110 protein-coding genes, 8 tRNA genes, 1 pseudogene and 2 riboswitches (1 of these 121 only partly in view) are annotated in these 115343 nt (G+C 28.3%); of the genes and pseudogenes, 11 read left to right on the forward strand and 108 right to left on the reverse strand.

The window, feature by feature from the left end:
• On the reverse strand, window positions 1–691 hold the 5' portion of the coding sequence (gene dhaK / locus BEN51_RS10975; protein ID WP_119866098.1) for a dihydroxyacetone kinase subunit DhaK. 308 nt of this gene lie to the left of the window's left edge; only the first 691 of its 999 coding nucleotides appear in the window; it begins with the start codon at window positions 689–691; its stop codon lies beyond the left edge, outside the window.
• 181 nt (window positions 692–872) lie between these two features.
• On the opposite strand from dhaK, the gene BEN51_RS10980 reads away from it, so the two are divergent.
• The gene (locus BEN51_RS10980) at window positions 873–2870 is read left to right on the forward strand and encodes a fructose-1,6-bisphosphatase (RefSeq protein WP_119866099.1); all 1998 of its coding nucleotides are present in this window, start codon (window positions 873–875) and stop codon (window positions 2868–2870) included.
• Between the two features lie 56 nt (window positions 2871–2926).
• Here BEN51_RS10980 and BEN51_RS10985 read toward each other — a convergent pair whose 3' ends face one another.
• From BEN51_RS10985 to BEN51_RS11060, 16 genes and pseudogenes are all read right to left on the reverse strand, one after another.
• Window positions 2927–3394: a flavodoxin family protein gene (locus tag BEN51_RS10985; protein ID WP_119866100.1), complete on the reverse strand. Its 468-nt coding sequence runs from the start codon at window positions 3392–3394 to the stop codon at window positions 2927–2929.
• A 38-nt stretch (window positions 3395–3432) separates the two neighbouring features.
• Window positions 3433–3798 carry a DUF4180 domain-containing protein gene (locus BEN51_RS10990; RefSeq protein WP_119866101.1) on the reverse strand — a complete coding sequence of 122 codons (366 nt, stop codon included), beginning with the start codon at window positions 3796–3798 and terminating at the stop codon, window positions 3433–3435.
• A gap of 462 nt (window positions 3799–4260) precedes the next feature.
• Window positions 4261–4473, reverse strand: a complete 213-nt coding sequence (locus BEN51_RS14050; RefSeq protein ID WP_236906210.1) for a hypothetical protein — start codon at window positions 4471–4473, stop codon at window positions 4261–4263.
• 13 nt (window positions 4474–4486) lie between these two features.
• The gene (locus tag BEN51_RS11000; protein WP_119866102.1) at window positions 4487–5458 is read right to left on the reverse strand and encodes a DUF4180 domain-containing protein; all 972 of its coding nucleotides are present in this window, start codon (window positions 5456–5458) and stop codon (window positions 4487–4489) included.
• Between the two features lie 137 nt (window positions 5459–5595).
• Window positions 5596–6066: a flavodoxin gene (locus BEN51_RS11005; protein WP_119866103.1), complete on the reverse strand. Its 471-nt coding sequence runs from the start codon at window positions 6064–6066 to the stop codon at window positions 5596–5598.
• A gap of 252 nt (window positions 6067–6318) precedes the next feature.
• Window positions 6319–6414 carry a MerR family DNA-binding transcriptional regulator gene (locus BEN51_RS14055; protein WP_236906211.1) on the reverse strand — a complete coding sequence of 32 codons (96 nt, stop codon included), beginning with the start codon at window positions 6412–6414 and terminating at the stop codon, window positions 6319–6321.
• Window positions 6415–6487: 73 nt separating this feature from the next.
• Complete coding sequence (locus tag BEN51_RS11015) at window positions 6488–7543, reverse strand: alpha/beta fold hydrolase (protein WP_119866104.1); 1056 nt, start codon at window positions 7541–7543, stop codon at window positions 6488–6490.
• Between the two features lie 27 nt (window positions 7544–7570).
• Entirely contained in the window at window positions 7571–7999 is a 429-nt protein-coding gene (locus BEN51_RS11020; RefSeq protein ID WP_119866105.1) for a helix-turn-helix domain-containing protein, read from the reverse strand.
• 142 nt (window positions 8000–8141) lie between these two features.
• Window positions 8142–8564, reverse strand: a pseudogene (locus BEN51_RS11025) (GNAT family N-acetyltransferase); the annotation flags it as partial.
• Between the two features lie 210 nt (window positions 8565–8774).
• Complete coding sequence (locus BEN51_RS11030) at window positions 8775–9008, reverse strand: DUF2249 domain-containing protein (protein WP_119866107.1); 234 nt, start codon at window positions 9006–9008, stop codon at window positions 8775–8777.
• A gap of 71 nt (window positions 9009–9079) precedes the next feature.
• Window positions 9080–9412: a hypothetical protein gene (locus BEN51_RS11035; protein WP_119866108.1), complete on the reverse strand. Its 333-nt coding sequence runs from the start codon at window positions 9410–9412 to the stop codon at window positions 9080–9082.
• Between the two features lie 131 nt (window positions 9413–9543).
• Entirely contained in the window at window positions 9544–10317 is a 774-nt protein-coding gene (locus BEN51_RS11040; protein WP_119866109.1) for an SDR family NAD(P)-dependent oxidoreductase, read from the reverse strand.
• Window positions 10318–10669: 352 nt separating this feature from the next.
• Window positions 10670–12022 (reverse strand): 23S rRNA (uracil(1939)-C(5))-methyltransferase RlmD, encoded by a 1353-nt coding sequence (gene rlmD / locus BEN51_RS11045; protein WP_119866110.1) that lies wholly within the window; start codon window positions 12020–12022, stop codon window positions 10670–10672.
• Window positions 12023–12030: 8 nt separating this feature from the next.
• A complete protein-coding gene (locus tag BEN51_RS11050; RefSeq protein ID WP_119866111.1) occupies window positions 12031–12372 on the reverse strand; it encodes a hypothetical protein in 342 nt (113 codons plus the stop codon).
• Between the two features lie 19 nt (window positions 12373–12391).
• The gene (locus BEN51_RS11055; RefSeq protein WP_119866112.1) at window positions 12392–13081 is read right to left on the reverse strand and encodes a hypothetical protein; all 690 of its coding nucleotides are present in this window, start codon (window positions 13079–13081) and stop codon (window positions 12392–12394) included.
• Between the two features lie 135 nt (window positions 13082–13216).
• Entirely contained in the window at window positions 13217–13876 is a 660-nt protein-coding gene (locus tag BEN51_RS11060) for a helix-hairpin-helix domain-containing protein (RefSeq protein WP_119866113.1), read from the reverse strand.
• A gap of 157 nt (window positions 13877–14033) precedes the next feature.
• On the opposite strand from BEN51_RS11060, the gene BEN51_RS11065 reads away from it, so the two are divergent.
• Complete coding sequence (locus tag BEN51_RS11065) at window positions 14034–15323, forward strand: D-alanyl-D-alanine carboxypeptidase family protein (protein ID WP_119866114.1); 1290 nt, start codon at window positions 14034–14036, stop codon at window positions 15321–15323.
• Window positions 15324–15523: 200 nt separating this feature from the next.
• On the opposite strand, the gene BEN51_RS11070 is transcribed toward BEN51_RS11065, so the two are convergent.
• The 24 genes from BEN51_RS11070 to BEN51_RS11185 all read right to left on the reverse strand — a co-directional run bounded on the left by BEN51_RS11070 (window position 15524) and on the right by BEN51_RS11185 (window position 37587).
• Window positions 15524–16423, reverse strand: a complete 900-nt coding sequence (locus tag BEN51_RS11070; RefSeq protein ID WP_119866115.1) for an RluA family pseudouridine synthase — start codon at window positions 16421–16423, stop codon at window positions 15524–15526.
• 50 nt (window positions 16424–16473) lie between these two features.
• Window positions 16474–17820 (reverse strand): LCP family protein, encoded by a 1347-nt coding sequence (locus tag BEN51_RS11075; RefSeq protein ID WP_119866116.1) that lies wholly within the window; start codon window positions 17818–17820, stop codon window positions 16474–16476.
• Between the two features lie 27 nt (window positions 17821–17847).
• Window positions 17848–18423: a bis(5'-nucleosyl)-tetraphosphatase (symmetrical) YqeK gene (gene yqeK, locus BEN51_RS11080; RefSeq protein ID WP_119866117.1), complete on the reverse strand. Its 576-nt coding sequence runs from the start codon at window positions 18421–18423 to the stop codon at window positions 17848–17850.
• Between the two features lie 37 nt (window positions 18424–18460).
• Window positions 18461–19057, reverse strand: coding sequence for a nicotinate-nucleotide adenylyltransferase (nadD, locus tag BEN51_RS11085; protein WP_119866118.1), 597 nt, complete (start codon window positions 19055–19057; stop codon window positions 18461–18463).
• A 12-nt stretch (window positions 19058–19069) separates the two neighbouring features.
• Window positions 19070–19360 (reverse strand): ribosome assembly RNA-binding protein YhbY, encoded by a 291-nt coding sequence (gene yhbY / locus BEN51_RS11090; protein ID WP_119866119.1) that lies wholly within the window; start codon window positions 19358–19360, stop codon window positions 19070–19072.
• A gap of 19 nt (window positions 19361–19379) precedes the next feature.
• Complete coding sequence (obgE, locus tag BEN51_RS11095) at window positions 19380–20669, reverse strand: GTPase ObgE (RefSeq protein WP_119866120.1); 1290 nt, start codon at window positions 20667–20669, stop codon at window positions 19380–19382.
• Window positions 20670–20884: 215 nt separating this feature from the next.
• On the reverse strand, window positions 20885–21184 hold the full coding sequence (gene rpmA / locus BEN51_RS11100) for a 50S ribosomal protein L27 (protein ID WP_119866121.1): 300 nt from the start codon (window positions 21182–21184) through the stop codon (window positions 20885–20887).
• 1 nt (window position 21185) lies between these two features.
• Window positions 21186–21560, reverse strand: a complete 375-nt coding sequence (locus tag BEN51_RS11105) for a ribosomal-processing cysteine protease Prp (RefSeq protein ID WP_119866122.1) — start codon at window positions 21558–21560, stop codon at window positions 21186–21188.
• 5 nt (window positions 21561–21565) lie between these two features.
• The gene (gene rplU, locus BEN51_RS11110) at window positions 21566–21877 is read right to left on the reverse strand and encodes a 50S ribosomal protein L21 (protein WP_119866123.1); all 312 of its coding nucleotides are present in this window, start codon (window positions 21875–21877) and stop codon (window positions 21566–21568) included.
• A gap of 131 nt (window positions 21878–22008) precedes the next feature.
• Entirely contained in the window at window positions 22009–23457 is a 1449-nt protein-coding gene (locus BEN51_RS11115; RefSeq protein ID WP_119866124.1) for a ribonuclease E/G, read from the reverse strand.
• A 137-nt stretch (window positions 23458–23594) separates the two neighbouring features.
• A complete protein-coding gene (locus tag BEN51_RS11120) occupies window positions 23595–24449 on the reverse strand; it encodes a site-2 protease family protein (RefSeq protein ID WP_119866125.1) in 855 nt (284 codons plus the stop codon).
• Between the two features lie 68 nt (window positions 24450–24517).
• The gene (locus BEN51_RS11125; protein ID WP_119866126.1) at window positions 24518–24970 is read right to left on the reverse strand and encodes a hypothetical protein; all 453 of its coding nucleotides are present in this window, start codon (window positions 24968–24970) and stop codon (window positions 24518–24520) included.
• Between the two features lie 131 nt (window positions 24971–25101).
• Window positions 25102–26229: a rod shape-determining protein RodA gene (rodA, locus tag BEN51_RS11130; protein ID WP_119866127.1), complete on the reverse strand. Its 1128-nt coding sequence runs from the start codon at window positions 26227–26229 to the stop codon at window positions 25102–25104.
• 236 nt (window positions 26230–26465) lie between these two features.
• The gene (minE, locus tag BEN51_RS11135; RefSeq protein WP_119866128.1) at window positions 26466–26726 is read right to left on the reverse strand and encodes a cell division topological specificity factor MinE; all 261 of its coding nucleotides are present in this window, start codon (window positions 26724–26726) and stop codon (window positions 26466–26468) included.
• Window positions 26727–26740: 14 nt separating this feature from the next.
• Window positions 26741–27535, reverse strand: a complete 795-nt coding sequence (minD, locus tag BEN51_RS11140; RefSeq protein ID WP_119866129.1) for a septum site-determining protein MinD — start codon at window positions 27533–27535, stop codon at window positions 26741–26743.
• 18 nt (window positions 27536–27553) lie between these two features.
• Window positions 27554–28192, reverse strand: a complete 639-nt coding sequence (gene minC, locus BEN51_RS11145; protein ID WP_119866130.1) for a septum site-determining protein MinC — start codon at window positions 28190–28192, stop codon at window positions 27554–27556.
• A gap of 294 nt (window positions 28193–28486) precedes the next feature.
• Window positions 28487–31444: a penicillin-binding transpeptidase domain-containing protein gene (locus tag BEN51_RS11150; protein WP_119866131.1), complete on the reverse strand. Its 2958-nt coding sequence runs from the start codon at window positions 31442–31444 to the stop codon at window positions 28487–28489.
• The gene (gene mreD / locus BEN51_RS11155; protein WP_119866132.1) at window positions 31441–31932 is read right to left on the reverse strand and encodes a rod shape-determining protein MreD; all 492 of its coding nucleotides are present in this window, start codon (window positions 31930–31932) and stop codon (window positions 31441–31443) included. The genes BEN51_RS11150 and mreD overlap by 4 nt, the downstream gene beginning before the upstream one ends.
• 11 nt (window positions 31933–31943) lie before the next feature.
• Complete coding sequence (gene mreC, locus BEN51_RS11160) at window positions 31944–32795, reverse strand: rod shape-determining protein MreC (protein WP_119866133.1); 852 nt, start codon at window positions 32793–32795, stop codon at window positions 31944–31946.
• Window positions 32796–32797: 2 nt separating this feature from the next.
• Window positions 32798–33814, reverse strand: coding sequence for a rod shape-determining protein (locus BEN51_RS11165; RefSeq protein WP_119866134.1), 1017 nt, complete (start codon window positions 33812–33814; stop codon window positions 32798–32800).
• Window positions 33815–33831: 17 nt separating this feature from the next.
• Window positions 33832–34521, reverse strand: coding sequence for a RadC family protein (gene radC, locus BEN51_RS11170; protein ID WP_119866135.1), 690 nt, complete (start codon window positions 34519–34521; stop codon window positions 33832–33834).
• Window positions 34522–34572: 51 nt separating this feature from the next.
• On the reverse strand, window positions 34573–35139 hold the full coding sequence (locus tag BEN51_RS11175; RefSeq protein ID WP_119866136.1) for a Maf-like protein: 567 nt from the start codon (window positions 35137–35139) through the stop codon (window positions 34573–34575).
• 209 nt (window positions 35140–35348) lie between these two features.
• Entirely contained in the window at window positions 35349–36050 is a 702-nt protein-coding gene (locus BEN51_RS11180; RefSeq protein ID WP_119866137.1) for an SPOR domain-containing protein, read from the reverse strand.
• 82 nt (window positions 36051–36132) lie between these two features.
• On the reverse strand, window positions 36133–37587 hold the full coding sequence (locus tag BEN51_RS11185; RefSeq protein ID WP_119866138.1) for an aminoacyl-histidine dipeptidase: 1455 nt from the start codon (window positions 37585–37587) through the stop codon (window positions 36133–36135).
• A gap of 330 nt (window positions 37588–37917) precedes the next feature.
• Here BEN51_RS11185 and pyk point away from each other — a divergent pair, with 330 nt between their 5' ends.
• Complete coding sequence (pyk, locus tag BEN51_RS11190; protein ID WP_119866139.1) at window positions 37918–39336, forward strand: pyruvate kinase; 1419 nt, start codon at window positions 37918–37920, stop codon at window positions 39334–39336.
• A gap of 133 nt (window positions 39337–39469) precedes the next feature.
• Here pyk and rpsA read toward each other — a convergent pair whose 3' ends face one another.
• From rpsA to BEN51_RS11295, 21 genes are all read right to left on the reverse strand, one after another.
• Window positions 39470–40618 carry a 30S ribosomal protein S1 gene (gene rpsA, locus BEN51_RS11195; RefSeq protein ID WP_119866140.1) on the reverse strand — a complete coding sequence of 383 codons (1149 nt, stop codon included), beginning with the start codon at window positions 40616–40618 and terminating at the stop codon, window positions 39470–39472.
• Between the two features lie 72 nt (window positions 40619–40690).
• Window positions 40691–41455: a peroxide stress protein YaaA gene (gene yaaA / locus BEN51_RS11200; RefSeq protein ID WP_119866141.1), complete on the reverse strand. Its 765-nt coding sequence runs from the start codon at window positions 41453–41455 to the stop codon at window positions 40691–40693.
• Window positions 41456–41480: 25 nt separating this feature from the next.
• A complete protein-coding gene (locus BEN51_RS11205) occupies window positions 41481–41897 on the reverse strand; it encodes a CBS domain-containing protein (RefSeq protein WP_119866142.1) in 417 nt (138 codons plus the stop codon).
• An 81-nt stretch (window positions 41898–41978) separates the two neighbouring features.
• Window positions 41979–42902, reverse strand: a complete 924-nt coding sequence (locus BEN51_RS11210; protein WP_119866143.1) for a 3'-5' exonuclease — start codon at window positions 42900–42902, stop codon at window positions 41979–41981.
• A gap of 156 nt (window positions 42903–43058) precedes the next feature.
• The gene (locus BEN51_RS11215; protein WP_119866144.1) at window positions 43059–43523 is read right to left on the reverse strand and encodes a hypothetical protein; all 465 of its coding nucleotides are present in this window, start codon (window positions 43521–43523) and stop codon (window positions 43059–43061) included.
• A gap of 25 nt (window positions 43524–43548) precedes the next feature.
• Window positions 43549–45417, reverse strand: a complete 1869-nt coding sequence (locus BEN51_RS11220) for a PAS domain-containing sensor histidine kinase (protein ID WP_119866145.1) — start codon at window positions 45415–45417, stop codon at window positions 43549–43551.
• A gap of 151 nt (window positions 45418–45568) precedes the next feature.
• Window positions 45569–47371 (reverse strand): MutS-related protein, encoded by a 1803-nt coding sequence (locus BEN51_RS11225; RefSeq protein ID WP_119866146.1) that lies wholly within the window; start codon window positions 47369–47371, stop codon window positions 45569–45571.
• A 233-nt stretch (window positions 47372–47604) separates the two neighbouring features.
• Window positions 47605–48558 (reverse strand): metal ABC transporter solute-binding protein, Zn/Mn family, encoded by a 954-nt coding sequence (locus BEN51_RS11230; RefSeq protein WP_119866147.1) that lies wholly within the window; start codon window positions 48556–48558, stop codon window positions 47605–47607.
• Between the two features lie 75 nt (window positions 48559–48633).
• Complete coding sequence (locus BEN51_RS11235; RefSeq protein WP_119866148.1) at window positions 48634–51378, reverse strand: AAA family ATPase; 2745 nt, start codon at window positions 51376–51378, stop codon at window positions 48634–48636.
• The gene (locus tag BEN51_RS11240) at window positions 51368–52498 is read right to left on the reverse strand and encodes a metallophosphoesterase family protein (RefSeq protein ID WP_119866149.1); all 1131 of its coding nucleotides are present in this window, start codon (window positions 52496–52498) and stop codon (window positions 51368–51370) included. The genes BEN51_RS11235 and BEN51_RS11240 overlap by 11 nt, the downstream gene beginning before the upstream one ends.
• Before the next feature lie 126 nt (window positions 52499–52624).
• Window positions 52625–53440 (reverse strand): DUF4097 family beta strand repeat-containing protein, encoded by an 816-nt coding sequence (locus tag BEN51_RS11245; RefSeq protein ID WP_119866150.1) that lies wholly within the window; start codon window positions 53438–53440, stop codon window positions 52625–52627.
• 12 nt (window positions 53441–53452) lie between these two features.
• A complete protein-coding gene (locus tag BEN51_RS11250) occupies window positions 53453–54151 on the reverse strand; it encodes a hypothetical protein (RefSeq protein ID WP_119866151.1) in 699 nt (232 codons plus the stop codon).
• A 15-nt stretch (window positions 54152–54166) separates the two neighbouring features.
• Window positions 54167–54865 carry an ABC transporter ATP-binding protein gene (locus BEN51_RS11255; RefSeq protein ID WP_119866152.1) on the reverse strand — a complete coding sequence of 233 codons (699 nt, stop codon included), beginning with the start codon at window positions 54863–54865 and terminating at the stop codon, window positions 54167–54169.
• Entirely contained in the window at window positions 54858–55232 is a 375-nt protein-coding gene (locus tag BEN51_RS11260) for a GntR family transcriptional regulator (protein WP_119866153.1), read from the reverse strand. Before BEN51_RS11260 ends, BEN51_RS11255 begins: the two co-directional genes overlap by 8 nt.
• 281 nt (window positions 55233–55513) lie before the next feature.
• Entirely contained in the window at window positions 55514–55696 is a 183-nt protein-coding gene (locus BEN51_RS11265; protein ID WP_236906212.1) for a small, acid-soluble spore protein, alpha/beta type, read from the reverse strand.
• 80 nt (window positions 55697–55776) lie between these two features.
• Window positions 55777–57810, reverse strand: a complete 2034-nt coding sequence (gene ptsG, locus BEN51_RS11270) for a glucose-specific PTS transporter subunit IIBC (protein WP_119866154.1) — start codon at window positions 57808–57810, stop codon at window positions 55777–55779.
• Between the two features lie 144 nt (window positions 57811–57954).
• Window positions 57955–58815, reverse strand: coding sequence for a BglG family transcription antiterminator LicT (licT, locus tag BEN51_RS11275; protein WP_119866155.1), 861 nt, complete (start codon window positions 58813–58815; stop codon window positions 57955–57957).
• Window positions 58816–58974: 159 nt separating this feature from the next.
• A complete protein-coding gene (locus BEN51_RS11280; protein WP_119866623.1) occupies window positions 58975–62238 on the reverse strand; it encodes a sensor histidine kinase in 3264 nt (1087 codons plus the stop codon).
• 87 nt (window positions 62239–62325) lie between these two features.
• Window positions 62326–62401, reverse strand: a tRNA-Trp gene (locus BEN51_RS11285).
• A gap of 128 nt (window positions 62402–62529) precedes the next feature.
• Window positions 62530–62605 (reverse strand) — tRNA-Trp (locus BEN51_RS11290).
• 56 nt (window positions 62606–62661) lie between these two features.
• Window positions 62662–63543 carry a metal ABC transporter solute-binding protein, Zn/Mn family gene (locus BEN51_RS11295; RefSeq protein ID WP_119866156.1) on the reverse strand — a complete coding sequence of 294 codons (882 nt, stop codon included), beginning with the start codon at window positions 63541–63543 and terminating at the stop codon, window positions 62662–62664.
• Between the two features lie 219 nt (window positions 63544–63762).
• Here BEN51_RS11295 and tsaE point away from each other — a divergent pair, with 219 nt between their 5' ends.
• From tsaE to rimI, 3 genes are read left to right on the forward strand one after another with little or no spacing between them, the layout of a single operon-like run.
• Window positions 63763–64224, forward strand: a complete 462-nt coding sequence (tsaE, locus tag BEN51_RS11300; protein ID WP_119866157.1) for a tRNA (adenosine(37)-N6)-threonylcarbamoyltransferase complex ATPase subunit type 1 TsaE — start codon at window positions 63763–63765, stop codon at window positions 64222–64224.
• A complete protein-coding gene (tsaB, locus tag BEN51_RS11305; RefSeq protein WP_119866158.1) occupies window positions 64221–64937 on the forward strand; it encodes a tRNA (adenosine(37)-N6)-threonylcarbamoyltransferase complex dimerization subunit type 1 TsaB in 717 nt (238 codons plus the stop codon). Before tsaE ends, tsaB begins: the two co-directional genes overlap by 4 nt.
• Window positions 64921–65379 (forward strand): ribosomal protein S18-alanine N-acetyltransferase, encoded by a 459-nt coding sequence (gene rimI, locus BEN51_RS11310; RefSeq protein ID WP_119866159.1) that lies wholly within the window; start codon window positions 64921–64923, stop codon window positions 65377–65379. Before tsaB ends, rimI begins: the two co-directional genes overlap by 17 nt.
• A 224-nt stretch (window positions 65380–65603) precedes the next feature.
• On the opposite strand, the gene BEN51_RS11315 is transcribed toward rimI, so the two are convergent.
• Window positions 65604–66173 carry an ECF transporter S component gene (locus BEN51_RS11315; protein ID WP_119866160.1) on the reverse strand — a complete coding sequence of 190 codons (570 nt, stop codon included), beginning with the start codon at window positions 66171–66173 and terminating at the stop codon, window positions 65604–65606.
• A 181-nt stretch (window positions 66174–66354) separates the two neighbouring features.
• Window positions 66355–66472: riboswitch (FMN riboswitch) on the reverse strand.
• 68 nt (window positions 66473–66540) lie between these two features.
• Window positions 66541–68700 (reverse strand): Tex family protein, encoded by a 2160-nt coding sequence (locus BEN51_RS11320; protein WP_119866161.1) that lies wholly within the window; start codon window positions 68698–68700, stop codon window positions 66541–66543.
• Window positions 68701–69317: 617 nt separating this feature from the next.
• On the opposite strand from BEN51_RS11320, the gene BEN51_RS11330 reads away from it, so the two are divergent.
• Complete coding sequence (locus BEN51_RS11330; protein WP_119866163.1) at window positions 69318–70673, forward strand: M28 family metallopeptidase; 1356 nt, start codon at window positions 69318–69320, stop codon at window positions 70671–70673.
• Between the two features lie 142 nt (window positions 70674–70815).
• Here BEN51_RS11330 and prfB read toward each other — a convergent pair.
• The 6 genes from prfB to recD2 form a co-directional block, all read right to left on the reverse strand.
• A protein-coding gene (prfB, locus tag BEN51_RS11335) for a peptide chain release factor 2 (RefSeq protein ID WP_207652776.1) occupies window positions 70816–71914 on the reverse strand; the annotation gives its coding sequence in 2 pieces (ribosomal slippage) (window positions 70816–71835 and window positions 71837–71914; 1098 coding nt in all).
• 306 nt (window positions 71915–72220) lie between these two features.
• Window positions 72221–74746 carry a preprotein translocase subunit SecA gene (gene secA, locus BEN51_RS11340; RefSeq protein WP_119866164.1) on the reverse strand — a complete coding sequence of 842 codons (2526 nt, stop codon included), beginning with the start codon at window positions 74744–74746 and terminating at the stop codon, window positions 72221–72223.
• A gap of 327 nt (window positions 74747–75073) precedes the next feature.
• Window positions 75074–75610 (reverse strand): ribosome hibernation-promoting factor, HPF/YfiA family, encoded by a 537-nt coding sequence (hpf, locus tag BEN51_RS11345; RefSeq protein WP_119866165.1) that lies wholly within the window; start codon window positions 75608–75610, stop codon window positions 75074–75076.
• Window positions 75611–76044: 434 nt separating this feature from the next.
• Window positions 76045–76689 carry a ComF family protein gene (locus BEN51_RS11355; protein ID WP_119866167.1) on the reverse strand — a complete coding sequence of 215 codons (645 nt, stop codon included), beginning with the start codon at window positions 76687–76689 and terminating at the stop codon, window positions 76045–76047.
• On the reverse strand, window positions 76662–77678 hold the full coding sequence (locus BEN51_RS11360; protein ID WP_236906214.1) for a hypothetical protein: 1017 nt from the start codon (window positions 77676–77678) through the stop codon (window positions 76662–76664). The genes BEN51_RS11355 and BEN51_RS11360 overlap by 28 nt, the downstream gene beginning before the upstream one ends.
• 13 nt (window positions 77679–77691) lie before the next feature.
• On the reverse strand, window positions 77692–79926 hold the full coding sequence (gene recD2, locus BEN51_RS11365) for an SF1B family DNA helicase RecD2 (RefSeq protein WP_119866168.1): 2235 nt from the start codon (window positions 79924–79926) through the stop codon (window positions 77692–77694).
• Window positions 79927–80051: 125 nt separating this feature from the next.
• Here recD2 and nagA point away from each other — a divergent pair, with 125 nt between their 5' ends.
• Window positions 80052–81188, forward strand: coding sequence for an N-acetylglucosamine-6-phosphate deacetylase (gene nagA / locus BEN51_RS11370; RefSeq protein ID WP_119866169.1), 1137 nt, complete (start codon window positions 80052–80054; stop codon window positions 81186–81188).
• A 94-nt stretch (window positions 81189–81282) separates the two neighbouring features.
• Here the strand turns inward: nagA and metK are convergent, their stop codons facing one another.
• The 8 genes from metK to BEN51_RS11410 form a co-directional block, all read right to left on the reverse strand.
• Window positions 81283–82458, reverse strand: coding sequence for a methionine adenosyltransferase (gene metK, locus BEN51_RS11375; RefSeq protein WP_119866170.1), 1176 nt, complete (start codon window positions 82456–82458; stop codon window positions 81283–81285).
• Window positions 82459–82556: 98 nt separating this feature from the next.
• A riboswitch (SAM riboswitch) is annotated at window positions 82557–82660 on the reverse strand.
• An 83-nt stretch (window positions 82661–82743) separates the two neighbouring features.
• Window positions 82744–82829 (reverse strand) — tRNA-Tyr (locus BEN51_RS11380).
• A gap of 5 nt (window positions 82830–82834) precedes the next feature.
• A tRNA-Thr gene (locus BEN51_RS11385) sits at window positions 82835–82909 on the reverse strand.
• 19 nt (window positions 82910–82928) lie between these two features.
• Window positions 82929–83004: transfer RNA gene (locus BEN51_RS11390), tRNA-Val, on the reverse strand.
• Window positions 83005–83020: 16 nt separating this feature from the next.
• A tRNA-Tyr gene (locus BEN51_RS11395) sits at window positions 83021–83106 on the reverse strand.
• A gap of 5 nt (window positions 83107–83111) precedes the next feature.
• Window positions 83112–83186, reverse strand: a tRNA-Thr gene (locus BEN51_RS11400).
• 25 nt (window positions 83187–83211) lie between these two features.
• Window positions 83212–83297, reverse strand: a tRNA-Tyr gene (locus BEN51_RS11405).
• 171 nt (window positions 83298–83468) lie between these two features.
• On the reverse strand, window positions 83469–83909 hold the full coding sequence (locus BEN51_RS11410; RefSeq protein WP_119866171.1) for a hypothetical protein: 441 nt from the start codon (window positions 83907–83909) through the stop codon (window positions 83469–83471).
• 105 nt (window positions 83910–84014) lie between these two features.
• Between BEN51_RS11410 and yyaC the strand changes: the two genes are divergently transcribed.
• Window positions 84015–84557 (forward strand): spore protease YyaC, encoded by a 543-nt coding sequence (yyaC, locus tag BEN51_RS11415; protein WP_257789683.1) that lies wholly within the window; start codon window positions 84015–84017, stop codon window positions 84555–84557.
• 71 nt (window positions 84558–84628) lie between these two features.
• Here yyaC and mreB read toward each other — a convergent pair whose 3' ends face one another.
• From mreB to BEN51_RS11530, 23 genes are all read right to left on the reverse strand, one after another.
• Entirely contained in the window at window positions 84629–85666 is a 1038-nt protein-coding gene (mreB, locus tag BEN51_RS11420) for a rod shape-determining protein (protein WP_119866173.1), read from the reverse strand.
• Window positions 85667–85774: 108 nt separating this feature from the next.
• Window positions 85775–86026 carry a sporulation transcriptional regulator SpoIIID gene (gene spoIIID, locus BEN51_RS11425; protein ID WP_119866174.1) on the reverse strand — a complete coding sequence of 84 codons (252 nt, stop codon included), beginning with the start codon at window positions 86024–86026 and terminating at the stop codon, window positions 85775–85777.
• 89 nt (window positions 86027–86115) lie between these two features.
• Window positions 86116–86847, reverse strand: a complete 732-nt coding sequence (locus tag BEN51_RS11430; protein ID WP_119866175.1) for a M23 family metallopeptidase — start codon at window positions 86845–86847, stop codon at window positions 86116–86118.
• Window positions 86848–87137: 290 nt separating this feature from the next.
• Window positions 87138–88178 carry a stage II sporulation protein D gene (gene spoIID, locus BEN51_RS11435; RefSeq protein ID WP_119866176.1) on the reverse strand — a complete coding sequence of 347 codons (1041 nt, stop codon included), beginning with the start codon at window positions 88176–88178 and terminating at the stop codon, window positions 87138–87140.
• Between the two features lie 157 nt (window positions 88179–88335).
• On the reverse strand, window positions 88336–89601 hold the full coding sequence (murA, locus tag BEN51_RS11440; RefSeq protein ID WP_119866177.1) for a UDP-N-acetylglucosamine 1-carboxyvinyltransferase: 1266 nt from the start codon (window positions 89599–89601) through the stop codon (window positions 88336–88338).
• Between the two features lie 21 nt (window positions 89602–89622).
• Window positions 89623–90264, reverse strand: coding sequence for a hypothetical protein (locus BEN51_RS11445; protein ID WP_119866178.1), 642 nt, complete (start codon window positions 90262–90264; stop codon window positions 89623–89625).
• 253 nt (window positions 90265–90517) lie between these two features.
• Complete coding sequence (locus tag BEN51_RS11450) at window positions 90518–90916, reverse strand: ATP synthase delta/epsilon chain alpha-helix domain-containing protein (RefSeq protein ID WP_119866179.1); 399 nt, start codon at window positions 90914–90916, stop codon at window positions 90518–90520.
• 16 nt (window positions 90917–90932) lie between these two features.
• The gene (atpD, locus tag BEN51_RS11455) at window positions 90933–92321 is read right to left on the reverse strand and encodes a F0F1 ATP synthase subunit beta (RefSeq protein WP_119866180.1); all 1389 of its coding nucleotides are present in this window, start codon (window positions 92319–92321) and stop codon (window positions 90933–90935) included.
• Between the two features lie 15 nt (window positions 92322–92336).
• On the reverse strand, window positions 92337–93194 hold the full coding sequence (atpG, locus tag BEN51_RS11460) for an ATP synthase F1 subunit gamma (protein WP_119866181.1): 858 nt from the start codon (window positions 93192–93194) through the stop codon (window positions 92337–92339).
• A 34-nt stretch (window positions 93195–93228) separates the two neighbouring features.
• The gene (gene atpA / locus BEN51_RS11465; RefSeq protein ID WP_119866182.1) at window positions 93229–94743 is read right to left on the reverse strand and encodes a F0F1 ATP synthase subunit alpha; all 1515 of its coding nucleotides are present in this window, start codon (window positions 94741–94743) and stop codon (window positions 93229–93231) included.
• Between the two features lie 10 nt (window positions 94744–94753).
• Window positions 94754–95293 carry a F0F1 ATP synthase subunit delta gene (locus BEN51_RS11470; protein WP_119866183.1) on the reverse strand — a complete coding sequence of 180 codons (540 nt, stop codon included), beginning with the start codon at window positions 95291–95293 and terminating at the stop codon, window positions 94754–94756.
• Entirely contained in the window at window positions 95293–95775 is a 483-nt protein-coding gene (locus tag BEN51_RS11475) for a F0F1 ATP synthase subunit B (RefSeq protein WP_119866184.1), read from the reverse strand. The genes BEN51_RS11470 and BEN51_RS11475 overlap by 1 nt, the downstream gene beginning before the upstream one ends.
• A gap of 41 nt (window positions 95776–95816) precedes the next feature.
• Complete coding sequence (gene atpE, locus BEN51_RS11480) at window positions 95817–96041, reverse strand: ATP synthase F0 subunit C (protein WP_119866185.1); 225 nt, start codon at window positions 96039–96041, stop codon at window positions 95817–95819.
• A gap of 37 nt (window positions 96042–96078) precedes the next feature.
• Window positions 96079–96780 (reverse strand): F0F1 ATP synthase subunit A, encoded by a 702-nt coding sequence (locus BEN51_RS11485; protein WP_119866186.1) that lies wholly within the window; start codon window positions 96778–96780, stop codon window positions 96079–96081.
• Window positions 96781–97143 carry a hypothetical protein gene (locus BEN51_RS11490; RefSeq protein WP_119866187.1) on the reverse strand — a complete coding sequence of 121 codons (363 nt, stop codon included), beginning with the start codon at window positions 97141–97143 and terminating at the stop codon, window positions 96781–96783.
• Between the two features lie 252 nt (window positions 97144–97395).
• Entirely contained in the window at window positions 97396–98547 is a 1152-nt protein-coding gene (wecB, locus tag BEN51_RS11495; RefSeq protein WP_119866188.1) for a non-hydrolyzing UDP-N-acetylglucosamine 2-epimerase, read from the reverse strand.
• A 267-nt stretch (window positions 98548–98814) separates the two neighbouring features.
• Window positions 98815–99444, reverse strand: a complete 630-nt coding sequence (gene upp, locus BEN51_RS11500) for a uracil phosphoribosyltransferase (RefSeq protein WP_119866189.1) — start codon at window positions 99442–99444, stop codon at window positions 98815–98817.
• Between the two features lie 96 nt (window positions 99445–99540).
• Window positions 99541–99990, reverse strand: a complete 450-nt coding sequence (gene rpiB, locus BEN51_RS11505; RefSeq protein WP_119866190.1) for a ribose 5-phosphate isomerase B — start codon at window positions 99988–99990, stop codon at window positions 99541–99543.
• A gap of 70 nt (window positions 99991–100060) precedes the next feature.
• Entirely contained in the window at window positions 100061–101110 is a 1050-nt protein-coding gene (locus BEN51_RS11510) for an L-threonylcarbamoyladenylate synthase (RefSeq protein ID WP_119866191.1), read from the reverse strand.
• An 18-nt stretch (window positions 101111–101128) separates the two neighbouring features.
• Entirely contained in the window at window positions 101129–101716 is a 588-nt protein-coding gene (locus tag BEN51_RS11515; RefSeq protein ID WP_119866192.1) for a hypothetical protein, read from the reverse strand.
• A gap of 51 nt (window positions 101717–101767) precedes the next feature.
• Window positions 101768–102853, reverse strand: a complete 1086-nt coding sequence (gene prfA, locus BEN51_RS11520) for a peptide chain release factor 1 (RefSeq protein WP_119866193.1) — start codon at window positions 102851–102853, stop codon at window positions 101768–101770.
• A gap of 61 nt (window positions 102854–102914) precedes the next feature.
• Entirely contained in the window at window positions 102915–104675 is a 1761-nt protein-coding gene (gene prmC, locus BEN51_RS11525; protein WP_119866194.1) for a peptide chain release factor N(5)-glutamine methyltransferase, read from the reverse strand.
• Between the two features lie 12 nt (window positions 104676–104687).
• Window positions 104688–105275: a thymidine kinase gene (locus BEN51_RS11530; protein WP_119866195.1), complete on the reverse strand. Its 588-nt coding sequence runs from the start codon at window positions 105273–105275 to the stop codon at window positions 104688–104690.
• 150 nt (window positions 105276–105425) lie between these two features.
• Between BEN51_RS11530 and rpmE the strand changes: the two genes are divergently transcribed.
• On the forward strand, window positions 105426–105629 hold the full coding sequence (gene rpmE, locus BEN51_RS11535) for a 50S ribosomal protein L31 (RefSeq protein ID WP_119866196.1): 204 nt from the start codon (window positions 105426–105428) through the stop codon (window positions 105627–105629).
• A gap of 172 nt (window positions 105630–105801) precedes the next feature.
• On the forward strand, window positions 105802–106962 hold the full coding sequence (locus tag BEN51_RS11540) for an MGDG synthase family glycosyltransferase (RefSeq protein ID WP_119866197.1): 1161 nt from the start codon (window positions 105802–105804) through the stop codon (window positions 106960–106962).
• A 63-nt stretch (window positions 106963–107025) separates the two neighbouring features.
• Here BEN51_RS11540 and rho read toward each other — a convergent pair whose 3' ends face one another.
• The 7 genes from rho to BEN51_RS11575 form a co-directional block, all read right to left on the reverse strand.
• Window positions 107026–108438, reverse strand: coding sequence for a transcription termination factor Rho (gene rho / locus BEN51_RS11545; RefSeq protein ID WP_119866198.1), 1413 nt, complete (start codon window positions 108436–108438; stop codon window positions 107026–107028).
• 312 nt (window positions 108439–108750) lie between these two features.
• Window positions 108751–109698, reverse strand: coding sequence for an ABC transporter permease (locus BEN51_RS11550; protein ID WP_119866199.1), 948 nt, complete (start codon window positions 109696–109698; stop codon window positions 108751–108753).
• Window positions 109698–110771 carry an ABC transporter permease gene (locus BEN51_RS11555; protein WP_119866200.1) on the reverse strand — a complete coding sequence of 358 codons (1074 nt, stop codon included), beginning with the start codon at window positions 110769–110771 and terminating at the stop codon, window positions 109698–109700. The genes BEN51_RS11550 and BEN51_RS11555 overlap by 1 nt, the downstream gene beginning before the upstream one ends.
• 1 nt (window position 110772) lies before the next feature.
• Entirely contained in the window at window positions 110773–112293 is a 1521-nt protein-coding gene (locus BEN51_RS11560) for an ABC transporter ATP-binding protein (protein ID WP_119866201.1), read from the reverse strand.
• A 74-nt stretch (window positions 112294–112367) separates the two neighbouring features.
• Complete coding sequence (locus BEN51_RS11565) at window positions 112368–113471, reverse strand: BMP family lipoprotein (RefSeq protein ID WP_119866202.1); 1104 nt, start codon at window positions 113469–113471, stop codon at window positions 112368–112370.
• Window positions 113472–113545: 74 nt separating this feature from the next.
• A complete protein-coding gene (locus tag BEN51_RS11570; protein WP_119866203.1) occupies window positions 113546–114559 on the reverse strand; it encodes a LacI family DNA-binding transcriptional regulator in 1014 nt (337 codons plus the stop codon).
• Between the two features lie 423 nt (window positions 114560–114982).
• Window positions 114983–115294 (reverse strand): hypothetical protein, encoded by a 312-nt coding sequence (locus BEN51_RS11575; protein ID WP_119866204.1) that lies wholly within the window; start codon window positions 115292–115294, stop codon window positions 114983–114985.
• Between the last annotated feature and the right edge of the window lie 49 nt (window positions 115295–115343).

Here is a 115343-nt window from a genome sequence, read left to right on the forward strand (position 1 = left end):
TTTTAATAGTTTCTCTATGGGTTCCTGGTTCACCATGGATTCCCATTCCTATTTCAACTTCATCTTCTCCTAGGCTAAAGTTTGCTTTTCCTGCTGCAGGAACTATACAAGAACTTAGTGCCATTCCCATACTGCGGACATTATCGATAACCTTTTCAGCAACAGCCTTAACTTCTTTTAAAGAAGCTCCTTTTTCAGCCTTTGCACCAGCTATTTTATGAACAAATACTGTTCCTGCAATTCCACGCCTTCCTGCTGTATAAGTACTATTTTCAACAGCAACATCATCATTTACTATTACACTTTCAACCTTTATTTCTTCCATCTCAGCCATTTCTTTTGCCATGTCAAAATTCATTACATCACCAGTATAATTTTTAATTACTAATAAAACTCCCTCACCGCTGTCAACTGCTTTTATAGCTTCATAAACTTGATCTGGAGTTGGTGATGTAAATACTGCTCCTGCTACAGCTCCATCTAGCATCCCCTTACCTAAATAACCTGCATGGGAAGGTTCATGTCCACTTCCTCCACCACTAACTAGAGCAACCTTACCCTTAATTGGTGCATTCTTGCGAACTAAAATATTGCCTGCATCAAGCTTCCTTAAATATTCTGGATGAGCAGCCACCATACCAGCTATCATATCCTCAACAACATATTCAGGCTTGTTAATCAGTTTTTTCATAAATTCTCCCCCTTAATTTTATAAAAAATTAATTAGTTTCTTCTCTAACTAATTAAAGATACATTATAGTTTATAAAATTAGTAAGCAACATATTCCATATAATGTTTAATTTATTTACTTACAACTAGCGATGAATTTGTTATAATTATTTCAAATAATAAACTACTGGGAGAAATAGAAATGTCTTACATTAAAGAAAATTATACTGATAATCTTGAAAATGAATTAAGATACTTAAAGCTTTTATCAAAACAATATCCAACTATAGCAGATGCCTGTATAGAAATAATAAATTTGCAAGCTATTCTAAACCTTCCTAAGGGCACTGAACATTTTTTATCAGACATACATGGTGAATATGAACCTTTTATACATGTATTAAAAAATGCTTCTGGAGTTATAAAAAGAAAAATACAAGATATCTTCGGCAATTCTTTAATGGAAGAAGAAATAAAAAGTCTTGCAACATTGATTTATTATCCAGAACAAAAATTAGAACTTATAATAAAAAAAGAAAAAAATATTGAAGATTGGTATAAGGTTACCCTATATAGGCTTATAGAGGTTTGTAGACGTGTTTCTTCAAAATATACCCGTTCTAAGGTTAGAAAAGCTCTTCCTAAGGACTTTGCATATATCATAGAAGAACTACTGCATGAAGAAAGCAATAATAGCAATAAGGAAAGATATTATAATGAAATAATAAAAACTATAATAAACATAGGTAGATCTAAAGAATTTATAACAGCAATATGCAAAGTAATTCAAGATTTAGTAATAGATAGACTTCATATTGTAGGAGATATTTTTGATAGGGGCCCTGGTGCAGATATTATTATGGATACCCTTATCAATTATCATTCTGTTGATATTCAATGGGGTAATCATGATATAGTTTGGATGGGTGCCGCTGCTGGAAGTGAAGCCTGCATTGCAACTGTTATAAGAAGCTCTGCCAGATATGGCAACTTAGCTACCATAGAAGATGGTTATGGAATTAGTTTACTACCATTGGCTACCTTTGCTATAGATTTTTATGGAAATGATGAATGTTTAGAATTCAAACCTATTATTGAAAATGATAAAAATTATAGTGATAAGGAAATAAACATTATATCAAAAATGCATAAGGCAATAGCTATAATTCAATTTAAGCTAGAAGGAGCAGTAATTAAAAGAAGACCTTATTTCTCTATGGAAGATAGGCTTCTGCTAGATAAAATTAACTATGAAAAAGGTACAATAAACCTAAATGGAAAAGAATACAAATTAAAGGATACTAATTTTCCTACTATCGACCCTAAAGATCCATATAAACTTATACCAGAAGAAATTGAACTTATAGAAAAGCTTAAGTCGTCCTTTTTAAATAGCGAAAAACTTCAAAGACATGTTAGTTTTCTATTTGCAAAGGGGAGTTTATATTTAAAGTATAACTCAAATTTATTATATCATGGCTGTATTCCATTAAATGACGATGGAACTTTTAAAAAGGTCAGAATAGGTGCATCTGGTAAAGAATATAGCGGTAAGGCTTTACTAGATAGGTTAGAAATTATAGTTAGAGAGGGATATTTTCATAAAGATAATCCAGAGGCTAAATTATATGGAATGGATATGATTTGGTATCTTTGGAATGGTTCTTGCTCGCCTCTCTTTGGTAAAGATAAAATGACTACCTTTGAAAGATATTTTATAGAAGATAAAGAAACTCATATTGAAAAGAAGAATCATTATTTTGATTTAGAAGACGATGAAAAAGCATGTAATATGATTTTTGAAGAATTTGGATTAGACCCTAAAACTTCACATATAATTAATGGACATGTCCCAGTTAAAATAAAAAAAGGAGAAAGTCCTATAAAAGCAAATGGGAAACTCTTAGTTATAGATGGGGGATTTTCAAAAGCTTATCAAAGTCAAACTGGAATTGCAGGCTATACCCTTATATATAATTCTTATGGATTATCGTTAGTTTCTCATGAGCCCTTTGAATCTACTCAAAAGGCCATTGAAGAAGAAAAAGATATTCTTTCAACTAGAGTAATATTAGAAACAGAGGTTGAAAGAATGAGAGTAGCAGATACAGACATTGGCAAGGAATTAAAACTTCAAATAGAAGATTTAGAAAAACTTTTAAATGCATATAGAACAGGGTTAATAAAGGAACAGATTTAAAAATCCTATAAAAGACAGCAGATAAATTTGTTTTTATACAAATTTATCTGCTATATTTAAAGTAATTTCACTAACTTTGTAATAAACTCTTCTGCTTTTTTAAAGTCCTTCTCATTTGGATGCCCTTGGGATAACTTACCTAAGAAATCAAAAATCTTATTATCAGAAAACTCTTTTGCTATAAAACTTCCTTTGCAGGCAAAACTTCCTTTAATAATAGCTCCCTTTTCCTTTAGCAATTTAAGCAGCTTATTATTATAAAACTTCATACCAACTCCGCTAGTTGAAAATACAAAAACATTTTTGCCCTTTAAATTTAATCTATCCACTAGTTTAAAAAGTTTTGGAGCCATGCTTTCCTTGTATACCCCAGAGCCAAAGCCAATTAAATCGTAATTCTCTAAATTAATATCCTTAGTACTTTCAATATTTATTAAATCGCAGTTAATTTTTCTAGCAAAAACCTTTGCAAGTTTTTCAGTATTATGCTTATAATTTGAATAATAAAGAATCAAGGCTTTCATATACATTTTCTCCTTACTTAGTTCTTAACTAAATTATATTATCTAGCCGCCTCAATCATTCTAACTGCTTCTTCTAAATTACTTACAAAAAAAATATTATTACCCTTGTTACATTCATAAATAAAATCATGCAGCGGCTTGCTTGTGTACTTAGAAAAGTCTCCAATAATAGCTAGCTTAGTAAAATAATTAGAGAATTTTTGCAGAACTTCACCAGCTACCCCGCTGCTAAGTATAAAGAATTCTTCACATATCGCATGTTTATCTAAAATAATTTTACTACAATCTTTTTCATATATTACTGTCATTATAAGATCAAGAGCAGATTGGGCGTCATATATTAATACATCCTTGCTTTGAATATATACTATATCATTATTTTTCCCTAAAAAAGTGTAATTCATTTATTAATTCCCTCCTTTTATTTGTTCTAAAATTGTATCTGTAAGATTTATCAGACTATGTCCACCTTCAGGAAAATATTTATTTTTGCATTCGGAAGAAGTTTCTTCATTCTATCAGCAGTTTCCATAGAATTCAGAATTATATCTTTTTTTCCATCAAATAAGAATACCGGCTAGTTAACCGTCTTATTTCTTCATCAGTAAAAATCGGTATAGGCTCTTTCCTAATGTTAAAATTTTTACCCATTAACACTTGAAATTTAAAAAATACTTCAGGTATATCAAAATTACCATTAATAATTTTAAATAACTTCCTTACTCCCTTTTCTCCAAAAAGCATATAAAATAAGGCTATAAATACAAATTTCTTATTTTGACTACCTATCCCTGAAAGACATATCAACACTAATTTATCAACCCTTTCCGGATATCTTATAGCAAATTTAGCAGCTAGCCATCCCCCTAAAGAAGTTCCATTGAATTCATACTACTTCCATGTAATAGAAGCATGGGTGGATTATTAATATCACCAGCAGCTATGCAAAAGGTGCTGCCGTGACGAGTATTTACATAAAATCTTTCATGTGGTATTGTTGGTGCTTCAAGAAGCATATCATACTGTTTAAGAACTTCTTCTTTCCCTTCCTGCGTCTTGAAGGCATTTTTATATTTCATTTGTCTTCCCCCCTTATTTTAAACTTAAAAACCACTCTTCTGCTTCTTTAACATTATTAACTAATTTAATAATTTGATTCTTTTCACTTTCTACAATTGATGCTTTAAATTCACTTTTTAACTTATTTATATTATCAATTACAATTCCAGCTTTAATGTGGTACATAGTAAATTTTTGAAGTAATGATGCCAGAAGTCCTACTTTAGGATCAAAGAATTCCTCTGAAAGTGCTTCAAAATCTAATAAAACAAATTGACTATTATTTTCTGCTAATGCAGTAATTATATCTAAAATATCTTTTTCTCTTTCAAGTTTATTTTCTGAAGCAGTAAGATGAAGGTAAGATATTTTACCAGTGCTCTTTACATCATACTTCAGAACCTTACTATTATTTTTTTCTTTATTATTAGCCTTTGTTTCTTCATTTTCAGCTAAATCATTTTCATTTGGAATATTAGATATAGCCTTTCTTAAATCTTGAATCCAGACAAGTTCATTTTTATATGTTCTTTGAATATTATCATTGATATAAGTCCATAATGTATTTTCTAAGGCAGTCCTATCTGGTGAAAATTTTGCAGCCTCTTTATTGTTTTTTACCATTAATAATTGACTTTTAACTTGGCTTTCATATTCATCAATAAGATTATTTAATTCCTTACTATTTAACATACTAGACCAGGCAAGATGAACAAGAAATGGCTTTTTTATTTCGCTATCTCCTACTGGTGAACTAACCCATTCCTTCAAAGCTGTAAGACCTCCATCAGTTATTTCATAGATTTTTTTAGTTGGAGACCCTTCTTCATACTTCAGCTCATTTTTTACAAACCCCTTATTAAGTAATTCTGTTAGAGCTTTATATATTTGATTATTATTTCCTGACCAATACATAAAATCAGAGTTTTGAATGATCTTCTTTAAATCATATCCGGTCATTGGCTTATAACTTAGTATTCCCAAGATTGCATAGTTAATTGACATATTAGCTCCTCCACTACATCTTTAACATATGTTAATAGTAACATATGTTAGTAGCAGGGTCAATATAATAAAATTATTATATTCATAAAAAAAACGGTTAAAGTAAATAATTTCACTCTAACCCTTTTTAATTCTTCTTATTCATTTAAAATTCTTTTAAGCCACTTTTCTATATCTTCTCTAACAACTTGTCCGCTTACATCAATGCCTGGTAGAATTTTAGCTTTTAAACACTCTTTAGCTATATCATCTTGAATTTCTCCAAGGCCTCCTCCACCGCTAGTGGAAAAAGGAATTATAGTTTTTCCTTCAAAATTATGATTTCTAATGAAGCTCCTAACTGGTGGTGCCATTGTTTTAAACCAGTTAGGTGTACCTATAAATATAGTATCATAATTATCTATTGGCTCATTGCCAGATAGCAACTTAGGGCAAAATCCCCTAGCAATTTCACTTCTAACTTCCTTAGCAGCTGTATTATAATTAAAAGAATAATTCTTTTCAGAAATTAGCTCTCTTATATCGCCGCCAGTTTGCCTTGCTATTTCTAATGCAAAGTTCTTTGTATTTTGAAATAGCGAGTAATAAACTATCAATATTTTGCTCATTTGTATTATTTCCTTTCTAAACAACCAACTATTTATTACAATATTCTAAAATTGCTTTATAAATAAAATCACTTAAATCTTCTTCCTTATACTTTTCTGTTTCTCCATATACTAATTTAGCTTCACGATAATACTGTTCCTTCAATTCTAGAACTTCTGAATTTTTAAATATACTTAAATTAAATGGCTCTTCACCTGATAAGTAATCATCTACAGCATTAATAATTTCTTTTAATCTCTGCTGCTTTAATATTAAAGTTTATTAATTTTATCGTAATAATGTAGTGTTCTTGGAGTTATACCTGTTATATATGAAACATCTTTAACAGTTAATAATTGTTTTTTCATTTTAAAACTCTTTCTTTTGTTTGTTTTTAATACTCTATATTGTAAACTATGACGCAAGGTCATAGTCAAGTACTTATTCTAATTCATTTAAAAATTCCACCATAATTTCAATAAATTCATCTGGCTTATCATAGTGTATATCGTGACCTGGAGTGTCAACATTGACTCTTTTCCCCTTTTCTAATAGGCTGACTACACGATCGGTATCTTCATCTGATAAGGCTGCTAATAATAAATCACCATCATAACTAGTATTGGCCTTAATAAATACTGTAGGACTTTTTATTTTTGATAAGACTTCTTCTTGATTATAATCTTCAAACCAGCTGTTATCATAGAAAGTTTCTCCAAATCTTTGATCATAAGGATAGGTTACAACTTCAAACATCCTATTTATTTGTGGTGGTAAATACTTTACATGAACAGGTTCATTAGGGTGCTTTTCATGATAGCTTACTGCACTTTTTGAAATAAAATTCCAAATCTTTTCTCCAAAGATATTTTTCCAATAACTTCTTTCTAAACTATATTTAAAATAATCTTTCTCTTCACTTTGATTTTTAAAATCCTGATATAATTGAAAACCATAAACCCATGCGTAAGTCTTTTCCCTTCTGCCAGCTTCTGTTGCAAAGAAAGGTGAATCTTCAATAACTGTTCCTAAGATGCGATCTGGATAATAGGCAGCCATCCATGCAGCAATCATTCCCCCTGAAGAATGGCCTGAAACAACTACTTTTTCTCCAATTTCTGTATCAATAAATTCTATAAAATCTTTAGCCATTTCTTTAGCTGAGTACTTTTCTACCTTCCATTCTGATTCCCCATGTCCATGACAATCTATAGCATAAACATGATAATGTTTTGATAGTTCCTCTAATACCTTAGCATAATCTTCCCAAGTCATTCCTTGGCCATGTATTAATAAAAGTGGCGTTTTTCCATTATCAGGCCCTTCTCCATAATTTAACAGAGTACCATCTTTTAATTTTATCTGCCTTTCTATAAAACCTGCTTTAGCTATCTTTTTTAATGGTTTCTTAATATAGGTTACATTATTATAAAAATATGAACCAATTATAAATAGTATAATCCCTAAGATTATAATTAATATTATTTTCTTTTTCATATTTACCAATCTCCTATTCTTAAATTACTATTCTGTACATTCTTCTGCATTATAAATTGCTTCTATAAAATGCATTAATTTTTCCTGCTTCATCAAAGCAAGACCTTGACTTTCATCTCCTAAAACCAGCAAACTATCACCAGGAAAAATGTTAAATATCTCCCTAGCCTTTTTAGGAATTACAATCTGCCCTCTTTCACCAACCTTTACTATTCCAAAAACATGCTTTCCCTTTGGCTGAGGACCTATTTTATCTTTATCGTTAGAATAATTCACTAAATCATCTAAACTAACTCCATAAAATTCTGCTAAAGCTAAACAATTATTAATATCAGGAAGACTTTCTCCACTTTCCCATTTTGCAACAGCCTGTCTTGAAACACCAATTTTATCAGCAATTTCTTCCTGAGTATATTTATATTTCTTTCTTAATTTTTTTAAATTCATACTTATCATATTAATCACATCCTTTGATTTAATGATATATTAGTTATTATCTCTATTCAACCAACCAGATATAACAGCAAATGTTATTATTAGTTTACATATATTTATTCATAAAAAAAGAAGAGTTAAGCAACTCTCCTTTTTATCACTATTAATTTAAAGTATGGCCTTTATAATAAATTTCTTCCCATCTTTCTCTTGTTAACAGCATGTTAAGAGCATCTATCATTTCTCCTTCATATTCTAAATCAGCTTTATCAATACTATCTAAAATAAATCCTGCTTTTTCATATACTCTTTGTGCCCTTGGATTGAAGGCATAACCCCCTAAAGTTAACTCTTTTAGATCTGTATTTAAAAAGATATAGTCACGTACTAAGATTGTTGCCTCTGTTCCTAATCTACGGTTTCTTCTCCTAGGACCTATAAGTATTCTAAAATTCATGCTATGTTTAATTTCATCATATTCATTTATGGCTAATTTCCCAACTACTGTATTGTTAGCTTTATCTATAATTACAGGATCAAGGCGGTCAACTTGCTCATTTCTTGTATTATACCAATTTATTAAAAATTCCTTAAATTTATCACATTCCTCTCCCTCAGTTTAAAGTTCTTGACCTTAACATGCTAAAAATATACATATTTTTTATTATATCATAGGCTAAAGCATAGATATATAATAAAAAACTCAGAGCATTTCTACTCTGAGCTAAAAAATGATATTTATAAAATGATGATAAAAGGGGTATCATGTTAGTTATAAGTTTTTATATGTTTAAATCTATTTCTTTTTAATAGCTACTCTCCATACTTCTGGGCCTTCTTCAAGGTATTCCCATTCAAATTTTCCAGCATATTCTGCTGAAAATTGATAGTATAATGGTTTTGGATCATGATCATTTAATAATTCCATTTCTTCACCATTATTCAAATTATTAAAAGTATCAAAAATAACTGCATGTTTATCCTTTGGTTCATAAATACGTGCATCTACTTGTGATTTAAATCTTGACATCTTATTTACCTCCAAAATGAACTTTGTAAATACATAGTATTACTAAATGCCAAGATTTTATGTGATTTGAATCACATCTTTAATTTATTCCATTCTGGTTTTAATTGATTTATCCATTTCATTTCTATTTCCCTACATTTTTCTTTTGTTGGTAATATTACAAAACTTACTGATATTTTATCTCTATTAGCTTTAATCTCTTTCTCAGCTAAAGTTCTCCCCTTTAAATTATATAATCTATCAAATTCTTTTCTTAAGCCATTTTCTGCTCGTCCTACATATTTTACTCCATCTAGATATAGCTTATAACAGCCCATAGATGTTGAGGCCTTTTTGCTAGCTTCTTCTAAGCTTAATGATAAAACCCCTGCTCCTTTTATTTTATCTATTATCTTATTAAACATATTCTCTCCCTTTTCTTTAATTATTTTTTCTATTATTAATTTCTATTTTATAGTTTAATTTCCTTTAAATATTTCTTAATCTATATAAACAACTCAGAGCTTCTGCCCTGAGTTTGTATAATACTATTAGTCTACTTTTGAATAAGGTAAGTTACATATCTAACTATACTCCTTGGGAAAACTTTTCCTCCAAAAGCTATAGTTTTATTCTTGAATCCATGAACTGCAACTACTCTTCCCTTCATTAATTTCTTATATCCGTATTCAGCAACTTCTTTAGCTGTGGCATTTTTTAAGTTCTTAAAAAGGCCTGAACTTTCAAGATTTGCCTTTTCTTCAAAATCTGTTTTTGTTGGTCCTGGGCATAAAGCAAGTACTTTTATATTAGTATCTTTAAGTTCAACAGATAGGGCTTCTGTAAAAGATAGCACAAAAGCCTTAGTAGCATAATACACTGCCATTAGAGGGCCTGGCTGAAAGGCTGCTAGGGAAGCTAGATTCATTATTCTTCCTCTATTTTTTTCTTTCATATCCCTTAAATATAGATAAGTCAGTTTTACTAAAGCCATTATATTAACATCTATCATTTCTTCCTGCTTTTTTAAATCTAAAGAGGCAAACTCCCCAAAATCCCCAAAGCCTGCATTGTTAACTAATATTTCTACTTGTATATTTTTTTCTTTTGTAAACTTATATATTTCCTCTGCTGCTTCCCTTTTATATAAATCCTTAGCTAAAACTTCAGCCTTAATTTTATGTTTTCTTTCTAACTCTTCTTTTAAAGATAATAACTTCTCCTCATTTCTTGCAACTAAAAGAAGGTTATATCCTTCCCTTGCAAATATTTTAGAAAATTCAAGGCCTATACCGCTAGATGCTCCTGTTATTAATACTACATTTTCCATATTATTTCTTCACCTATCTTTAGCATATTTTCATGTATTTTTAGTTTTTATTCTATAAATATTTTTAACTTTTTTATTGTTTCAATTCATTATACTTCTTTTCTACTTATTTTCTTATCTTAAGTATATATTACCATGCTTTTCAAGTGGTTAAAAATAGTTATTATTAATACTATTAATGAGACATTCAAGCAAAATAAATTCAAAAAAAAGAGCCAAGCAATTATTTTACTTAACTCTTTTAACTACTATTTCGTAAGCTTAACAACCGTCTCAGCAGTAGATTGCTTCCAATCAGGCTTCTCTTCTCTTGCCTTCTTGGGCAATCCTTGTATGGGTGGCAGTAAAAAACTTACTTAGTAAGTTTAACAACTACCTCAGCATGAGGAGTATTTGGAAACATGTCCTTAACTATAGTCTTTTCCACTTTGTATCCTGCTGCTGTTAAGTCTCTTAAGTTTTCAACTAAGGTTTTAGGATTGCATGATACATAAATTATTTCCCTGGCATTAAATCTTATTACATATTCTAATGCCTTTGGACTTACACCACTTCTTGGTGGATCTAAAATAATTATATCTGGTTTATCTTTAACTTTCTTAATTGTTTCTGCAACATCTCCTGCTATAAATTCGCAGTTAGTTAAGTTATTTAATTTAGCATTTTCTTTAGCAGCTTCTACTGCCTCTTCTATAAGTTCTAAGCCAACAACCTTTTTTGCCTTAGCTGCTGTTATTTGACCTATTGTACCTGTTCCACAATACAAATCAAATACAACTTTATCATCTGCTTCTCCCATAAAATCTCTAACTATGCTATAAAGGCTTTCTGCTCCCTTAGTATTAGTTTGAAAGAAGGAGAAAGGTGATATTTTAAATTTAAGACCTAATAAGTCTTCTATTATAAAGTCCTTTCCATATAGTAAATTAACCTTTTCTGGAACTACTGCATCTGAAAAGGAGTTGTTTTCTGTATGTAATATAGATACTAATTTTCCCTTATAATTTTGTGATATTAGAATTTCTATATATTCACTTAAATCAAAATCAATTTGACTTGTAGTTACAAGATTAACCATCAATTCTCCTGTATTTATGGCCTTTCTTATAACTAAATGCCTTAAGTAACCTTCTCTTTTCATTACTTTATAGTATGGTAACTTTTTATCTCTAAAATAATCAACTGTTGCTTTTATTACTCTTCTAAAGTCTTCATCAACAATTAAACATTTATCAACAGTTATTATTCCAAAGGACTTTCCCTTCATATGCATTCCAAGGGTTAACTCTCCACCCTTTTCTAAGTCTCCGAAGGTAAACTCCATTTTATTTCTATATTCCCATTGTTCTTGACTACCTACAACTCCTAAGTATTCCCCCATATCTACATTAGCATCTTTAAATAAGTTTTTTACTTCCTCACTTAATAGTTCTAATTGTTTTTCATAAGTTAAATTTTGTGATGTACATCCACCACATACTCCAAAGTACTCACAAGGTGCATCTATTTCATATTCTGCTTTTTCATCAACAGATAATAGTTTAAGTTCAGCATAACCTTCCCTTTTTTTCTTTACTCTACCTGAAACAATTTGTTCAGGAAAGGCTCCCTTAACGTATATTTTCTTTCCTTCTAACTCACCAATTCCAACTGAAGGAAATTCTGTTTTATCAATTTTAACTTGTACTGTACTTCCTTTTCTCATAGTGTCTCCTAATCATTATATTTTAAATTTAGTTTCTCACCTATAGTTTTTTCTAACTTTGTAGAAATTAATACTGGTCTATATAATACATTAACTATAATATAAAGTAAAAATAACATTTTCTCTCTATCTGTAATATAGTATCCTGCTAGACCTATTAAAAAATCAAAAACTACTAATACTAATAAAGCAATAGCAATTGTTATTGCTTGATCTATTATAGATACAAAAGCTTTTTTTAGAAATTTTACAAACTTTCCTTCCTTTTGTATTTTTACACCTTCTTTAAGAATTTCTTCATTTGAGTTTTCATACTTATCAATTTTTTCTAATCCTTCATTACTGCTCAAAATATGCTCCTCCTGTTATTTAGTTCTTTTTAATACTAAAATCATATACTTTTGAATCTAATTTATATAATAAATAATCATCTTTTATAGTTATAATTTCTACCAAACCATCTAAATTACTTTCTATTGTTCCATTTGTATTTTTATTTTTAACTATATCTATAATTTGATTGTTTATTTCAGAGTAATCTCTTTCAGAATTATTAGTCATTGCTTCTGAAAATGCTGCCATTGAAGTTTCTTTAAAATCAAATTTATCTTCGGCTTTTATTTGATCTAAATCTAATTTGAAGCCCATTTTTAAATTAAGACTTCCTCTTGATAAATCTTCACCAAATATTTTAAAACCATAATACATGCTTTCAAGTCTATTTGGTTCTGGATTTAGGTTATCTAAATATATATGATTATCATTTACAGTTTCACCATTTTCTTCTGTTACTTTTTCTTCTTTATTATAGTCTAATCCATAAAATAAAGCTTGTTCTTCCATTCTTACAAGTATTTCTGAGTGAAATTGACTAACTTCATCTCTTGTATAATCTTTAGCCCATTCTCCTTCACCAATAAAAGCTTCTTCCTGCTTATTCTCTGTTTGCGCCTTATTATCAGTTGATTTATCTGCAGCGTCTTTTACTGAATTACTACATCCTGCTATAGATACCGCTAACGTTACACTTACTATAATCGGTAATATTTTCTTTAGCATACTAGTTCCCCCTAGTCTTTCTTTTTTATCTATCAAATTTCAACTTATTATATCACTAAAGGTATTATTTTTAAAGACTTTGTCACATAACTGTCATATTCTAAGGCATTTTAAGGAATACTTCCTAAAAAAATTTTAAATTGTTATTGAATCCTTCAATTTTTCAAATGTCTTTTCTCCTATTCCTTTTACATTTTTTATTTCTTCTATGGATTTAAATGCTCCATTCTTTTCTCTATATTCAATAATACTTTTTGCTTTAGTTTCTCCAATTCCATTTATTTTAGTTAGCTCTTCTAGAGAAGCAGTATTAATATTTATTAGCTTTTCACTACTTTCATTCGTTTCTCCATAAATAATTTCACTTTCTCCTAAAAAATTTTCTTCACTAGAATTTTTATTAGGAATTATTATAAGCTGGTTAGGATTTAACTTAGCAGCTCTATTTATTTTATCTATATTTGCTTCAGATGTAAGACCTCCAGCTTTTTCAATTAAATCTTTAATTATGCTTCCCTCTTCCATTTCGTAAACATCTGGATTTTTTACTTCTCCCTTTATTTCTACTACTATTGTGTTTTTGCTTTCTTTTTCAATAGATAAATCATTTAAAGCATTATAATCTTCTGAAATTGTGCTTACAGATTCTTCAACAAATATATCTTCCATATACTCATCCATAAATACCTTAGACTTATTATCTCTATAAAAGTAAATAGAAAGAACTATAAATATAAAAGCTAAAAATAAAATTATAATATTTCTTATTTTTATATTTTTCAAGTAATTATTCATAGGCCTCCCTCTAATTTTTTTATTATAATTCTTAACCTTTTTTAATAAAAAATAACTGTTTTACTCATTTTTCTTAAGGAAAGGTGGAATAGTATTCATTTTTCTGTTAAAATATTTTCATGTGAGTATAAATACAGATTGATTTGGGAGATATAATATGAGAAAAATATTTGATAATATGTTAAGGGTATTTTTATGTACTATTTTTTTTATTTGTTTTTCAGGGAGCATAATAAAAGCTGAAACTGCTTTACCAGAAGTTTATTCTGAAGGTGCTATTCTAATGGATGGAAAAACTGGAGATATTCTTTATGGTAAAAATGAGCACGTTAAATTTGAGCCAGCTTCTACAACTAAGGTAATGACAGCTTTAGTTGTTTTAGAAAATACAAAGCTTACTGATAAAGTTACAATAGGCATAAACCCTACTCTTGTTGATGGTTCTGCCATAGGAATTGCAGAAGGAGAAGTTTATACTGTTGAAGAACTGTTAATAGGACTTTTATTAGAATCCGGAAATGATTGTGCTGAAGCCTTAGCAGAGCATGTTGCTGGTTCTGTAGAGAAATTTGCAAAAATGATGAATGAGAAAGCTAGAGAAATTGGAGCATTAGATACTACTTTTAAAAATCCTCATGGACTACATGAAGAAGGTCACTTAACAACAGCCTATGATCTAGCTCTTATAATGAATGAAGCAACTAAAAATGAAGATTTTGTTAGAATATCAAGAATAGATGCTCATAAATATGAAAATCACCCCTTTTCTAATGGTGATGAGAAGTGGGCTATAAATAGAAATCAACTCTTTAATGAATATACTTATTATTATGAATATGCCTATACCGGTAAAAATGGTTATACTCCAGAGGCTAACCATACATATACAGCAACTGCACTAAAAGATGGACAACTGTTAGTAGCTGCATTTTTAAATGCTACAGAAAAAGATAACTTTTATTCAAATATAGGACCTTTATTTAACTATGGTTTTGATAATTTTGAAACTGTTAAATTAATAAATAGTAATGAAGTTCTTACTAGCTTAAATATTGATGATGAAAATGTTCTTCCTTTATTATCAAGCAAGGATGTTTATTATACTAAGCGTCGTTTAGAAAGCACTCCTTCTTATAATATTAATTATGATAGTAACTCTATTAATCCAGAAGAAATAGATGTAATTAATAAAGGAGAGGTAATTTTTACTGCTACAGTTAATGTAAATGGAAAGACAGTTTCTTCTATAGATTTATTAAGTGGTGCAAGTTATGAAAACACATCGATATTAAAATTCTTTAAAGACTTAAATTTATTAAATATTGCGCTTTATATATTAATATTAATACTCATACTATATATAATAAGCAGCATAGTCCAATCTATTAGATATAAAAAGGTTAGAAAAAGAAGACCAAAATTTAGAACTAGAACAAGATACAGATAAAATCAGTTAGTAGTGCTGAGTGTGAAGTGTGGAGTTTGGAGTTTGGAGTTTGGAGTTAAGAATTGTACGAATATAAAAAGGAAGATGATTTTTATTCAAGTAAAAATCATCTTCCTTTAATTTTTAAGGGGCTTAGATTCCAAACTTCAGGCTCCAACTCCACACTCCTAACTCCTAACTATATTTCACTCCTAACTGAATTATTTTCTCATTTTTTCTATAAGCTTTTCCATATCTTCTGGAAGTTTCGCTCTAAGACTTAATAGTTCTTTTGTTCTTGGAGATTTAAAGTCTAACCCATAAGCATGCAGTGCCTGCCTATTTATAATTTCAATATCTTCTTCATATCCATATAAGATGTCTCCATATATTGGATGGCCTAAATGACTTAGGTGAACTCTTATTTGATGAGTTCTTCCTGTTTCTAGAAGGCATTCAACTAAATCTCCTTCCTTAAACCTTTCTACAACTTTATAATGAGTTATACTTTCCTGTCCTCTATCATCTACAACTCTTTTTATTGTTCCTTCTTCTTCAGGTCTATATATAGGTAGATTAATAGTTCCCTCTAATTTTTCCATATGCCCATGTACTATTGCAAGATATCTCTTTTGAAAATTATCACTTTTCATTTCCTTAGATAATTCCATATGAGCATATTGATTTTTGGCAATGATTATAAGACCTGATGTATCCATATCTAATCTGCTTACTAGTCTTACTATACATTTTTGATTAGTTTCTTGAAAATAATACATAAGGCCATTAGCCAAAGTTCCAGATTGGTGCCTTTTAGTTGGATGAACTACCATATTTGGCCTTTTATTTACAACTATAATATCTTCATCCTCATAAACAACTTCTATATCCAGTTTTTCTGGGGCAATATTTTGACTTTCTTCTTTATCTAGTTTAATTAAAATATTATCATTTTCCCTTAAAATATAATTCATCTTTACAGCTTTATTATTTACAAATATTCTTTTATCTACTGAAGCCCCCCTTATAAGCCTTGAAGATAATCCTAGATCTTCCTTTAAAAACTCCCTAATCTTCCTACCTTCAAAGTCCTTTGGAACTTGTTTTTTTATTACACTCATAGTACCTCCCAATAAAAATTGACAATTGACCTATGTCAATTGTCAATTGATTAGTTTTCTCCAAAAAGATTGTAATCTGTTCCTAATAAAATTACTATATCGTAATCTGCATACTCCTCATCAGTTTTTTTAGAGAATTTATCTATCTTTATATCTCTTGATATTAAATTTTTATAATCATTATTTGCAAGTTGAATTACACTTTCTTCTGTTGGATTTCCATTTCCAATATCAACATTTACATAACCTAAAGAAATAAGTTCATCTCTTGCATTTCCAGCTAAACCATTTATTTGTGTTCCATTTAAAACTAATATTTTTATATCTTCTCTTTTGATTGAACTTGTTAATACAGAATCTGCTTCATTTTCAGAATTAATAGCATTAATTAATTCTCTATTCATATCATTATAGACTACATAAAAAGATTGTCCATATATATCTTCATTTACTCCTTGCAATGTATTCATTACTATATCCGAAGAATTAAGCTTAATTATTTTTAACGCTAAAGAAGTCATTGTTTTTGAATCCATATTTGTTCTTACATTTTCACTTATAATATTAAGAATTTCAGGAATTTTTAAAACTATTGATGGACTTAATGATTTTTCAACTAGTTTTTTCATTAGAGCATGTTGGTTGCTTATTCTGCCTATATCACCATCTGCAAGCCCAGTATCATCATTATTTTTTCTCCATCTAAAGAATTCCTCAGCTTTTTGTCCATCTAAATGCACCGTTTCTCCTGCATTAAAATGTATGTGTAAATCTTGAGCATCATCATCATAATACATATCCTGCTCTATATACATTTCCACTCCACCTAATGCATCTACAATATTTCTAAAAGCCTCATAATCTACTTCTACAATATAATTTATCCTTGTTTCTAATAAACTTTCAACATGTTTTATTATTTCTTCCTGCCCACCTATAGCATAGGCAGAATTTATCTTCCAATATCTTTGATATTCTCCAGTATCTAAATAGGCATCAACTTCAATTAGAGTATCCCTTGGTATTGATACTACATTTACCTTCTTTGTATTTGGATTGTAATTTACTAACATTATAGTATCAGTTCTTCTTGCAGAAGTATTATATTCATTTTCTACATCACCGATATCCATACCTAATAAAAGTATATTAACTGGTTCAGTAGAAGAAGCTGGTTCTACTGCTTCTCCCAAAGTATTAGTTTTAAGACCATTTAAAAAGGAATAAACATAACCAATAGTTCCTAAAATGATTACCGAAATTATTGAAACTATAGTAAATATTATTCTCCTTCTTTTTTGTTGTTTTTTTCTTTTTATCGCCTCAAGCCTTCTTCTCTTTTTTCTTTCTGCTATAGCACTACTATCATTTCTTCGAAGATTTTCGTTGTTATCCATTTTTACCCCACTCCCAATTTTGTCTTATTAAATAGTGTCTTTATTTAGCAATAAATAATTTCTAGCCTTTACACTATTTATATTAATAGGAAATCCCTTATCTAATAGATATTTAAGACTATGTGTTAAACAATTTAAAAGCCCTTCATTTAAATCTTTAAAAGCTGTTTCTCTTAATTTTTCTATTCCATTAAAATTTCTTCCAGGCTCTATCATATCGGCTATATATATGATTTTCTCTAACTTAGTCATATTTTCTTTTCCTGTTGTGTGCCATCTCATTGCACTTAAGATTTCTTCATCTTCTATTTTAAATACTTCCCTACCTAAAATTGGGGATACCATAGCATGCCAAAGTTCTGGTGCCTTTTCCTCATCTGCTGAAAGGACTATATTATTTTTTTCTATTAATTCCTTTAAGTCATATATAGTCATATTTTTAGCTATATCATGGCCTAAGGCAGCTATCTTTGCTTTTTCTATATCTATATTATTAATTTCTGCAAGCTTAATTGCTGTTTCCATTACTCTTAAAGTATGGTTATATCTATTTTCAAGTAAATTTTCTTTTAGATATTGTTTCATTTCATCTATTGTAAGCATATAATTCTCCTCAAATATAATTTATTATAATCTCATCTTATTTATATATTCTATTTTCTATTATAAAATCAAGAACTCCCTTTGGAAGAAAAAAATCAACCCTTTTTCCTTCTTTTATTCTTTCTCTTATCATAGATGATGAAATTTCTAAATTAATTATATCTAAAAATTTTATATTTGTATTAAATTTAATATTAATTTTATTTTTCTGATTTATTAAATCTTTATCATTATATCCAGGCCTATTAAAAACTACAAAATTTGAAAGTTCAAATATTTTACCTGGATTATTCCACTTTTCTATATCCATTAGGCAATCTGCACCAGTAATAAAATAAAGCTTATTATCTTCGCATTTAAAGTGTTCTAAAGTTTCATGGGTATAACTATACCCATTTTTTAATATTTCATAATCGCTTACTTCAAAATCCTCAAAGCCTTCTATAGCTCTTTTTACCATTTCATATCTTAAGGAAGCCTCTAAAATATCTTCGTTCTTTTTATGAGGAGGACTTCCTGCCGGCATAAATATTACCTTATCTAATTTAAGTTGCAATTTAGCTTCATATGCAATATATAGGTGAGCTAGGTGGACTGGATTAAAAGTTCCACCTATAATTCCTATTTTTTTCATATATTTATACCTTTATGGTAACTCTATCTTTGGCTTTTTTGAGGATTTTCTATAAAGAACTATTTTGCTTCCTATAGCTTGAATTCCTTCACATCCTAGCTTTGAACATATTTCATCTGAAACTTCTCTTGCAGCTAAACCGCTATTTTCTAAAACCTTTATTTTTATTAATTCTCTTGCTTCTAAAGCATCATCTATCTGCTTTAAAAAATTTTCTTCTACTCCATACTTTCCTACTTGAAATATTGGATCCATATTATTTGCAAGACCTCTTAAAAAGGCTCTTTGTTTGCTTGTTATCATTAAACTTCTTCCTTTCCTGTTACATAATATATTCAAATTCAAAATCGTTAAGTCTTACTATATCTCCATCTTCAATTCCCATATCTCTAAGTTCATCTAATATTCCCTTATTTCTTAATACTTTATGGAAATATCTTAAAGAGTTAACTTCATTAACATTTACTGCACTTAATAATCTATCAACAAAGCTTCCAGATACAACAAATACTCTATTTCCTTCTTCTCCATCTTCTATATTTATTTCATAAGTAAATCTCTTTTCTTCTGGAATAAATCTTTCTTCTTCTGGTATTTCTAATTCTGTTACTGGAATTTCTGTAAGCATTCTAGCTGCTTCTTTAATAACTTCATCTACTCCTTGTTTTGTAGCAGCAGACATCTTATAAACCTTATCAAAGCCTAACTCATTAACTTTTTTCTTAAAGTTTTCAAAAACTTCTTCATCATATAGCATATCTGCCTTATTAGCAACTACAATTTGTGGTCTATCCCAAAGTTTTACCGAATATTTCTTAAGTTCTTCATTTATTTTAACAAAGTCTTCAAATGGATCTCTACCTTCTATACCTGAGATATCAACAATATGAATAAGTATTCTTGTTCTTTCTATATGTCTTAAGAATTCTAAACCAAGACCTATACCTTCAGCTGCACCTTCTATTATTCCAGGAATATCAGCCATAACAAAGGAATTTATTCCTTCTACCTTAACTACTCCTAAATTTGGTACTAAAGTTGTAAAGTGATAGTTTGCTATCTTTGGTTTAGCTGCAGTAACAGTAGATAACAATGTAGATTTACCTACATTTGGGAAGCCTACAAGACCTACATCGGCTAATAATTTTAATTCTAAAGTTAACCATCTTTCTTCTCCTGGCATTCCTGGTTCTGCAAAGTTTGGCGCCTGTCTTGTTGGAGTACAGAATTTGCAGTTTCCCTTTCCTCCTTTTCCACCTTTAGCAATTACAAACACATCATCTTTATGAGAAAGGTCTGCTATTATCTTTCCTGTTTCAAAGTCTTTTATTATAGTACCCATTGGTACCCTTATGTATAGGTCCTTTCCATCTCTTCCATAACATTTTGATCCTTGACCATTTTCACCATTTTCAGCTATAAACTTCTTCTTATATTTAAAATCTAAAAGAGTTGTTAGTCCTGTGTCTACTTGGAATATAATATCACCACCACGACCCCCATCTCCTCCATCTGGACCACCTAGAGGTACATATTTTTCTCTTCTAAAAGAAATGGCACCATTCCCACCATCCCCTGACTTAACAAATATTTTCGCCTTATCTATAAACATAAACTCACCTATCTTTCTAAAAATAACTCTTAACTTATTATTTATATTATTTCAATAATTTATATCCTTTATTATAACATAAGAAATATATTTCTTATTATTACAAATGGGCAATTGACAATGTACAATGAAAAGGAATTATCTATTGTCAATTGCCCATTACTACTATTACAAAATAAAGCACCCTCAACTTAGGGTGCTTTATTTAATAAATATTATTCTGCTATTGCTTCAACATCTACAGGGTAAATGCTTACTTTCTTTTTATTTCTACCCATTCTTTCGAATTTAACTATTCCATCTTCCTTAGCAAAAAGAGTATCGTCTCCACCCTTACCTACGTTTAGACCTGGATGAATCTTTGTTCCTCTTTGTCTAACTAAAATATTTCCAGCTAAAACGAATTCTCCATCAGCAGCTTTAGCTCCTAATCTTTTAGATTCAGAATCTCTACCGTTCTTAGTGCTACCGCCACCTTTTTTATGAGCAAATAATTGAAGGTTCATTATTAACATACTAGTACACCTCCTCTTTAACCAATCTTATATATTCACCGTCTTTTTTTGTTCCAAAATTTAATTTTATAGATTCTATCACACTTTCAATACTTTTTTCAAAAGTTAAAAGTAAAAGCTGACATTTATCTATATCTTCGGATTTAAGATTTGATAGATTTAAGTATAAATATCCATCTCTAATTTCATAATTGGTCTTAATTCCTAGCACTTCTTCGATTCCTATAACTACACTTTGTGATAGCACAGAAACTGAATTACAAATTAAATCGTAAAGCCCAGAGGCCTTTTTCATTTCTGCTTGGGATAAAGCATGACCAGATATCTTAAATCCAACTGTTGAATTCTCTTTTCTTAAAATTTCTATCTTAATCATAGTAATTAAGCTTCAATCTTTTCAACTACTAATTTAGTGTATGGTTGTCTGTGTCCGTTCTTTCTTCTATAATCCTTCTTTGGCTTATATTTGAAAACTACAACTTTCTTAGCTTTGCCTTGAGCAAGAACTTTAGCAACAACCTTAGCTCCTTCTACAACTGGTGCACCAACTTTTAAAGTTTCACCATTAGAAACAGCTAATACTTCTGTTAATTCAACTGTTGAGTCAACTTCAGCGTTAAGTTTTTCAACGAATATTACGTCTCCTTCTTTAACTCTGTATTGTTTTCCTCCAGTAGCTACTACTGCGTACATTAAAACACCTCCTCTATTTACGGTCTCGCCAACCAAGGTACAAAGTTCGAAACTTTGTTTAGAAAAAAACCTCTTATGTGCGGTTTAACATCTGATATTGTACCACATTATTATGTAGCTTGTAAAGAAAATTATTCATATTTTTCTGGCTGATTAATTTTATACATTTTTAAATTTTCTTTTTGATTATTAAAGATTAATGGTTCTACTTTATATCCTTCAATTCCATCAACAAAATTTAAATATATCTCTTTATCTAAAGCATCAATATTCTTTAGAAAAGCAAAAATATCTCCCCTTACTACTTCTTCATAGTTTCTATCTAATTCTATATAAAAGGAAGTTATTGAACTCTCCTCTAAGGATTTAATTATCTTATTTCTTATTAAATTTTCTATATAGGATATTTTTAAAACATATCCTTCACTATTACATCTTTTACAAGGTTCTTCTAAATATTCATAAATAGATTTTCCCCTTCTTTTTCTAGAAATTTGAACAAGATCTAAATCCGTAAAAGGAAATACCTTAACATTGCCTTTATCCTCACTTAGCGCTTCCTTTAATTCTTTCATAACTTCAACTTTTTGCGAAAAATCTCTCATAGCTATAAAATCTACTATTATTATTCCTGCTAGATTTCTTAGAAGTATTTGCTTTCCTATTTCCCTTGCAGCTTCTATGTTTGTTTCCATAATAGTTTTATTAAAATTATTTCCTTTTATATTTTTAGCACTATTGACATCTATAACGTACATTGCTTCTGTTTTATCTATTACAATATTTCCACCACAATTTAGAGCAACCTTTTTATGTCTTAATTTAAGTATTTCCTTTTCTATATTATAAAAATCAAATAGACTTCTTAGGCCTTCATATTTTTCTAATTTTATATTTTCATATTTATCAACTAGATTTTTAATTTCTATATAGTCATCTTCATTATTTAAGATAATTTTACATTCATTATTTAAGTTTTCCCTTATAACCTTGTTTAAAATTATATTTTCTCCATAAACCTTACCTAATTTTAAACTATAGTTTAATTTATTTATAAGGTTACTTATTTCAAAAAAGATTTCTTCTCTTTCTAGAAAAATATCTTCTTCACTAGCATGAACTGCTTCTGTTCTCACTGTTATTCCATATCCATCAATATCTTTTAAAATACTTTTAATTCTTTCTTTTTCCTCTTCACTATTAATTCTCTTTGAAAAACTTATTCCCTTTCCTCCTAAGGTTAAAACTAAATATCTTCCTGAAATACTAATATTTCTGCTAACCTTTGCTCCCTTATTATTAATAGGTTCTTTAATTATTTCAACTAATAGTTCATCACCTTTTTTTATTCCTTCCTCCTTTAGTTCCCTACTATAATACATATAAGCTTCCTTATTTAGTCCAATATCTATAAATATAGAATTTATTGCAGGGACTATGTTTTTAACCCTTCCCTTATAGATTTCTCCTATATTAGGAGCTTCACTTATATCTTCAACAAAACATCTATTTAATTTTCCTTTATCTTTTATTGCAATTCTTAATAAATCATTGTTTCTCTCAACAAAAATTTCCCTCATAAGCTCACTTCCTAAATTTAATATTTTGCAAGCAAAATCTTTAAAGTTCTTCACACTTTATACTATTCTAGCACAGTAAAATTCAATTAACAATTACAAGAAAAAAAGCCTGCTAAAGCTTTTTTAAGCAGACTCTTTTATTTATTAATCATTTCAATATATTCATAAATCAAAATATTTCCGTAAGCTTTAAGAGCTTCTATTAACTCATCTTCATTTAAAATATAAATTAAATGCATGTCATCATCTAATACGTAAAAAGTATTAAATTTATTTCTATCTACTAAAGATAAAACATTAACTAATCCTTGATTATAATAAACTGATATAGTTTTATTTTCTATATATTTGTTTTTTAAAAGTCTTTTTCTTTTTTTTATAATGTTTCCCATAGTTATATACATATAGGTTTTTCTCTCTATTTGAGTAATATAGAAAATTATCAATGCTGCAATAAGCATACTTATATTTATTTTTTTAAACCAAAAATATATGTATATATCTGTAAGTATAAATACCATAGCAATTATATAGCTTGTACATATTATTATCTTTTGAGATTTTTTAAAAATATATTTCTTTGATAATATTATTTCGAATATTCTAGAACCGTCTAATGGATAAGCGGGTAATAAATTAAAAAATGCCAAGCCTATATTTAACTTTGCACTTGTTATTAAAAACTCCCAAGTATAATTTAAATAAAATAAATAAAATAGTACAGCAATAATTATATTTAACATAACCCCTGCTAAATACACTATTATCTTTTCATTATCCTTTAATGAATCAATCTCTGAGAGTTCCGCCTTTACACCAAAAATATGAATTTCTAATTTATGAAATTTACATCCATATTTTAATGCAATAAACATATGAGCAACTTCATGTAATAGTACCCATAAAAGTGCAAACAATAACATATTATTACGGATACAGGCTAATAGAATTAAAGTTATTTCCGCTACTATTTTCTTTGTATCTTTTTTCATTTATATCTCCCTAAAAATTGCTCTTTATCTAACAATCACCTTCTACTTTTCATTATTTATTTATAATTTTAATTGGTATCTTTTTGTAAATTAAACTCCTTTATAAAACCATTATACTTTTCTTGAAAAACTTCCATAATCGCCTCTGTATCTATTCCTATTTTTTCTAAGTTCTTACTAATGGTTTTATAATCATAAGTTCTATTTATTTCTTTTTTTATCATGGTATATATGTTCTTAGCTTCAGGATTGGGAGTTATTTTTAGAGAAAATAATCCTGATAATAAAATTAGTGCTATTACTGTTTTTATAATTAGCTTTTCTAAAAAAGTAATTGACTTCTTCTCATTTTTTAATGAAGAATAGATTTGTCCTTTATAACTATATCCGTAATTATTTCTTTTCCTAGGATATATATCTCCCTTTTCATTTTTTCTCTCACTATTTTTACCTATTTTAACTTTTACCCGTTCTTTTAGTTTATTATAATAATCACTATATTCATTTGCATATTTAATCAATCTATCACCTCATTTCTCAATATTGTATTTATATTTTTTTTCTATATATTTTATGCTAGATATAATTCAAATTATTGATAGTAATATAAAAGAGAGTTATTTACAAAGTTTTTGTAAATAACTCTCTTTTATTAAAATCTTAATTTTTTTCTTCTCATTCCTACATTTATTGCCAATCCTAATGACATTACCGTTGTTAAAAGGGAAGTTCCACCATAACTAATAAGTGGCAAGGTTATACCAGTAATCGGCACCAATCCAATATTCATACCAATATTCTGAAGGATTGCAAATAAAAAGTATGATACTAATCCCACACAAATAATTGAACCAAAGGTATCCTTTGCCGTTCTTGCAATTGCAATCATTCTATAAATTAGTATTCCATATAATAGAAGTAAAAACAAACATCCAACAAGGCCCCATTGTTCTCCTACACTAGAAAATATAAAGTCAGTTTGTACCTCTGGAACATATTGAGCTGCATATCCAACTGAGTTTTCTTTAGATGTTGAGCCCTGAAGTCCTAGTATTCCACCATTTCCAATGCTTATTAATGCATGTCTTAATTGATAGCCTGATTCAGACATGTCAGCCTCTGGATTTAAAAAAGAAGTTAGCCTTTTCTTTTGATAGGAATGTATTATATCTAAATTAAAAACTAATACAATAGCTACTGCTAAAGCCGAAAATCCTACAATAAAAAATCTAATATCAAGTCCTGCTATAAAGAAAATACCAACAACAATAAAAAATAAAACCATTGTCATTCCCATATCTGGTTGAATAACAATAAATATGGCAGGAATAACCGAATAAAATGCCATGGTGAAAAAGTTTTTCCATTCATTTATACTTCCATTCATATCCTCTAAAGTTTTACCAAGCATCATAATAGTTGCCATCTTAGCTACCTCTGATGCTTGAAATGACAAAGGTCCTAATCTTATCCATCCTCTAGCTCCATTTATATCTGTACCTATAAACATAGTTATAATCAAAAGAAATATGGATCCCCAATAAAATAATGGAGTATATGCCTTTAGCAAAGTATAATCTATGGCAATAACAAAATATAAAGCTACAAGTACTACAACAAACCATAATGACTGCCTAATCAAAAAAAGATTGCCGTATTCCGCATGACTTGCTAAATATATATTTATTATTCCAAAAATCATCAAGGTGATTAAAGAAAATAGAATTGGCTTATCTATTTCTTTTAAAAGTTTAAGATTTAATTTAAAATGTGATAACATAACTCACCTCCGTTACTAACCTAAAAACTATTATATATAATATTTTAGCTAATTAAAATAACTTTAATAAAATATTAATTAATATTTTATTTCCATTTAACAATGATTTTGAAAAATAAAAAAAGAAGATGTTATCTAACAAAAGTCGATAAACATCTATATTATTAATTACTTAATTAAATATCTATTTAATTTTTCAATCTTTCTAAGACACATCTTACACTTTGAATAATAAATTATTTTACATTTTTAATAGGAATATTAGCTACTAATGCCGGACTATTTCCATCTATAGTTTCAGGCTTACTTACTGCTATTTCTACATCATCAGAATCTATTTCAATATATTTAGATATTACTTCTAATATTTCGGTTTTTATTTTTTCTAGGGTTTCATGAGGTAAATCCCCTCTATCGTGAATAAGTATTAACTTTAATCTATCCTTTGCAACCTCTTTAGGCGTTGGTTTATTTGAAAATCTTCTAAAAAAATCCACCTTCACTTCCCCCTTTAGCGTTTAAATATTTTTTTCAATACAGCAAAAAATCCTTCACCACCAACATTTAAATCTAATAGTGGTACTTTTTCTCCTGTTATCCTTCTTGCAATATTCTTAAATGCTTGTCCTGCTAATGCCTTATCATCAAGAACTATTGGTTCTCCTTTATTAGTTGAAATAGTAATACTCTTATCATCAGGTACAACTCCTAAAAGTTCAACTGATAAAGTTTCTATTATATCAGAAACATCTAGCATATCTCCCTTTTGAGCCATTTCGTAATTTAATCTATTAACAATAACTGAATGATCTTCTAAGCCTTTTGCATCAAGTTTACCAATAACTCTATCAGCATCTCTTACTGATGTTATTTCAGGATTTACAACTACTACTGCCTTATCTGCTCCTATTACTGAATTTTCGAAACCTTGTTCTATTCCAGCTGGGCAATCTATTAAAACATAATCAAAATCTTCTTTTAATTCATTAACTAGCTTAAGCATATCTTGTGGTCTAACATCATCTTTGTCCTTAGTTTGAGCTGTAGGCAATAAGAAAAGATTTTGATATCTTTTATCTTTTATTAAAGCTTGCTTAAGTCTGCATCTATTTTCAAAAACATCTGTTATAGTATATACTATTCTGTTTTCTAAACCCATTAAAACATCTAAATTCCTTAGGCCAGTATCTCCATCGACAACTACTACTCTTTTTCCTAAAGCAGCTAATGCTGTACCTAAATTGGCTGTTGTTGTAGTTTTTCCAACTCCACCTTTACCTGACGTAATTACTATAGAAATTCCCATTTTATACTCCCTCCAACGCTAAATATATTTCTTTGGTAAATAAGGTTCAACTACTATAGTATCCCCTTTAATTTTTGCTAATTCTGGATATGATGGCTTAACTCCATCTTCTGGTGCCCTTGTTAAAATATCCGCTATTTGTAATATTTCAGGTTGTAAATTAATTGCAGAAACAATAGCCTTTCTATTTCCCCCAACACCTGCATATACATGACCTTTAATACTTCCTAAAACAATAATATTCCCGCCTGCGTATACCTCTGCTCCATTGTTAATATCACCTATAATCACAATATTGCCGTGGTATTTAACAAGCTGACCGCCTCTTATAGTCTTCTTTATAAATTTTGTTTTTCCTTCATATACACCATTAAAAATTTTATTTTCATTTTTTTCTGCTGTTAATTCTTCAAAAGTACAATCCTTTATTTGTATTTCTTCAAATAAAAGATCCTTTAATTTTTCAATTTCAACTTCACTAAAGCTTTTTAAATTTGAAATGATATTAATAGTAGAGCCCTTATAAAAACTCTTTCCCGAAGACAACTTACTTAATAAGGCTTCTAACATTTCATTAAAACTTGAAAATTTATCTATATAAATTTTTGCATTAATTCCATCCTTAGTGCCTTTTATCTGTATTCTATCATCCTTCATTGGTTTCCCTCCACCAATACTTGTCATAGATATGAAATTATATCTTATAAATATAATTATACTCTTAAATTATATCACATAACAACATATTTTTACATATTTTATAATTAAATTATATAAAAGTATATTAATCCTAAAATTTTAATTTATTTAGACATAATTTAAATTTAATAAAATTATTTATTATATATTAACTTAGATTATAGATAAAAAAGCGTAAATATAACTTAACAAAGATAATAGGATATGCTTATTAGCATATCCTATTATCCTAGTCTGTTTATTCACACTTTTCTATTGTTCTGCATTTTCTGTTGTAGTAGTTGTTTCTTGATTATCTAGTTTTATAGAATCATCTTTATTATCTTTTAAAGGTGATTCTAAAACATATTTTTTAAAAGATTCAGACTTTGAACCATAGTTAGGATCAATTTTTAATAATTCATCCTTAAAGTAAGCTTCATAAATTGCTTTATGAATAGTAGCAGCTTCACTACCTCTACTTCCATCGTAGATTGTTGAAAAGATTGCTATTTGCGGATTATCTAGAGGTGCCATACTTATGTAATTACCATATGCTTTTCGGCCTTGTTTTCTATAAACTGCATCATCGTTTGCAAAGTCCGCAGTTCCTGTTTTACCTCCAACTTTTATTGGAAAGTTTGCAAAAGATTGATAAGCTGTACCATTACTTGGACTTGTATTAACTCTGTACATTCCATCTTTAACGGCTTGTAAAAACTCTTCTGGTATATCTAATCTATCAACAACTTCTGGTTTAAATTCTTTAATAACCTCTCCTGTTGGTGACGTTATTTTATCAACTAAGGTTACTTTATATCTTACCCCTCCACTAGCTAAAGTAGCAACATAATTTGCCATCTGTAATGGAGTAAAGTTATTCATCCCCTGTCCAATAGCGCTGTTTACAATTTGTCCTTCTGTTGTAATTTCTGATGCCATATTATTTACAATATAATAAGCAATTGCATCACCAATTACACCTGCTTCTTCATCAAGATCTACGCTTCTTCTATTAGAAGCTTCTTCAACATTTGCCTTATATGCATCCGAAACTTCCATTATCTTCTTAATATAAGGAATTAGACTTGCTGAAAATTCTGTATTGTTAGTTACCTGCTCATCAGTTCCTATTTTTAATAAGGCAGCTTTCATTTCTTCTTTTAATACAGTTTTAGCTTCCTTAAGCTCATCAGAATCATTTTCATTATCACTTATATCAAAAGGTATGAAACTATACATATAATAGTTTCCTGCTTTTAAAGCATTTACTATTTCAAACATTGGATTATCAGCTATAGTTTTTCTCCAAGATTTAAAATTATAAACTTGCCCAAAGTTTTCTTCAATTTGAATTCCAGTAGATGGATTATCTGTACCAAATTCAACTCCTAATCCAAACTTATAAGCATATTTCGCTAAATTATCTAAATCTTCAATTTCTCCTCCATAATTCTTCCATAATCTATATCCCATTTCATAGAAAAATACGTTTGAAGATACTTCTAAGGCTTTTCTTACATCTGTCGGACCATTTGCATGACCTTCAAAATTCCTAAGCACTTGCCCTGTTTTATCCCATGTACCATTAGTGTCATTTATATATTCATAAGGAGATACAACACCCTCCATTAAAGCAGCTATTGCAGTAAGAGGTTTAAAAGTTGAACCTGGAGGCAACAGCCCTTGAGTAGCATAATTAAAGAATGGCTTAGGATAAACATCTATTCCATCATACCTTTTTCCTGTTTCTTCATTTACAGGGAACAACTCATCAATATTTCCCGTAGCACCAGTTCTTTGCATATATTCTTTAGCAAAGCTTTCTATATCAGGAGCAAAATATGCTTTATATTGTTCATCTGTTAATCTTCCAGGTATAGAGAAAATATTTGGATCATAGGTTGGATAACTTACCATAGCAATTACCCTGCCAGTATTTACTTCTATTGCTACTACAGCACCTCTTGTAGCATTAGCAGAAATACCTTGACGCATTATTCGTTCCATAGTATCTTTCATGGCTTGTTCTGCTGCATATTGAACATTTTTATTTATAGTTAAATGAATATTATTTCCTGGATAAGAATCTAGCTTAAATAATTCTTCAGTAATCTTACCCTTTGAATTTACCTTAACTGTTGTTCCACCTTTTGTTCCTCTTAATTGGTCTTCAAAGGCTGATTCAATTCCTGCAACGCCAATTAAATCTGTAGAAGCATCATAACCTCTTAATTCGTAATTTTCCTCATTTGAACTATTTATTTTAGATAAATATCCTATAGCTGCAGAAGCTAAATTATTATAAGGATAAAATCTTATTGGTTCTATAACTACATCAATTCCAGGTAAATCATTTGATTTCTGATACATTATAAAAGCAGTATCTTTTTTAATATTAGTTGCTATATCTACGGATCTAGATCCTTGGAAACTAGATATTTTTATAGCATCTTTTACTACTACATAACTTCTTATTTTCTCTAGAGAATATCCGTTTTCTACTAACTCATCAAATATTTCTTTTCCTGATTTATCTTCGTAGCTTTCCATTTTTTCATCATAAGCTTTAAGTCTTGCTTCATAAGCTTCATCACTTTCGCCTTCTTCTTGAATAGGCTTTTTATTTATAGCTTCTTCTAGGCTATATAATTTTACTAATTCATAGAAGGTTTCTTCAGCTGATATTTTTAATAATTCATTATTAACTTCTTCAATTTGTTCTTCTGTTAATTCTTCTTTATTGCCTGGAAATAATTCCTTTTCAATTTTTTCATTTAATCCTCTATCTCTTTTAAATCTAACTTCAAGAGTTTTCTTAGTTTCTACATCATCTGTTTTAAAATCAAAATAGAACTTTCCGCTGCTATCTATCTTTAAAAGCAAATCATCTTCAACTTTTTCATTATTATCAGATAATATTTGAAAAACTTCATCCATTGTTTCATAAAAATATTCGCTATCATCACTAGGTTTAGTATAAGTTAAAGTATAGGTTTGAATATTAGTTGCTAATACATTACCTTCACTATCATAAATCTTTCCTCTTGGAGCTTTTTCTGATATAAATCTAGTTGAACCTACATCGGCCTTTTCTTTATATTCTGCATGTTTATAAACTTGAATATATAGAAGCTTTAAAATAATAGCTGAGAAAAGTATCCCCATTATAATATTTAAAACAGTATATCTTGAAATTTTTTTCTTCTTTTTAGGTTTATTTACTATCATTTAAACCTCCATTGATTTTTCTCATATTCATTATTACAAAGCTTAAAAACATAATTATATCCAAATAACATAAATATACTTCCATATAGAGCTGAAAATATTCCTATCTTTATATCTATGGTTTTTCCCAAGATTTTAAAAACAATGAATATAATAAATACTTTTAATATGTATATAAATATAGAAGAAATTACAGGTATTAATCTTTTTTCCCTATAGATATTTTCTCCTATAATCGCTGCTAACAAGCATACAAATAAATTTATAAAACTATTAATTCCAAACCCGTTATAAAAGTATATATCCTGCAGAATTCCAGAAAAGGCTCCTATAAAAACAGCTTCTTCTCGCCCATTTATTATAGAATAAGCTAAGGCAAAAATAAAAAGTAGTTTAGGGTATGCACCATTAACAGCTAAAAAAGGCATAAGTGCATTATCAAATATTAATAATATAATTGAAATTAAAATAACAAGCCACTTTTTCATTTTTCTACCCTCTAATTTTCATATTTTATATCTCTTGTTTCCTTCGGAACAACAACAAAAATTTCTTCCAGCTTATTAAAATCTACATATGGCTTTACAATGGCTTTTTTCATAACCTTAACTTCATCAGTTTCAACTGAAATAACTTCTCCTATTCTAATTTCTTTAGGATATATTTGTCCAAGACCTGATGTTAATATAACATCTCCCTCTTTTATTGCTGAATTTATTGGTAAGTTTGTAACAACAGCTAAATTCTCACCATTATAATTCTTATAACCACTTAGTATCCCTGTAGTTTCTCTTGTACTATCTACCATTACTGCTACGGAAATATTTTCACTTATTAAACCTTCGACCATTGCCCAATTAGTTCCTACACTTGTTATTTTACCAACTAATCCTTTATCTGAAATAATGGCCATGTCCTTTGCAAGTCCATCTTTTTCTCCCTTGTCTATAATATATCCTTTTGAAAAACTTTCACCACTATAACCTATAATCTCACTACCTATATAAGTATAATTATTTTTTGAAGCTGCAAAGTTTAAAATCTCTCTTAGTCTGTTATTTTCTTCTTTAAGTTTATCATACTCTATTAGTTTATTTTTTAACTCAATATTCTCTTTAGTTAATTTTTTATTTTCCTCTTTTACTTCAGAAAAATTAAGAAAAAAATCTACTGTTGTTTTTAATTTATTATTTATATTATGAAGAACTTTTTGTAGGGGATTAGTTAAAGTTGCTACACCACTTGAAGCAGCACCTTTTTGGGCATTATTAGATGTATATATTATTAATCCTAAAAATGTAACTGACAGTACTATAATAGTTACTGCCAGTTTATTTTTAAAAAACTTCATTATTATCCTCTTTGGCTCCTGCTTAATTCATCAAAATCATCTAATGCCTTACCTACTCCTAAAGCTACGCAATCAAGTGGTGATTCTGCAATATGAACAGGCATATTAGTTTCTTTATTGATTAACATATCTAATCCCCTAAGAAGAGCTCCACCGCCAGCTAACATTATTCCTTTTTCCATTATGTCTGCTGATAATTCTGGTGGTGTTTTTTCAAGAGTTGTTTTAATAGCTTCGATTATCGCATAAACCGGCTCCTTTAACGCTTCTCTAACTTGATCTTCTGAAATAGTAACTGTCTTTGGAAGACCAGTTATCATATCTCTACCCTTAATTTCCATTGTTCTTTCTTCATCATCTACTTTATAAGCTGAACCTAATTCCATTTTAACTTGTTCTGCTGTTCTTTCACCAACCATTAAATTAAATTCTTTTTTTATGTAATTAATTATTGATTGATCTAATTCGTCTCCAGCAACTCTTAAGGATTTGCTTGTTACAATTCCTCCTAAAGAAATTATTGCAACTTCAGTTGTACCACCACCAATATCAACTATCATGCTGCCTGTTGGTTCCCCAACTGGAAGTCCTGCTCCTATTGCAGCAGCCATTGGCTCTTCCATTAAAACAACGTCTCTTGCTCCTGCAAATTTTGCTGCTTCTTCTATTGCTCTTCTTTCAACCTCAGTTACTCCAGACGGATAACAAACTATAATTCTTGGACTTGTAAAAGAACTCTTGCTAGTTACCTTTTCAATGAACTTTTTAAGCATTGTTTGAGATACATCAAAATCTGCTATTACTCCATCCTTTAATGGTCTTATTGCAACTATATTGCCTGGAGTTCTACCAATCATTAATTTTGCTTCTGTTCCGACTGCTAAAGGCTTTCTTGTTGTTGTATTTATAGCAACAACTGAAGGTTCATTTAAAACTATACCTTTTCCCTTGACATACACTAAAGTATTTGCTGTTCCTAAATCTATCCCCATGTCTTTATTTCTACTGAATAATCCCATTTGAATTCCCCTTTCGCTTATATTATTCCTTTTTCTTTTAAGCTTATAAATTTCTCATTTCCTACTATAATATGATCTAATAGATCGATTCCTATTATTTTGCTACATTCCTTTATTCTAAGTGTTATATTTATGTCTTCCTTACTTGGAGTAGGATCTCCTGAAGGATGATTATGGCAAATTATAATACTTGAACTGCTTTTCTTTAATGCTTCGTTAAATATTTCTCTTGGATGAACTATTGAAGTATTTAAACTTCCTTTAAAAACATCTTTTACTCCTAATATATTGTTTTTCGTGTCAAGCATTATCAATTTTAAAATTTCCTGCTTTAAATTACACATCTCATTTATTAAAAGATTTGCTACATCCTTAGGAGAAGATATTCTTTCGTTATTTTTTATTACTCTAAGGCTATTAAATCTTCTAAATAATTCTCCCATAGCTAAGATTTGACTTGCTTTTATGTTCTTTATTCCTTTTATTTTTTTTATATCGCTAAGTCCTGTATTCAACAAACCATTAAGCCCTTCAAAGTCCGAAAGCAATCTTGTACTTAAGGAGATAACATTTTCTCCCTTTGTTCCAGTTCTTAAAATAACTGCAAGTAATTCTGCATTATTTAAAGCTTCGGGGCCGTTTAAAAGCAATTTTTCTATTGGTCTTTCTTCTTCTGGAATATCTCTAATTTTAAGATTATTATTCATAGCGTCTCCTTTAAATAATAACTTTTATTAGAAATATACCCATAAATCATATTATTTAACCTTCTTTAGCATTTTATTCAATAAATTTAATGGCATACCTACTACATTGTAATAACATCCATTTATCTTTTCTACAAAGACACCACCATAACCTTGTATTCCATAGGCACCAGCCTTATCAAGAGGCTCACCTGTTTTTATGTAAGATACAATTTCTTCATCAGTTAAATCTGAAAATTTAACTTCTGTATATAAGGACTCTTTCTCTAATTTATTATTTGAAGTATTAAAAACCACTACTCCAGAATAAACTCTATGTACTTTTCCACTTAATAATTTAAGCATATTAAATGCATCTTCTTCATTTTTAGGTTTTCCCAATATTTTATTATCTAGGACAACCACTGTATCACCAGAAATTATTATGGTATCTTCCTTTATTTTTTCTTTAACGTTTAATGCCTTTCCTAAAGCTAAGTCTACAACATATTTGCCTATGTCTCCATTAAATATAATTTGCTCTTCATCAAAATCACTTACAATAACCTTAAAGTCATCAACTATTCTATGTAATAACTCTTGTCGTCTTTCTGAACCTGAAGCTAATATATACTTCAATTTTACCACATCCTATTAATTTAGTAGCCTATTTTTAGTTTGTGTTTATTATCTTTTAATTATTAGTTAAAACAGCTCTTAAAGCACATTAAAAGCTACTTGTATCAATCTTTTATAGTTTAACATTATATAAGATTCCAAACAAGTAGCTTTTACCTTCTTTATTTAATTTTTATTAATTTGTAATATTTTTGGTATCAATATCCATGCTATTCTTTAATTTTACTTATAATAGTATAAATATATACATTCTCTTCATTAATATTTTCTTTATTTATTTTTTCAGGCATATTTTTAACGTGTTCTTTATATTCTTTTAATAATTCTAAATAATTCCCTTCTCTAACTTCTTCTAAACTATTTATCCATTCTTTAAAATCAGTAGTATTTACTTCTTTAACCTCTGCTTTATAAGCGGTGTTTAATATTTCTAAATGCCCATCTATTATTGCTGCTAACTGATTTTCATCAATATTTCCTTCATTTAAAGACACCTTAAATTTAGCACTTTCAATATTTTTTCCATTTAATTTATCTAAAATTTCTGAACTTCCTTCTTCTTTTGTAATAGCTCCAATAACCTTAAATTTTTCTGCTTCATCTTTAACTACAAAAGCATTAAAATCACTTTTTATTTTATTCAAAATTTGATTTGCATTTTCTTCTTTAGAAAAATAGCCACATTGTATCAATGAAAAGCTTTTTATATTTGAACTTTGACTAACTTCTGCTTCACTACTAGTATTTGTTATTGGCTCCATATCTAAATTAAAGGAAGCTGGTAAAAATTTTATTATCGACCAAGCTCCTGCAGCGCCAATAGTTATTGCAATAGCTGTAGTTATTAGTATTGATGTAAAAAACTTCATTCCTTCATTTTTCTTTTTATATTGATATTTTGTGTACTTCATTTTATCCTCCCCCTCTTTTTCTTACTAATATATATTCAGGAGAAGATAATAATATTCTTATGTAAAAAAGCGACAAGCACTTTTATTTAAGTTCTTTTAAAACTTCCTTTAAGTATTCCCAAACATTTTGAACTGATTTTATGCTCATATGTTCTTCTGGTGTATGAACATCAAATAAATCTGGTCCAAAGCTAATCATATCTAAACCGCCTAACTTTTCATTAAATAGGCCGCATTCTACTCCTGCATGAATTGCAACTATATTTCCATCTTTACCATACATTCTCTTATAAACATCTAAGCATAATTCCCTAAGCTTAGAATCTGGATTATACTCCCAACCAGGATAATTTGCAGTTGTATTAAACTTACAGCCAATAATATCTGCAATAGTTTTGCTTCTTAGTACTATTTCTTCCTTTAAAGACTCTACTGAACTTCTTATAGCACTATCATAATGAACTTTATTATTTTCTGTTCTTACAACTCCTAAATTAGTTGAGCTTTGTACTAAATCCTTTATTGTAGGACTCTTTGTATCTATTCCATTAGGAATTAAATATAATAAATTAACTGCCTTTTCAGTCGAATCCTTTGTAAATATTTCAGTTATCTCTTCCTTAACTTCTGACACCTTAACTTTTACCCCTGGATCTTGAGTCTTTAATTCATTAAAGAATATTTCCTGCCACTTATTTACTAATTCTTTTGCTTTATCTAAATCACTTTCATTTATTACTATTAAGGCATCTGCTTCTCTTGGAATTGCATTATCTTTTGAACCTCCATTAAGGGAAACTAATCTAAAATCAACTTCAGCTAATAAATTTTTTAATACTCTTCCTAATAGTTTATTGGAGTTTCCTCTTTCTTTTATTATATCCATTCCTGAATGACCGCCCTTTAAGCCGCTAATTGAAATATCTAATAATGAAGTATTATCAGCTCTTTTTTCTAAGTCAGCAGAAAATTCAAATTTACTTCTAATTCCTCCAGAACAGCTAACTAAAAAATCTCCTTCTTCTTCATTATCTAAGTTAATTAATAATTTTCCTTTTAAATGTTCCCTTGAAACTGCCATAGCCCCAGACATTCCTGTTTCTTCATCAGTAGTTAATAATACTTCTAATGGTGGATGAGGAATATCAGTTGAAGCAAGAAGAGCTAAAGCATAAGCAACCGCTATACCATTGTCTGCACCAAGTGTTGTATCAGTTGCATAAATCATGTCATCTATTATTCTAAGCTTTATAGGATCTTTCTCAAAATCATGATTTACCCCCTTGTTCTTTTCACAAACCATATCCATATGACCTTGGATAATAACAGTAGGAGAATTTTCATATCCTTTAGTTCCTGGTTTTTTTATTATAACATTTAGAGCTTCATCTTGTGTCACTTCTAAATTTAACTTCTTTGCTATACTTACTAAGTAGTCACTTATCTGTTTCTCATTTCCTGAACCTCTTGGTATTTGAGATATCTCTTCAAAATATTCAAATACTTTTTTAGGTTCTAGATTTTGTAAAACTTTCATATTTATTTCTCCTTTTCTTACTAATTTGTGCTAAAATTATAATATAAAAATAGTATAACACAAGTAAAAAAGTGTAGTACACTTTTTTAAAATTCACAATTTATAATTCAAAATTAATATTATTAGTGTTCCCAATAACAATGAATAATTATAAGGAAGCTAATTAATAGCTAAATAAAAGATATTTAAAAAGCATAATTTAATTTTAACTAAATTATTTCCTTTATTATATACTGATAACTCTTAGCTTTGCACTAAAAAGTGCTGGCACTTTTTTTCATATATTATTTTCAGAATATTCATTTAATTTATTTATGAGAGGTGACTATTATGCAAAAAACAAAAATGATCTTTACCATCGGCCCTGCCAGTGATAAGGAAGATATTATTAGGGAGTTTATTAAAATAGGAATGAGTGCAGCAAGGCTTAATTTTTCTCACGGTACTCATGAAACTCATAAAGAAAAAATTGATCTTATTAAAAAAATCCGAAAGGAAATGAATTCGCCAACTGCAATTATATTAGATATTAAGGGGCCTAAAATAAGAACCCATAAATTTATAAATGATGCTGTTGAACTCTTTGAAGGTCAAGATTTTACTTTTATTTGTAAAGATGAAATCATTGGAGATAATACTAAATGCTCCGTTTCTTATAAGGATCTTTATAAGGATGTTAAAATTGGCGGTGAAATACTAGTAGATGACGGACTAATAAGATTTAGAATTGAAGATATAATTGACAAAAATATAAAATGTAAAGTTACTGTAGGAGGAATAATTAAAAACAACAAAGGTGTAAACCTTCCAAACGCTAAAATCAGCCTTCCATCTATTACTGAAAAAGATAAGGAAGATATAATATTTGGATGTAAAAATGAAGTTGATTTTATTGCTGCTTCCTTTGTTAGAAAGGCTTCAGATGTTTTAGATATTAGAAAGGTATTATATGAAAACGGCGGAGAAAATATTAGAATAATATCTAAAATAGAAAATCAAGAAGGAGTAGATAACATAGATGACATTATAGAAGTTTCTGATGGGATTATGATAGCTAGAGGTGATATGGGAGTTGAAATACCTATAGAAAAAGTCCCTATAATTCAAAAGCAAATAATAAGAAAATGTAATGAAGCTGGAAAAATAGTAATAACTGCTACTCAAATGCTGGATTCAATGATAAGAAATTCAATTCCAACAAGGGCAGAAGCCTGTGATATATGTAATGCAATTTTTGATGGAACAGATGCAATAATGTTAAGCGGTGAAAGTGCTAGCGGCTTATATCCTATAGAATCAGCTAAGACAATGTCTAAAATAGCTTTGGAAACTGAAGCTAACTTAGATTATATTTACTTAAATAAACGACTTAAGGAACCTTCTTTAACTTCTTTTTCTGAGGCAATAAGTTATTCAGCTTGTAGAACTTCTAATCTATTAAATGCAAAGGTAATAGTTGCTGCTACAAATAGTGGTACTACAGCAAAACTTATATCAAAATATAGACCTAAGTGCCCTATTATAGCAATAACACCTCATGATGAAGTAAGGCGCAGCTTAAACTTAAATTTTGGTGTCTTCCCTACCTTCTGCCAAATATTTAATACTACTGATGAAATCTTAGCAGAGGCAAAAAAAGTTGCTGCAAATTTATCCTTTGCTAAAAAGGGAGATGACATTGTAGTTGCTGCTGGAATAGCTAATTCAGAAGCAGGAGGAACTAATATGCTTAAAGTTTATAAACTTTAAGTAAAGGAAAATCTACAATTTATAAATAAAAGACTGCTGACAGAGTCAGCAGTCTTTTATTTAAAATTAAAATTTGAAATCTAATAACGAAAAACTAAGCTTAGTTCTCCACACTATTGAAAGCTGAAAGCTATCAATTATTAAACAGGTTTCCAAAAAGATCTCCTAATGAAATTCCTTCATCTGAATCATTATATTTTAAGTATTCCTTAGATTTTTCATCAGCGTCTTTTATTGATAAAGATATTTTCTTATCTTCTTTATTTATGTCTAACACTTTAACCTTTACCTTTTGTCCTAAAGTTAAAGCATCTGAAGGTTTAGCTATATTTTCGTCTGTAATTTCATTAATATGAACTAAGCCTTCTACTCCTGGGAAGATTTCAACAAAAGCTCCAAAGTTTAAGAATTTAACAACAGTACCTTCAACTACATCTCCAACCTTTGTTTTTGACACTTCTGTTGTCCATGGATCTTGATTTACATCTTTTAGAATTAGAGATACCCTTTCCTTTTTAGCATCTACTTCACCAACAAAAACTTCTACCTTATCTCCAAGCTTAACTACATCTTCAACTCTTTTTACTCTTCCCCAAGCTAAGTCATTAATATGGATTAATCCAGTTATTCCTCCAAGATCTACTATTGCCCCAGATTTTAATATCTTTACAACTGTACCGCTTCTTTTTTCTCCAGCTTTAATATTTGCCCAAAGCTCTTTCTTTTTACTTTCATATAATGCATCTTCAATAACTCTTCTTGATGCTACTACTTTCTTATTTCTTAAATCTAATTCTATTATTTTAACTTCTAATTCTTTACCTACTAGTGAAATTAATTGAATTCTTTCTCTTGATGCCAAAGAAGCAGGAATAAATACCCTTATATTTCCATAATAAGCTGCTAAACCACCTTTTACTTCCTCTTTAACATAAACTTTAATATTTTCTCCCTTTTCAAAAGCTTCCTTTATTTCTTCTCTTTCAGTAATTTCTAAAGCCTTATTTCTAGATAACTGAACATAACCTTCTCCATCATGTGGCGATAATACATATACTTTAATTTTATCTCCTTTGCTTACAACTTCTAAAGGATTTCTATCTGTATTTGTTAAATCTTCTTTGGCAATAATACCATCAAAAGCATAATCGATGTTTACAATCACTTCTTTATCATTAACATCAATTACTACTCCTTCTAAAATATCTCCTGTATGTATTCTCTTTACATCAAAATCCTTTAGTAAATCCTCCATTGTTTGTTCTCTATTTTCATTTTCCATATCCTTCACTCCTCTTATACTGTACTTCTTTTTGAATTATCTATTTTTAATAATAAAGATTATGTTTATAGACTATCTTGTAAAAACTAACTCTTTATCATTAGATAGATCATGATTATATTCATAGTCTTCTAAATTGAACTTCTTAATATCATCTATATTATCAATTTCATTTTGAATAATATATCTAGTCATAAGACCTCTTGCCCTTTTAGCCTTTAAAGTAATTACTCTATACTCATCTCCTCTTAACTCCTTAAAAATAGGAGTTATAACCTTTATTTCTTTATCCTTTTCTATACCTTCAATTGACTTATAATATTCCTTAGAAGCTAAATTTATAAGCAATTTACTACTACTCTTTTTTACTTCTTCTGCAATAGTTTCTTCTAAAGTTTTCCCCCAGTATTCATAAAGATTCTTTTTACCTTCTATAGCTAGTTTTGTACCCATTTCTAATCTATATTCATTAACACCATCAAAAGGTCTTAAAACTCCATATAGGCCTGATAGTATTCTAAGATGATCATTGGCATAAAATAATTCGGCATCAGTAAAGCTTAAAGGATCCATGCCTCTAAATACTTCTCCTCTAAAAGCTAACAAGGCTTGCTTAGCACCATCTAAGGTGGTTGTCCACTTTTCATTTCTTTCCTCAGTCAATTTTGCTAATTTTGTACTAATTTTCATTAACTTTTCTAAGGAAGAACTATTATATTTCAACAGCTCCTTCATTATTTCCTTTGATCTATTTAAGAAGTTAGGACTAGTCATAGGTAAATTTTCATATTTCTTTTCAAAATCTAAAGTTTTTGCTGGAGATATGACTATTATCATGTTAATCTCCTCCTTAGTTAAGCCTCTATATATTTTTATTTTTCTTTAACTCATTATAGCAATAATTAATTATATCGCTTCTTTTTATTATTCCAATAAATATTCCTTCGTCATCAACTACTGGAACAAAATTTTGATTTGTAGCTAAAGAAATCAAACTTTCTACGTTTGAATTAATTGATACACTTTTGTGCTTTATTCTTCTAGGTATATCAGTAACTCTCACATTTTCTGTATTTTTAAAATTTAATTCTGGTGTATTTTTTAGTTTCCAAAGTAAATCACCTTCAGTTAAAGTTCCTACGTATTTCCCTTCCTTATCTATTAAAGGAATTGCTGTATATCCATGATGCTCCATTCTTTCTATAACTTGTCTCATTGTTGCATCTAAATATTCATATATAACCTCATTTTTAGGCGTTAAAAAAAATGCAATATTCATATATTCATCTTCTCCTATAAATTATTTAACTAGGTCATATATATTTTAACATATTTAAAAATATAATAGTTTAAAATATTATTATATTAACATATTATTAAGTTTCATTATTGCTTTTTTCACCTTATCACAATAATTAATATATTCAATTTCGTCTAGAAAAGAATAACTTTCTTTATATATTTCTTCATTACTAAAAGTTCTTTTAATAATAAGCTCATTTATTAATTTATTTCTACACTTAGGACATGTCCCTAGAGATACAAACCTCCATTTTAATGGAATTAATTCATATTCAAGATCTATTGAAACTTTACACTTTGGACACTTCTGACTTACCTTGCTTTTATCTATCTTATATTCATTCAGATTTTTAATTTCTAATGCTGGCATGTTATATATATCTTTAATCATATAATTCTTGACCGCCCTTGAATTATAGATTCTCTTAAAAACAAAGGATGTATAAATAGCATCATTCAAAGCATCATGTAATTTTGTAGTATCTACTTTTATTTTTAATTCATCTAAAGCATGCTTTAAGCTTAAAGATTTCTTTTTTCCCAATATTTTTGTTGAATATTCTTGAATATCGAGATATAAAGCCAGCCAACTTAAATCCTCATATTTATGATATATTGCATTATTTATTATTTCGATAATATCATCTTTAGCCCAAGAACAAATTATATCCCCTTCATCAATAAGCTCCTTTAATCCATCCATCCCTTCTCTAAAGCTTATACCTTGTTCTAAATCTTCCTCTTGTATGTTTGTAATTTCTGATATTTTAGGATTTAATACTTTTATAACTGAAGGCTTTATATATGCTTTATATTCTTTAATAGGCTGCATATAGTTATCTAACTTTATTGCACCTATTTCTATAATTTCATTATCAAGTTCAACTTCCTTTAGTTCTGGATTTTCATCGAATATATTGGGTCTATATTTTTTTATATCTTCTAAATTATTAAATTCTAAATCAATTATTATGAAAGCCATAGTCAATACCCCTCAAAATTTAATTCCTAGGTATATTATGCCATTATTTTTAGTATTTTTCATTATATTTGCAAATATTTCTGAAAAATTGATTATCTTTCATTAAGAAGAAAAGAAGATTGCTTACAATCTTCTTTTAAAATTTTTTATGTAAATTTAAAATAATTTTCTATTATGTAACTTTTGAAATATATGAATAATGTAAACAAAAACCATAAATATTATTAATGATGGTATTCCTAAAAGAGTTTTTATTATTGGGTCCTCAAAAATTTTTACTAAATCAACTTTAAATATAAACTGTAAAACTAATGCTAAAATTACTTCTGATACAAACAGTAGTATATAATTTAAAGATGAAACTTCTATTGATTTAATGAGATTAATTTTATTTACTTTATAATTTAAAAATGCTAAAAGTAGTATTGCAAATAAAGTATGAAATCCAAATTGTACTGGGAGTAATCTAAAAATATATAATGATACTCCCATAATGATTCCAGATAATAAAGCTTTCTTAACATTTAATTTTGTTCTAGATAATATATAAGAACCAATAACCAATAAAGTTTGCTCAGGAATTGCTCTTATAAACATTTCTATAAAATGTACTTTAAACATATTCTTTCTCCCCTACAATTTTTCTTTATATATCAGATAATTCTAAGCTTACCTTTTCCACAATATTATTACTAATCTTATCATTTACTAAATCATCTTCATCTATATCAATTATAGAAAAAGGTAAAGTTATGATAAATTCACTTCCCTTATTTATTTCACTAATAACTTCAATTTTACCTCCATGTAATTCAACGAAAGATTTTACTATCGAGAGCCCAATGCCTGTCCCTTCATGGTTTCTTCTTAAAGTTTTATCTACTTGCATAAATCTTTCAAAGATAAGATCTTTTTTATCCTCTGGTATTCCAGTTCCAGTATCTTTTACTGATATTAGAACATGATTCTCAGTATTCATTATACTAACAAATATATTGCCGCCTCTATTTGTAAACTTTAATGCATTTGAAATTAAATTCAAAATAATTCTCTCTACCTTATCCTGATCAAAGGCCATTATTCTTACTTCAAGATCTGTATCAAATGTTACTTCAATACCTTTGCTTTCAGCATATGGAATTATAGACATTACTATGTTTTCAACATCCCCTATAATATCTCTATTACTCTTTTGTAAAGTAATAAAGCCAGAATCAAATTTTGTAATATCTAATAAATTATTTATAAGTCTTGTTAATCTATTGCAATTATTATAAATACTATCTATATATTTAATCTTTTTGAATTCTATTTCTGAAATATCTTTTTTATAATAAGATTTTAGTAACTGAGTAGAGGAAGATATAATATTTAATGGAGTTTTTAATTCATGAGATACATTTGAAAAAAATTCTGTAATATACTTATTATATTCTCTCATTTCCTCTAATAGTCTTATATTATTTTCTACATCTTTCCTTAGTTTTTGAACCTCTCTTTTAGGAGTTATATCTCTTGTGATCGTTAAAATTGCTTGTTTCTTTTCATACGAACAAAGCGCTGATGTACTTAAAAAAATCAATTCATTTCCATCTTTGTCTAAAAACTTATCTTCAAATGAAACCTGAGATAACTTGTTATTATGTATTTTAGAATATATCTCTGAATATCTTTCACTATATATTAATATTAATTTATTTTCTTCATGATTAAGTTGTGTTGTATTTAAATCAGATAAAGATTTTACTCTAAATAATTTTAAAGCATGTTCATTAGCATATAATACCCTTTCCTCATTATGAATAAATATAGCTTCTTGAGAATTTTCTATTAATAAATCATAACACGCCTCATTATTTAATAATATTTCTTCAAAGTAATGATGCTTTTTTGTTTCTCTTCTTAACTCCTCTTTAAGTTCCTCTCTTTGTTTATTTTCTGATTTTACATATTCCCCTAATATCCAAGCAATAAGAACAAAACCTGCCCCCATAATTAAATCATTTTGAAAATATATATTTATTGTTAAATCCCTTCTAAAAAATAAATCTATTAAACTTATTATTATCGAAGTTACCCAGGCAATTGTTAAACCATAGTTTTTACCAAATCTTATTGTTGCTGAAATAATATTAAACATATATAAAAACTTATATTGGCTTTCATAGGAATTTGTTACTAATATTAAGACTGTTACTATAACTATATAGATTACATCTGCTGCTATATCTATTCCTTTTGACATTTTTAATTTATACATATAAATTAAGATATATTTCCATAAAATATAACCAATAAGAAAAAATAAAGGAAGCATTATTGAATATATTTGACTCATTCCATATAGAAAAGTTTTACTAGATAACTCCATTTTTTCTACAATATTTTTTAAAACTCCTAAGCAGATTAAAAATATCGTTATTACTTTAATAATAGAAATTACTCCAAGTACATTAATGTCCTTATCGTTTTTATCAAATATATTATTATATTTATCCTTATACCCTCGTTCCATTATCTCACCTAATTTCTTATATATATTTCCTTTAATATGAAATTATTATAGCATAATTGATATCCTATTTGACAATATACTACAATCATTTTATTTTTTTATTTCATTTTATTAAATATTTATTAAACTTATTAGCAAAATAAAAGGAGTTTTAAAACTCCTTAAAATTTATTCCTGCTAATTTCATAAGATGGACAGCATTTTGGGTCTTACTTCTTCCCTCTCTTAATTTATAATCAAAATATATTTTATTATCTTTATAATATTCTTGAAAATTATAATTTCTTATCCAATCTTTAGTTTTTTCTAAGTCACATAGTTCTAAATCATGAGTTGAAACTAAGCCTATTGAACCATTTTCTACTAATTGATTTATTAAAACTCTTGCACCCTCATGCCTATCTTTTGAATTAGTACCTTTAAAAATTTCATCTAGCAAGAAAAATACCCTTTCTCCTCTCTTTGCTGCATCTATTAATATTTTTATCCTTAGAATTTCTGCATAAAAAGAAGATATACTTTCCTCTAAGTTATCTGTAGTTCTCATACAAGTATATATATTAAATATTCCACATTTAAAACCCTTACTATAAGTTTTTGCTCCAATATAACTTAATAGTAAATTTAAACCTATAGTTCTTAAAAAAGTACTTTTACCAGACATATTTGAACCAGTAATTAAAGCTGCTTTTGAATTATTATTTAATTTAAAGCTATTTGAAATCGCTCTTTTTCCTAACATTGGATGGGCAATTTCAATACCTTCTAGTTCTTTTCTTTCACTTATCTCTGGATAAGTCCATTCTTCAAAATCAAAAGAAATATTAGAAATACTGCAAAGAGCTTCAATTTTTCCCATAATACTTAACCACTCTTCAAAATACTTACCATTTTCTTTTTTCCAATTTTCTATATTTCTTAATATAAATGTATCTGTTAAAAATAATACATTTAATATTAAATAGTAAGCATTTTTGGAGCTATCTCCTAGCCAATCTACTAAATTTTTAAGAGCTTTCATTTCATTATAAGCACTTATATTAGTATTATTAGCAAGCTTATACTTTAACTTTATTAATAACTTACTTTCAAATTTCTCCTTTTCTATTAACTCTAAAATATTTGTGTAAGCTTCAATGTCTTTTTTATGATTATCAAAAAGTAAAATAACTTCTTGTAAATTCCTAGTTAATGCCTTTACTACTGCATAATTAATGATAAAATTTAAAATTAAAAAACTAAAAGGTATTATCTTTAAAAGAACTAAAATTATAGAAATAAAAGTTATGAATATAAAAAAATAAGGTATTACCTTTAATGAATTTTTTTCTTTTACTTCACTATTTGCCCAGACTAATAATTCCTCTATGCTTTTATTTCCACTTTTTTTTATGGCAGATTTTACTTCTAATCTTTGTCTCCAATCAATCTTTTTTGAAAGCTCTTCTACAGCTTCCTGACTTTCTAATATAGTGGATTTATCAGGAAGATTTTTTAGCATTAATATTTCAGCCAATTTTTTTCTTCCAAACTTAGTTCTTGTTGAATTTATCATTTGAAATAAAGAATTCCTGCCAAAAACATCCAAATCATTGATAAATCCATGCTTTTCATCTAAAAATTCTTCTCCATTATCTTGAAAGTCCTTAAAGCTTCCATCTATTCTTGAAAGACCTTTTTTATTTACTTCTAAATATATTAATGTTTCATTTTTCTCATTAATTCTTTCATTATGGATATAAGCAATAATTAAAAATAATCCTAAAAATATAATTAATGAAGCTACTATCCCTAAAATATTTTCTTTTTTATAAAAATAATAAGCTAATAAAATACCTAGAATAAATATTACTAATCTAGAAATTGATAACTGCAATATTAATTTATTTAACTTATTTAATTTATTATTATACCTGTCTATTTTACTATTATAATAATCTAAAGCTTTACTCATAAGAAAACCACCTTTTTAATTAAGTTCCTAGTTTAAATATACAGTATTGAAGAAATATATTATTAAAATTAATCATTTTATTATTATATCAAATATAGAAGCTATTAATCCATAAAAATGAAAATTTTAACATATTATTCTCTATAATAAAAAAGGAGCTGTCCATAAATCTTATGATACAACTCCTTTTATTTTAAAAATAGACTTAAATTCCCACTAAATTTTTGATTTAACTATTTTAATAATGATGTATAAATTGTTTCTAAATTATATTCCATAGCTTGAAGATAATCTAAGTCATCTTCCTTTGTTTCAAGGCTATATATCTTTTCAATAGCTGCTCCAACTGCATTAGCTAAAGTTTCTGAAGCTTCAGCACTAGCTGTGGTTTCACTAAATATTACTTTAACCTTATTTTCTTTGCAGTAGTCAATAAGCTTTTCTAAATCTTTAGGCGTCAATTCTCCTTCACCATAAACATCTGCTATACTATTTTGTATTAAGCCAAAATCTCTTGCTATATAGGCAAAAGCAGCATGTCCAGTTACTAAATCTTTATTTTCTATATTCTTAAATTTTTCAATGTAAGTATCTTTTAATGCATTCATTTTAGAAATTAGCTTATCATAATTGGCTTCATAATATTCTTTATTTTCTGCATCAATTTCAATTAAAGCATTTTTAATATTCTCTACTTCCTTTACAGCATCTGTTAGGCTTAACCAAACATGAGGATCATAGTCTCCGTGACTATGTTCTTCTTCATCATGTTCTTCCTCTTCATGATCCTCTAAATCTTCTTCTTTTACAGCTGTTAAGGCTTTTATACCTGACGATGCTTCTACAATTTTAACTTCAGTTCCTTCTAAGGTTGTTAGGATTGAATTTATCCACTCTTCCATTCCTAAACCATTATAAATAAAGATATTAGAGTTAGTTAAATTTTTTAAATCTGTTGGCTTTGGATCAAAACTATGAGCATCTGTTCCATCAGGAATTATAGAAAATACTTCTACCTTATCTCCACCTATGCTTTCTGCAAAATCCTTTAAAGGATATATTGTTACACCTATTTTTATTTTATCATTAATGTTTTCACTTATATTTTCTTTATCTTTATTATTGCATCCAGTAAATACTAAAAAAACTCCTAGTATAAGAGCAAAAATTGATATTTTTCTTCTCATTAACCCACCTCTTTTTGCAAATGATTTGCATTTTTTACTGTTTAATTTTATACTCTTATACTATTATTGTCAATGCTATAAGCAAATATAATTAACTTTATCATTTATATTTTTTAATAGTTCTATTTCTCTTTTTTGGCAAGTAAATATGATAATTTGATTTATATCTATTTCTGATAGTAATTTTAATGCTTTTTCAAGTCTCATATCATCATATTGAACAAAGGCATCATCTAAAATTAAAGGATATTCAGTATTTTTATATATCATCTTTATAAAAGCAAGCCTTAAAGATAGGTAAAGCTGATCATTAGCACCATTACTTAACATTCCTGCACTTATGACATCATTTTTCTGACGAACCTTCATTTCATAACTGTCCGAAACCATAACTTCATTATATTCACCATTAGTTAAATAATTATAATAATTCATGACATTTGAATTAAGTATATTAGTGAAATTGCCTCTAACTTCCCTTAATGAAGCCTTCATAACTTCTATTGCAAGTTCAATAGATTGCATTTGGATTTCTAAAGTTTTCATCTTTTCTTTTATATCTTCTATCTCTTCTTCTATTTCTGCTATACTGCGTTTTCCTAAATATCTATTTTCTAATTTATTTTCAATATCCTTTATTGATTTTTCTAATTCTATTAATTCATTAGATTTTTCAGAAATCTTTATATCTATTTCTTCTTCAGAACTATAATTATATTTTATCTCCTTATTTATTATATCTTTAACTTCCTCCTTTATAGCATCTATATCTTTATCTTTTGTTAAGGCTGCATAAGTTTCTTCTATACTTTTTAATCCTCTTATTATTTCTGCTCTTTCTTTTATTTTTTCTCTTAATTCAATTAATTTTTCTTCTAGTTCATATAAATCTATGTCTTCTAAGCCTATAAAGGCAAGTTTTTCCCTTATTCTTTTTTCTCTTATATTTAGTTCCTTTTCTAAGCTTTCTATTGATTTTTCTTCTTTTTCGACTTCTATTTCTAAGGAAAGAAGCTCTTTGTTTACCTCTTCATATTTAGAAATCTTATAAATAATTTCATTAATATTCTCAGTATTTGATAATTCTAAAATCTTATCAATATTTTTTTGATTTTTATTATAAGTTTCTTTAAGCTTATCAATATTTAGTGGAACTAACTGACTATATTTTTCTGATATCCTTATTTTCTGCTTTTCTTCGAAGTCAGTAAATTCCTCATAGGATTTTAATTTTCTTATAAAATCTTCGTAACTACTGGATTTTACAAGTTTTGTATACTTATAAATTTCCTTTTCTATTTCATTAATTTCTTCCTGTAGCCTTTTTATTACTTGCTCCTTACCTTCTATAGTTTTATTTTTATTTACCTTCTTATTGATAATTAATAAAAACAGTAAACTAAAAATAAAAGCTATTCCAATAATCACTGAAAGATAAATATTTGATTTAATTATTATTGTGCATATTAAAGTTATAAATAATAGTACACTTGCTACCTTAATTAAATTATTATATTTTTTTATATAATCTCTATTGTTTGTATCTTCTTTTAAATTATTATTTTCTATATTAAATTTAAGCTCCTTTAACTTTTCTTCATATCTTTTCAATAAATATTTAATTTCTTCTACCTTATTTTCAAAATTAATAGAAGCTCCTAATTTTTCTTTTTTTATTGCTATTTCTTCTTGTAATCTTTCAATTTCAATATTTAAATTATTATAAATATCTATTTTTTCTTTAATAACTTCCTGTTCCATTACATTTTTTATAAAGTTATTTTTTTCATTATTAGAGATATTATCTAGAAAAAGCAGCTCCCTATTATCTGATTTTTTCTTATTATATATTTCTATCTTATAAGCTAAATTTCTTTCACTTTCATTTTTCATATCTAAAATACTAAAATATAGAGAATTTTCTTCCTTTATGTCATTTAAAAGATTTTCATCAATTAGTCCATTTTTTGATGATAGGCTGCTTTCAATAAACCTTTCCTTCTTTTTTAGCTCTTCTTTTTTCTTTAAATATTCAGTAATTTCCTCATATTCCTTTTGAAGCTTTATTTTCTTTAAATATCTTTTATATATATTTAAATTTTTAATCTCCTCTCTTAAATTACTTCTATTTTCTTTTAAAGTAATTAAGGCTTGCTCTTCTTCCAAATTATTTTCTGCTAATCTGTAAGCCTCATATCTTTCTTCCACTAAAGCATTATATTTTTCCCTTAATATGTCTAGTTTTCCTGTTTTTCTTGTAGTAGTTATCTTCTTTTTTATAGTCTCTAATTTTTCAAAGGACTTTTGTACTGATATATTTTCTTCCTCAGAATCTAAAAGGTTTGCCGCTTTATCTATTATTTCTTCTTCTTTATCCTTAGATATTGCCACCCCTAACTGGCTGATAAACAAGGTTTTATTAAAGGTTGCAGAATTTACATTTAAAAAATATTTCCCTGGATCATTTTTAGGAATATCTAAAATTTCTTCCCCAGTTTCTGCATCTATTATTTGAGATAAATCTTCCTTTTTGGTTTTACCAAAAGTTCTTATTATTACATACCTTCTATTATTATGATTTAGATAAAGCTCTCCCCTTATTGTATCTCCATCTACTGGCATAAATCTTAATCTATCATTATTTTTTATATCCTTACTTCTTTTGCTATTCATGCCATATAACCAAACCCTTATGAAGTTTTGTATGGTACTTTTACCTTTTTCATTTTCTCCGTATATTAAATTTATTCCTTCTTTAAAATCTATTACTTTATTTTTAATACCTGCAAAGGCAATAATATTTACCTTATCAATAATCATCTAAATTCACCTCACCGCTAGATAAGGATTGAATACCTATCTTTAATGCCATTTTTATCAGTTCCTGATCTAACTCTTGATTTTTAGACATTTCTAAGAGTTTTCTTGCGTAAACTCCCTTAATCGAATAATCTTCTGCTATCTTATCAAAATTTAATTTAACTTCGGTCTTATCTATAACTTTGACATAATAAAAATAATCTCTTATTTTTTCAAGGATCACATTTTCATTTAAATTTATAAAAGCTTCAACTTCTCCTTTTAATATAATTTTATAAAAATTTTGCTTTCTATCTTCCTCTTTTATCTTCTCTAATATTTTCGCTTTTATTTCTTCATAGGTCATAGAATTACTTATATCAATTTCAACTACATAATAATTTCTTTTTGATGTTCTTTTAAATTTTAAATCTACAGTATCCTTTGATATTTCCCCTATAATAACTCCCTTATCTCCTATTTCATCAAAGCCTCTTCCTTGAGGACATCCTGCGTATGCATAATATGTGTTTTTTTCTTTTTGAATAGCGCTAAAATTATGCCTATGACCTATAGCAATATAGTCTAAATTGCTGTTTCCAATATCTTTTAATGTTATTGGATTATATTCATTTCCTTCATCATTATTAGATATATCAGCATGAATAGTCATAATATTTATATAGTCATTAATTACATTTATATTTTTTAATAAACTCTTTCTGATATAGTTACTATTAAAAGCTGCTCCCCAAACTACTGTTTTCAAATCCTCTATAATCACTCTTTCTATTTCTTGACTTGTAAAAATATAAACATTTTCAGGCCAATCTATAAGTTTATAAAAGGATTTATCATTATAGGGATCATGGTTTCCGGGAGAAATAAATACTCTTATATTTGGAATTCTTTCAAATTCCTTTTTTATATATATCAATGTTTTTTTATCTACAGTCAAATTATCAAATATATCCCCAGTTAATAAAAAGATATCAACAGAATTATCAATACATAAGTCAATAATCTTACTAAAGACTTCTAATAGTTCTTCCTTACTAATTAAAGATAAGTTCTTATTTAACTCTTTAAATGGGGTATCAAAATGTAAATCTCCAGCTTGTAATATTCTTACTTTTTTCATTGCATCACCTTAATTTTAATAATTTATACCGAACCTTAGTTCTTATTTTATCATTTAGTTCTTATATTCACAATATTAAAGATATGTATAAAAAATAAAAATGCAGGTAAAATTACCTGCATAAAATTAATTCTTTATATTTAACTCTCCAATTCCCATATTTATATCAAAGAGATATTTATTTTCCCCTGAGGTTTTTGCACTAGCATTTACACTTCCTAAACCTGAACTTGTTTTTATATTTACTGGTGCATCTTCTGGAATAACTATAGTTGCATCTCCTAGTCCACCTTCAAACTTTAAGTTTCCATTAATATCTCCTAAAGTTATATTGATATTACCAACTCCACCTTTAATATTCATGTCTCCAGTTTTTTTATTTGTATTAATATTAATATCTCCAAGTCCACTTTCTAAATTCAGTTCATTAAAGGAAACATCTTCTATATACAATTCTCCAACACCTGCATTTACTTCCATCGATTCAAGAATTAAATCTTTAACTTTACATGATCCAACTCCTAATGAAAGTTTTAAATTACCATTATAACTGCTAGGTATTTTTATTGTTAAATCACTTGAGGTATCTGAATTTAAATTATTAGAATTATTGTATTTTTCTTCTATTTCTAACTCATTAAAATTTTTATCTACTTTAATTCCCTCGGATTCTTCTCCCAATACTCCTGATATTTCTACTTCCTCACCATCATAATACATAATATTTAAATTACTAACATCAATTTCTATATCGAGATTACTTATACCTTCTATTGATTCTTTTATATTTACCTTTTCACCATCTTTATTAGTAGAATTTCTATTAATAAAATCATTAATTTTATTATTTCTTCTACTTTCTATTCCAAACTTAACTCCACAGCCACTTAATAGTATTGTAGTTACAAATATTGATAAAATAATTTTGCTTATTTTTTTCATATTACTCCCCCCTTAAATAATATCTAATTTTTTATCTAAATGAGTTATTGATATAATTACTAGAGCTATTATCCATACTAAATTCAATAGTGAATATAGTATATCTATTTCTATAAATGATCCTATTTTCATATATACATATGGAAATAACTTAGTTATAAACTTAATGCTGTTTGAAACAAAGCCGTGAATAAATCCACCCCCTACAATAATTGTTAAAATACATAACCAGAATTTCTTAATATATGATGAGAAAATTACTATATAAGAAGTAATTATAATATAAGCTATTGTGGTTCCATAGGCTGTTGCTAATGTTGTTAATTTAACCACTTCTGACATAAAATTTCCTGATAGGCTTATCATGATATAAGCTATAAGAACTATACTTCCTTGCAAAATAATAAATTCTATATACTTTGCAACAATAAACTCCCATGATTTAATTGGTAAAGTAAATATTAATTTACCTTTTTCCTTTGATATTTGTTTTGAAAAAGTTACTAATGAAGCTATTAAGTTTATTAATAAAAATAAAGCAATGTTTGCAATATTAATAGCTGAAATAAATTCTGAAAGGAATGGAATTCTAATAAAAGTTACACTCATTGATAAATTTAATATTATTAACGCTATTATATATACTAACTTGCTTGATCCAGAATTATATTTCCCAAAATTATACTTTAATATCTTTAAAATATTATTCATACTATTCCTCCTTTATTATTCTGCAAATATATTTCTATAAATCTCATCTATTGATGCCTTATATTTCTCTCTTAATTCTTCTGCATCTCCACGTTCTACTATTTTTCCTTCACCTAAAAATGCTACTTCATCAAAAATTCTATCTAGTTCTCCAATATAATGGGTAGTAATTATCATAGAGCTTTCTTCATTTAAATTTTCTAATATAGCATCTAAGATTTTTTCTCTTGATACTGGATCAACACCTGAAATAGGTTCATCCAACATATATAGCTTTGCTTTTCTACTTAAAGTTAAAGATAAATAAAATTTTTCACACATTCCTTTTGACAGTTCTTTTATTTTAGCTTCTTCATCCAAATTCATAAAATTTAAATAGTATTTCATTTTTTCTTTTTCAAAGTCAGCAAAAAAATCTGAATATAAATTTATTGCATTTTTTATCTTCATATTTTTATCGAATATATTTCTATCTTGCAAAAATGCAATATAATTTTTACTATCAGAAGTTATAGGTAATCCTTCAAGCTTTATATCTCCTTGATCAATCTTTAAAAAACCTTGTATCATATTTAAAAGAGTAGTTTTCCCTTGACCATTAGGCCCCATAATCCCTAGCACTTTACCTTTTTCTAAATTGAAGTTTATTCCCTTTAATATAAGTTTTCCATTAATAGATTTATATACATTATTTACTTCTAATAAATTACTCATTTTCGCCCTCCTTATATCTCTTTGATATAATTTCTAATATATTTTTTTTTGTAAAACCTAATTCTTTAGACTCCTTAATAAATCTATCTATTGTTTCATTAAATAATTCTTCTCTCAACTCATTTATTTTTTCTTCATCTTCAGTAACAAATTTCCCTATTCCTCTTTGAGTATAAATTAAGTTTTCTTTTTCCAATTCTGCATAAACCTTTTGAATTGTATTAGGATTAACTTTTAACTCATTTGCATAATCTCTTACTGACAAAATCCTCTCCCCTTTCTTTAACTCACCTGAAACTATTTTCTTTTTTATATAAGCTATTATCTGAAGATATATGGGTTCCTTTGAATTTAATTCAAATGCCATTTCTTCATCTCCTTTCTTTCAGTACCACTGTATTAATTATATAATACACTAATACATGATTTTTTTCTACTATTTTTAATAATTATTTTAATTTTTTTATTATCACAAATTTAAAGATAAAAAAAGAAGCACCTAGAAATAAAATTATTTTATTTCTAGGTGCTTCCCTTTTAGTGAAGGGTGAACAATATTTTTAGGGCGGTATATTATCCTGTCCTTTACCTAAATTAATTCCTTTAAATTAGTTATCAGTGGTTATTTTATAGAATCTTTATATTGTTCTACCTTTCCTTAACCATTAGGCCATCTGAAGAAGTGCCTGAAAAACCCTTTTGCTTCTCAGTTAAGTTCCCACTAACTTTTCTTAGTTTAGCTTTCCTTAAAGAAACTCCTAATTCACTGGCAACTTCATTTTGGAAGGTTTTTAGTATCCGTTTTTTCACAGGAACTAAAAGTTTATCCATTTTTAATTCCTCCCTTGGCTTATTGGTTTTACAATATTATTTTAACCTCATATAATTTTTATATACTTAGATTCAATTTATTATAAAGTATTTTCATGAATTTGAACTTTATCAACTTCTCCAGCCATTACATCTATACCTTCCTTAAAATACACAAACTTATCTTGATCTATTTTCTTAAGGATTATAGGTATTATTGGAGATTTAGCCTTTTCTTTTACTTTTTCTATAGAAAATTCAATTAAAGCATCTCCCTGTTTTACTGTTTCACCTTCCTCAACTAATCTTTTAAATCCCTCGCCATATAACTTCATAGTATCAATACCTATATGTATAAATACCTCGCAATTATCTCCTTCTATATTAATGGTATGATTTGTTTTAGAGATATTAGTTATTTTTCCATCAATAGGTGATAATAATATGTTATCTACAGGATTTATAGCAAATCCATCTCCTATAAGCTTCATTGAAAATATTTCATCTGGAACTTCTTCTATTCTTAAAAGTTTTCCACTAATAGGTATCATGATAACATTATCTGTTCTTATTCCAGCCCTAATGGGAGCTAATTTCTTTTTCTTTTTAATTTCTATTTCTCTACCTTCAATTAAAGCTTGTATATGTTCTTTTAATATATCAGAGTTTGTTCCGAAAATTGCTTGAATATTATTTCCTATTATCATTAATTCAGAACCCATTGCGTATTTTAATTTATCTTTATCTACTAAATTTATTTCATATACAGTTATTCTTATTCTTGTAATGCAAGCATCAAGATACTTCACATTCTTTTTACCACCTAAAGCTTCTAATACCTCTTTTGCTAATTCTCCATCAGCTAACTCAAACTCTAACTGTTCTTCTTCTCTTTCCCTTCCTGCAATTTTCAAATCTAATTTTCTTATTATATATCTAAAACCAAAGTAATATATAACAGCAAATATTAATCCAACAGCTATTGCTAACCACCATTTCGTTCTATTAGGAAGAATACCAAATAAAATAAAATCTATCAGCCCTCCTGAGAAAGTTAGACCAATTCTAACATTAAGAATATCCATTATCATAAAGGAAAGACCTGCAAAAACACAATGTACTGCAAATAATGCTGGTGCTACGAATAAAAACATAAACTCTACAGGCTCTGTAATTCCTGTTAAAAAAGAAGTAAGAGCTGCTGAAAAAAGAATTCCCATAACTTTCTTTTTATTTTCTTCATAAGCCTCATGATACATTGCCAAAGCTGCAGCTGGTAACCCAAACATCATAAATGGATATTTTCCTGTCATAAAGGCTCCAGCAGTAAATTCAACTCCATCTCTTAGCTGCGCAAAGAAGATTTGCTGGTCACCAATTATAAGCTCTCCAGATAAACTTAAATATTCGCCAAAATGATACCAAAAAGGTGTGTACCATATATGATGAAGACCAAAAGGAATTAGTGCTCTTTCTACAAGGCCAAATATAAAGGCTGCTACAGAGCTATTTGCTGATATTACTGTAGTTGTAAAACTTAATATTCTATCTTGTATTGGTGGCCATATTATAGCCATTAATAAACCTAAAAAAACTCCCATAATTGCAGAAATTATTGGTACTAATCTTTTTCCAGAAAAGAACCCTAAAAATTCTGGCAATCTTTTATCATAAAACTTTTTATATACTTTTCCTGAAATAAGCCCGATTAATATACCTCCAAATACTCCTGTTTGTATTGTTGGTACTCCTAAAATAGTTGTATATAGTGGATTATGAGCAATTGTAACTCTATTTATTCCAAGGGCTATCCCTGCTGTCATATTCATAGTTTGAAATCCAACTATGGCTGCTAATGCTGACACTCCATCTCCATTGCACATTCCTATTGCAACACCCACTGCAAATAATAATGATAAATTTTCAAATATTATCTCTCCTGATGAAGACATTATATTTGATATCATTTGAATATTTTCATTTGCTATTATTGGAAACCTTGCTATTATATCAGGATTTTCAAATAATGTTCCTATCCCCATCAATATACCAGCAGCTGGCAATAGTGCTATTGGAAGCATTAGGGATTTACCAATCCTTTGCAAAACTCCAAAAAAGTTTTTTAGACGCTCCATATTTTCCCTCCTAAAGAGCTAATTAATTTAAATGATTTCAAATAAATTTTCAATATCTAAAAATTCACAGTTCCCAACAAAGCGCTGTGAACTGTGAATTGGCCAAAATTATTATATGCACTTATAATATAAAATTTGTATTTACTAACTGTTATCGTTGTCTTTATTTCTTATTACAGAGATAACTCTATGAATGTGTATAGTTAAATATACAATTTCATCATCATTAACTTTATAATTATAATTATCTTCTATAAAAAGTTTTATTTTCAATGCACAGTTATATGCTTCGGAATAACTTTTAGATGCTAATTCTAAAAATTCATTATTATTATCTGAATTTTGAGTATTAGTAACTACTCTTTTTGCAAAGTACTTTAAATGAGTTAGCAGTCTATCATAATTTATGTCTTCTTCATCAAACTCTACAGAATAATAATATCTTATAATATTTAATATACCTTTTACTATATTTGTTGCTAATATTGATTCCTTTGATGTTTCCTGATAGCTTGCATTAACAAAGTGCAATGCAATAAATCCAGCTTCATCCTCTGGAAGATTTATTTTTAATTTACTATTAATGTATTTTAATGCCCATAAAGCTACTTTGTATTCCTCTTTATGAATTCTTCTTATTTCATCTAGTAAATCATTTTTTATTTCGACTTTATTTTTATACCTTTTAATAGCAAAACCCATATGGTCAGAAAGGGAAATATATATCTGTTTATCTAATTTTCTATTTAATTCCTTAGATGCATAGCTGATAATTTCATGGGCAAGCTCAAAAACTCCATCTGGAATTTCATTAATTAATTTTTTTAGCTTATTCCCCATTCTTTTATCATCTACTACAAATACTTTTTCTATTTTATCTTCTTCAATTTCTTGTCCGACTTTTCTTTTAAAAGCAATTCCTGAACCCATGAGTATAACTTCTTTTTTAGTTTTTGGATCAATTGAAACAACAACATTGTTGTTTAATATCTTTTCTACAATCATTAACTCATTCCCCTTGCTTAGAAAAATAAAATACCTAAATCAAGATAAAATAGAAATCTTAATTTAAGTATTAAATACCTTTTTAATAACAATACATACTTATATTCATTTTTATGATAACATTTAACTAATATGATGTCAACATTACGATTGTTATATTTAGTTTTGTTTAGTCGGCAAAGTAATTATAAATTCACTTCCTAAACCAAGTTCACTTCTAACTTCAATAGTTCCATTATGAAGAGCTACTAATTGTTTAGTAAGGGTTAATCCTAAACCACTTCCACCATATTCTTCTGATTTATTGTTATTATATGCTTGCCCAAATCTATCAAATATTGTTTCTTGATATTTCTTATCTATTCCTATTCCTGTGTCTTTAATAGAAATTTTTACCTGACTACCTAAATCATACATTCTAACCTCTATTCTTCCTCCTTTAGAAGTAAACTTAACAGCATTTCCTATTAAATTTATAATACACCTTTCTATTTCCATTGCATCACATTCAATTATTTTTTCTTCTACATCTGGATCTATAATAAGCTCTATTCCTTTCGATGCAATATAATCCTTCATAGTCAGCACCACTTCTTCTATATGATATATAATATTATGCTTTTCAATATTAAGAACGTAAGAGCCTGACTCTATTTTAGATGTATCAATAATATTATTAATTAATATAAGAAGTCTATCAGAGTTTCTTTTGATTGTATCCATATATTTTGCAAGTTGTTTTCTTTCTATTCCCTGATCACTATCATTAAGACTTGATATAAGCTGTTGAGCTGATTTTATAATATTTAATGGAGTTCTAAGTTCATGAGATAAATTAATAAAATAATTATTTTTGTATCTTTCATTCTTAATTAACTCATTATACAACTCTTCATTTTCCTTTAATTTCTTATTTAATTCGGTTGTTCTTTGTTCTATTAGGATGTTTAATATCTTTACCCTGTCATATATTATGTAAATTATTATTATTATAGTTAATGAATATATTAAATAAGCCAAAGGAGTTTTCCATGGTTTTAGACCAACTGTAAATTTAACACTTGTTGGATTACTCCATTCCCCATTTGAACTCTTAGCAATAACTTTGAATTCATAATTTCCAGAATCTAAATTAGTATAATTTGCATAATTTCTATTTCCTGAAAATACCCATTCCTCATCAACACCCTCTAATTTATAAGCATATTCTATATTTTTAGTATTTAAATAATAAGGAAGAAAAAATTTAAATTGTATTTGATTATGCTTATAATCTAAATAAATATTAGAAATCCCTTTAATCTCATCATCATTATTATAGATGCTATCTATTATGACTTCATTTGAAAATCCATTCTTTATTATGTTTTGGGGATAAAAATATGTAAAACCATTTATTCCTCCAAAGAACATTTCTCCCCTTGGACTTTTATAACTAGAAAATATATTATATTCATTTCCTTGTAAACCATCATTAACAGTAAAATTTACAAATTGCTCTTTATCAACTTCAAACTTAGATAATCCATAATTTGTACTTATCCACAAGTTGTCTTCATTATCTACCAAAATACCATTTATAAAATTGTTAGATAATCCTTCTTTTTCAGTATACCTTTTAAAAGTTTCACTTTCTTTATTAAATTTATTTAATCCGTAACGAGTTCCTACCCAAATATTATTCTTACTATCAATAGCAAGAGCATTTACTGTGCTAAAGCTTAAACTTGAAGCATCATTTTCAATATTTTTATAGTTATTCATTTCCTTAGTTTTTGTATTAAAAGAAATAAGACCATTGTTAAAGCCGCATGCAAACCACATTACTCCATCTTTATCTTTAATGATATCTAACACCCAGCTTGCATTTATATTATTATCTTCAAAGACTTCACTAATATTTGTAAAACTTTCCTTTCTATCAAAAGTACAAACCCCTAAATCAGTACCAATCCATAATAGGCCCTTATCATCTAAATAAAGGGACTTAACATCATCTGATATCAAACTATTACTATCATCAGGATCACTAAAATAATTGGTAAATTCTTTAGTATTTTTATCATATTTACTTAAACCTTTTTCTGTAGCTATCCATATTTCATTATCTATTCCTGTGATATCTCTAATATTATTACTAGGAATGCTATTGATTATATCTCTATAGTAAGCAATTCCTTCGTAATTTATTCTTTTTATATTTCCATTTTTTCTATCAATTACATTTAATCCCTCTCTCCTTGTTCCTACCCACAAATATCCTTCTTTATCTTCATAGATACCATAAATAAAATTTTCACTTATTGAATTCTCATCAAATGGATCATTTCTATAATTATAAAAAGAATTTTCTGGGTTAAACATACTTATTCCTTTAGTAGTTCCTACCCAAATAGTTCCTGATGAATCTTCCATTAAACTAAATACATCATCACTTATAATACTTTGTAAATCATATATCTTTGATTTAAATGTAAGAAATTCATTTCTTTCTTCATCCAATCTACATAAACCATTATTAGTTGCTATCCAAACAATTCCTCTGCTATCCCTCAATATTGTTCTTACTTCTTTACCTGCTAATGCCTTGCTATCTTCAGGATTACTTAAATACTGAGTTATTTCATTAGATTTTATATTTATTTTATTTAATCCATTATTTTCTGTACCAACCCACAAATATCCTTTGTTATCAGCATATAAATCGTATATAAAGTTATCACTTATACTATTTTCTTTTTTATTAGAATAGTATTTTATTATCTCCTTTGTATCCCTAGTAATTTTATTTAATCCTTCTTCTGTACCTATCCAATAATTCCCATAAATATCTTCTTCCACTGAATATATTACTTGACTTGTTAATATTTCCTCTTCCTCAGAATAGTATAATCTTTCAAAATCATCATTTTCCTTATTATATTTATTAAGACCATCCGCAGTAGCTACGTATAAATCACCTAGTGAATCAATTAATAACTCGGTAATATTATTATTTGATAAATTACATCCATCTTCCCCTGAAACATAGGTCTTTACTTCATCTGTTTTTGGATCTATCTTATTTAATCCAACTGTTGTAGCAACCCATATATTATTATCATTATCTTCTGCAATTCCTATAATATAATTTCCAGTAATACTGTCAGGAGAGTCTTCCCTATACTTATATACTTTAAATTCACTTCCATTATATCGATTTAGCCCGTCATCTGTACCTATCCATATATAACCTCTGCTATCTTGAAACATATATTCAACAGTTGTTTGAGATAAACCATCTTCACTAGTAAGCCTTTTAAAATTCAAGTTTTTCTCCTTGCTTATTTCAAAAGTTTCAGCATTAACATAAAGACTATTACTGTGAATAAAAATAGATATAATAAAAATCATATATAATAATTTTAAAAATATCTTTTTCATTTGATTTCCTTTCATAAACATTTTAATTTTCAAAAGATATAAAAAAATAGAGGAAGACAACTAATACTGTCTTCCTCAACTCTATTATGGCAGGGGCAGTAGGAATCGAACCCACAACCAACGGTTTTGGAGACCGCTACTCTACCAATTGAGCTATACCCCTTTAACAAAAAACATTTTAACATGATATTATAAAACTTGTCAACAATATGTTTTATTAACATATAATTGTACAATAAAACATAAATTTTACATAAATATAGTCGGTAAAATATATTTTACCGACTAAAATGGCAGGGGCAGTAGGAATCGAACCCACAACCAACGGTTTTGGAGACCGCTACTCTACCAATTGAGCTATACCCCTTTAAACAGCAACAAACTCATTATAACTTATGTTTATTTAAAAAGCAAGTTCTTAAATTAATTTATTAAAACTTCTACTAATCTAGTAATATTATTTTTAATTGCTGCTAAGCTGCCATCTTCAAAATCAAATTCTAAAGACTTAAAGTTATTTTCTGAAGGTAATATATTTTCTTCTTTTATATCATGTATAAATATAACCTTGTCTTCTTCTAAATAACTATTAATATTATCTTTATTTACTTTAGTTATTTGAATTCCCAAACTTTTAAAGAAGTAATCAAATTTATTAGAATCGACTAATATTTTATATTCCTTCATTTTTTCTAAAGATGAAGCAGTCCCTTCCATAAAACTATCAATTTCCTTAATAAGCTCATTATAGTTTCTCTCATAGTAGTCCCTATTTGCTATATCCTTTTCTTGCAATGCTATCTTTATATTATATAAGGCTATCTTATACTCATTAATTCCTAAGTAATAATAAGGATTTACTTCAACTTTAGATACTATTTCTATATTTATTGGATATATTCCCCTAGATATATTTATAATTCTTAATTTATTATCTATAGTGTTTTTTTCTTTATTTCTTAAACTCTTTCTTCCCTCATTTATCTTATCAATAAAGTCTTTATTCTCTAAATCACTATAAATTAACAAATCCTTATTTAATATATTTTCCAAAACAAAATCATCTATTTTATAATCTTTAAGTTCTTCATTATTCTTAACTAAATAATCTACATTATGTTTATCCTTAACTAAATCTTTTATTATTTTATATTGATTCTCATTAACAGAAAGTATATCTAACTTTTGATTTTGTTGAATTTCATCTTCAGAATTTATTGTTGCCTCTAAAGAATTTCTAGATATATTTAAAAATAAAAATAAGCTAAAGGTAAAAATAATCAATGTGTAAGTTAACTTTTTCATTTAACTTCCTCCAAAACTATATTTATAGTTTTATAGTAAATAATCTTAACATTATAATAACATAAATATAATTTATTTTTCTTAAAATTTGGTTACATTTATGTTAATTAATTCCTTAAATATCCTTTAATCATAAATTTATTATTTTCATTTATCTTTCTTTTTCTTTTCTTTTTGGATAAAATATATTAATAAGATACTTTAGAAAGGATATTTATTATGAATTTTTATGTTAATAGTTTAGAAGAAACTACTAAAATCGGATCTTTATTAGGTAAGCTTGTACAGCCTGGTGATGTTATTTGCTTAACAGGTGATTTGGGAACTGGCAAAACTCATATAACTAAAGGGATTGCTAAAGGCTTAGGAATTTCAGAACATATAACTAGTCCAACATTTACAATAGTGAATGAATATGATTCAGGCAGACTTAAATTCTATCATTTTGATGTTTATAGAGTAAGTGATCCAGATGAAATTTACGCAATTGGCTTTGATGAATACATATTTTCCGATGGAGTTTCTGTAATAGAATGGGCAAATTATATAGAAGAAATCTTACCAAAGGAATTTTTACATATTTACATAGAAAAAGATTTATCAAAGGGAGAAAACTATAGAAAAATAACTATTACTCCTTATGGAGAAAGATATAATTATATAAAGGAGTTGAAAATATGAATATCTTAAGTATTGATTCTTCCTCAAAGGTAGCAACAGCAGCAGTTTTAAACGAAAACGGCTTAATTGCAGAATATACTTTAAACAATAAATTAGAACATTCAGTATTATTAATGGATATGATTGATAATTTATTAAAAGATTCTAATTTGACAATAGATAATATAGATGGTTTTGTAGCATCTAAAGGCCCTGGTTCCTTTACAGGCTTAAGAATAGGAATGGCAACAATTAAAGGCTTAAGCTTTGGTTCTAATAAACCTTATGTAAGTGTATCAAGCCTAGATGCTTTAGCTTATTCCCTAATAAATTTTGATGGTATTATATGTCCAATTATGGATGCTTTAAGAGATAGTGTGTACACTTGTATTTACAAAAATAATAATGGAAAGCTGGAAGCCTTAATGGATTATGCTGCTCTAGATTTAGAAGAGCTGGTAAATCTTTTAAAAGAAAAAGGAGAAAAAGTTATTTTTACTGGTGACGGACTAGTAAAACATAAGGAATATCTAATCAATAATCTGGATAACTGTTATTTCCCCCCTAATCATTTAAGTGTGATTAGGGCTTCATCTCTAGGAGAGTTGGGATTAAAACTATTATTAGAAAATAAAGCTGATGATCCAAATTCAGCTCCATTTTATCTAAAGAAACCTCAAGCTCAAAGAGAATTAGAAAAGAGGTTGGCTCTAAAAAATGAAGATAACATATAGATTGATGATTAAAGAGGATATAGACGGAATTTTTAATATAAGCACATTATCTTTTAATACGCCTTGGAGTAAAACTTCAATTTCAAATGAAATGAATAACCCTCTTGCTAAATACATAGTTGCAATAGATAACTCAATTAATGAAGTTGTTGGCTTTATAGGCGCATGGATAATTGCTGATGAAGCAGATATTATGAATATAGCAGTACACCCTGACTACAGAAAACTTGGAATAGCCAGCAAGCTTTTAGCTTCATTAATAGATTTATGTAAAAATCTTAACTGCTCAAAAATTAATTTAGAAGTAAGAGCTTCAAATCTTCCAGCTCAAAATTTATATAAAAAATTCTCCTTTATAGAAAATGGAATAAGAAAAGGCTATTATCAAGATACTGGAGAAGACGCTATGCTTATGCAGTACACAGTTCACAGAAATAAATAGTTTGAAGTGTGGAGGACTGAATGTGTATCAAAAGCAGTTTTCAGTCTTAAGATTTCAATTTTTAGATATTCATAATTCTCAGCCTTGCTGAAAATTTTAAAAAAAGAGTTATTCTATAAAACGCGCTATAGAATAACTCTTTTCTATATTTTATTCGTATTTTCAGCCAATCTGAAAATATTCCTTAATTATACACTTTGCATTTTGAATTACATAAGCTCTGTTTATGCATTTGCTTCTTTTCTAAAAACAGCCTTTTCAAGCCTTGCATGTAAGACATAAGTTATTGCTCCTACCATAATTGCTTTGATTCCGTTAAATGGTAATAAACCTACTGTAACATAATTCATCATCTCTTCTGGACTCATTTGCATTCCGTATAGTGGTATTAATATATATACATTTGCTAATATTCCTACAATTTCTACTGATACTAATCCAAGTAGCATACCTATTAAAAGAGATTTTTTGCTTCTATTTATTTTGTACATAATTGCCGGTGGCAACACTAAGGAAACTCCAATTATAAAGTTTGCTAACTCTCCTACACCGGCACTGCTTGTACCCTTTACTACTAAAATAAGTAAATTCTTTATAAGCTCTATTACTACTGCTGCCATCGGGCCGAATGCCAGTCCCCCTATTAAAGCTGTCACATCACTTAAATCAATTTTTAACCATGGAAATGGAAAAAATGGTATAGGGAAATCAAAGTACATTAAAATTACTGACATTGCCCCTAAAAGTGATATTTTCATAAATTTGTTTAAGTTTTGATTTTGATAATTTTTCATTTTTGTCTCCTCCCAAACTCATTGCCTCAGGGAACTGGCGTAGATTGGAATAATCCGGTGATAATTTATTAACAAAATCCTTCTTTTTAACAACAAAAAACCTGATGTAAAATATTACATCAGGGCTATATACATGCACAAGAAAGATTGCGTTAATAATTAAATTAAGCCATCTCACCACATATACCTTCTTTCATCCAGACTATACTGTCGGCCTCGGAGTTTCACCGAATCATGCTAGATACTAGCTCGCGGGCTATACCGCCGGTGGGGAATTACGCCCCGCCCTGAAGATAATGTTATTATTTTTATTTCACTTTCATTATATGCTATAGTTATTAGTTTGACAAGCAAAATTTTTAACAATTTATAAATCTTTCATCGATAAAGAAATTCTCTTCTTCTTAACATCCACTTCAAGTATTTTTACCTCAACTACATCACCAACCTTAACTACATCTAGCGGATGTTTTATAAATTTATTTGACATTTGACTTTTATGAACTAAGCCATCTTGATGAACTCCAATATCTACAAAGGCTCCAAAATCTGCTACATTTCTAACAGTTCCTTTTAAAATTAGCCCTGGAGTTAAATCCTCCATATTTACTATTCCTGTTTTTAATATAGGCTTTGGCATTTCTTCTCTTGGATCTCTTCCTGGCTTCTTTAGTTCTTTTATTATATCTAAAAGAGTTGGCTCTCCTAGCTTTAAACTTTCAAGAAGTTTCTTTATTTCTATTTTTTTTACTCTTTCCTCTATGTTATTTAAATTTTTATTTTTTAAATCTTCAATAGTATATCCAAGTTCCTTTATTAAATTTCTTGCCGCATCATAAGATTCTGGATGTACTGAAGTATTGTCTAAAGGCTCATTACTTTCCATAACTCTTAAAAATCCAGCACATTGTTCAAAAACTTTTGGTCCTAATCTCTTCACCTTTAATAGCTCTTTTCTATTCTTAAACCCTCCTACTTCATTTCTATATTCTACAATATTATTAGCTATAGTAGAATTTATACCTGATATATAAGTTAATAAGGATGGCGTAGCTGTATTTAAATCTACTCCTACCTTATTTACACAATCTTCTACTACCCCAGTTAAAGATTCATCTAATTTTTTAGGAGTTACATCATGTTGATATTGTCCTATACCTAAGGCCTTAGGATCGATTTTAACCAATTCCGCCATAGGATCCTGAAGTCTTCTTCCTATTGATATTGCCCCTCTTATAGTTACATCTAAATCAGGGTATTCCTTAGAAGCAAGTTCTGAAGCAGAATAAACCGATGCTCCTGCTTCTGATACAATAACATATGCTACTTCCTTAGCACTTTCGCTTTTTATTTCTGAAATCATCTCTGCTATAACTTCTTCTGACTCCCTTGAAGCAGTTCCATTACCTAGTGATATAACATCTACATTATATTTTTTTATTAAACCCTTAAGTATTTCCTTGGTTTCTTTTATTTTATTTTGTGGTGCTGTTGGATACACTGTTGCTTTATCTAAGAACTTTCCAGTGCTATCTAAAATGGCAACTTTACAACCTGTTCTAAAACCCGGGTCAAAACCCATTACTACTTTCCCCTTAATTGGAGGCTGCATTAGTAGAGATTTTAGGTTTTCTTTAAATATTTTTATTGCTCCCTCTTCTCCAATGCTTGTAAGTTCATTTCTAACTTCTCTTTCTATTGATGGATATATCAATCGCTTTAACGAATCCTTTATTGCTAGTTTTAAATAGTCATCAGTAATAGAATTTGATTTTAATATTTCCTTTTCTAAATAATTTATTATCTTTTCTTCATTTACTACTATTTTTACTTGAAGAACTTTTTCTTTTTCTCCTCTATTAATTGCTAAAATTCTATGGGATGGTATTTTACTTACTTCTTCACTATAATCATAATACATTTCATATGGAGTATCTTCTTCACTGCTTCCTTTAGTTTCTATTTTACCTTCTTTTAAAACTAAATTTCTTATCCATTTTCTATACTTAGCTTCGTCAGATATAACTTCTGCTATTATATCTAAAGCTCCATTTATTGCATCTTCTTGGTTATTCACCTCTTTTTCTTCATCTATATATTTCTTTATCTCTTCTTCTATATTTCCCCTAAAGCTTCCATCTAGAATTAAATCTGCTAAAGGCTTTAATCCCCTTTCTAAAGCCTTAGTTGCTCTAGTTCTCTTTTTTTGCTTATAAGGTCTATAAACATCTTCAACTTCTGTTAAGGATGAAGCATTTTCTAAGGCTTTTACTATTTCTTCTGTTAATTTCCCCTGTTCTTCAATTAATCTTTTTACATCTTCTTTTCTTTCCTTTAGATTTCTAAGATATGTTAATCTTTCAAAAAAGTCTCTTAAAATTTCATCACTTAAGCCACCAGTCTGCTCTTTTCTATATCTTGAAATAAAAGGTACTGTATTTCCAGCATCTAATAATTCTATTACATTATTTACTTGAGTTATACTTATATTAAGTTCTGATGAAAGCTTACCTACTATATCTACCATAATTGCCTCCTAGTTATAATTATTAGCCTAAAATTTACATAATGTTATTATAATACAATATTCCACTTTAATAAAATAATTATATATTTATAAATAACTAAATATTTGTATTTATTAAAAGAATACATATTGATAGAAAAGTAAATTATAAGTATAATTAGATTGTAAAATATTTCCAGAGGTGATTTTCTTGAAGAAGCTTGGTCTTATAATTAGCAGATTATTAAATATATTATTAATTTTTTTCATTATATTTATTATTTTAAATGATTATCATATTATAGATTTTTCTAATACAGTAAAATATATTTTATATTTTTTAACTTTTATTTTAATACTAATTTCTGCTACTAAAGAATTGATTTTAAATAAATCTGGATTATCAAAATTTATTAATTTTATAATATTATTTTGTTCTATAGCAGGAGGCGTCTTTTCAATTCAAGCAAACCAAATTAATATTTTAATTTATATATGTATCATTTCATCTTTAATATATTGCTTTATCGAATTGGTTTATAGAAGAGCATAGAAAATTATATTTATTTTTATTTACTTTCATATTATTTATCCTCATTTAATATGATTAACTATAATCAATTTAAGAGGGTAAGTATATGAAAAAAAAATTAATCTATTTTACATCACTTTTAACAGTTCTTATTTTATTAGCTTTATCTATATTTTTAAATTTTACATATTCACCTTTTAACGCTGATAATGTAAAAAATAATATTGCTTTATTTTCTTCAGAAACTTATGAAGGAAGACTTCCAGGAACTAAAGGGAACCTTCTAGTTGGTGAAATTATAAGAAACAATTTTCAAACTAATAATTTAGTTCCTCTAAATGAAGATTATAAGGAAAGTTTTAAAGCTCTTTGCCCAGTTAAAGAGAATTCATCAGCTTCTATTAAGATATTATCTGAAGATAAAATTATAGAAGAATTGAAGTATGGTACTGATTATAAAGAAGATATGCTTAATTTTAGAAGCAATACTATTACTTTCTCTAAGGATGACAAAATAAATATTTATACAAATTCCTTTGAAGTCATAACTGATAATGGCAATTGCTTATTTTACGTACCTAAAAATAATGATTTTTCTTTTAGAAGTTCCTTTATGAGTGATTTTCCTTATGATATGTTAATAGCCATTACTACTGATACTTATAATAAAATTCTAAATTCAGTCAGGAGTGGTTTAACAATTTCCGTTAATATACCTTTCACAATTTCCGAAAAGGAATTATTTAATGTTGTTGGAGTAATTGAAGGAAGCTCAGATAATCTTCCACCTCTTGTACTAACTGCCCATTATGATCATTTAGGAAAGGATGGGCTTAATAATACTTATAAAGGTGCATTAGATAATGCTTCTGGAACTTCCTTTTTATTAGAACTTCAGAGAACTCTAAGCAGTTTTAAAAAACCTAAACGTGATATTATCTTTGTAGCCTTAAATGCTGAGGAATTTGGTTTGCTGGGTTCTAAGAGTTTTGCTGAAAGAAATTATGATATTATAAAAGATGCAGAAATTATAAACTTTGATATGATAGGAAGCGAAGATTATCCATTAACCTTAATGCTTGGAATAGCTGCTAAAAATAAAGAATCTAAATTATTAGATTCTATAATAGAAATAGCTGAAGATAATAAAGTTAAAACCGAAGTAGTATATGAAGATTCTAGTGATCATGCAAGCTTTAATAATGAAGAAATAGATGCTTTAAGTTTCTGCCATAGCGATACTAGTAGAATTCACACTCCAAATGATACAGTTGAATATATAAGTACAGAAGCCATAGAAAGTGCTTATTCAGTTATCCAAGATAAGATCTACGATTCCTGCTACAGTAATTTAACAATATTCTTTTATACAGAAACTTCAATAATAACTTTCTCTACTCTATTGTTTCTTCTAATTGTAGTTCCAATTATATTGAAAAAAATAGATAAAAAAGCAAACTAAAAAACTTATTAAAAAAGAAGATTGAATACAATCTTCTTTTTTATGATTCTAATTAACAATTTAAATAGAAACTGCTGTTTACTTTTTAAATTTATATTCCAAATTATTTAATTCTATAGAAATTAAGCTAATTTATGCATTGTTAATTATTTTTAAGATATGCTATTATAAAATTATCTATTTCCCCATTCATAACCGCATTTAAATTTGCTGTTTCTTCATTCGTTCTATGATCTTTAACTAAATTATATGGATGGAATACATAGGATCTTATCTGACTTCCCCATCCCATATCCTTTAATTCACCTGTTAAATCTTCTATCTTCTCTTTATGTGCTCTTTCTTTTAATTCAATCAACTTTGCTTTAAGCATTGCCATTGCTGCTTCCTTGTTGGCAATTTGGCTTCTTTCACTTTGACATTGAACTACTATTCCTGTTTTTAAATGGGTAATCCTTATAGCTGATTCTGTTTTGTTAACATGTTGACCTCCAGCTCCGCTTGCTCTAAAGGTATCTACCTTAATATCTTCTGCTCTTATTTCTATATCCTGATCTTTTGTAAGTTCAGGTAATACTTCTACTGAAGCAAAGGAAGTTTGTCTTTTCCCATTGGCATTAAAAGGAGATATTCTAACCAATCTATGAATTCCCTTTTCTGCTTTTAAATAGCCATAGGCAAAATCACCCTTAACCTTTAAGGTAACACTTTTTATTCCTGCTTCATCCCCCTCTAGATAGTCTAAAGTATCAACCTTATAGCCCTTCTTCTCACACCATCTTGTGTACATTCTAAGTAACATTTCTGTCCAGTCATTTGCATCAGTACCACCAACACCGGCATGTAAAGTTAATATTGCATTATTTCCATCATATTCTCCTGATAAAAGAAGTTCTATCTTATATTCATTTACTTCTTTTTCAATACTTCTTATTTCAGCTATAATTTCACTAATTGTTTCCTCATCATCATCTTCTAACAACTCTGCTAAAACTTCAACATCTTCTACTCTTCTGTTTAAGGAATCATACCTTTCTATTTTATCTTTAATTCTTTTGCTTTCTTTCGTAACTTCTTCAGCTCTATTTATATCTTGCCAAAAGTCCTTTTCCTGCATTTTAAGATCAAGTTCCTGTAATTCCTTTAAAAGTGCTTCCTTGTCAAAGAGAAGCCCCCATTTCCTTTATATTCTTTTTAATATCATTAAGCTTAGATAATTCTGCTTCTAACCTAACTATCACTTTTATCACCCTAACTTTAATTTTTATTATTAAAATCACCTATATAGATATAAGAAATAAAATTATAGTACTTATATTTTAATAAAAAAGTTCACAATTTACAGTGCACAATTTTGGATAAAACTACTAGTTAGTTTCTAAAATTTAAGTTATAGCAACTAGAAAGTAGCTTGTAAAAAATTTGTTACTTCAGCTAAGCTGAATTATTTCCTTAACTGTGGACTGTGCCTTGTGAACTGTGTACTATTAAAATTAAATTCTTATTGTTTTAATTCTAAATTAATTTGTAGCTAACTGTTTAATATTTTATGCTTCTCTTCCATGGCAGTTTTTATACTTTTTACCACTTCCGCAAGGACAAGGATCATTTCTTCCTACCTTGTTATCATTTCTAACTGGCTGCTTTTTTACATCAGAACTACTGCTGCTTCCAGCATGTTGTGCTGCTGTTTCTTGAGCAACTCTTTCTCTTTCAACAGGCTCTTCTTTTTTAATTTCAATATGGAATAGGAATTTAACTGTATCAATTTTAATGCCATGAATCATTTCATCAAACATAGCACTACCTTCCATTTGGTATGCTTGAATTGGATCTACTTGTTTATAAGCTCTTAAGCTCATACCTTGTTTTAAATGATCCATGTTATCTATATGATCCATCCATTTTCTATCAACTGATCTAAGAAGAATTACCCTTTCTAATTCCCTCATTCTTTCAGAACCAAATTCTTCTTCCTTAGCATCATAAACTTTATATAAAATATCTAATACTCTTTCAATTATATTGTTAACAGATAAATTTAATATATCTTGAACTTTAATTACTCCTCTTGGTAAGCAGATATCTTCTAGATATTTAATAAGCTTTTCTAATACTTCTTCCTTATTATCAATATTACCTTCTAAATGACCTTTAACAGCATCTTCTACAATATCTTTTGTCATTGATATTATTTGATCTTTTATGTCCTTACCTTCAAGAACTTCAGATCTTTGCTTATAGATAACTTCTCTTTGCATATTCATTACATCATCATATCCAAGAAGATTCTTTCTAATGTCAAAGTTATTACCTTCAACTTTCTTTTGAGCATTTTCGATAGCCTTAGTAACCATTTTATTGTCTATTGCTTCATCATCTTCTAATCCAAGTTTATCCATTAAAGCTTGAATTTTTTCTGAACCAAATATTCTCATTAAATCATCTTCTAAAGATATATAGAATACTGATTCACCTGGATCTCCTTGACGACCTGATCTACCTCTTAATTGGTTATCTATTCTTCTTGATTCATGTCTTTCAGTACCTATTATTTTAAGGCCTCCAACTTCTTTAACACCTTCTCCAAGCTTAATATCTGTACCTCTACCAGCCATATTAGTAGCTATTGTTACGCTTCCTAATTCTCCAGCATGAGATATTATTTCTGCTTCTTGTTCATGATATTTAGCATTAAGAACTTGATGAGGAATTCCTCTTTTCTTTAATAAAGAAGATAAGTATTCTGATTTTTCAATACTTACAGTACCAACTAAAACTGGCTGGCCTTTTTTATGACTTTCTACTATTTCTTCAATAATAGCATTATATTTGCCTTTAGTATTCTTATAAATTAAGTCAGTTCTATCAATTCTAGCTATAGGTTTATTAGTTGGTATAACTATAACATCAAGAGCATAAATTTCTCTAAATTCATTTTCTTCTGTTAATGCTGTACCTGTCATACCAGATAACTTATTATACATTCTAAAATAATTTTGGAAAGTTATAGTTGCAAGAGTTTTTGACTCTCTTTGAATTTTAACTCCTTCTTTAGCCTCTATTGCTTGGTGAAGACCATCTGAATATCTTCTACCTTCCATAAGTCTACCAGTAAATTCATCAACAATTATTACTTCTCCGTCCTTTACCATGTAGTCCTTATCTCTTTTCATTACATAGTTAGCTTTTAGGGCTTGAGTAATGTAGTGTTGTAATTCTAAGTTACTTGCATCTGCATAATTTTCAAGGCCGAAAGCTCTTTCTGCTTTTGCTACCCCTTCATCTGTAAGCATTACAGAATTTGCTTTTTCATCTATAGTAAAGTCTTTTTCTGCAATTAACTGCTTTACAAAATTATCTGCTACATTATAGAATTTTGTAGATTTGTCTCCAGCACCAGAAATAATAAGAGGAGTTCTAGCTTCGTCTATTAAAATAGAGTCAACTTCATCTACAACAGCAAAGTTTAATCCTCTTTGAACTCTCTCTTCTTTGTAAATTACCATATTATCTCTTAAGTAATCAAATCCAAATTCATTATTTGTTCCGTAAGTTATATCTGCTGCATAAGCTTCTCTTCTTTGCTTTGATGTTAAACCATGAACAATACAGCCAGTAGTTAAACCAAGGAAATGATATAATTCCCCCATCCATTCCTCGTCTCTTTTCGCAAGGTAATCATTAACAGTTACCAGGTGCACTCCCTTACCTGTGAGAGCATTTAAATATAGTGGTAATGTCGCAACCAATGTCTTACCTTCACCAGTTTTCATTTCTGCAATTCTTCCTTGGTGAAGAACCATACCACCTATAAGCTGAACTCTATAGTGCTTCATTCCTAATACTCTGGAAGATGCTTCTCTACAAACAGCAAAAGCCTCTGGAAGAAGATCATCTAATGTTTCCCCATTAGCTAATCTTTGTTTAAATTCATCTGTTTTTGCTCTTAATTCAGCATCAGATAGCTTTTGCATACTTTCGTCTAACGCTTCTATTTTATCTGCTATTTTTTCGAGTTTTCTAACTTCTCTTTCACTATATGTTCCAAATATTTTTTCTAATATTCCCATATTAATTTCCCTTCCGATGTTTACTTATTTTTAATTACGTATAAAATATTTCCTATTTTATAAATTATACCATTATATTATAATTCAATTCAAGAAATTACCCTATATTTATTATCAATTATCCCTTTTAAGTTCACTTTTATTAATGAAATTAATATTTTATTAATAAAAATCTATAAATTAGCTATTTTTATTTTTTATCATTAAGGTTTTATTATTCATTAAAAAGAGTCATTACAAAATACTTCGTAATGACTCCTAATTATTTTTTATTTTAAAGTTTTCTGATATCTTAGAAATTATATATAGTTGTCAATTTTCAATTTACTAAATATAATCTGGTTCTAATAGACCATAATCTCCATCATTTCTCTTATATACTACTGATACTTTGTTTGCATCAGCATCTTCATATACAAAGAAGTTATGTCCAAGCAATTCCATTTGTAATACTGCCTCTTCAATTGTCATTGGTTTTATTACAAACTTCTTTGTTTTTACTATTTTCCCATTAGTTTCAACCACATCATCTTTTTCTTGTGAATCTTCATATGCTGGGAATCTTAATGATTCATGACTTCTCTTAGATAATTTTGTTCTTTGTTTTCTAATTCTTCTTTCTAATTTATTAACAACTAAATCTATAGATTTATACATATCCTCAGTTTCTTCTTCTGCCCTTAAAATTATTCCATTAAAAGGTATTGTAACTTCGACTCTTTGTTTATCTTTTTGAACCGAAAATTTAACCTTTGCCTCCACATCAAAATTAAAATATTTTTTTATTTTTGAAAGTTTTTTCTCCATCATTTCCTTTAAAGCAGGTGTTGCTGTAGTGTTTTTTGCTATTACTGAAACTTTCATATAAGGTCGCCCCTCTCCTGTAATTTAACCATTAATTTAATTTTTAAAATTAATATTTGATACTTATATTATACTTCCCTTGATAACCTTTAACAATATTTATTTTCTGAATTAACAGAAAATTCTCTCTATTTTGCTTAACATAACTTAATTTTTCTTTATATTTTACGGTTTTTCGCAAAAAAATCTCCATCAGTAAAAATACTGATGGAGATTTTCTTGTAAAGTTATTTGACCTGGATTTTGCCCCCACACTCGCCTACTGGAGCTTTTGCTACTAGGAATTACCCCCTCACTACTAACCCTCTCAATTTCTTGGTAGGACTTACTTCTATACCGCACCATGCTCATTAGGAATTTTTCCTAACTTACGTGGATCGTTTTGCCTGCGACTAGCTTCGACTTTCATCCACAAACCTAACTTTACATTATTATTATATATAACTTTTAGCAACTGTCAATATTTTTATTTCTTTTGCTCCATTTTCTTTTAATATTTTTTCGCATTCAAATAATGTAGCTCCTGTTGTAATTACATCATCTATAAGAATTATATTTTTATCTTTTATATTGTTATTATGCTTTAATTTAAAAGCATCTTTAATATTTTTAAATCTTTCTTCCCTTGATAAAACTTTCTGCTCCCTAGTATTTTTTATTTTTACTAGATCATTATAAACTGGTATATCTAATTTTTCTCCTAGTATTTTTGCAATTATCTCACATTGATTAAAGCCTCTTTGTTTTAAGGTCTCTTTACTACAAGGAACATATAATATTCCTTCTGCCTCTATTTTATTTTCCTTAATCAATTCATATAGAAAATCTGCTAGGATATTTCCTGCTAAAAATATTTTTTTATATTTGAATTTTAATATTATTTCTTTTATAACCCCGCTATAATATGCATACGAATATATTCTTGAATTTTCCCTAACTCTCTGTATTTGGGTTAAACATAAGGGACATAGTCCAATATATTCTTCTCCACATACTATACATTTATTTTCTGGAGGATAAATAATATATAATACTTCATTTATTATTATTTTTAATATTTTAATAAACCTTTTTCCCATATTTCTTTATTGTAATTCCTTGTGATATTTTTAGCTAATTCCATATCTTCTGAAAGGACTTTTGATACTAAAATAATCTCTCCCAAAGATTTATTACTATTTTTACCTGCTTCTGAAGATAAAAACACTAATTTTTTATAATTAAAAAAAGCATTATCACACATTAAAACTACAATATTAATATTTGTATTGTTTAAGTTTGAATAGTTTTTAATATTGTTTGTAATAACAAAAACAGATTTATTTTTTTCTTTATATAAAGCTTCTATTTTTTTATCATTATCCTTTTTTAAAAATTTAATTATTTTAATATCTTTAGCCTTTAATAATTCTGTATAGTTTTCATATATTTTATTCACATTATCTTCATAAGGAACTAAAATAATTACTTTACTTTTATTCTCTTTAAACCAAAGGAAATAATCATATAATTTATATGGAATTTCTTCTTCTAAATTAACTTTAGTATTCATTATCCTAGGCTCTATAAAAGGACTATTCCTTCTTAAATCTGAAATATAAATAACATCCCCGATATTTATTACTTTTTCAATTGAATATATACTTATTTTTTTACAAAATAAATATAAATACTCTACTGCATCTCTTATATTAGCTTTAGTCAATTTAGAAAACAAACTTATATCATCAATAATGCAAAAATCATATTGATGTTTTATCTTTTCCAAATTATTATAACTTACAAAATTGATTTGACTATTCACTTCTTCTGTTGATATAAAAGAATATGTAAATTTTATATCAACCTTTAAACCAGATACTAATTCCTTATTAATTTCTTCACTATCCCATACATATAAAATTCTCTTATTTTCCTTTAATAATAAAATAATTAATTCTTTATATATTAATGAAGTATTGTAGGGACTGGTAATAATAGTTAATAATTTTCTTTTACCTTTATACCACTTATTTAATAAATAATTATATTTATTTAATTCCTCAATACGTACTAACCTATTATTCAAGATTAATAACCTCTCATTCCTCAATAAGCATACTATTATTTGTTATTTCCATAATTCTATATTTTAAAGATGAATATCTTTCCATACTTTTTGTATTAGAAATCATATATTTTAATGCTTTTTCCATTCCTACCGTTACAACAAGCTCCTTAGCTCTTGTTATTGCAGTGTATAAAAGATTTCTATTCATTAATAAAGGCGAACCCATAAATACTGGTGAAATAATAACCTTGAATTCACTCCCCTGACTTTTATGTATTGTAATTGCATAAGCAAGTTCTAACTCATCTAGATAAATAAAATCATATACTACTCTTCTTTCATCATCAAAAATTACTGTTAGATTTTTTTCTTCCTCATTTATACTTTCAATAAATCCCATATCCCCATTAAAAACTCCGACACCTTCTTGTTCGCCAAAACCATTTACTCTTTCCCATCTTAATGAATAGTTGTTTTTAGTCTGCATAACTTTATCGCCTTCTCTAAAAATAACATCCTTTAGTTCCTTTTCTCTTTTATTTCTAGATCTTGGATTTAAAATTTCTTGAAGCTTATTATTTAAATTTATTACTCCTAGTTCTCCCTTTCTTGTAGGAGTTAAAATTTGTATATCCCTAAGTTTATCCCAGGAATTTTTAAAATTAGGTAGTCTTCTATTTATTAAATCTATTATTGTAAATAATATATCTTTTTGATCTTCTTTTTTCTCAAAAAAGAAATCTCCTTCTCTTTTATTTAAATAAGGCATCTCTCCATTATTAATTTTGTGAGCATTAACTACTATTAGACTTTCCTTTCCCTGCCTAAAAATATCAGTAAGCCTTACAACTTTAATAAAATTACTTTCTATTAAATCCTTTAAAACATTTCCAGCTCCAACAGAAGGTAATTGATCCACATCACCTACTATAATTAATCTTGTTCCAAGCTTTATTGCTTTAAGTAAATTATGCATTAGCATAATATCTATCATAGAAGCTTCATCAATTATTATGACATCAGCTTCTAAAGGTTCTGCTTCTCCTTTTATAAAGTATGAATTATCTTCATCATCGCTCACTCCCATTTCAAGAAGCCTATGAATTGTTTTTGCTTCCCTTCCAGTTGATTCGGTCATTCTTTTTGCAGCCCTTCCTGTTGGTGCCCCAAGTAAAACCTTCATTCCATTATTCTCATATATCTCAATTATAGCTTTTATTATTGTAGTTTTTCCTGTTCCAGGTCCCCCTGTGATTATTTCAATTCCATTGTCAAAGGCTCCTAATATTGCTTCCTTTTGTGAAGGTGCAAACTGGATATTATTTTTTCTTTCAAAAGTCTTTATTTCATCTTCAACATCTGTATTTATAGTCCTAAAATTTTCTATACTTAATGTTATTATTTTATTAGTAACCCCAAGTTCACAGTAATAATAAGGCAAAGCAAATACTGCCTCTATATCATTTATATTCTCAATCTTTATTTTAGTATCTAAAGCAAGATTTAATAAATTTTCTTCAACTTCTTCTATCTTTACTCCTAATATTTTTGAAACTTCCTTTACCAACATTTCTTTTGGCATAAAGGTATTACCAGCAGCTGAAAATTGATTTAATATATATTTAATTCCACTTTGTATTCTAAAGGGTGAATTACTTTCTATACCAAGACTTCTAGCAATTCTATCTGCTGTAATAAATCCAATTCCTGAAATCTCATCTGAAAGAATATATGGATTTTCCAAAACGATATCTTTGGCATGAGGTCCAAATTTTTTATAAACTTTTATACATTGATTAGTAGACATCCCATGTCCTTGAAAAAATATTATAATATCCTTTAAATCCTTATTTTCTAAATAAGATTCATATATAATTTTATATTTCTTTTCCCCAATACCTTCAACTTCCAATAGTTTTTCTATATTATTATCTAATATCTCTAAAGTTTTTTCCTTAAATTTCTTTACTATTCTTTTTGCTGTAATAGGACCAATTCCTTTAATTATTCCTGTACTTAAATATCTTTCTATACCTTCTATAGAGGTGGGTAGTATCTCTTCGTATTCTACTATATTAAACTGTTTTCCGAATTGTTTATGAATTACCCATTCTCCCTTCAATTTTACATTTTGACCTTCTTTTAAGAATGGAGCAATTCCAACAGCACTTATACTGTCTTTTTCAGTTCTTATTTTAGATACAACATAGCCTGTATCATCACTTTTGAATACAATTGAATCTACAATCCCATTTAAAATTTCCATATTAACGCTCCAAACCTTAAAAATTATAGTATTTTTTATTATTTTATTATAGCATAATATTAATTTTATTTAAAAATTTGTGCTAAACTATATTTGTAAAGATATCTATACAGGAGGTGTTTTTTATGATTATAAAAAACTGTAACATAATATACTTAGATAGAATAGAAAAAGGTTCTGTCTTAATTGAAAACGGTAAAATAAAAGAAATTAATCCTACTTCTTATAATACTGTAGAAGTAATTGATGGAGAAGGATTATATCTTGCTCCAGGTTTTATAGATGTTCATATTCATGGCGCTGGTGGACATGACACCATGGATGGAACTTATGAAGCTATAAATGAAATTTCTAAAATAATAGTAAAACATGGAACTACATCTTTTACTCCAACTACTATGACTGTCGCTATAAGTGACATAAGAAAATCTATGGAAGCTATAAAAGAAGCTAAATTAAAAGGTACTGATGGCGCTAAAGTATTAGGGGCTCATCTTGAAGGACCATTCATCAGCGGAAAAGCAATCGGGGCTCAAAATCCAAACTTTTTAGCTGAACCTACTTTAGAAAATTTTAAAGCTATGGTTGGAGATTGTGAAGATGCTGTTGTTTCAATTACAATTGCACCAGAAATTCCTGGCGCAAAAGAACTAGCTAAAGAACTTTCAAAGAAAGGTATAGTTTGTTCAATCGGACATACAAAAGCTACTTATAATGAAGCTATGGAAGGAATAAAATGCGGTTTTTCTCACGCTACACATCTATTTAATGCTATGACGCCATTTACCCACAGAGAACCTGGGGTTGTAGGAGCAATATTTGATAGTGATATAACAACTGAAACTATTTCAGATGGAATACACATTTCATATCCTTCCTTAAGAATAGCTTATAAGCAAAAAACTACAGATAAGGTTCTTTTAGTAACAGATGCAATGATGGCTTGCTGTATGCCGGATGGAATGTACAAACTAGGAGGTCAAGATGTTGTTGTTAAAGAAGGGGCTGCTAGACTTGTAAGCGGTTCTTTAGCTGGCTCTGTTTTAACATTAGATAAAGCAGTCTATAATGTTTATAAAAACGTAGGATACCCTCTACACGAAGCAGTTAAAATGGCTAGTTACAATGCTGCAAGACATTGTAAAGTTGATGATAGAAAAGGTCTTATAAAAGAAGGTTATGATGCAGACTTATTATTATTTGATGACGAAATTAATATCAAAAAAGTTTTCGTTGATGGAAAAGAAGTTTATAACTCTTAATTATGCTCACAGGAAACGTAAGCCTTTAGTATAACTAAAAAATATAGAGCCTAATTGGCTTCCTACCAATCAGGCTCTTTTCTATTATAAAATCTTAAAGTAATTTCTTAATTTCTTCTACTTTATTTAACTTTTCCCAAGGTAAATCTAAATCATTTCTTCCAAAATGTCCATAAGCAGCTGTTTGTTTATAAATAGGTCTTCTTAAATCTAAATCTCTTATTATAGCACCTGGTCTTAAATCAAATACTTTTTCTACTATTGAAATTATTTCTTCATCAGATTTCTTTCCTGTTCCAAAAGTATCTACTACTATTGATACTGGTTTCGCAACACCTATTGCATAAGCTAATTGGATTTCAAGCTTATCTGCTATTCCTGCTGCTACTAAGTTCTTAGCCACCCATCTTGCTGCATAAGCGGCTGATCTATCAACCTTTGTTGGATCCTTTCCTGAGAAAGCTCCACCGCCATGTCTTCCATATCCACCATATGTGTCAACAATAATTTTTCTTCCTGTTAATCCACTATCTCCTTGAGGACCTCCAACAACAAATCTTCCTGTAGGATTTATGAAATATTTTGTTTTATCATCTAATAATTCAGCAGGAACAACTACTTTAATTACATGTTCCATTAAATCTTCTTTAATCTTTTCTTGTGTTACATCTTCACTATGTTGTGTTGATATTACAATAGTATCAACTCTAACTACTTTATTATCATCATACTCAACTGTAACTTGAGTTTTTCCATCAGGTCTTAAGTAACTTAAAGTTCCGTTCTTTCTTACTTCTGATAATCTTCTAGAAAGTTTATGTGCTAATGATATAGGCATTGGCATATATTCTTCTGTTTCATTTGTTGCAAAACCAAACATCATCCCTTGATCTCCAGCCCCAACTGCTTCTACATCACCTTGTTCTCCTATTCTTGCTTCTAATGCCTTATCAACTCCCATTGCTATATCTCCTGATTGTTCGTCAATAGAAGTTAAAACTGAACAAGTATCACAGTCAAAACCAAATTTTGCTCTATCATAACCAATTTCTCTTACTGTTTGTCTTACTATTTTTGGAATATCAACATAACAACTAGTTGATATTTCTCCCATAACTAATACCATACCTGTGGTTACAGCTGTTTCACAAGCAACTCTTGCCGTAGGATCTTGTGCTAAAATACTGTCTAATACTGCATCGGATATTTGATCACAAATTTTATCTGGATGTCCTTCTGTAACTGATTCAGATGTAAATAATCTTTTCATGATATTCTCTCCTTTCTTTTATTTGATATTAATTCTAAAAAGATTCATATAAAAGAAAAAAATCTCTTCGACAAGAAGAGATTAAATAACTATATATCTTCTTATCTTGCAAAATTAATTGCAGGAATTGGCACCACACTTTTATTAAAGCAGGTTGCCGGGTTTCACAGGGCCCTTTTCCCTCCACCTCTCTTGATAAGAATTAATATCAAATTTTCTTTTTAGATTTTATCATTTATAGCTATAATAGTCAACAAAAAAAGACAAGGTTCTCTTGTCTTTTTTTGGTGGGGGAGGACGGATTCGAACCATCGAAACGATAACGTAACAGATTTACAGTCTGCCCCCTTTGGCCACTCGGGAACTCCCCCATATATGGAGCTGGCAATAGGACTCGAACCTACAACCTGCTGATTACAAGTCAGCTGCTCTACCATTGAGCCATGCCAGCATATTTTTAAAAGATTTATTGGTGGAAACAACAGGGATCGAACCTGTGACCCCCTGCTTGTAAGGCAGGTGCTCTCCCAGCTGAGCTATGCTTCCATATTAAAATAATTTGTGGTGGAGGAGGATGGATTCGAACCATCGAAACGATAACGTAACAGATTTACAGTCTGCCCCCTTTGGCCACTCGGGAACTCCTCCATATATGGAGCTGGCAATAGGACTCGAACCTACAACCTGCTGATTACAAGTCAGCTGCTCTACCATTGAGCCATGCCAGCATATTCTTAATTTTAATGAATTTTATGGTGGGGGAGGACGGATTCGAACCATCGAAACGATAACGTAACAGATTTACAGTCTGCCCCCTTTGGCCACTCGGGAACTCCCCCATGTAAATTCATTAATTTGTCAAATAAACTTTCGTCTCCTCGACTAACAATAGTTAGTATATATTTATTGTCTTTATATTTCAAGTTTGGTTTTTACGCTTTTAAAGAAATTAACTTTACCTATTATTTTTTTTCTTCGTTTTTCTTTAAATTAATACCATGAGCATTTTTTTATATATTATTCTGTATTTCTTCTAGTTTAATGTAGTCTCCTAATATATCTTTAAACTCCTGATAATTTTCTTTTGACATTCTCTTCTCTAATAAGCCAAAACCTTTAGTAATGTTTTCAATATTATTTATATCTGCAAAATAATTATTTATCTTTATAATATCAACTATAGATAAATTTTTTATTAAAACATTAAGTTTATCTCTTTTTTCTTGAGAAAGATTGCTTATCTTTGAGAATGTTCCCTCCCTAGGATTTAAATTATCAATTATATACATATTATTTTCTTCATAATTATTATTTAAATGTTCATATTCAGTAACTATTATATTATCACTTATTGCATCTATACTCTTTAGTGGTTCCCATATTAGTAAAAAATAAATTGGTATAGCAGCACTTATTATAACAGTTAGCGAATAAATTATTACTTTTTTCATTAATTTTCATCTCCCTTCATTTAATTAATTTCCATTTTTATTAATTTTATACATATGATAATATTGTTTGTTCAACATACATATATTTCTATGGGGGTGAAGTTTTTGAAAAGCAAATTTTTATACAATTCATTTAATTCTCATATTGAAATGGCTAAATTGATAAAAAATTTTATAAAAAAAAATACTATTATAGTATGTATAGGAACAGATAAGTGCATCATAGACTGCTTAGGACCCTTAGTTGGAACTATTTTAAAAGAGAAAAATATAGAACTTCCTGTTTACGGAACAATTCAAAATCCAATTCATGCTGCAAATCTGAAAAGTAAATTAAGAGAGATTATGAAAATTCACCCCAATTCTTTTATCATTGGAATAGATGCCTGTCTTGGAGAACCTGAAGCAATAGGTGAAATCCATGTTAGAGATTATCCAATTCACCCTGGAAAGGGTGTAGGGAAAATTCTACCTGAAGTAGGTAATGTATCTATTGTAGGTATAATTGATAGTAATGAACATTCTAATTTTATACACATTCATACTGTTAGACTTAATTTTGTATTTGAAATGGCTTATGTTATATCTAATGCAATATTAGAAGCATACAACAACTTTAATAAAGAAAATAAAAAACAAAATATATGAGGCTGTCTATGACAGCCTCATTTTTATAAAGTTGAATTTAATTGTTTTTTATATGTGAATATTTTAATTTATTATTCTTCTATTAAGTCAATTTGTCTATCTGAAAAATCTATATCTATCTTATCCAAATATGATAAAACCTTACCTGTTCCTTCTGCTACTGCTTCTATTGAATTAGGAGCTACTTCAGCACAAACGCCGGTTTCATGTTCTATTAATTTGTCTAATCCATTTAATAAAGCTCCTCCACCAGTCATAACAATTCCTTTTTCAATTATATCAGCAGCTAATTCAGGCGGTGTTTTTTCCAAAACTAATTTAACGTTATCAACTATCAATGAAACAGCTTCTCTTAATGCTTCATTAATTTCTGCTGATGATATCATAACCTCATCTGGTAATCCAGTAATTAAATTTCTTCCCTTAACTGTTGCAGTCTCATCTTTTGATCCATTAAACGCTGAACCTATATTAATCTTTAATTCTTCTGCTGTTTTTTCACCAATCATTATCTTATATTTATTTCTAACATATTTTATTATTGCATCATCAAAAGTATCTCCAGCAACTTTAATTGATGATCTTACAACTACTCCACCTAAGGAAATTACGGCAATATCAGTTGTTCCTCCTCCGATATCGACTACCATTGAACCACTAGGTTTAGTGATATCTAATCCAGCCCCAATTGCAGCCGCAAGAGGCTCTTCTATTAAATGTACCTTTTTAGCACCTGTATTTCTTGCTGCATCTATTACCGCTCTTTTTTCAACTTCTGTTGCCTGTGAAGGTACACATATCATTACTTTAGGAGCTGTAAATTTACTTTTGCCATAGGCCTTTCTTATGAATTCTTTTAACATTCTTTCAGTTATATCATAATCAGATATAACCCCATCCCTTAATGGCCTAACTGCAATAATATTACCCGGTGTTCTACCAATCATTCTTCTTGCTTCTTCGCCTACAGCAAGTACCTTATTATTATTCTTGTTAATTGCAACTACTGAAGGTTCCTTTAAAATTATTCCTTTTCCTTTAGCATAAACTAAAACAGTTGCTGTTCCTAAATCTATGCCTAAATCACTCCTTTGTTTCCAAAACCACATTTATATTTCACTCCTAATCTTTCAAAGTTAAATAATTTTTACAATTTTCGTCCTAATTTTTATTATATATGGATTATGGCAAACCTTCAATATATTTGCATTTTTTTATTACTTTACAGCTTTATATTTAGCTTGAGTAGCTTTTCCACCTCTTATATGACGCTCAGCTTTATTTAGTTCTAAGATAGAATGAGTTTGTTTTGCAATTGCTGGATTTATTTTAGGAAGTCTTTCTGTCATATCTTTATGTATGGTGCTTTTGCTTACTCCAAATACTTTTGCTGTTTTTCTAATTGTGTCTTTAGATTCTATAATATATCTTGCTACTTCTAATACTCTTTCTTCTATATAATCTTTCAAAATTTTTACCTCCCTTGGATAAATAATTAATATGCGACCACAACTTTATTGATTCATCAGCCAAAAATAATGGCTGATGAATTTTTTTATTATTGATTTAATGTGAAATATGCTGTTGGATCTAAATCTTTACCATTTGAATCAAATACTTGCAAATTTAAATGTTCACCAAATTCCTCATTAGTAAATATTTTTGAAGTATTTCCAACTGTTCCAATAACAGTTTCTTCAGTTACTTTATCTCCAACATTAACCCTTGTATCTTGAGATAGATTTGAATATTTAGTATATAGTCCATTTGCATGAGCAATTACTATATATGTTCCATCTTCTACTTTATTTCCAACTTCTTTAACTTCACCTTCAGCGGCAGCTTTAACCTCTGTTCCAACACTAGCTCTTATATCTATTCCTCTAATATTTCTAAGAGTTCCATCAGCTAACTGTTGTGGTTTTGGATAAGTATATTCCCTTGAAATTTCACCTTCTAATGGATTATTAAATACAACCTCATAGTTTGTTCCAGCTGAAACATTTAAATCATCTCCTGAAGCTAATTCTTCAGTAGTATTTTCTGCTAGTTCTTCATTAGATTCATTTTCAACTCTATCTGCATTTTGTTTTTGAATCTCAGAAGTTGTTCTATCTTCAATATTTAAACTGAATTCATCCTCAACTTTAGAAGATTCATTTAAAGCATTATTTTTTCTAACTGTAACAACAGTAACTGTTGCAATAATACATAAACAAAGGAATAGTACTAAATAAAAGCCCTCCTTTCTAAAGAAGTTTTTTATTTTGTCTTTTTTTATTTGGTCCATATCAACACCTCCTTTTTGTATTCTTGCCCTTTATTTCAAATTAATTCAATTGCAAAAAAAATTGTTTTCAACAATTTTCTACAAGATTTAACATTAAAGATAATAACCAAGTTTTTAACGATTACATTTTAATTCTTGTCCAAATATAAAAAATTATTCATAATTTGTTATTTTTCTTATTTTTTAATTACTAAATCCAATATTCATCAATAATATAGCTAATAAAAAATGGAACTGCTTAATACCAGTTCCATTTTGATTTAATATTCATATGAAAATTTCTTTTAATATTAATTAAAATTAAGTCGTTTTATATCAACTCCAGTATAATAATGTTTAAGTATTTCATCATAGCTCTTACCTTCAGCAGCCATAACATTTGCCCCCCATTGGCTCATTCCTACTCCATGACCATAGCCTTTACAATTAAACACAATTTTATCATCTGTTATTGAAATTTCAAAATTTGCTGAACTTAATCCAAGGGCTAATCTAAATTCTAATCCTCTGATAACTTTATTTCCTAATCTTATTTCTTTCACACCACCAGCTTCACTTCTACTTAATATTTCTATATTATTATTTATATTAGAAGCTTCTATCGCTGCATCTGGGTATTTTTCATTTATTTTTGATACAAACTCACTTATATTAAAAGAAAATTCTGTTTTATATTTTGGAGCTATTTCTTCCCCCTTACTTTCCTTTGATACCAAGTATGGAATATCTCCTGAGAATACATCTATTGAATTTTCTGTCCTCCCAGAGCTTGTAGAAAAAAATTGAGGATATTTTACTAATTCATTATTGTAAGTTAAAACTTCTCCCTTAGTTTCCTCCACAGCATCAGAAATCTTATTCCAATATTCCTCACCAGCTTCTCCCCATTTTTCTATTCTTTTTTCTTTAACTATATATACCTGGCAATGGGTTGTATCACATACAATTCCCCCATTTGCATTAGGACATGGATTTAACATTTTTGCAACAACAAAAGTTCTTGCTGCAACAGCCTGTGCTTTTAATGCTTCTAAATTAAAGCTAACTGGCATTTCTCCAGAAACTACGCTTTTAACATATTCCTCTAATGGAACTTCTTTTATTTCATTGCTCTCGGTGATATGCACCTTTACTATTTCATTTCCATCTATAGTTATAACATTGTTTTCTTCTGAATTTTTATTTTGTTCCTCTTGAATATTCTTTGCATTTGCAGCTATTGCAGCTGGCTTAATTATAAGGATTGGTATAATAATCATAAGTACTAATACTAATGTACTAAAAATAATAAGGGATGCTAAATTTTTATTAATATTAAACTTCCTTTTCATAATAATTCTCCTTAAGCTAATTTTAATTTTTAGCTTTTTAGCTACAATTAATTATATGTATTTTTTTCTTTATTATACTTTATTTTCCTATTTTTATGTAAAGTTATTCCAAAATAAAAAACTTAGATTTACTCTAAGTTTTTTATTATATGGATATTTAATTATTACTCCTATAAATATTAGCTCCCAATTTTCTAAATTTTTCTTCTATATCCACATAACCTCTATCTATATGATATATATCACTTATCTCAGTAATCCCCTTTGCTACAAGTCCAGCAAGTATCATTGCCGCACCTGCTCTCAAATCTGTAGCTTTGACTTCACATCCAGTTAATGAATCAACACCTTCAATAATTGCGGTTCTACCATCTATTTTTATATTAGCTCCCATTCTTACTAATTCTGCCACATGCATAAATCTATTTTCAAAGACTGTTTCAGTAACTATACTTGAACCCTTTATTACAGATAGTAAGGTCATCATTTGAGCCTGCATATCAGTTGGAAAACCTGGATAAGGCATGGTCTTTATGTCTACAGGATTTTTTTGTCCTGTTCCATCAACTAGAATTCTATTTTCTCCAGCACCGGAAAATTTAACTCCACACTCTTTTAATTTTTCTATTGTAGGTCTTAAATGTTCTTCATTAGCACCGTTAATTATTATTTTACTATTAGTTATTGCTGCAGCAACCATAAAGGTACCTGCTTCAACTCTATCATAAATAGCTCTATAAGTTGTTCCCTTTAAAGAGTCTGCTTTTACACCTTCTATTGTTATTTTCCCAGTACCAGCACCATAAATTTTAGCTCCCATTGAATTTAAAAAATTTGCTAAGTCCCATATTTCAGGTTCTTCAGCTGCATTTTCTATTATTGTCGTTCCTTCTGCAAAAACAGAAGCCATTAATATATTTTCAGTCGCACCTACAGATGGAAAATCTAAATATATTCTATTTCCAATTAACTTTTTTGCTTTTGCTTCAACAAAACCATGTCCAATTTCTATCTCTGCACCTAAAAGCCTAAATCCCTTCAAATGTAAATCTATAGGACGTGTTCCTATATTACATCCTCCAGGCATTGATATTTTGCATTCTCCAAACCTTGATAGCATTGGGCCCATAATTAAAAAAGATGCTCTCATCTTTCTTATTAATTCACTATTCATATCCACTAATTTAATATTACTAGTATTTATTATTAAATCTCCATTTATATTTTTATTAACAGCACAATTCATTTCTGAAAGTAAATTAGTTAATACTATTACATCTTCTAAATCTGGTGCATCATTAATAGTTATATCGTTAGAACTTAAAATACTAGCAACCATTATTGGTAAAACAGAATTTTTGGCTAAACTTATATTTACTTCTCCTCTTAATTTATTACCACCCTCAACTATAATTTTTTCCATATTGTCCTCCACTATGAATTATTAGTATGTTACGAATATAACTGGTGTTCCTATAATTAAATATTCTCCTTTAGCATATTGCATATAACCAACATTAATTTTAGTTTTATCCTTTAATATTCCCTTTCCTATAATTCCATTTTCTACTTCTAAAAACTCTTCATTTTTCATATAATTTCTTATAATTTCCTTTGTATCATCTTTCTCTTCTTCTATTATTTTTAACTTTACAAAGTCAAAATATTTCACTTTTTCTTTTTTATTATTTATAATTTCTGCCAATATATTTCTTATTTCCATTACTTCAATATTTTTGTTTTTATTTAGATAATCAATTCTAATATAGCTTGTATCATTTTTATTCCAAAAAACTGCTTTTACTTCTTTACATTCATCGCTATATTCAATACTATTATCTAATAAATTAATATTTTCTCCAAAAATTTTTATAAAATCATTTTTTACAAGATCATATTCTGCATTAATATTATTTTTTGTAGTATATTCTACTCTGACTCCATTTTCTAAAAAATTATCTGCTTTTATTAGCTCTGTTGTTAATTTATTAAATTCATCTATATTTTTATCTTGATTAGGTATTGCTCCAATAATTAAAAAAGAAACTACAATAATAAATGAAATTATTATTAATAATTTTTTCATTCTGCTTCCCTGCCTTTCTTTTTTAATTATTGTCCTACTAAATTTTTTTATTCAATAATTGCAGCTATAATATAATATATTTAATAAGTTGAAATTTGTGAATAAATGTCAGAAGCAATTCGGTCAATGGAAAATATTCTAAAAATAAAAAAATGTGAGTCATTCATGACTCACATTTATAAAATATCTATAATCCTCATAATTCAGCAAAGCTGAATTCTCTCCTCAACTGAAAATTGATTTCCGCTCCTAACTACTTATTACTTGTATTAAGTCTTGCATTTGCTCTTGCAAGAGATCTTTTTGCTCTTTCTATATCTATATTAACAGCTTTTTTAATTCTTTCTTCCGCTCTTTTTTTAGAATTCTCTGCTCTTATTACATCTATCTCAGAAGATCTTTCAAAAGCATCACAGCAAAATTTTAAGACATTATCTTTAAAATATATTATCCCTGAAGATGTAAAGAAATTTTCTCTTTTTTCTCCAGATTTTATAATAGTTGTTGTTGGAATAGTACTAACTATTATTGCTGCATGATCTGCTTGAAATTCAATTTCTCCATCTTCTAAGACAGTTGTTAAACTTTCTACCTCTGCTATAAAAGGTTCTTTCCCAGGAGATATAATATTAACAGTAAAAGTATTACTCATTATTTTTCATCTCCTATCATAGATTTTTTGCTTTTTCAATAACTTCGTCTATTGTACCAACAAATAAGAAGGCTGATTCTGGTAGATCATCATATTTACCTTCAATAATTTCTTTAAATCCTCTTACAGTTTCTTCTAATGGAACAAATTTACCCTTCATACATGTAAATTGTTCTGCTACTGTAAAAGGTTGGGACAAGAATCTTTGGATTCTTCTTGCTCTTGCAACTATTTTCTTATCCTCTTCTCCAAGTTCATCTACGCCTAATATTGCAATTATATCTTGAAGTTCTTTATATCTTTCAAGAATGTTCTTTACCTCTGTTGCAACATCATAATGCTCTTGACCAACTATTCGTGGATCTAATGTCCTTGAACTTGATTCTAATGGATCAACTGCTGGATAAATACCTAATTCAGCTATACTTCTTGATAATACAGTTGTTGCATCAAGGTGAGTAAAGGTTGTTGCTGGTGCTGGATCTGTAAGGTCATCGGCTGGAACATAAACTGCTTGAACTGAAGTAATTGAACCACTTTGTGTTGACGTTATTCTTTCTTGAAGGGCTCCCATTTCTGTTGCTAAGGTTGGCTGATATCCAACTGCTGAAGGTATTCTTCCAAGAAGGGCAGAAACTTCTGATCCTGCTTGTGTATATCTAAATATATTATCTATAAATAATAATACATCTTGCCCTTTATCTCTAAAATATTCTGCCATTGTCAAACCAGTAAGGGCAACTCTCATTCTTGCACCTGGTGATTCATTCATTTGACCAAATACTAAAGCAGTATTTTTAATTACGCCTGATTCCTTCATTTCATAATATAGGTCGTTTCCTTCTCTTGATCTTTCTCCTACTCCTGTAAATACAGAAAGACCACCAAGTTCTTTAGCTACATTATTAATAAGCTCTTGTATTAATACAGTTTTCCCAACTCCTGCACCACCAAAAAGACCTATTTTACCACCCTTTTGATAAGGTGCAAGTAAATCTATTACTTTTATTCCTGTCACTAATATTTCAGGTTCTAGTGATTGTTCTTGAAAGCTTGGTGCAGGCCTATGAATCGGATATTTTTCTTTTATTACAAATTCACCTTCATTATCAATAGGTTTGCCTAAAACGTTAAATACTCTTCCTAATACTTCTTCTCCTACTGGTACAGTTATACAATTACCAGTATCTACAGCTTTCATACCTCTTTTTAATCCATCAGTTGATTCCATAGCTATAGTTCTAACTATATCATCACCGATATGCTGTTCTACTTCAGCTACTAGTTCTCTATCACCCATATCTATTCTTATTTCATTATAAATATTGGGTAAAGTATCTGAATCAAACCTTATATCCACTACTGGTCCAATTACTTGAACTACTTTTCCTACTCTCTGAGACATAGTAATTCCTCCTTACTATTTTAGTGCTTCTGCTCCTCCTACAATTTCTGATATTTCCTGAGTTATCATTCCCTGTCTTATCCTATTATAATTGGTAGTTAATGCTTTTAATATGTCATTAGCATTATCTGTTGAAGAATCCATAGTTTTCATTCTTGCATTTTGTTCACTTGCTTTTGAATGAAGCATAGCTCTTCTAATTTTACTTTTTAGATAGGAATCTAAACTAGAACTTAATACTTTTTCTAAATCTGGCTCAAAAATTATCTCTTCTGGATCTTCTTTTTCTATATCAACAGGAAATATTCTTTCTATTATTATTTCTTGAGAAATTGCGGATCTATACTCTGTATAAACTATATTAACCTCTGATACTTCCTTATTTTTATACATAAATAATGCATCATCATATATGGCTCTTACTTCCTTAGTTGTTGGTATATCTGGTATTTCGATATATTCCCTAATAGTTGTTAAACCAAACTTCTTCATATACTGAATTCCTCTTAATCCCGCAACAATAAATTTTGCAGAGTCCTTATCTTCAATAGAATCATTTAAAGTATTTATTATATTACTATTAAAGCCTCCACAAAATCCTGTATCAGAGGTAATAACTATATATAGTTTACTATCTATTAAATCCTTAGAAAGGTTATTTAGGAAGGGACTTTCATACTCCTCTGGAAGTAAAGCTACTACTTTCTTTAATATCTCCTTTGATAAATTATAATAATCTTCATTTTTATTTAGTTCATTCCTTACTTTTCTAAGTTTAGAGGTAGCCACTATATTCATTGCTTTTGTTATTTTCCTTGTACTTTCAACTGACTTCATTCTTCTTTTAATTTCTATAAGTCCTGCTGCTCCCAAGGTTTCACCTCCTAAAGAATTGCATAGCTATTTGCTATGCATCTTGTAAGAATATTTTTTTAAATTCTATTATTGCTTTTTCTAATTCTAATTTTATTTCATCATTTAGTACTTTATCATTTCTTATTTTCTTTAGTAAATCTCTATAATATGTATCTAGGTATTCTAAAAATTCTCTTTCGAATTTTCTTATAGCATTTACTTTTATATCAGATAAAAAGTCCTTAACTGCTGCGTATAATATAACTATTTGCTTTTCTACCGGCATTGGTTCGTATTGATTTTGCTTTAATACTTCAACAAGTCTTTTACCTTTTTCTAATCTCTTTTTAGAATCCTTATCTAAATCTGATCCAAATTGTGCAAAAGCTTCTAGTTCCCTATACTGAGCAAGTTCTAATCTTAATGTACCTGATACCTGTTTCATAGCCTTTGTTTGAGCATTTCCTCCAACTCTTGATACGGAAATACCAGCATTTACTGCAGGTCTTTGTCCAGCCCTAAATAAATCTGCATCTAAAAATATTTGTCCATCTGTTATTGAAATTACATTAGTTGGTATATATGCTGTAACATCTCCTGCTAGTGTTTCTATAATTGGAAGGGCTGTTAATGAGCCTCCACCATTTTCTTCTGAAAGCTTTGCTGCTCTTTCTAAAAGTCTTGAATGAATATAGAAAACATCTCCCGGGTATGCTTCTCTACCTGGTGGTCTTCTTAATAATAATGACATTGTTCTATAAGCTACTGCATGTTTAGATAGATCGTCATATATTATTAGAACATCTTTTCCATCATGCATAAAATATTCACCCATACTGCATCCAGCATATGGCGCTAAGTATTGTAGAGGTGCAGATTCTGATGCTGTACCACTAACTACTATTGTATAATCTAGTGCACCAGCTTTATCTAAGGTATTTACTATATGTGCTACAGTTGACTGTTTTTGTCCTATTGCAACATAAATACAAATTACATCTTTTCCTTTTTGATTTATTATAGCATCTATTGCAATTGCAGTTTTTCCTGTTTGTCTATCTCCTATTATAAGTTCTCTTTGTCCCTTACCAATAGGTATCATGGAATCAATTGCCTTTATACCTGTTTGCAGCGGTTCATTTACTGAACTTCTATCTATAATACTTGGTGCTGGTACTTCTATTGGTCTATAGCCTGAATTATTTATTGGTCCCTTACCATCAATAGGTTCACCTAATGAATTTACAACTCTACCAAGAAGTGCCTCTCCTACAGGAACTTCTACAATTTTATTAGTTCTTTTTACTATATCTCCTTCTTTGATTTCATCTTCAGGTCCAAGTAAAACACAACCAACATTATCTTGTTCTAAATTTAGAGCCATTCCATAAACATTGTTAGGAAATTCTAATAGTTCTCCCTGCATACAATCATCTAATCCATAAACTCTTGCTATACCATCACCAACTTGAACTATTGTTCCTGAATCTACTGTTTCAACCTTTTCTTCATATCTTTCTATTTCTTTCCTAATTATGGAAGTAATTTCTTCAGGATTAATGTGCATATCCTCACCTCTATTCTCTTCTAGTAACTAATTGCTTTATTCCATTTAATTTAGATCTAACTGTTCCATCAATAACATCATTATCAATTCTTAAATAAATTCCTCCTAGAATGCTAGGATCAATTATTTCCTCTAAAATTATTGCCTTGTTATACTTTTTTTCTAACTTTGTAACTAATTCATTTCTTTCTTTGTCAGTAAGAGGGATAGTTGTTTTTACAATTCCTTTGATAGTATTTTTTCTTTCTAACTGTATTTTTTCCAATTGAATAATTTTTTCTTTTAAAAATAAAATTCTGTCTTTTTCTATTAACAATAATAAAAATGTCAGTAATTCTTCATCTATTTTTCCTTTAAAAATACTAATAAAGGTTTTTTTCTTTTGTTTTGTACTTATTTGTGGATGCTTAATTACTTCTTTAAGTTCCGCATTATTTTCTATAAGTTCATTTATATCCTTTAGGTCTTGGATATACTTGTCCACATTGCCTTTTTTTTCTGCTATATCATAAAGGGCTAAAGCATATCTACGGTCTAAATATTCATACATTATGAATTACCTACCTTTGTAATGAAGTCCTCAATAAGTTCTCTATTCTTGTCTTCATCTATATTTTTTTCAATAATCTTTTCAGCTAATTCCATAGCTAAATCAACAACTTGAGTTTTTAACTGAGCTTCTGCTTTTTCTCTTTCCCTAGCGATTTCCTTTCTGGCTCTAAGTATTATTACTTTAGCTTCTTCATTTGCTTCTTCTATTATTTCATGATAAATTTTATCAGCTTTAGCCTTTTCTTGTTGAGTTATCAACTTACCTTCTTCTCTAGCTTTCTTTAGAATTTTTTCATTCTCTATAGCAAGTATTCTAGCCTTTGTAATTTCTTCTTCAGCATTATCTAATTTTTCGTTTATTAATTCCTCTCTCTCTTCAATAATTGCAGCAATTTTTGCAAAGAAAAACTTTTTAAGTATTAAATATAAAATCACAAAGTTTATTATTGTTGCTATAAGGGTGCTTGGGTTTATACTCATATTTGCTGCTCCCTTCTATAATTATCATTTATTTTTACCATTTATTTTATACCTACAAATATTAAAAGTATTGAAACTAATAATCCATAAATAGCTGTTGCTTCTGCAAAAGCTGAACCTAGCATTAAAGCTGTAGTTATCTTTCCACTAGCTTCTGGTTGTCTCGCTATTCCCTCTACTGCTTTTGCTGTTGCATTTCCAATTCCAATTGCAGCTCCTATACCTACTAGTACTGCTATTGCTGCTCCAAGTGCTCTCATTTCCATAAATAAATTCCTCCTTTATATAAATCATACTTTTTCTTTAATGTTCTTCTTCTGGGTTTGAATGTTCTGCTGTTATTTTTATATTTATCATTGTAAGCATAACAAATATGATTGTTTGTATTGCTCCATCAAATATATCAAAATATGCATGTAATGGTACTGGTATTACTAATTGAGCAAAGAAACTTAATCCATGCAAAGCTTCATAACATAACTCTACTAGGAAAGTAGCTGCTAATATATTACCAAATAATCTTAATGCTAATGATATTGGGAGCATTATTCTTTCTAGTATATTTATCGGTGTAATTATCCATGTTGGCTTTGCGTAAGCAACAAAATATTTCTTTAAGCCATGTTTTTTTATTGGATAATATTGCACCATAAAAAAGGTTATTAAACCTAATCCTACTGTAACACTAAAATTTTTAGTTGGTATAGGCAACCCTGTTAATCCCATAAGATTCATTATCAATAAAAATATAAATAATGTTCCTATAAAGGGCATTAATTCTAAATTTTTCTCTCCCATGTTTGCAACTAATACATCTCTTAATTTTTCGTATAATAGTTCTACAGTAGCTTGTTTCTTACTTGGCCTAATTTTTAAATCTCTAGTTGTCCATAATGCAAGTAAAATTATAATTAACATAATAGCCCATTGTATTACTATTTCAGGAACAATGTCTATAGTTATAGGACCAAGAGAAAATGACCAAATAGGTTCCAACTGCTCCAATTAACTCTCCTCCTTCCTCACATTAATCCAATATATTACTTGAAAAATAAAATGAAGCATATAGCCTAATATATAAGCTATAATTTCCATAAGATTATTTAAAAAAGGGATTGCAAGAATTACTATTATCAATATTCTTATTATGTAAGTAATAAAAAGAAATACACCTTTACCCTTTTTCAAAGCATATTCTAGTAAAATACCGCTAGATACTGCATTTATCAAAGATACTAAATCTCCAAATAAAAAAATAATAGAAAATTTTATATTCACTACTATAGATAGAATTATTGTAAGAAAAAATCCTCCTATTAAATCATATTTTATCATTATTTTAAATAAGTTATTCATTTCCTTACTCATCTATCTACACCCCATTCAACTTATGTTATTATAGTCCTATAAAAAAATAATTTAAAATCTTGTATTTGCCCATTTTAATCTATAATATATGTAATTTTTTCATTTTTAATAGTTTTAGTTCTATTTTCTTACTTCACTTCTAAATATCATCAATTTGCTAAGTATAATTAAGAAATTAAAGTAATTATATATTTTTATTATTCATTTTCCATTCTCATTTTTAAAATAAAAAACTCCCTAAAGGAAGTTTTTTTATTTTAAAAATTCTTTTATCTCTAATTTTCTTATATTAAAATAATTTTCTATTATATCTGCTATTCTTTTTGATGCATAACCATCTCCATATGGATTAGTTGCCCTGCTCATTTTTAAATATTCATCCTCATTTTTTATTAATTTATTAGCTTCATAAACTATTTTTTCAACATCTGTTCCTACAAGTTTTACTGTTCCATATTCTACAGCTTCTGGTCTTTCTGTAACGTCTCTTAAAACTAATACAGGCTTTCCTAAATGTGGTGCTTCTTCCTGTAATCCACCTGAATCTGTCATTACCATAAAGCATTTATTCATTAAATTATGAGTTTCATTAGTATCAAGTGGGTTTAATAAATGAATTCTTTCATTATTACCTAATTTTTCATAAACAACATCTCTTACAATAGGATTTAAATGAACTAAATATATTAATTCTACATCTTCATTTTCTTTTACAATTCTATTTAAAGCTTCACATATATTATTAATTCCTTCTCCCCAGTTTTCTCTTCTGTGGGCAGTAATTAAAATAACTTTTTTATTTATATAATCTATGTTATTAAGTAAATCAATACTAAATTTAAAATCTTCTTTAACTGTATGATGCATAGCATCAATAACAGTATTACCTGTTATATATATATCTTTTTCATTTACTCCTTCTTTTATGAGATTTTTCTTTGAATTTTTAGTAGGAGCAAAATGTAAATCTGCTAGTGAAGCTGTTAATTTTCTATTCATTTCTTCTGGAAATGGAAAATACTTATTATGAGTTCTAAGTCCAGCCTCAACATGACCAACCTTAATTTGTTGATAAAAGGCTGCTAAAGCTCCAGAAAAAGTTGTCGTTGTATCTCCATGAACTAATACCATATCTGGTTTTTCTTTTGAAAAAATTTCTTCTAATCCCTCTAATACTCTATTTGTTATACCTGTTAAACTTTGCTTATTTTTCATTATATTTAAATCAAAATCAGGATTTATATCAAAATATTCTAGTACTTGATCTAACATCTCTCTATGCTGTGCAGTTACACATACTTTTGATACTATTCCTTCTCTTTTCTCTAATTCCTTAACTAGAGGAGCCATTTTTATTGCTTCTGGTCTAGTACCAAAGATAGTTATTATCTTTTTCTTTTCCAACTTTTTTTCCTCCTAATATTACATGTAAATATTTAAATCATTTATTTAATACATCATTATTATATTTATGTAAATATATTCTATTCAATTATACTACCAACTACAGCAATTAACAATTGAGAATTGACAATTTCGAAGGAGTTTAAAGCTAACTGAAACTTTACAAAATAAAAAAACTCCCTTACGGGAGTTTTTACCTAAATTATGAATTGTAAATTATGCATAGCCTTTAGATATTCGGAGTTTATTCCTTAATTATCAATTGAACTACTTAGTTCCGAACAATCTATCTCCGGCATCTCCTAAACCTGGTACAATATATCCATTTTCATTTAATTTTTCATCTATTTCAGCTAGATAAATATCTACATCTGGATGTTGTTCTTGAACATATTTAATTCCTTCTGGAGCTCCAACTAAGCACATAAGTCTAAGGTTCTTAGCTCCTCTCTTCTTTAACATCGTTAAAGCATCTGCTGATGAACCACCTGTTGCAAGCATTGGATCTACTACAATTACATCTCTTTCTGCTATATCTTGAGGTAATTTACAGAAATATTCTACTGGTTGAAGAGTTTCTTCATTTCTATATAAACCTATATGACCTACCTTTGCTGCTGGTATAAGTCTTAACATACCATCTACCATTCCTAATCCTGCTCTTAATATAGGTACTATAGCCATTTTCTTTCCTGATAACATACGACATTTTGCTTTACAAATTGGAGTTTCAATTTCTACTTCTTCTGTACTTAGATTTCTAGTTACCTCGTATGCCATAAGCATTGATAATTCTTCAACGATTTCTCTGAAATCCTTTGAACCTGTATCCTTACTTCTTATTATTGCTAACTTATGTGATATTAATGGATGTTTAATTTCTGTTACTTTACTCATTTTTTCCTCCTAAATTTATATAATTAATATTTAATAATTACAAATTATTAATTAATATTAATCTGTTTGCAATTAAATATTCGGAATTAAAAATTATTATTTACTATATTTCTTTTCGATTTCAGTTATTTTGTCAATTCTCTTTTGATGTCTATCACCTTGGAATTCTGTATTTAAAAAAGTTTTAACTATATCTAAAGCTAATCCTTCTCCAACAACCCTTTGACCTAAAGTTAATATATTTGCATCATTATGTTCTCTTGTTGCATGAGCACTAAATGTATCTGAACATAATGCAGCTCTAATACCCGGAACCTTATTGGCGGCAATACTTATTCCTATTCCAGTTCCACATACTAAAATTCCAAAATCGAATTCTTTTTTTGCAACTGCTTCTGCTACTGGAAGAGCATAATCTGGATAATCACAAGATTCTGTTGAATTGCTTCCAAAATCTTTTATTTCATAGCCTTCTGTTAGCAAAAACTTCTTTATAGTTTCTTTTAATTCAAATCCACCATGATCTGAACCTAATGCTATTTTCATAAAATAACCTCCTAAAATATCATGTCTGAATTTCACAAAAAAAGAGAAAGGTTTCCCCCTCCCTCTCCCTCTAAACTTCTATTATGTCAAACCCTGCTGCTTTATTTAATCTATTCATTACAGCCACTCCTACACCCTTTTCTTCAAAGGATTGACAAAGGATTAAATCTGCACCTAAATCATCACAAGTTCTTAATGATTCAAAAAGATTTCTAGCTATTTCTTCAAGATTTTTTTCACTTCCTAAGGAAATTACTTTACCTTTATTAAATTTATTTTTTAATTCATCTGTAGTTAAAATTACTACCTCTTTTTTTATATCTATATAATTCTCCACTATTTCTTGAATTTTTTCAATAGTTTTTTCTTTATTTCCTTTAATTATTTTTATTTTTGCTTTAGGAGCATAATGTCTATATTTCATTCCAGGTGCCTTAGGCTTTAAATCTTCCTTTGGTTTCCCAATAATTGCTTTATCTATCTCTATTTCAGGATCTATTTCTTTTAACATTTCTAATGTTATACCACCAGGTCTTAAAACAACTGGTGGATTTACAGTACAATCAACAATTGTTGATTCTACCCCCACTTCACTTTTACTACCACCTAGTATATAATCTACTCTTCCATTTAAATCTTCAATACATCTTTCTATATCAGTTGGACTTGGCCTTCCAGATATATTTGCTGAAGGAGCTGCTATTGGCTTTTTTGATAATTCAATTAATTTTAAAGCAACATCGTTATTAGGCATCCTTATTCCTATAGTATCAAGATTGGCACTAGTTATATTAGGAATAAGATCCTTCTTTTTCAATATTATTGTTAATGGTCCTGGCCAAAACTTATTTATAAGTTTTCTTGCAACTTCTGGAACCTCCTTAACTAAAGGAGTTATATCTTTATTAGCAACATGAACTATAAGGGGATTATCTTGTGGTCTTCCTTTTGCCACAAATATTTTTTTTACTGCTTCTTCATCTAAAGCATTTGCCCCTAATCCATAAACTGTTTCTGTAGGAAATGTAACAATTCCACCATTATGTATTATTTTTGCAGCTTCCTGTATTTTTTCAATATCTTTATTTAAATCTTTAATAATAGCTACCCTTGTTTCCAAAAGTTTACCTTCTTTCTTCTATAATTCTATCTGACCTCTGGCTATTTTTATATTTTCTATTGCTGATGCAGTGTACTGTGCTTTCACACAATTTTTGAAGATTTCATCAAGTAGAATATATTTTTTTAAAGCACCTCTTTTAATTACTTGAAAATAATATATTTCCTCTGGCTTATTTTTTTTAATTTTTATATAGGAATTTGAAGCTTCTGGATACTTTTTCATAAAAATCTTAGTTATAGGTTTTAAATAATTATTCCTAAATTTTGATGTTGATACTAATACAATATTAAGATCTTCACCAACTTTATTTGTATGAACTAACACTACCTTATCGCATAGTAATATCGCTTCTTTTCCAAATAAACCACTCTTAAATTTCAGCTTATTATTTTTAGCAGTAAATTTTAAATTATGATAGTTTGCTTTGGATATACAGGAGATTATTATTAGTATTTCCAATGAATATAGGTAAATCATAATAAAAAGAGATTTTACTTGAGATATTAAGAACACTAAAGGCAATGTAACAAATAACAAAAACATTAATATGTAAAATCTTTTTATACTTTTTTGTTCTTTTTTTAATGCTTTCTCTATCTTCATAATACATTTACCTGCTTTAAAAGCCTCACATAATAATGCAAGGCTTTTAAATTATATAGAATCGGTATTCCCCATTAATTTCATTTTTTCTGCTTGATCTGCTGTTATTAATGCATTTATTACTTCATCAATATCTCCATCTAAGAATGCATCTAATTTATAAAGAGTTAATCCTATTCTATGATCAGTTACTCTGCCTTGAGGATAATTATAAGTTCTAATTCTTTCACTTCTATCTCCTGATCCAACTTGACTCTTTCTTTCTTCTGCAATTCCTGCATTTCTCTCTGCTTCAGCTGCTTCATATAGTCTAGCTCTTAATACCTTCATAGCCTTTTCTTTATTTTTTAATTGTGATTTTTCATCTTGGCATGAAACTACTATTCCTGATGGGAAGTGAGTAATTCTTACAGCAGAATCTGTAGTATTTACGCATTGTCCACCATTACCTGAAGCTCTAAACACATCAATTCTTATGTCTTTTTCATTAATTTCAATTTCTACATCATCAACTTCAGGAAGAACTGCAACTGTTGCTGTTGATGTATGAATTCTTCCGCTTGATTCTGTATCTGGTACTCTTTGCACTCTATGAACTCCACTTTCATATTTTAGTTTAGAATAGGCCCCTTGACCTTTAACCATAAATACTACTTCCTTGAAGCCTCCAATATCAGTTTCATTAACATTCATAACTTCAACAGTCCATCTTTGCTTTTCTGCATATCTTGTATACATTCTGAAAAGATTAGCAGCAAATAATGCGGCTTCTTCTCCACCAGCTCCCCCTCTAATTTCAACAAATACGTTTTTATCATCATTAGGGTCTTTAGGTAATAGAAGAATTTGAATTTCCTTTTCTAGTTCTTCTTTTCTTTCTGTTAGAGATGATATTTCTTCTGAAATCATCTCCTTCATATCTTTATCACTTTCTTCAGCTAACATTTCTTTATTAGCATCTAACTCTTCTACTACATTTTTATATTCTCTATAAGCATTAACTAAAATCTCTAAATCAGCATGTTCCTTACAAAGCTTTCTCCATTCACTTTGATTAGCCATAATTGTAGGATCTGATATTTTAGCTGATAATTCTTCATATTTATTTTCCGTAAAAGCCAATTTATCTAATAACATCTTATCACTCCGTACTAAATTTTTTAACATCTATTTATTATATCAAAATACTCATAGTCTATCAATATTTAAAGTCTGCCAATACTACCCTGTCTAGCCCAGCTAAATCTTTTACTATTTTTATATTTTTAAAACCATTGTCATCTAATAATTTACTAACTTCTTCCCCTTGATCATAGCCTATCTCAAAGGCTATAATGGCATTTTTCTTTAAAACTTCTTTACTTTCTTCTATTATTCTTTTATAGAAGAATAATCCATCTTTTCCTCCATCTAAGGCTGTATGAGGTTCATAATCTTTAACATCTTCCATTAAATTATTTATTTCCTCTTTTTTAATATAAGGTGGATTTGAAACTAATATATCATATTTTTTATTATCCTTAATAACTTCTTTTAACAAATCGCTTTTAATAAATTTAACTCTATCTTCTAAATTATGTTTAATAATGTTTTTCTTTGTTATTTCTTCAGGAATGTCATAAAAATCAATTTCATCAACCCTTATATTCTTTTTATAATAAGCTAAGGCTATTCCTATAGCTCCACTTCCCGAACAAAGATCACATACTTCTAACTCTTCTTCATCATTAATTAATTTTAAAACTTCCTCTACTAATATTTCTGTATCATTTCTCGGAATTAAAACTCCTTCTTTTATAATAAAATCTAATCCCATAAATTCGGTTTCACCAAGGATATATTTTAAAGGCATTTTATTTGCCCTTTTTTCAATAAGTTGTAGGAATTTTTCTTCATTTTCTACGGATACAGAAACATCCCTGTTAGTCATTATATACAATTTATCCTTTTTTAAAACATGAGCTAAAATTAATTGTGTATCTAACCTGTAATTTTCGATATCTTTTTCTTTTAATATAGAAATTCCTTTTTCTATTAATTCTCCTATTTTCTTTCCTTTTGCTTCTATTCCTTCAGCTTTCATAAGTGCCATTATTGCCACCTCAATTTGATCATCATCAGGTTCTTTAGTGGTTAAATTCTGTAACATTATACCTGGATAAGCTATTATTCTAGACATAATACTACTGCTCTTCCCTAACCATCTTAATAATTCATAAGTTATCCCTGAAACAAGGGGAATTAAAACAATTCTTAATATAATTCTTTCAATAATACTTCCCCAGCCTGTTAAGCTAAAAATGATAATACTTATGAACATAGTTAAAAACATAAAGTTTGTTCCGCATCTAGGATGAAACCTGCTAAATTTCTTTACATTTTCTACTGTTAACTCTTCTTCTGCTTCATAGCAATATATTGTTTTATGTTCAGCTCCATGATATTGATATAATCTATATATATCATCCATTTTACTAATTAAATACATATACATTATTAATATAAATATTCTTATAATAGATTCTATTAAATTCAAAATAATTGGAGTTAAATTTAAAAATCTAAATAAAGATGCTATAAAAGTAGGTATAGCTACAAATAAAGCTATTGATAATCCAAAAGATAATAGCAATGTTAAGCTAACTAAAACATCATTACTTTTATCACCTAACTTTTTGCTTATCCATTTTTCAAATTTTGATTCCTCTTCTTCATCTTCAAAAAAAGATGCAGAGTAATTTAGGGTACTAATTCCAGTTTTTAAAGAATCTATTAATACAAATATTCCTCTTATAAAGGGAATATTCAAAAATTTGTATTTTTTTGTTATAGGAACTATCTTTTCAAAAGTTACTTCAATCTTTTTGCTTGGAGTTCTTACTGCTGTCGCCTGTCCCTTGATCCCTCTCATCATAACGCCTTCAATAACAGCTTGACCTCCAACATTAGTTTTTCTCATTAAATCCCCTCTTTATAAGTTATTTTTATATTTATAATAGCAATTTCCACATAAAGATTCATATTCAATACTATCAGAATTATCTATTGCAATTTGTTCACCTTCAAAAACAAATTTATCATTAACTTTTCTTCCATTCAATACTGCTTTTTTTCCACATTTGCATATAGTCTTCATTTCTTCTATACTATGGGCTAATAATAACAACCTTGTGCTGCCTTCAAAGCCTTGCATTTTAAAATCTGTCCTAAGTCCATAACAAATAACAGGTATGTCTAAACAAACAGCAACTTCAAATAATTGATCTATTTGTTCTGATTTTAAAAATTGTGATTCATCTACTAATATACAGTCTATTCTTCCTTCTGCATCTATATATTCTTTTATTCTTTCAAGAACATTATCTTTATTTGAAATAACTAAATCTACTTTTCTTTCTACTCCTAATCTGGATACTAACTTGTCCCCACCCTTAGTATCTGTTAATGGTTTTAAAAGAGCTACTGTCATTCCTCTTTCTTCATAATTATGTGCTACTTGCATAAGGTGTGTTGATTTACCTGAGTTCATTGCACCATACCTAAAATATAATTTACTCATAATCTTTCTCCTTTTTGTTAAATATATTTAGATTATATCATTGAATATTATAGTTAATCAAAAATATTTTCACTATGTAAATTCTTGACTGAACCATTCTCATATGTTATATTGATATAGTTACTGAAGTAATCGAAAGAGGTGAAAAAAATGAGAGAAGGCATACATCCAAAATACAATCACGAAGCTGTAGTTAAGTGTGCATGTGGAAATACTTTTACAACTGGTTCTGTTAAAGACGAACTAAAAGTAGAAATATGCTCTAAATGCCACCCATTCTTCACTGGTAAACAAAAAATCGTTGACGTTGGCGGAAGAGTTGACAAATTTAATAAGAGATTTAATCTTAAATAGGAATTTTGGGAAAGATATTATCTTTCCCATTTTTTCTATTATTTTTCTTAATTTTTCTTAATTTTTTCTTAGCATTACTGATACTATTTAAATTTTATATTATAATAATACTACCTACTTTTATTATGATAAAATTTATTATGTAATATTGAAAAGTGAGTGTTATAAAAATATGAAGAAAGTTTTAATTTTAACAACTTCTACGGGAGAAGGACATAATCAGGCTGCTAACTCAATTGCAAATACTTTTATGAAATATTCTTATGAAGTAATAACCTATGATTTTTTAAAAAGCAATAGTAAAATATTGACTAATCTACTAGTTAAAGGGTACGAAATAGCTGCATCATTTTTCCCTAAAACTTATGGTTTTTTATATAATATTTCTAACACATTATTTATTACTAAAATAATATCTTTTATTTTTTACTTTCTAAACAAGAAAGTTTATAAATTTATTAGAAATTCAAATCCAGATGTAATAGTAGTAACTCACCCATTTGCTGTTTCTATAGCTACAAATATAAAAAATAAAATTAATATTCCTATTATAACAATTGTTACAGATTTTAAAGCTCATGGGGCTTATATTAGCGATAAAGTTGATGCCTATATAGTTGGAAGCAATGAAACTAAAAATAATTTAATTGAAAAAGGAATATTAAAAGATAGAATATTTGTTTATGGAATACCTGTAAAAGATAAATTTTTTAAAGAAAAAATTTATCTATCTGGTATCGATAAAGGCGATTATTTTAATGTTTTACTAATGGGTGGAAGCATGGGATTAAAAAATATTTCTCAGGTTTTAAAGGAGTTATTAAATAATTCCTGCAAATTAAGAATAACTGTTGTATGTGGTAAAAATGAAGAATTACGAAATAATTTATTAAAGAAATATAATAATAATATAAAAAACAAAAAACTACATATTTTAGGTTTCTCTAATGATATAGATGTTTTAATGGATTATTCAGATTTAATTATTAGTAAACCTGGTGGTTTAACATCAACAGAAGCAATTAACAAAAGGCTTCCATTAATTATTCCTTTTGTTATCCCAGGACAAGAAACTGAAAATGTTGAAGTATTACAAGCTAACGGATGTGCAATTTACCTAAATAATTTATTAGAGCTTAATTTATTGGTATCTGATTTAATTAATAATCCTGATAAATTAAAAAAGATAGAGGAAAACATGGCTAATTTATCCTCATCATATTCTAAAGATAATATAGTAAAATTAGCAGATAAACTTATTCAAGCCAGCGCTTCCAATTCCCAATTCATAATTAAAACTGAATTTAATGATAATATAAATTCGAAATTATAAATTTATTAATATTATAAAGAGACTAAAAAAGAAGATTGTTCACAATCTTCTTTTTTATCTTATTTATATATCACTTTTATTAAACATATCTATAAATTCTTTATTATTTTTCGTTTTAGACAATAAATTTATTAATTTTTCTGTTACATTATCTATATTTCCATCTCTATACATAATTCTTCTTATAGAATATGCTACTTCAAGTTCCTCTGATGATAGTAATAAATCTTCTTTTCTTGTTCCTGATTTATATATATCAATAGCTGGGAATATTCTTCTTTCTTGCAGCTTTCTATCTAGGTGAATTTCCATATTACCAGTTCCCTTAAACTCTTCAAATATCATATCATCCATTCTAGAACCTGTTTCAACTAATGCTGTAGCAAGAATTGTTAAGCTTCCTCCTTCTTCAATATTTCTTGCTGCTCCAAAGAATTTTTTTGGCATTATTAATGCACCTGGATCTAATCCTCCTGATAAAGTTCTTCCTGTAGGAGTTATAGTTAAATTATATGCTCTAGATAATCTTGTTAAGCTATCTAATAATATCACTACATCTTTACCTTGTTCAACCATTCTTTTAGCTCTTTCTAAAACCATTCTAGAAACTTTTGCATGATGTTGAGGTTCTTCATCAAAGGTAGAATATATTACATCTCCATTTATTGACCTCTTCATATCTGTAACTTCTTCTGGTCTTTCATCTATAAGCAAAACTATAAGCTTTACTTCAGGGTAATTTTTAGATATGTTTTGAGCAACTTTTTTTAACAATGTTGTTTTACCTGCCTTAGGAGGAGCAACTATTATCCCCCTTTGTCCTTTACCTATTGGACAAATTATATCCATAAGTCGTGAAGATAAATCACCTTCATTATCAGTTTCTAACTTCAATCTTTCCTTAGGATATATAGGTGTTAAGCTTTCAAAAGATGGCCTTCCTACAGCTCTTTCCGGATCTTCTCCATTAACTTTTTCAACATATAGTAAAGCTTTAAACTTTTCTCCATCCTTCGCTTCTCTAACCTTTCCTGAGACTTCATCACCTGTTCTTAAATTAAATCTTCTTATTTGGGATGGGGAAACATATATATCATCTTCACTTGTTTGGTAATTATTGCATCTTAAAAAACCAAAATTGTTATTCTCTAATATTTCTAATACTCCAATTGCAGTATCCGACCCATTTATCATATTCTTAAGTCTTTCTTTTTTTTCCTCTTTATCTTCTATAGTGCTATTATTAAGCTCATCATTATTTATTGTATTTTTATTAGAGCTGTCTTCAAATTTATTTTTAGGAACTATCTTTTCTCTCAAAATTATCCCATTTTTTTCTATACTATTTGGTTTATTATTAATTATTTCCTCTATCAATTCATTTTTTTTATATTTACTTATATTTTTTATATTTAATTCCTTAGCTATTTCTCTTAATTCAGCTAAAGTTTTCTTTTCATAAAACTCTTTCGTCAAGGTTGCACCTCCAGGTATTATAAATTACATATTTCAAACTATATATTTTTTAAATTTACATGGGATATTTATTTAAGATATAGCTTTAAAGATATGAAAGGCAAAAGATTATGTATGTATTTATTATGGAATAATAAAATGAATTTTTCAAGTCTATTTCATTATTCTTTAATTATCATCTTTATTATTCTCCCTTTTTGATTTTTTAATACAACTTTATTTATCTCATAAAAATAACATCTTAAGTAAAGATATAATTACATATCTATAATTACTTAAGATGTTTTATTTTACAATAAAATAACTATATTTTTATCTCTTTCCTGTATCAAAAGGTTGTCCTTCAGCTTTTGGTGCACGAGAAGATTTAGAGAAAAATATTAAAGCTATTAAAGTTACAATGTATGGGAAAGTTTTTAATAATATACCTGGTATTTCTGATAAAGCTGGTATAGCTTGTGATACATTGGCTATTGTTGAAGCAAATCCAAAGAAGAAAGTTGCTCCTAAAATACCTAACGGTCTCCATTGACCAAATATTAAGGCAGCCAATGATAAGAAACCAAGACCTGCTACATTACCATTAAACTCTCCTGAATATGTTAATAGCATAGTTGCTCCTCCTAAAGCTGCTAAGCCTCCAGAAGCAAGAACTCCAAAATATCTCATTTTATATACATTTACACCTGCTGCCGCTACAGCTTCAGGGTGTTCACCACAAGCTCTTAATCTTAATCCAAAAGCAGTTTTATATAATAAAAATACGCTAAGAGCTAAAATTATTATTGCAAGCCATGTTGTTGGATATGCTCTTTCAAAAAATAGTGGTCCGATAATTGGAAGCTTAGATAATACAGGAACATCTGTAGGAAGAAATCCATTTGTAACTCTAATATTACCACTTCCAGTAATGTTTCTGGCTAAGAATACTGTTAATGCACCAGCCATCATATTAATAGCAGTACCACTTATTGTTTGATCTGCATTTAAGTTTATACTTGCAAAAGCATGTAATATTGAGAAGAGAACGCCAGCTAAGAATGCTGCCAATAATCCTATCCAAAGGGCTCCAGGTACACCATTAGCCTGTAATTTAGAAACTGTAAGAGCCCCTGTAAATGATCCAATTATCATTAATCCATCTAGTCCTATATTAATAATTCCACTTCTTTCACTATAAAGAGCTCCAAGAGCTGTTAATAACATTGGAACTGTATAGGCTATCGCATATGGAAAAATTTGTTCTATTATTGTCCACATTATTTTTCCACCGTCCTTTCAGCAGCCTTTTTTTCATTCTTTTTCTTCACAAATTTATTGATTAACTTGTCCATTATCAAGCTTGTTGCTGCAAAATATATTATAGTTGCCATTATTGTATCAGCAAGTTCTGGCGGTACCTTTACTGCTGCATTCATAAATCCCCTGCCTACATAAAGAAGACCAAAGAATAATCCTGAGAAGAATACCCCAATAGGGCTGCTTGCTCCTAATAATGCAACTGCAATACCATCAAAGCCTTGACTTGGCATAACACCAATCTGCATTATATTTGAATTTCCTGAATATTGAATAACTCCAGCTAAACCAGATAATGCACCAGCTATTGCCATAGATATCATTATATTTCTGTTAACCGGCATACCTGCATATTCTGCTCCAAATCTGTTAAATCCAACAGCTTTAAGCTCATATCCAAGCACTGTTTTATTTAAGATAAACCATACAGCTGCAACTGCAATTAAAGCTAAGAAAATTCCTAAATTAATGAAGGAATTATCAAATAGGTTTGTAAGCCACGAAACCCTTAAAGTTGCAGTTTCTGGAAGCATCTTAGATTCTGTTTCTAAGAAATCTCCCTTAAAGTAAGACGGAATTAAATAATATACTGACCAGTAAGCAATCCAGTTCATCATAATGGCAGAAACAACTTCGTTTACGTTAAACCTTGCTTTTAACAGGCCTGGAACCGCTCCCCATAATGCTCCAGCTAAAGTACCAAGTATAACTATCATAGGTACAAGAATAATTTTTGGTAAATCAAAAGTTAATCCGACAGCTATTGCTGTAAAACCTCCTGCCAGCATTTGTCCAGGTGTACCAATGTTAAACAAACCAGTTTTAAATGCAAAGGCTACTGAAAGTCCTGTTAACACTAATGGAGTAGCTGTGGCAATTGTGTTACCTATTCTCTCCATATTCATAAGTCCACCTTTAAACAGGTATAAATATCCTTCAAATGGATTAAAGGACATAATAGCCATTAATATTGCTCCTGCTATCATTCCAAGTAATGTTGCCAATAACGATTTTAAAACTTGATGCTTTCCCATTTTAGCTTTCACCTCTCTTTATCCCTGCCATTAATAGTCCAACTTCATTTTCGTTAGTTTCGTCGGCTTTTACAATTCCAACAAGTTCACCATTATTAACTACTGCAATTCTATCAGAAACATTTAAAATTTCGTCTAATTCTAATGATACTAAAAGAACTGCTTTTCCATTATCTCTTTGTTCAACAAGTCTTTTATGTATATACTCTATTGATCCTACATCTAATCCTCTTGTTGGCTGTACTGCTATTAAAAGATCAGGATCTGATGCAACTTCACGTCCAATAATAGCCTTTTGTTGGTTACCTCCTGATAAGGATCTTGCTATAGATTTTCCGCCTTCACCTGATCTAACATCAAAGTTTTCTATTATTTCATCAGAATATTCGGTTATTTTTTCCATATTTATAAGTCCATTTTTAGAAAATGGTTCATTTTTATATGCTTTAAGAACCATATTATTTTCAACTGTATAATCTAAAATTAATCCTCTCTTATGTCTATCTTCTGGTATATGAGCAATTCCTAAATCTATTCTTTCTCTAATCGAAGAATTTGTTATATCCTTTCCATTAAAGACTATTTTTCCTTCTTCAACTGGCCTCATACCTGTTATAGCTTCTACTAGTTCAGTTTGACCATTTCCTTCAACTCCAGCTATACCAACTATCTCACCTTTTCTAACTGATAACGAAAAGTTTTTTAAGCCAAGAACTTTTTTATTATTTTTAACTGATAAGTTTTCAACCTTAAGTACTTCTTCCTTTGGCTTTGCTTCTTGCTTTTCTACTTTGAAAGATACTTGCCTTCCAACCATCATTTTTGCCATTTCTGCTTCAGTAGTTGACTTAACATCTACTGTTCCAATATATTTACCTCTTCTTATTACTGTACATCTATCAGCAGCAGCTTTTATTTCCTTTAATTTATGAGTAATTAAAATAATAGATTTGCCTTCTTTTATAAGGCTTTTCATAATTTGAATTAGATCTTGTATTTCTTGTGGAGTTAAAACGGCTGTAGGCTCGTCAAATATTAATACCTCAGCATTTCTATATAGCATTTTTAAAATTTCAACACGTTGCTGCATACCAACTGAAATGTCTTCAATTTTTGCATATGGATCAACGTTTAATCCATAAGTTTTTGATAATTCAGCTATTCTGTTAGCAGCTTTCTTTATATCAACAGTTAAAAACTTCTTAGGTTCACTACCTAAGATAATATTTTCTGTTACTGTAAAATTTTCAACTAATTTAAAATGTTGATGAACCATACCTATTCCTAAATCATTGGCAATATTAGGATTAGAAATTTTAACTTCTTTTCCTTTTACCTTTATAGTTCCCTTGTCTGGCAAATACATTCCAAACAGCATTCCCATTAATGTAGATTTACCTGCACCATTTTCTCCTAAAAGAGCGTGAATTTCTCCCTTTTTAAGTTGTAAAGTAATATTATCATTTGCTACAATTCCTGGAAACTCTTTTCGAATATTTAGCATTTCTACTACATAATCCATCTAATTCACCACTTTCTGTGTAATACTTATTAGGAAATTTAAGGGTCCCCCCTTAAATTCCCTAATCCATATAATTATTTAATTAAATTACCTTGTTCAGCACTTACTTTAATATCTCCACTCTTAATCTTTTCAAATACTTCATTAACTTTTGAAATTGTATCTTCTGATAAGTTTGGATTTTCCTTTGGAAGGCCAACACCATCATTTGATGCATCAAATTTTAATATTTGACCACCTTTAAATTCTCCATTTAATTCATCTTTAATCATATCAAAAGTAGCAGTATCAATCTTCTTCATGGCAGAAGTTAATATTACTGATTTTTTTGCAGCTTCATCATAAATACCATCTGCATATTGGTCAACGTCAACACCAATCATCCAAACTTCTTGACCCTTTTGAACTCTTTGTTTAGCTTCATTTATAGCTCCAACACCAACTCCACCTGCTGCTGCAAATATAGCTTTTACTCCATTGTCATACATAGTTGCTGCTAGTTGTTGTCCTGCTGCTGAGTTATCAAATGATCCTTGATACACTACATTTTCAGCTTTAATAGTCATCTTTGTTCCTAAATTTTCATTAGCATAAGCTACCCCTTGTTGGAAGCCCCAGTTGAACTTTTGAACTGCTGGTATTTCCATACCACCTATAAATCCTAAGTCTCCCTCTTTTAATTCTGCTGCAGCTGCAACTCCTGCTAAGAATCCAGCTTGTTCTTCAGCAAAGAAGATAGCAATTGTGTTGTCTGATAAATCATAATTATTATCTCCGCTATGTGGTGCACCATCTAGAATTACAAATTTAGCATCTTCATATTTCTTTTGAGCATTATAGATAGCAGTTTCAAACTTAAATCCAGGAGTAACTATAAACTTGTATCCTGTGTCATAAAGATTTGTAATTTCCTTCATATAATCTGCTTCAGTAGTACCTGCTGGTTTTAAGTAACTTGTTTCAACTCCAAATTCTTCTCCAGCTCTTAAAATACCTTCCCAAGTTCCTTGGTTGAAGGATTTATCATCGATAGTTCCTGCATCAGTAACCATCCCTACTTTTAAATCAGCTTTTTTATCTCCACCATTATCTGATGAATTAGAGTTTCCACCTCCACAGCCTACAAGGCCTGTAACCATAAGAGCTGAAAGTGTTAATGCTATTAATTTTTTCTTCATAATAATCCCTCCATTAAATAATATATATAGCAATCTTTGTATAACAAAGAAGTGCATTCTTATTGATAATTTTTTTAATACTTCTTTTCTGATCCATTTAATACTAACTTAGGTGGTATGCTTATTCTTTTAATTTTATCTTCCTTAGATTCAAATTTTTCTATTAATAATTTAATTGCTTCCTTTCCTAAATCAATAGGCGAATCTTCAATATAAGTCAGCTTTATACCTACTATATCAATCAAATCTATTTTATTAAAAGCTATCAAAGATATATCATCAGGGATGCTCTTATTTTTCTCAAATACTCCTTTTATAACACCTAAAGTCATTTTATTACTACAAACTATTAAAGCAGTTGGTGGATTTTCCGTGTCTAAAAAGTTCTTTGTAATCTCATAAGCCTTTTCCAAAGAAAATTCACCATTTTTTATGTAGTCTTCACAAATTTCAATATTGTTTTCTGATAGTGCCTTTTTATATCCCTTTAATCTATTTTCAGATGTACTTGATTCAGTAATTCCTTTTATTATTCCAATTTTTCTATGGCCTTCTTTTATTAGGAGAGATGCTGCATCATAACCTCCCTTAAAATCATCAACAAATACTCCATTTAATTTAATATAATTTAAATCTGCTGATACTAAAACAATAGGCATGTCTAAACTTTCTATTGTTTCAATAAAATCTTTTTCAAGATTATTGTTACTAAAACTTGGAGTCATTATTACCCCTTTTAATCTATGCTTTTTTATTTCCTTTAAGGCTTTAAGTTCACTATTTACATCATTGTTAGTATTAAATAATATTATATTTAACCCCTTTTCTTCAGCAGTTTTACTTATACCTTTTATTATTTCTCCAAAATACGAGTTGGTTATATCTGGAACTATTATTCCAATTGTATTATTTTCCCTTTTAGAAAGGTTTCTCGCAATTGCACTTGGTACATAGTTCATCTCCTTGATTACCTCTAAAACCTTTTCTCTGGTTTCAGTTTTAACGTAAGAAGAATTATTTATTACTCTGGAAACTGTCGTTGGAGATACTCCTACTCTTTTCGCTATATCATCTATAGTTACTGCCATGTCTATACTCCTTGTACAAATAGTTAAAAATTCCATATTTTACTCTCTCTATATTATATAACTAATAATATAGAGAATTCTAGTATCTAAAATTAAATTACATATTTTTTATTTTTAAAAACTTTTTATTAATTATTTGGTAAGTTATTTATAAAAAAATGCTGTAACCGGTTTCTTTAAATATAATAAAAGTTATCTATAAAATTATAACTAAAGCTTTCTAGTGGAAATCGATTACAAAAGTTAATAGTATAAAATTTCCTAGTATTTCTTTTATTATAATTTTATTAAAATTTCTATATATTTATTCTTATTAAGATTACTTGTCCAAAAAGATTACGCAAATATTTATATATAGAAATATTTTTCTATACTTATATAATATAATAAAAACTAAAGAATGCAAAGATATTTTTATTAACTTTACATTCTTTTATATATTCTTTCTATCCCCTCTTCAATTGTAAAATATGTATCCCTAAATTCCTTATTAATTAAAAGTTTTTCTTCTGCTTTATTAACGTTATATTTTATACTTCTTTTACTTCCAAGATCTATTATTTTATTAATCATTTCTTTATCTAAACAATTATATTTCTTTAAAAGCAATAAATATAAATATTTATTTTCCTTCTTTTTTAATATTTCTTTTAAATTTTTAGAATCTATATTTAAATAAGAACATAACACATTTGTAACAATAATAATTTTATTTAATTTATATTCTTGCTTCATATAATCACCTCTTAACTATAATTATTACCTTATTTCTTAAAAGTAATCA

Origin of the sequence: Clostridium isatidis (assembly GCF_002285495.1) — a bacterium.
GTDB classification, from domain to species: domain Bacteria; phylum Bacillota; class Clostridia; order Clostridiales; family Clostridiaceae; genus Clostridium; species Clostridium isatidis.

Coding starts and splice junctions, on each gene's coding strand:
- BEN51_RS10980 (WP_119866099.1), top strand. CDS start 873: ATGTCTTACATTAAAGAAAATTATACTGATAATCTTGAAAATGAATTA.
- BEN51_RS10985 (WP_119866100.1), bottom strand. CDS start 3,394: ATGAAAGCCTTGATTCTTTATTATTCAAATTATAAGCATAATACTGAA.
- BEN51_RS10990 (WP_119866101.1), bottom strand. CDS start 3,798: ATGAATTACACTTTTTTAGGGAAAAATAATGATATAGTATATATTCAA.
- BEN51_RS14050 (WP_236906210.1), bottom strand. CDS start 4,473: ATGAAATATAAAAATGCCTTCAAGACGCAGGAAGGGAAAGAAGAAGTT.
- BEN51_RS11000 (WP_119866102.1), bottom strand. CDS start 5,458: ATGTCAATTAACTATGCAATCTTGGGAATACTAAGTTATAAGCCAATG.
- BEN51_RS11005 (WP_119866103.1), bottom strand. CDS start 6,066: ATGAGCAAAATATTGATAGTTTATTACTCGCTATTTCAAAATACAAAG.
- BEN51_RS14055 (WP_236906211.1), bottom strand. CDS start 6,414: ATGAAAAAACAATTATTAACTGTTAAAGATGTTTCATATATAACAGGT.
- BEN51_RS11015 (WP_119866104.1), bottom strand. CDS start 7,543: ATGAAAAAGAAAATAATATTAATTATAATCTTAGGGATTATACTATTT.
- BEN51_RS11020 (WP_119866105.1), bottom strand. CDS start 7,999: ATGATAAGTATGAATTTAAAAAAATTAAGAAAGAAATATAAATATACT.
- BEN51_RS11030 (WP_119866107.1), bottom strand. CDS start 9,008: ATGTCAAGATTTAAATCACAAGTAGATGCACGTATTTATGAACCAAAG.
- BEN51_RS11035 (WP_119866108.1), bottom strand. CDS start 9,412: ATGTTTAATAAGATAATAGATAAAATAAAAGGAGCAGGGGTTTTATCA.
- BEN51_RS11040 (WP_119866109.1), bottom strand. CDS start 10,317: ATGGAAAATGTAGTATTAATAACAGGAGCATCTAGCGGTATAGGCCTT.
- rlmD (WP_119866110.1), bottom strand. CDS start 12,022: ATGAGAAAAGGAAGTACAGTACAAGTTAAAATTGATAAAACAGAATTT.
- BEN51_RS11055 (WP_119866112.1), bottom strand. CDS start 13,081: ATGCTAAAGAAAATATTACCGATTATAGTAAGTGTAACGTTAGCGGTA.
- BEN51_RS11060 (WP_119866113.1), bottom strand. CDS start 13,876: ATGAATAATTACTTGAAAAATATAAAAATAAGAAATATTATAATTTTA.
- BEN51_RS11065 (WP_119866114.1), top strand. CDS start 14,034: ATGAGAAAAATATTTGATAATATGTTAAGGGTATTTTTATGTACTATT.
- BEN51_RS11070 (WP_119866115.1), bottom strand. CDS start 16,423: ATGAGTGTAATAAAAAAACAAGTTCCAAAGGACTTTGAAGGTAGGAAG.
- BEN51_RS11075 (WP_119866116.1), bottom strand. CDS start 17,820: ATGGATAACAACGAAAATCTTCGAAGAAATGATAGTAGTGCTATAGCA.
- yqeK (WP_119866117.1), bottom strand. CDS start 18,423: ATGCTTACAATAGATGAAATGAAACAATATCTAAAAGAAAATTTACTT.
- nadD (WP_119866118.1), bottom strand. CDS start 19,057: ATGAAAAAAATAGGAATTATAGGTGGAACTTTTAATCCAGTCCACCTA.
- yhbY (WP_119866119.1), bottom strand. CDS start 19,360: ATGATAACAAGCAAACAAAGAGCCTTTTTAAGAGGTCTTGCAAATAAT.
- obgE (WP_119866120.1), bottom strand. CDS start 20,669: ATGTTTATAGATAAGGCGAAAATATTTGTTAAGTCAGGGGATGGTGGG.
- rpmA (WP_119866121.1), bottom strand. CDS start 21,184: ATGTTAATAATGAACCTTCAATTATTTGCTCATAAAAAAGGTGGCGGT.
- BEN51_RS11105 (WP_119866122.1), bottom strand. CDS start 21,560: ATGATTAAGATAGAAATTTTAAGAAAAGAGAATTCAACAGTTGGATTT.
- rplU (WP_119866123.1), bottom strand. CDS start 21,877: ATGTACGCAGTAGTAGCTACTGGAGGAAAACAATACAGAGTTAAAGAA.
- BEN51_RS11115 (WP_119866124.1), bottom strand. CDS start 23,457: ATGAGGGAAATTTTTGTTGAGAGAAACAATGATTTATTAAGAATTGCA.
- BEN51_RS11120 (WP_119866125.1), bottom strand. CDS start 24,449: ATGAAAAAAGATACAAAGAAAATAGTAGCGGAAATAACTTTAATTCTA.
- rodA (WP_119866127.1), bottom strand. CDS start 26,229: ATGTTATCACATTTTAAATTAAATCTTAAACTTTTAAAAGAAATAGAT.
- minD (WP_119866129.1), bottom strand. CDS start 27,535: ATGGGAATTTCTATAGTAATTACGTCAGGTAAAGGTGGAGTTGGAAAA.
- minC (WP_119866130.1), bottom strand. CDS start 28,192: ATGAAGGATGATAGAATACAGATAAAAGGCACTAAGGATGGAATTAAT.
- BEN51_RS11150 (WP_119866131.1), bottom strand. CDS start 31,444: ATGATAGTAAATAAACCTAAAAAGAAGAAAAAAATTTCAAGATATACT.
- mreD (WP_119866132.1), bottom strand. CDS start 31,932: ATGAAAAAGTGGCTTGTTATTTTAATTTCAATTATATTATTAATATTT.
- mreC (WP_119866133.1), bottom strand. CDS start 32,795: ATGAAGTTTTTTAAAAATAAACTGGCAGTAACTATTATAGTACTGTCA.
- BEN51_RS11165 (WP_119866134.1), bottom strand. CDS start 33,814: ATGGGATTATTCAGTAGAAATAAAGACATGGGGATAGATTTAGGAACA.
- radC (WP_119866135.1), bottom strand. CDS start 34,521: ATGAATAATAATCTTAAAATTAGAGATATTCCAGAAGAAGAAAGACCA.
- BEN51_RS11180 (WP_119866137.1), bottom strand. CDS start 36,050: ATGAAGTACACAAAATATCAATATAAAAAGAAAAATGAAGGAATGAAG.
- BEN51_RS11185 (WP_119866138.1), bottom strand. CDS start 37,587: ATGAAAGTTTTACAAAATCTAGAACCTAAAAAAGTATTTGAATATTTT.
- pyk (WP_119866139.1), top strand. CDS start 37,918: ATGCAAAAAACAAAAATGATCTTTACCATCGGCCCTGCCAGTGATAAG.
- rpsA (WP_119866140.1), bottom strand. CDS start 40,618: ATGGAAAATGAAAATAGAGAACAAACAATGGAGGATTTACTAAAGGAT.
- yaaA (WP_119866141.1), bottom strand. CDS start 41,455: ATGATAATAGTCATATCTCCAGCAAAAACTTTAGATTTTGAAAAGAAA.
- BEN51_RS11205 (WP_119866142.1), bottom strand. CDS start 41,897: ATGAATATTGCATTTTTTTTAACGCCTAAAAATGAGGTTATATATGAA.
- BEN51_RS11210 (WP_119866143.1), bottom strand. CDS start 42,902: ATGGCTTTCATAATAATTGATTTAGAATTTAATAATTTAGAAGATATA.
- BEN51_RS11215 (WP_119866144.1), bottom strand. CDS start 43,523: ATGTTTAAAGTACATTTTATAGAAATGTTTATAAGAGCAATTCCTGAG.
- BEN51_RS11220 (WP_119866145.1), bottom strand. CDS start 45,417: ATGGAACGAGGGTATAAGGATAAATATAATAATATATTTGATAAAAAC.
- BEN51_RS11225 (WP_119866146.1), bottom strand. CDS start 47,371: ATGAGTAAAGCTTTAGATTATTATAATAGTAAAATAGACAGGTATAAT.
- BEN51_RS11230 (WP_119866147.1), bottom strand. CDS start 48,558: ATGAGAAGAAAAATATCAATTTTTGCTCTTATACTAGGAGTTTTTTTA.
- BEN51_RS11235 (WP_119866148.1), bottom strand. CDS start 51,378: ATGATTATTGATAAGGTAAATATTATTGCCTTTGCAGGTATTAAAAAT.
- BEN51_RS11240 (WP_119866149.1), bottom strand. CDS start 52,498: ATGAAAAAAGTAAGAATATTACAAGCTGGAGATTTACATTTTGATACC.
- BEN51_RS11245 (WP_119866150.1), bottom strand. CDS start 53,440: ATGAAAAAAATAAGCAAAATTATTTTATCAATATTTGTAACTACAATA.
- BEN51_RS11250 (WP_119866151.1), bottom strand. CDS start 54,151: ATGAATAATATTTTAAAGATATTAAAGTATAATTTTGGGAAATATAAT.
- BEN51_RS11255 (WP_119866152.1), bottom strand. CDS start 54,865: ATGAGTAATTTATTAGAAGTAAATAATGTATATAAATCTATTAATGGA.
- BEN51_RS11260 (WP_119866153.1), bottom strand. CDS start 55,232: ATGGCATTTGAATTAAATTCAAAGGAACCCATATATCTTCAGATAATA.
- BEN51_RS11265 (WP_236906212.1), bottom strand. CDS start 55,696: ATGGATAAACTTTTAGTTCCTGTGAAAAAACGGATACTAAAAACCTTC.
- ptsG (WP_119866154.1), bottom strand. CDS start 57,810: ATGGAGCGTCTAAAAAACTTTTTTGGAGTTTTGCAAAGGATTGGTAAA.
- licT (WP_119866155.1), bottom strand. CDS start 58,815: ATGATTGTAGAAAAGATATTAAACAACAATGTTGTTGTTTCAATTGAT.
- BEN51_RS11280 (WP_119866623.1), bottom strand. CDS start 62,238: ATGAAAAAGATATTTTTAAAATTATTATATATGATTTTTATTATATCT.
- BEN51_RS11295 (WP_119866156.1), bottom strand. CDS start 63,543: ATGAAAAAGTTAACTTACACATTGATTATTTTTACCTTTAGCTTATTT.
- tsaE (WP_119866157.1), top strand. CDS start 63,763: ATGAATTTTTATGTTAATAGTTTAGAAGAAACTACTAAAATCGGATCT.
- tsaB (WP_119866158.1), top strand. CDS start 64,221: ATGAATATCTTAAGTATTGATTCTTCCTCAAAGGTAGCAACAGCAGCA.
- rimI (WP_119866159.1), top strand. CDS start 64,921: ATGAAGATAACATATAGATTGATGATTAAAGAGGATATAGACGGAATT.
- BEN51_RS11315 (WP_119866160.1), bottom strand. CDS start 66,173: ATGAAAAATTATCAAAATCAAAACTTAAACAAATTTATGAAAATATCA.
- BEN51_RS11320 (WP_119866161.1), bottom strand. CDS start 68,700: ATGGTAGATATAGTAGGTAAGCTTTCATCAGAACTTAATATAAGTATA.
- BEN51_RS11330 (WP_119866163.1), top strand. CDS start 69,318: ATGAAAAAAAAATTAATCTATTTTACATCACTTTTAACAGTTCTTATT.
- secA (WP_119866164.1), bottom strand. CDS start 74,746: ATGGGAATATTAGAAAAAATATTTGGAACATATAGTGAAAGAGAAGTT.
- hpf (WP_119866165.1), bottom strand. CDS start 75,610: ATGAAAGTTTCAGTAATAGCAAAAAACACTACAGCAACACCTGCTTTA.
- BEN51_RS11355 (WP_119866167.1), bottom strand. CDS start 76,689: ATGGGAAAAAGGTTTATTAAAATATTAAAAATAATAATAAATGAAGTA.
- recD2 (WP_119866168.1), bottom strand. CDS start 79,926: ATGGAAATTTTAAATGGGATTGTAGATTCAATTGTATTCAAAAGTGAT.
- nagA (WP_119866169.1), top strand. CDS start 80,052: ATGATTATAAAAAACTGTAACATAATATACTTAGATAGAATAGAAAAA.
- metK (WP_119866170.1), bottom strand. CDS start 82,458: ATGAAAAGATTATTTACATCTGAATCAGTTACAGAAGGACATCCAGAT.
- BEN51_RS11410 (WP_119866171.1), bottom strand. CDS start 83,909: ATGAAAAAAGTAATAATTTATTCGCTAACTGTTATAATAAGTGCTGCT.
- mreB (WP_119866173.1), bottom strand. CDS start 85,666: ATGTGGTTTTGGAAACAAAGGAGTGATTTAGGCATAGATTTAGGAACA.
- BEN51_RS11430 (WP_119866175.1), bottom strand. CDS start 86,847: ATGGACCAAATAAAAAAAGACAAAATAAAAAACTTCTTTAGAAAGGAG.
- spoIID (WP_119866176.1), bottom strand. CDS start 88,178: ATGAAAAGGAAGTTTAATATTAATAAAAATTTAGCATCCCTTATTATT.
- murA (WP_119866177.1), bottom strand. CDS start 89,601: ATGGAAAAAATTATAGTTGAGGGTGGTAATAAATTAAGAGGAGAAGTA.
- BEN51_RS11445 (WP_119866178.1), bottom strand. CDS start 90,264: ATGAAAAAATTATTAATAATAATTTCATTTATTATTGTAGTTTCTTTT.
- BEN51_RS11450 (WP_119866179.1), bottom strand. CDS start 90,916: ATGAGTAATACTTTTACTGTTAATATTATATCTCCTGGGAAAGAACCT.
- atpD (WP_119866180.1), bottom strand. CDS start 92,321: ATGTCTCAGAGAGTAGGAAAAGTAGTTCAAGTAATTGGACCAGTAGTG.
- atpA (WP_119866182.1), bottom strand. CDS start 94,743: ATGCACATTAATCCTGAAGAAATTACTTCCATAATTAGGAAAGAAATA.
- BEN51_RS11470 (WP_119866183.1), bottom strand. CDS start 95,293: ATGTATGAATATTTAGACCGTAGATATGCTTTAGCCCTTTATGATATA.
- BEN51_RS11475 (WP_119866184.1), bottom strand. CDS start 95,775: ATGAGTATAAACCCAAGCACCCTTATAGCAACAATAATAAACTTTGTG.
- atpE (WP_119866185.1), bottom strand. CDS start 96,041: ATGGAAATGAGAGCACTTGGAGCAGCAATAGCAGTACTAGTAGGTATA.
- BEN51_RS11490 (WP_119866187.1), bottom strand. CDS start 97,143: ATGAGTAAGGAAATGAATAACTTATTTAAAATAATGATAAAATATGAT.
- upp (WP_119866189.1), bottom strand. CDS start 99,444: ATGAGTAAAGTAACAGAAATTAAACATCCATTAATATCACATAAGTTA.
- rpiB (WP_119866190.1), bottom strand. CDS start 99,990: ATGAAAATAGCATTAGGTTCAGATCATGGTGGATTTGAATTAAAAGAA.
- BEN51_RS11515 (WP_119866192.1), bottom strand. CDS start 101,716: ATGAAGATAGAGAAAGCATTAAAAAAAGAACAAAAAAGTATAAAAAGA.
- prfA (WP_119866193.1), bottom strand. CDS start 102,853: ATGTTATTAGATAAATTGGCTTTTACGGAAAATAAATATGAAGAATTA.
- prmC (WP_119866194.1), bottom strand. CDS start 104,675: ATGAGAAAAACTAATGTTGGAGGTCAAGCTGTTATTGAAGGCGTTATG.
- BEN51_RS11530 (WP_119866195.1), bottom strand. CDS start 105,275: ATGAGTAAATTATATTTTAGGTATGGTGCAATGAACTCAGGTAAATCA.
- rpmE (WP_119866196.1), top strand. CDS start 105,426: ATGAGAGAAGGCATACATCCAAAATACAATCACGAAGCTGTAGTTAAG.
- BEN51_RS11540 (WP_119866197.1), top strand. CDS start 105,802: ATGAAGAAAGTTTTAATTTTAACAACTTCTACGGGAGAAGGACATAAT.
- BEN51_RS11550 (WP_119866199.1), bottom strand. CDS start 109,698: ATGTGGACAATAATAGAACAAATTTTTCCATATGCGATAGCCTATACA.
- BEN51_RS11555 (WP_119866200.1), bottom strand. CDS start 110,771: ATGGGAAAGCATCAAGTTTTAAAATCGTTATTGGCAACATTACTTGGA.
- BEN51_RS11560 (WP_119866201.1), bottom strand. CDS start 112,293: ATGGATTATGTAGTAGAAATGCTAAATATTCGAAAAGAGTTTCCAGGA.
- BEN51_RS11565 (WP_119866202.1), bottom strand. CDS start 113,471: ATGAAGAAAAAATTAATAGCATTAACACTTTCAGCTCTTATGGTTACA.
- BEN51_RS11570 (WP_119866203.1), bottom strand. CDS start 114,559: ATGGCAGTAACTATAGATGATATAGCGAAAAGAGTAGGAGTATCTCCA.
- BEN51_RS11575 (WP_119866204.1), bottom strand. CDS start 115,294: ATGAAGCAAGAATATAAATTAAATAAAATTATTATTGTTACAAATGTG.